This window comes from Verrucomicrobium sp., assembly GCA_028283855.1.
Lineage (GTDB): Bacteria > Verrucomicrobiota > Verrucomicrobiia > Methylacidiphilales > GAS474 > GAS474.
This window is the reverse complement of the sequence record JAPWJX010000001.1, coordinates 1-111,069: the sequence shown is the minus strand read 5'-3', so window position 1 is coordinate 111,069 and position 111,069 is coordinate 1. Positions and strand designations below refer to the sequence as shown.

Sequence of the window (111,069 nt, the reverse complement as noted above, 5' to 3'; positions counted from 1 at the left end):
CTCCGGATCGACGACGAAGAGGACGTCCCCTTTATGGACGAACTGGTTGTCCGCCACGCGCACCTCCGTCACCTTTCCCGGAATTTCGGCCGCCACGGCCACGATTTCCGCCCGCACGCGCCCGTCGCGCGTCCAGGGGCGGAGCATGTAGCTCCACCACAGAAGGCCAACGGCCAGCACGGCCAGGAGCACCGCGCCACCCGTGACTCCCACGCGGCGGAGCAGAGCCGGATCGTAGTCGGACCATCGTTTCATAACATTCCGATTACCAGCCCGACCAGGGAGAGCAGAAGGAGAAACGTCGCCAACTTGAAAAGAGCCGGGTGCCAGGCCCACGTCTCCAGGCGGCTTCCATCCAAAAAGACCGAGATCGGCAGGAAGGCCAGCAAAGCCAGGACCAGGAACCCAAAGAAGGGCGGCAGATAAACGCCGAAGAAGTCGATTTCCTTCATTTTAAGCAAGGCGGAAGAAGGAAGTTTCCCGCTCCAGCATAAGCGCCGACTCCTCCACCCGTTCGGCCGCCTCCTCCCATGCTTCTCCTTCGGAAGCCAGGACTCCCAGCCCGTCCCCCGCGGCGCGCAGGCGCTCCACCCTTCCCGCGGGCGCGCGGAAAGCTTCCAAGGCAGGCCGCAGGCGCGAGCCCTCCTTTCCCGCCGCTTCCTGCAGCGCGCGGAGCCGGAGGATGTGAATGCCCACGTGCAGAGCGGCCAGCGGCCCCTCCAACGGAGCCCCCGCCTTATGCAGGAGGTGCAGGCGGTCAAACATCGTGTGCCGCCACGCGTCGACGGTCATCGGCCGGGGGGCGGAAGCCAGTCTTTCCAGGTCCCGCCGCACCTCCCCTTCCAGATAACCGCGGACGGAAAGGGAATCCGGCGGCGGAATCAGATGGTAAATCAGCAGCCCCCAGACAATCCCCCCCACCACGGCCATGGTATTGTTCAAAAAGCCGATCAAATCGTAATGGCTCGGGTTATTGAGCGGCAGCAGCAGGAAAAAGAGGATGCTGAATCCCGCTCCCATGATGGAAGTGGCGGGAGAAAAGATCAGCAAGCCCGCGAACATAAGAAATGGCGCCAGGCACAGCACCAAGAGCGGGAAACCGTCGACCTGCTGCATGAAGAAAAAAGAGCACAGGAAAGCGGCCAAAACACCCCAAAGCCCCCCTTTAAGCACCTGCCCGACAACGGCCGTGGGCACTCCCGCGACGGCAAAAAGGCTGGAGACGATCGAGACAAGCACGACGAAATTTGCCGCTGCCGGCCAGGTCGACCAAATCCAGAAACAACCCGCTCCCAACGTGCCCAGGAAAGCCCGGATGCCATTGCGCAAAGCCAAGGGATAATTCGGATGGAACGCGGGCCGGGCCGGGCGGCGATGCGCCGGGAAAAATCGCGCGCCGACCCAATTTTCCGCCGCCGCGCCGAAACAGGCCAGAAGTTCCCGCAGCCGCCGCATGGTAAGCGCGGACACCCCCGAAGAGGCCGCGCCCTCCAGGCGCCCGCGCAGGGCGTTGATCCGGCTCCGCAAGGCCTCCAGCTCCTCCCCGCCCCCTTCAAAAGGAAAATCCCGGAAAAGCGCCTCCATATCCCGCAATAGCGGCTGCAAGGCCGAAGCCGGGCGGAGGCTCAGGTCGTGCCCCAGGGCCGCGGCCTCCGTAGCCAGGCCGATGAGCGCCGCCACCGTTTCACGGGCCTGCTGCTCATGAGGGCGGAAACCCGGCGATTCTACCGCGGCAAATTCAATGGCCGTTTCCAGCGCCATCACATCGGCAAAAAGGCGGGCTTCCAGGTTGGATCCCAGTCCGTCCAGATGGACGGCGCGGTCCGCGTGCCGCAGGACGGCCTGGGCCGCCTCCCGCATCCGCATCCAGGCCTCCTGATAGGCCCGCCGGGGAGCAAAGAGAAGAGGCACCAGCGTACCGCAGGCGATCCCCACGATCACCGCCGAAGCGCGCGTCAGCGCGAAGTGAAAAACCGAGAGGGGATGGTCCAACACCCCCATGCAGACCATCGCCGCCGTGTAGCCCGCCAGAATGGAGCCATAGCTTCGGAAATTCCTAAGGAGCGTCCCCACCCCCGCGCCCAGGCCGATCCAAAGCGCCAGGGCCGTAATGAAAAAGCCGGGCGCCTGCGCGAAAAGCGCCATGATCGTCACCGCCGCCGTCGCGCCGACCAGCGTGCCGATCATGCGGTGAAAACTCTTGGAAAGCGTCGGCCCCAAGGCCGGATTCCCCACGATCCACACCGTCAACGCGGCCGTTCCCGGAGATTCCAATTGCAGGACGTAGGCCAGGAATAGCGCCAGCGCCGTCGCCCCCACCATTTGCAAGGCGAAGAAAACCGCCTGCCGGGAGGGCAGGAGGCTCTTGACCTCTTCAAGAAAGACCAGGGGGAACGCGGCCTGCATGGAAAGGTTTTGGTTGCGGTCCACTATTAGACAGAGAAACTATTCCAAAACCGAGAATTAAAATGGAACGCATCCAAACGCGTGAGCTGGAATACTTCCTGGCCGTGGCCGAAGAACTGAGCTTCGTCAAGGCCGCCCGGCGCCTCCATCTTTCCCAGCCGCCCCTTTCCCGCCACATCCAGATCCTGGAAGGCAAGCTGGGAACATCCCTGCTGAAACGGGACACCCGCAACGTGAGCCTCACGCCGGAAGGAGCCCTTTTCGCCGAGCAGGCGCGGGAAATTCTCCAGCAAATGGACCGGGCGGTCGAATCGGTCTCCCGCGCGCGGAAAGGCCAGGTCGACCGCCTGCGCATCGGATTCGTCGGCGCGCTCCTGGAAGAGAAAATGCCCAACCTCCTCCGCCGTTTCCACCAGAGCCATCCGGAATGCCAGCTTCAGCTCTTTGAGATGGACGCCGCACAGCAGCTGGAAGCCCTGCAAGAAAAGAAGATCGACGGGGCCTTCATCGGCACCGCCCCCGCCCGGCTCCCCGCCAAGCTGGACATGATCCCCTGGAAGACCGCGCCGCTCTACATCGTCCTGGCCGGCGACCATCCCCTGGCCAAACGCCGGGAAATTACCCTGGAGAGCGTCGCCCATGAACCGTGGATCGTCCTGGCGGCCTCCTCCGCTCCGGCCTTTCACTCCTACTTCCTCGACCTCTGCTCGAAAAGCGGATTCCGCCCCCGCATCACCACCGAAGTGCGCCGCTACCCGGAAGCCATGGCCATGGTGGCCGTCGGCGAGGGAGTCTGCCTGGCCGCCGACACCGTCCTGCGCCTGGCCCCCCGAGACGTCGTCTTTCGCCCCCTGAAGCCCGCGCGCACGCTCAATCACGTCTTCGTATTTCACAAAAATGAAAGGCCGCCCATGCTCGACGGGTTAATCGCCGAGCTACGGGCGGCCAAGGCCGGGGACTACTCCGGCCGTACCAACCCAAAGCGCTCCACCCGGAGCGCGGCCTGATCTCAGGCCCTACCGGATCGGTTCTCCGGTAAGCATGTTCAACTCCGGCGCAGAGGAGGCGGCCTTTAGCACCACCTCCGTCGTGCGGCCACGGCTGACTTGCGCCTTAACGGAAGCCTGCTGCGTGGCCACGCGATAGCTGCCCGGAGCGAGAGTGACTTTCTGGTCCGCCTGCACGCGGGAGGCCGCCACCGTACCATCCGGGCGGTAGACGGAATATTGGAAGCCAGGGGCTTCATAGGCGTCATTGCGGACTTCCAACCAGCCCTTGCCGGCGCCGCCCGCGGCCTGCGCGGACAACGGAGAAACCAGGGCCCCGCCCAAGATCATCAAGGAAAGGAGGCGGGCTGCCTTGCGGTTCGTATTCTTGTTTTTCATATCTAGGGAGATCATAACGCCGGCCTGTCATTTCTTGAATTACTTTGAAAACAAGACTCTGATCGCAATTCGAAATAAGTCATTTTTTGGAAAATTGTCACTTTGGCGAAGCTGAAGTATCTTACCTCCATGATCTCCCCTGCCCTTTCCCGCCGGGCCTGGCTCACCGGCGCCGGCCTGGCCGCCTGCGGCTATCTGGCCGCCGGCCATGCCGAAGCCGCCCCGGCCGGCTACGTCACACCGGGAGGAACCGTCACCCCGGGCCTGGCCCCCGGCCTGCGCTCCCGCGTGCTGACCACCTATCCGGACGGAACCAAGGACTATCTCCTGGCCTTCGGCAAGGGAGACGAGGTCTTTTCCGGCCTCACCGAATTCGCCGAAAAAGAAGGCCTCCACGCCGCCCGCCTCCAGGCCATCGGCGCATTCCGCAGCGCCCGATTCGCCTGGTTCGACGCGGCGCGCAAAGCCTACCGGGAAGTCCCCGTGAACGAGCAAGTGGAGGTCTGCTCCCTCCTGGGAGACATTGGCCTGGCGGGGGAAAAGCCCCAAGTCCATGTCCATGGCGTCATCGGCCTGCCTGACGGCACGACCCGCGGCGGCCACCTCCTGGAAGCCCATGCCTGGCCCACCCTGGAGCTTTTCCTCACCGCGTGGCCCAAAGCCCTGGTAAAAAAGCGCGACGAGGAAACCGGCCTCTCCCTTTTCGACCCCACCTTATGATCACCGCCCTAGACCACATCCTCCTGGCCACGCCGGACCGGCCGGAAGCCGCCGCCGCAGCGCGCCGCTTCTTCGGCACGCTGCTGGGCTTAAAGGAAGTCCCCATGCCATCGACCCTGGAAGGCCGCGCCCACTGCTGGTTCCAATGCGGCGCATTGACCATCCACATCGGTCCGGAAAAGGATTTCCGCCCCGCCAAGAAAGCCCATCCGGCTTTCCTCGTCGCCGACCTTAACCAGGTCCGCGCAGCCTTGGAAAAAGAAGGCCATCCCATCCGCGCCGATGACGCGATCCAAGACGTCCGCCGTTTCTTTTCAGAAGACCCCTGGGGCAACCGCCTGGAGTTTCTCCAACGGGTGACGGAATAGGAAACTAACCTTTCCCGAAATGGCGGCCTCAAAGAAAGGGACGCCGCCGGCTTCCAGGCGGGCGATTAAAAAACAATGCCCCGCGCTTGGGCGCTCATCCCTCACCAGGGTCGTTGCCGGGAACTTCCAGACCGTAGAGGGCGATCTTTTCCCTTAACGTCTTGCGATTGATGCCAAGCAGGCGTGCCGCCTCCAAGCGGCGGCCCCCGGTACGGTGCAGCACGGCGGCGATGGCCTTCGCTTCCAACTGGCGGAGTAGCGCGGGCTCGGCGGAAGTTTTGCCCGCAACGCGCCGACCGATCCACTCCTCGATGAGAGTGTCGGAAGCCGTTCCCTCCCCCCCCTCGCCCAAGGCCCGGCAAACCGGATCAGGGCCGATCACCCGACCCGCCGTCAGCATGGAGGCGCGCCGGACCGCGTTTTCCAACTGCCGGACGTTTCCCGGCCACGGCGCTTCCTGGAACAGCCGGAGCGCTTCGGCAGCGATTTCCAGCGGCGGACCGTCCGCGGCTTGGCGGCGCAGGAAGCATGCGATGAGGGCCGGGATGTCCTCCCGCCGCTCCCGCAGCGACGGAAGCCGGAGGGGGGCCACGTGAAGCCGGAAATACAGATCCTCTCGAAACCGTCCCTGCCGCACTTCGGCTTCCAGGTCCCGGTGGGTGGCGGCGACGACGCGGACGTCCACGCGGACCGGGGTGCCTCCCAGCGGGCGGACTTCCCGTTCCTGAAGGACCCGGAGCAGCTTAACCTGGACTGAGAGGGGAAGATCTCCCACCTCGTCCAGAAACAAGGTCCCTCCGTCCGCCTCCTGGAATCGGCCGAAGCGGCGCGCCTGGGCGCCGCTAAATGCCCCCTTCTCATGACCGAAGAGCTCGCTTTCCACCAGCGTTTCCGGAATTGCCCCGCAGTTGACGGGGACGAAGGGGCCGTCCCGCCTGCCGCCGTAACGGTGCACCGCCCTTGCCACCAGCTCCTTGCCCGTACCCGTTTCCCCCAGGATGAGAATCGGCGCAGGCTGGCGCGCGGCCCGGCCGATTTCCTTGAACAGCTCCGTCATCGCCGGTCCCTGCCCCACCAGGCCCTCGCCGGCATCGGAATCGCAGGGAAGAGTGACGATGTCGCCCGCGAGGGCGCGGGCCGCGACGGCCTTTTCCACTACCTCCAGGAGCCGGGACCGCGTCACCGGCTTGCGCAGGTAATCGAACGCGCCGCGCAAGATAGCCTGGACCGCTCGGTCAAAGGTCCCCTCGCCGGTAAGGAGGATGAGAGGAGGAGGCCGCTCCCCCACGGATAGGGATTCGATGACATCCAAGTCCTCGCTGTCGGGAAGATTGATGTCGCTCAGGACAAGGTCGTAAGTCTGCCGCAACAGACGTTCCCGCGCGTCGGCAACGCGGCCCACGCTATCGACATGGTAACCTGCCCCCCGGAGGGAGGCCGTGACGCTTTCCGCAAAGTCGACGTCGTCTTCCACCAATAAAATCGATTTAGTCATCGATGGCCTTCCCTTAAGATACATTTGGAACCCCTCAGATTCAAAATGTATCTGAATTGCCTAGCCCCGCCTCTCCTTTCGGGAGGGGCATTTATCCGATTCCGTTGATGGGAAAGAAGAAGCGCCTACGGCTTCTTATTCTGGTATGAAAAATGTCTCCCTGAAGGCATGACGCAGACTTCGGAGATTTCCTCCTCCCTCGGCACACCCGGACAAGACCCGCAAGCCATGGACCTAACAAGGGCCGAACCGCCCCGTATTCTTGTGGTCGACGACAGCCAGAGTAACCTGGATATCTCGGCCTATTTCCTGGAGTGGGAGGGATACCGCGTCCTCCGGGCCATGGATGGCCGTACAGCCCTCCACCTGCTCGATACGGAGCGGCCCGATCTGGTCGTGACCGATATCGAGCTTCCCGACATGGACGGACTTTCCTTGCTACAGCATATCCGGGCCAACGCCCGCACCCGGGACATCCCCGTGGTGGCTCTGACGGGGCACGACGAAAGGACCTATCAGGAGCGGATGCTCGCCGCCGGATGCACCGCCTACCTCATCAAGCCGATCGACACCCGGACGTTCAGCCAATGCATTTCTCGACACCTTCCTCTCCGGTAAACCTGATCATCGCCGACGCCTTCCCCCACCCCTCCCGGAAGGCCGGGTCTTTCGCTCCGGTTTAGCCATCGCGCCCGTCCGGAGGACCCCGGCTGGGGACTGGAGGCTAAAAACGAAAGCGAAAGACGCTCCCGCCTTCCGTTCCCGCCTCCACGCCGATGCGGCCGCCGTGGGCCTCCACCGCCATGCGGCAAAAGGTCAGTCCCAGTCCGCTCTGGGGAACGTCCTTCCGCAGGGCGCCCACCTCAAACTTGTCAAAGATGCGCTCCCGCACCTCCTCGGGAATGCCGGGGCCACGGTCCTCGATCTCAACCTGGACGCCTCCTTCCAAGGCAACGGCGCGGACCACAACCACGCCGGAGGCAGGAGAGAATTTAAGGGCGTTGGACAGAAGATTGTCCATCACCCGGAGGAGAAGCGCGGCATCATACCGGGCCTCCAGGGAGGAAGAGGAGGCCTCCACGCGAATCTCCAGCCCGCGCCGTTCCGCAAAGGGGGCCAGGTTCCGGACCGCTTCCTTGACCGTCGCGAGCAAATCGCCCGGACGGGAGTCGATCCGCAGCTTTCCCTCCTCCATCTTCGCCAAGAGAAGCATGTCCTGGGTCATGGAGCTAAGTCGCAAGGCATTGTCGCGGATGCGGAGCAACGCGGGGCTCGGCACGCCGGAAGAGGCCGCGGCCAGGAGCTCGTCGGCGTCCAGCAGGATCGTGGCCAGGGGACTGCCAAGGTCATGGACCGCAAAATGGGAGAAATCCTCGCGCAGCCGCATCGCCTCGCGCAGGACCCGGGCGGCCTCGTCACGCCGGAGCCGGTCCTGATACGCCTGGGAGTGGAAGCGGATACGGGCGAGCAACTCGGCCTGGGCGGTGGGCTTGACCAGGTAGTCGCTGGCGCCGATTTCAAACGCCTGCGCTTTCACCAGCGGCTCCTCCTGCCCGGACAGAACCAGGACAGGCACGTCCCGTAGGCACGGGTGTTCCCGGTAGCGGGCCAGGAGGAGGAGGCCGTCCACTCCAGGCATGCTTAGGTCCTGCAGGATTACCGTGGGCCGGAGCCGGACGGCCTCATGGACCGCCCCCGTTCCGTCCGCGCAATGGTGGAATTCCAGGCCGGGCAAGCCCTGTAAATCAGCCCTCACCGCCTCAGCGACAACCGCCTCGTCGTCCACAAGAAGGACCACCGCGGGATCGGGGGAACCCGGCGGAGCAGAGGCCGGAGGCCGTGTCAATTCCCTCTCCAGGATAGCCGTCTTAAGCAAGGTGCGGATGCGCGCACGGACGAGCGCAGGGCGCACCGGCTTGACGATATAGTCCACAGCGCCGGCGGCCAGGCCCCGCTCTTCCTCCGCCTCATCCGTATTGCCGGTGATGAAAACCACCGGCACATGGGCCGTGCTCCCATCCGCCTTTAGGAGGCGCAGGACCTCGTAACCATCCATCCCCGGCATGCTCACGTCCAAAAGGACGAGCGAAATTTCCGAGTTCTCCCGGATCTGCCGGAGGGCAGATGGGCCGTCCTTCGCCAGGAGCACGTGACAATCAAGCTGGAGAGTGTCGGCCAACAGCATCCGGTTCACCCGGTCATCGTCAACCAGCAGGACGGTATCCAGCGGAGAGTCCGTCACGGGGCACCTTTCTTTCCCGCGATCTCCTTTTGAAGCCGCTCCAGAGTTTCGGCAGCCTTCTTTAACTCGACGTCCTCAAACTGGGCGCAGAGCTCCCCGGCCAGCGCTGCGTGCGGCGTGGCCGCAAGGATGGACCGGATTTCCTCCAACAAGGGCACCGCATCGAAGCTGCCCTTGCGCACCAGTGGCGCCGCCTTGTCCAGAAGCTCCGCAATCCGGGCTGGCCCCGCCGCGGCGCTCCCTTTCGCCTCCTTCCCCTCAAGGGGCAGATGCTCCGCCAGCCCTTCGATCACGATCCGCAGATGCCGCTGGAAGTCGGACGCCAGCCCGGGCATGGCCTCCCTCTGCCCCGCTTTCGCGGCGGCCTCGACGAGAGAGGCGGCGTCAGCCAGCGCGCGGGCGCCTAGATAGGCCGCCACCGATTTCACCGTGTGGCCCAGGAAGCCCAGCGCCGCATGATCGTCCGCGCGCAGCTTCTCGTCGATGCGCTCCGGGGCGGAGGCGAAGTCCCGCAGGAAGCCTCTTAAGAAATGTTCGCACCGGCCGCCAAAGCGGGCCTGGGCCACGGCCAAGTCAATTCCGGGAAGGGCGGAGGGAAACGTCGGCGGCGGCGCTTCAGAAACGGCCTGGGCGGTAGGAACAAGAAACCGCTGCAAGGTCTGGTACAAGAGCGCCTCGTCGATCGGCTTTGCCAAATGGGCGTTCATCCCCGCAGCAAGGCTCGCCTCCCGGTCCGACTCCTGGGCCTGCGCGGTGAGCGCAATCAAGGGCAGAGAGGCAAGCCGGGGCCGGGCCCGGATCGCCCGGGCTACTTCCAGGCCGTCCATCTCCGGCATCTGCACGTCCAAAAAGACCACGTCATACGCCGCCCCTTCAACCCGCTCCAGGGCCTCCCGGCCATTGACCGCAAACTCCACCTCAATTCCGATGGCGACCAGAAGATCGCCCACCACCTCCCGGTTAAAGGAGTTGTCGTCAACCACAAGCACCCGCTTTCCAGCCAGCGAGGCCAGGCCGGGAGCAAGGGGCAGAAGCCGGAGCAGCGTATCGTAGAGAAAATCCGCATCGATCGGCTTTTCGACATGCCCGTCCATACCCGCATTGCGGACGGCCTGCCGGGAAGCGGTATCGACGTTTCCCGTCATGGCAACGATCGGGAGTCTCTCAAAGCGCGCATTCAGCCGAAGACGCCGCGCCGTTTCCAGGCCGCCCATGCCCGCCATCTCCATGTCCAACAGGAGCAGGTCAAAATCTTTCGCCTCGATCCGGGAGAGGACGGCCTCGCCGCTCTCCACCGCCTCAACCTCAACGCCGACCTGCCGCAATAGTTCGACGCCCACCTCCCGGTTGAGAGCGTCGTCATCGGCCAGCAGCACGCGCACACCGCGCAGCCGGCCTAGGTCCCGGCCCACCAACCGCCGGATGGAATGGGCTTGGCCCAGCGCCTCCATCAGCGTGTTGAATAGGACCGACTCAGTCACAGGCTTGATGAGGACGCCTTCCAGCCGGAGCTGCTCGGCGTGGCGGAGGATCTCCTCCCGCGCATACGCCGTCACCATAAGGACCGCCGGCACGCGCTGGAGCAGGGCATCGGCTTTGATCTGCCGCGCGCTCTCCAGCCCATCCATTCCGGGCATCCGCCAGTCCATCAGCACCACCTCAAACGGGGAGCCCTTCCGGGATGCCTCCCGCAGCAGCGCGATCCCCACCTCTCCCGACGCTGCCGTCATAGTGTCCATGCCGAAACGCCGCACCATCCCGCACAGAATATCGCGGGCGGTGTCGTTATCGTCGATGACCAGGACCCGCCGGCGGGCCAGTCCGACCCACCTATCCGTGTCCGATGCGGGCACCTGGGCCGGGCGGGGCGTGCGGGCGGTGAAGGAGAAGGTGCTGCCAAGGCCCGGCTGGCTCCGCACCCCAATGACCCCTCCCATTAGCTCCACGAGGCGCTTGCAAATAGCGAGGCCAAGGCCGGTGCCGCCGTATTTTCTCGAGACCCCGGCCTCAGCCTGGACGAAGGGCTGAAAGAGGCGCCCGACCTGCTCCTCAGAAAGCCCGATGCCGGTGTCTTGAACGGAAAAACGCAGCAAGCCCGGCTCCGGCTCCAGCGCCACGGAAACGACCACCTCACCCCTATCCGTGAACTTAACCGCATTGTTGACGAGATTGATCAGCACCTGCCCCAGTCGAAGCGAGTCGCCAACGATCCGCTCCGGGACGCCGGGGGCCACAGAGAAGGCGATTTCGATCCCCTTTTCCTCCGCGCGCATGGCGGTGACGGCGGCAACCGACTCCAACAGTGACTCGACCGAGAATTCGACGAACTCCAGGGTCATGCCTCCCGCCTCGATCTTGGAGAAGTCCAGGATGTCGTTGATGATCGCGACGAGCGCCCTCGCGGAAAGCTCGACCTTGCCCAGATAATTGCGCTGCTTAGGCGTAAGGTCGGTTTTGAGAGCCAGCCCAACCATGCCCAGGATGCTGTTCATCGGGGTGCGGATCTCATGGCTCATCACCGCGAGGAATTCCCCCTTGGCCCGCTCCGACGCATGGGCCCGCTCCGCCTGATGCTCCGCCTCGGCGAGCGCCGCCTGAAGATTGGTGTTGGTTTCCGCGAGCTGGGCCGACTGCTCCTCCACCTTCCTGCGAATGGCCTGCTCCTCGGTGATGTCCTCAGACACGCAAACAAGGCCGATGATCCCGCCCTCCATATCGCGCCAAGGGACTTTCGTGGTGCGGAACCAGCGGGCGCCCCCATCGGCCATCTTCAGGCATTCAATATGCTGCAGCAGGGGCTGCCCCGTCTCCATGACCCGCACACAATCCTGCCAGGGCGTTTCTCTGACCTCCTTCGGAAAGTGTTCGTGCACCTTTCGCCCGGCGCCGTCGTCCCCGGGAAGCAGCCCCATAAAATGCTGAAGGGCGAGGTTTCCCACCTGAAGCCGGTCCTCCCGGTCGATGATAAAGATAGCTTGCGGCAGATGGTCGATCAGCGTCCGCAGCATATGCCGCTCCGCCCGCAGCTTCTCCCCCGTCTCCCGCTCCGCCGTGATGTCCCAATTCGTGCCGATTGCGCGCACCGGCACGCCGTCCGAGCCTCGGAAAATCCGGGCTTGGGCGCGCAGGTAGCGGACTCCCTCGATGGGATTGAGGATCCGGAATTCCCCGCTAAACGTCGAACCGCTCTCAAACGCCTGCCGCCAATCGGAGAGGATGCGGTCCGCATCATCCGGATGCATCCTGGTCCTCCACTCCTCCAAGCTTCCGCCAAACTTGCCGGGCGGCAGCCCGTAGAGGGCGTGCATCTGGTCGTCCCATACAAAGGTCTGGGCCCGGACATCCATCTCCCAAATGCCGACGCCGCCAGCCTCCACGGCAAGCTGGATCCGCTCGCTCAAAGCGCGCACGCGATTCTCCGCGTCCTTCCGCTCGGTAATGTCGACCAAGGTGCCGCGCGCGCCGACAATGCGTCCCGCGGCGTCCCGCACCGGCTCTCCCCGCGCATTCACGAAACAATAAGTTCCGTCCGCGCGGACCCCCTTCAGATCGATGCTATAGGGCGTGCCCATGATGGCGCACTGCTTGGCGACGGAGAGAAAGGCCTCGAAGCTTTCCGGCACAAAGACCCGGCTTAGCTCCTGAAGCTTGGGTGCGGGCTGAGTCGGGTCCAGGCCAAAGATCTCGTAGAGCGCCTCCGACCACACGGCGTAATCCGACTCGATATCCCACTTCCAGTTTCCAAGCCGCGCGAGCCTTTCCGCCTGGCGCAGCGCCTCGTGGCTTTCGCCCAGTTTTTCTTCCGCCAGCTTGGCGTCGGTGATATCAACCACGAAACCGACGGCCCGCACGGCCACTCCCGCAGCATCCTGAATCAGGCATGCCGCGGAACGCACCCAGCGGACATCCCCATTCGGGCGCACGATCCGGAACATAATGGCATAGTCCTGGTTCCTCGCGATGAGCTCGGCCGCCGTCTGCTGCACCTCCGTCGCCCGCCCCACGTCCTCCGGGTGAATACAAGGCCGGAACTCCGCGATCGAGCGGATAGGATTGCCGGGATCCCTTCCCATGATCCGATACCAAGAGTCGTCACACTGGAGTTCGTCGCGGCGAATGTCGTAATCCCAAATGCCCAGGCCGCCGACCCGCGCCGCAATGGCCAGGCGCTCCTCACTTTCCCGCAGCGACTCCATCACCTCATGTTCCGCGGTCACCTCCCGGGACACGCACAGGATGGCCTGCGGCTTACCGCCGCCGCCCAACACAGGCGTCAACGTATTATCCCAATGCTGCACCTTCCCGTCCGGCAACTCGCTGCGGCCCGGAAAGCGGGAAATCGTCCCCTCCCCGGCGCTGGCCAGAGCCTGTTTTCCCGTCTCCCATACATCCTTGGGCAAGAGAGGCAGCCACGGCATGCCGAAGGGCGAGTCTTCCGCCACGCCCAGCGCGCGGCAACCCGCCTTGTTCATGTGAATCAACGTGCCGTCCAAAGCGATCAGCTTGATGCAGTCGCCGCTGATATTCAGCATGTCAGTCTGCACGGCCGCACGCTTTTCAAGGTCGGCCACCCTTCGCTTCAACTCGTGAATATCCGTGCTGACGCAGAGCCACCGGCATTCGTCCTCGGAATCGCCATCCAACGGCTGCAGACTGATAAGGAACCAGCGCGCCGCCCCGCGCCCATTCTGCAACCGGCACTCCACATCGGCCCGCCGCCCCGTCATGGTGGCAGAGCGAAATCCCGCCAAGGCAGCCTCCCGGTCTTCCGGCCAGACCAACTCCGCCCACGGCACGCGCCCAGGGCCATGTCCCTCGGGAACGCCATATTCACGCCACGCCGCGTTCAGGTGTACGATGCTTCCCGCCTCGTTGAGAAGGCAGGCCGGAAACCGCAAAACCTCGATTAAGGCATGGGGAGCATGGCCATCCATCGTCAAATGAGGTAGGTCAAAATGGCATTCACGCGCGCGGGGAGCCGCGCCGTCTTCCTAATGGTAGAATTTTATGTAACCTATTTGCCAAGAGCAAGAGCCATCTCCGCAAGCGGTACCGCTTGCCCTTAATAAGGGGAGTAAAAGAAGTTGCCGCGCTAGGACTCGAACCTAGAACACCCAGATCCAGAATCTGGTGTGCTACCAATTGCACCACGCGGCAATGGAAGGAGTGTCTTTTCTACGCGAATCCAGGGCTTTGGCAAGCCCGCGTCGCGCTTTTACACCGCTTTGTCGCCCTTTTCTTCGGTGCGAATGCGGATGGCCTCGCCCACGTCGGCGACGAAGATCTTCCCGTCCCCGATTTTCCCTGTCTTGGCGCTGGTCAGGATGGCCTTGATGGCCGCTTCCAACTTGTCGTCTCCCAGGACGATCTCGAGCTTTACCTTAGGCAGGAAGTCGACGGTGTACTCGCTCCCCCGGTAAATCTCGGTGTGCCCCTTTTGCCGCCCGAAGCCTTTGACTTCGGTGACGGTCATTCCCTCGACGCCGATTTCGCTCAGCGCCGCTTTAACCTCTTCCAATTTGAAGGGCTTGATGATGGCCTCGATCTTCTTCATGGATTCCCTTTCCCTTTGTTCCCGTTGTGCGGTGTGTGTTGATTAAAGGATGTAGCCTTCTTCGCCGTGCTCGGTGATGTCGAGGCCCTGGCTTTCCTGCTCCGGCGTGGCGCGGAGGCCGATGAGGGCCTTCACGGCGAAGCCAAGGACGAGGCTGCCTGCGATGACGAGGGCCAGGGTGACGCCGATGGCTTTGAGCTGCTCCAGCCAGAGTCCGTGCCGGGCGATGAGGTCTTTCAAATTGGCGTTGAGATTGCCGTTTACGGCCGGATCGGCCAGGAATCCGGTGAGGAGGGCCCCCAGGGTGCCGCCGACGGCGTGGACGCCGAAGGTGTCGAGGGCGTCGTCATAGCCGAATAGGGGCTTCATGTAGGTGACGGTGAAGAAGGGAATGGCCCCGGCGGCCAGGCCCAGCCACATGGCGCCGGTGGGGTTGACGTAGCCGCAGGCGGGGGTGATGACGACGAGGCCGCCGACCGCGCCGGAGCAGAAGCCGACGATGGTGGCCTTTTTCTTGAGGAGGTATTCCAGGGTGGCCCAGACGAAGGAGCCGGTGGCGGTGGCCAGGGTGGTGGTGGTGAAGGCGTTGGCGGCGAGGCCGTCCGCGGCGGCGGCGCTGCCGGCGTTGAAGCCGTACCAGCCGACCCACAGGAGGCCGGTGCCGACCATGGTGAGGACGACGCTGTGCGGCGGCATGGGCTCTTTTCCGTAGCCCAGGCGCTTGCCCAGGATGAGGCAGAGGATGAGGCCGGACCAGCCGGAGGACATGTGGACGACGGTGCCGCCGGCGTAGTCGATGGCTTTGATGGCGGCGGCGGCGTTGAAGCAGCCGTTCATGAGGCCGTCCGCGCCCCAGACCATGTGGGCCAGGGGGAAGTAGACGACGAACATCCAGGCGGTGAGGAAGAGCATGACGGCGCCGAATTTGAGGCGTTCCGCCGTGGCGCCGATGATGAGGGCCGGGGTGATGATGGCGAACATCAGCTGGAACATGGCGAAGACGTTCTGGGAGACCCAGTAGGAGTAGTCGGTATTGGGGGCCGAATCGACGCCGTGGAAGAAGGCGAATTGGGTGCCGCCCAGCCAGGGCTTTCCATGAGAGAAGACGAGGCTGTAGCCGACGGCCCACCAGAGGATGGTGACCATGCCGGCGCAGAAGAAGCACTGGGCGAGGACGGAGAGGACGTTCTTTTTCCGCACCAGGCCTCCGTAGAAGAGGGCCAGGCCGGGCAGGGTCATGAGGAGGACGAAGGCGGCGGAGGTCATCAGCCAGGCGTTGTGGCCGGGGCCGGAGGAGAGGTTCGTCTTCCAGGAGGCTTTCCCGTCGGTGCCGGCCTGGGCGTTGTTGACGTAGGCCTCCAGGTCGGCGACGCGCTGTTCCAGGGAGGGCCCGGTGGCGGGCGCCGTCTCTTGGGCGCGGAGCGGCAGAGGGGAAAGGCTCCAGATGCAGGCGAGGAAGGCGATCAGGAAGACGGCTTTTTTCATGTTTATACCCTTAAAGGTCACCGTCTATGCCACAGGCCGACCAGGAATCCAGGCCTTTCTCCTTTTCCCGAAAAGAAAGTAAAAGTCCCCTACCCCAGCAGCCAGGCCCCGAAGCGCCGGATTTCGGCCAAGGGGGCGAGGATGAGGAGACGGTCTCCCGGCTGGAGCATTTCCGATCCGCCGGGATTGAGCAGCGTCGTCGCTCCGCGGCGGATGCCCAGGACCTGCACGCCGGTTTCCGTGAAGATGCGGAGCTGCGCCAGCGATTGGGTCAGACGGCGGCTTTCCTCCGGCACGACGATCGTCTCCAGCGTGTTTTCCGCGAAACTGCGCGTCGCGTCGGTCGGGGAGCTGCTCTGTTCCAGGAAAGAGCGCGTGCGGCCGATGGAGAGGTCGTTGCCCAGGAGGAGGAGCTTGTCCCCCGGGTAGAGCTGGACGTCGGGACCGGGGTTGGGAATCTCGAAGCCCTGGCGCTCCACTTCGACGACGATGCAGTTGAATTGGTTGCGCAGGTCCAGCTCCCGCAGGCTCTGGCCCGCGTAGGGAGCGCCTTCCGGCAGGGTGATTTCGACCAGTTCCACGCCCCAGTCGCTCTCGTCGACGGAGGCGGGCTGGATGACCTGGCGGCCCGATTTTTCGCTCAGCGCGTTGTTGAAGGAATAGAGGAAGTGGCTGTGCCAGCGGATGAGCCGCCGCCAGAAGAAGAGGAGGAAGAGCGCCACGGAGGCGACGAGGACGGCCACGCTCCACCAGCCGGAGAGCGGGAACGGCATGGCGACCCAGAAGAGGAAGATGAGGCCGATGGCCGCGCCGCACTGGATGGCGCCCTCCGCCACGCCGCGCAGGCGGGAACCCGGATCGGGGAAAGCCGTCTCGCTCAGGATCATGCTCATGGCGGCCAGGTTCCGCCAGATCGCCACGGCCAACCCCAGGGAGACGGAGAAGACTACTAGCCAGTAGGCGCCGTTGATGAGGTCGCCGTTGCCGTCGAGCCAGACGGCCTGCTGCTCCATTTCTCCCAGGGTCTGCCGGACCAGCGGGGAGAAGCCGAGGACGCCGACCAGCAGGAGGATTTCCACCGTCACCTGCGTGATGCGCGGGCGGGTCAGGATCCAGAAATTGTTCCGCTTCAGGCTGTGGGAGGCGGCCTCCAGCCAGCCGCGGTAGATGGTGAGGAAATGGCGGACCCAGCTGGGCTGGATCTGGTCAAAGCGTTCCGCCAGCGGTTCCGAGAAGCGCAGCAGGATCGGCGCGGTGAATGCAGTGACGGCGGAGATGCCGACGGCCAGGCTGTAGAAGTAGTCCGGCACTTTGTGGCTGGAGACGCCGACCTGCGCGATGATGTAGGAGAATTCACCGATCGGCGTGACGACCAGGGCGGTGCGGAAGGCCCCCGTCACCGTCCGTCCGGAGAGGATGTGGGCCCCCGTGGCGCAGCCGACGCGCACCAGGATGGAGAAGATGGAGACGCCCAGGATCAGCCACGCGTGGGCGATGAGCTGGTGCCAGTCGATCAGCATGCCGATGGAGACGAAGAAGATGACGGCGAACATCCCCTGCACGCCGACGAAGGCGCGCTCCACGCGGTCCCGGAAGGGGGTTTCCGCCACCACCACGCCCAAAAGGAACGCGCCGAGCGCGACGGAGTAGCCCGCCCAGGCGGCCAGGAAGGCCGCCCCCATGAGGACACCGGCGACGACGGAGACCTTCAGGTCGGCGTCGGAGGCCTTTGCCAGCCGCCGCAGGAAGCGCGGCACGACGAGGAGGCCGACGACGATGAGCAGGACGACGAAGCCGCCCAGAAGGCCCATGACCCGCCCCAGGTTGGCGGAGGCCCCCTCCGCAGAGACGCGGGCGGTGATGAGGGTGAGCATCACCACGGCCACGACGTCTTCCAGGATCATCATGCCCAGGGCGCGCTGGGCGAAGGTCTCGTGGGTGAGCCCCGCTTCCGAGAGGGTCTTGGTGATGATGGCGGAGCTGGAGACCATCAGCATGGAGGCCAGCACCAGGCCGGGCGTGGGTCCCCAGCCCAGGGAGGCGGCCAGGATCTTGGTCAGGTGGAAGACGAGGAAGGCGGTCAGCCCGGTGGCCAGGACCAGGGAGATGCCCAGGCGGCGGATACGGCGGAGGGAAAGCTCCAGGCCGACGAAGAACATGAGGAAGACGAGGCCCAATTGGGAAAGCGTCTCGATCCGGTGCACGTCGGAAACCAGGGAAAAGGGCGGCGTGTGGGGGCCGATGATGAGGCCCGCCACCAGGTAGCCGACGACCAGGGAAAGCCCGAGCTTGCGGAAGAGGGCGCCGATGGCCGCCGCGACGAGGAGGACCACCGCCAGGTCCCGGATGAAGAGAAGACTTTCCATGAAGTCCCGGACTCTATCGCCAACTCGTCGCCGGGTCCACGCTTTGATACGAGCCGCCGCTCTGCCGGCAGAGCTTCTGCAGGAGGCGCGCGTCGTCCGGGTCCATCGGGTTGGCCAGTCCGAAGGCGTAGAGCCGCGCGGGCGCCGGAGCGGCGTCCTCCATCTGGCGCACGGCGCGCAGCAGCTTCCAGTCGGGCTCGTTCGCGCCGCCGTCGGTCAAAAGGAAGATGACCTCCGGCCCCAGGCGGAGGGCGGCGGCCAGGCCCTCTTCCAAATTCGTTCCGCCGCCCAGGTCCGGCAGGTTTCCCAGGAAGGCGTAGGCCCGCTGCTTGGCCTCGGCGTCCGCCAGGATGAAGGAGGGGGAGAGAAGCAGGGGCCGGTCGGCGAAGAAGATGACGTCGAAGGCCGCTTCCGGCGGCAGCGCTTCCAGGGCGCGGCGGATTTCCTCCACCGCCCGGTCGAACCGGGAACGCCCGTTCGGCCCCTCCATCAGCATGCTGCCGGAAACGTCGATCAAATAGACGAAGCGGTGGGCGGCCGTGACCGCGCCGTAGACCTGCGCGGGACTGGCCGGGCCGGGCGAGGAGGAGGCGCCATCCGCCGTGGCCGCCGCGGAAACGGGGGCGGAGACAGTGGCGGAAGCGGAGAGGGACGCCGCGGGAGCCAGGCGGCTGGGGACAGTGACCCGCTTTTCCGCGGGCGGCGGGGGCGGCGCGGCCAGTTCCACGCCCAGGGGGGATCCGGACGCGCCTTGCGGCCCGCCCCGGAAGGAGAGCGGCACGTTGCGCGCCAGCCAAAGGAGGAGGAGATAGCCCAGGACGATGCCCAGGACCAGGAGGAGACGGCGAAAGGCGGGAGGCAGGGCGGAATTACTTCCGCTCATCCATCATCTTCCAGAAATCGGGATTGTCCTGGAGCGCCTCATCCTCACCCGCGCCGGGGAGGTTGGAGCGGAAGAGAAAGTCTTTGAGGGTGTTCTTGTGGAGCACCCGGCGGATGAGGAGGCTGCGCTCGCGCGGGGCCACCTCGTAATAGATACGGTAATCGCCCGCGCGGAAGCGGTTGAGGGAGCGCCCCTGCCCTTCGACGCGGCCGAATTTCTCCGCGTCGGCCGCCTCGGCCTCCTCCGGCAGGGCGCCCGCCTCGAACTGGCCGAGGATATCGAGCTGGAGCAGGGTGGGCAGCGTGGCCATTTCGGCCGCGCTCAAGTCGGTGAAGACGATCTGGAAGGTTTTTTTCACTGTCCGATGAAGTCAGGCGGCGGCGGGAGGGGCTCCATCGTCGGCGCGGGCGCGTTGGTGGAAGGGACCTGGCCGCCGGCGGCGGGCGCGGAGGCTCCGTCGGCGGGCGCGCCGCGCAGCGGGGCCTGCGGGCTCATCACCTGCGGCGGGAAGATGGTGACGGTGGGCTCCGCCGGGCGCGGCGCGGCGGCGGGCGGCGTCAGGCGGGGAGCCGGAGGCGGCGTGGCCGGGACGACGGGAGCCGGGGCCGGAACCACGGGTGCGGGAGCCGGAGCAGGCGCGGTGGCGGCGGGCATGGGCGCGCGCGGGGCGGGCTCGATGATGACCGGCGTGGGGGCCGGGGGCGGGACCGGCGGCGGCAGCGTCACGGCGGGCTGGGCCGGAGCCGGAGGCGGCGTGACGGGCTTGGCGGGGACGACGGGCTGCGGGGCCGGAGCGGGAGCGGGCATGGCGGGCGCGGCGATCGCCTTCTTGACCGGCTCCGGAGGGGGCGCAGGGGGCGGCACGGCGGTGGCGCGCTTGACCGTTTCCGGCTTCGGCTTGGGCACGGGCGGCGGGGTGGGCACGGCTTGGGCCTTGGCCACCGGCTCGGGGACGGCCTGGGCCTTCGCCACGGGTTCCGGGGCGGGCGCGGGCAGAGGAACCTCGGAGACGGGAACCGGGAGTGGGGCGGCGGCCTTGGCGGGCGGATTGGCCGGCGTCGGCAGCGGCACGGGCTCCGGCTTGGCCACCTGGTGCGGGGCGGCCTTTACGGGATGGGCCAGGGGCAGGTAGCTGCGGTAGAGGAGGTATTTGGCGCGGCGGGCGCGGAAGTCGAGGAGGTAGGGCTCCCAGCTGTCGACCAGCTCCTGCGCGGGCTTGCCCGCCAGGAAGTGGAGGCGGACGGTATCACCGCCGCAGAGCTTGTCGAAGAAGGCGGCCTTTTCCGGCGTGAGGGACTGGAAGAAGTTGCGCCCGGAGGCTTTCTGCATCTCTTCCATCAAGACCATGGCGCCCTGCATCAGGTTGGCCTTGGCCCGGTCTTTATAGAGGACGCGGACGCCGCCCAGGAGAAGGTCCTTCGACGGGCCGTAGTAAGGCCGGTAATAGGCGGCCTGGAAGGCGAAGCCCGGCAGGTCCCGCGCGGCGAGGGCCTTCTGCAGGGGAAAGGGATCGAGCTTGGCGGCGCCCAGGAGGTTGAAGGGGGTGGTGTAGCCGACGCCGTTGTTCAGGTCGGGGAATTCGCCCCAGAGGCCGGTGACGGCGTAGCCGAAGGCGCTTTCCACGGTGGGGATGTGCGGGGAAGGCGGCACCCAGTCCATGCCGGTGTCCTCCCATTGCATGAAGCGGCGCCAGGCGCGCATGGGGACGACGGTGAGCGGCGGGCGCTTCTTGATCCACTTCTCCCCGTGGATCATCCAGGCCAGCTCGGCGACGGTCATGCCGTGGACGTAGGGGATGTCCCACATGCCGACGAAGGAGCGGAAATTGGGGTTGAGCGGCATGCCCTCGATGCGGTCGCCGCCCAGGGGGTTGGGCCGGTCCAGGACGTAGAACTCGATGCCGGCCTCGCCGCAGGCCTCCATGGCCAGGCCCAGGGTGCTGATGAAGGTGTAGCTGCGGACGCCGATGTCCTGGATGTCGAAGACCATCACGTCGATGTTCTTCAGCATTTCCGGCGTGGGCTTGCGGGCGTCGTCGTAGAGGGAGTAAATGGGCAGGCCGGTGCCCACGTCGACGCTGGACTGGACGGGCGCGCCCGCCGTCGTCGCCCCGTAGAGGCCGTGCTCCGGGCAGAAGAGGGCGGTGAGCTTCACGTTCGGCGCGCGGCGGAAGACCTCGATGGTGGAGAGGCCGTGGCCGTCGACGGCGGACTGGTTCGTCAGGAGGCCGACGCGCTTGCCTTCCAGGCCCTGGAAATGGTTGGCCTCCAGCACGTCGATGCCGGCCAGGACGGCGGGGCCATCCGTCTTGCCCTTCGTCTCCGGCTGCTTGGCCAGCTCCTCACCCGCCCACGAAGAGGCCGGACCAAGGAGAAAAAGGCCGGCGAGCAGCAGGGCGTAAGAGAGGCGCATAGGCGCCCCGTTTGTAGTGGGAGTCAAAAGGAGAGTCAATCGAGTCTTCCCGCTTGCCAACCCGGCGGGATTTTTCCACCTTCCCCAACCCGGCCCAATGCTCGATCACTTTTACATTTTCCTGATGTTCATCCCGCTGGTCTCCTTCCACGAGGCCGCGCACGCCTGGGCCGCCTACCGGCTGGGGGACGACACGGCGGAGCAGGAGGGGCGGCTGACCCTCGACCCGCGCAGCCACATCGACCTGCTGGGCACCATCATCATCCCGGCGCTGAACATCCTGGTCCTCTCCGGCGGACTCTTTGGCTGGGGGCGGCCGGTGCCCGTCGATCCCCTCAACCTGCGCCGTCCGCGCCGGGACGAGATCCTCATCGCCCTGGCCGGCCCGCTGGCCAACCTGCTGGTGGCCCTCCTCACCTGCGCCGTGCTGACCTGGCTGATCCCGGCCCACTCCCCGTGGCAGAAGCTGGCCTACCTCTTCGCCTACGTCTCCGTCTTCCTTTCCCTCCTGAACTTGATCCCGATCCCCCCTTTCGACGGCTGGACGATCGTGCGCAACGTCTTCGGCTTCCGCAGCGAGACGCTGGAGCAGTCCGGCCTCTGGTGGACGCTGGGCATCATGGCGGTGCTCCTCTTCACCCCGGCCTTTTCCTACCTCAACCTGGCCTCAGACGGCATTCTGCTGGCCCTCCAGCATCTCTGCGGCGCCGGGCGCCTTGCCTCATGAGCCTGGACCGCGCCGAGCTGGTCCGCGCCGCGCTGGCGCGGGTGAAGTATCCGGGCTTCAGCCGGGACATCGTCTCCTTCGGCCTCGTCCAGGCGATCGACGCGGAAGGCCCGGTGGCCAAGGTCCGCCTGGCCGTCACCACGGCGGACGCCGCCGTCCCCCGCCAGATCAAGGAAGAGGCCACGCGCGCCGTGGAGGAAATCCCCGGCGTGGAACGCGCGGAGGTGGAGGTGGCCGTGAGCGCCCCCGTCACCCTGGCGGCGCAGACCCAGGCCCCGGGCGCCCCGGAACAGAACGCCATCCCGGGCGTGAAGAAGATCGTCGCCGTGGCCAGCGGCAAGGGAGGCGTGGGCAAATCGACCGTCGCCGCCGGGCTGGCCCTGGCCCTGCGGGAGCAGGGCTTCCGCGTCGGCCTGTGCGACTGCGACATCTACGGCCCCAGCATCGCCCTCATGTTCGGCGCGCACGAGGCGCCCCTGGGCACCGACGACAACCGCATCCTCCCCGTGGAGGCCCACGGCCTCCAGCTGATGAGCATGGGCTTCCTTTTGGAGGACGACGCCCCCGCCGTCCTGCGCGGGCCGATGGTGACGCGCTACACCCAGCAGTTCCTCCGCAACGTCTCCTGGACCGACCTGGACTACCTCATCCTGGACCTGCCCCCCGGCACCGGCGACATCCAGCTGACCATCGTGCAGACCGTCGCCCTGGCCGGGGCGCTCGTCGTCACCACGCCGCAGGAAGTCGCCCTCATCGACGCGCGCAAGGCCGCCGCCATGTTCCGCAAGGTCAACGTGCCGGTCCTGGGCATCGTGGAAAACATGAGTTACTTCCTCTGCCCGGGCGACGGGAAGCGGTATAACATCTTCGGCGAAGGCGGCGGAAAGCGCGAGGCCGCGCGCCTCGGCGTTCCCTACCTGGGAGAAATACCTATAGAAATCCCGCTGCGGGAATCGGCCGACCAAGGCGCGCCGCTTCTCCTCCGCGATCCGGCCGCTCCCTCCAGCCAGGCCTTCGCGGCCATCGCGCGGCAGCTGACGAAGCAGACGCAAGAAATTGCCGCCAAATGATTTAAGTCAAGCCCCCTTCCCCGGATTGACATCGTTTTTCAGTCCGTTAGGTTAGGGCGAAGCCTTCACGGTTTCCAGATTGATGGACCTTAAGAAAGATAACGAAAGCCTCTTCAAGAACTCGGCCCTGTACCAGGAGTTCCTCGCGGAGCGGGAGGAAATCCTCCGCCACAAGTGGATCGAAAGCGAAAAAGCCGGATACGACGTCGGCTTTGAGAAGGCGCTACTTGACTGGATAGTGAACCACCGGGCCAGCTGGCGCCGCCAGCGGCAGACTCTCCTGCATCAGCGCGGCGAAGGCAGCGCCAACGTTTCCGCCCTTTTGGCGGCGTCCTCCGCCATCACCCTGACGCACCACGTCCTCCAGGGCTTCCTTTGTTGAGCCGGCCCCCCGAGATACTCCTGGACGGCCCCGCTCTGGACCGTCTTTTGGCCGAGCTGGCCGCCCGCGTCGCCGCGGAAACTGATCCCCTTCCTTCCCTCGCCCTCGTCGGCCTGCCCACGCGCGGCGTGACGATCGCCACCCGCCTGGCCCACCGCATCGAGGCCGCCTCCGGCTTCCGCCCGCCGGTCGGACAGATCGACGTCACCTTCCACCGGGACGACCTGGACCGCCGCCTGCCCATCCCCCACCGCAGCGAGATCCCCTTCGACGCCGCCGGGCGGCACATCCTCCTGGTCGACGACGTTCTCTTCACCGGCCGCACCGTCCGCGCCGCCCTGAGCGCCCTGGGCGACTTTGGCCGCCCCGCCTCCATCCGCCTGCTGGCCTTGGTCGACCGCGGCCACCGGCAGCTCCCCATCCAGGGAGACTTCATCGGCAAGAAGATCGAAACCGCCCTGGAGGACGACGTGGTGGTGCGCCTCTCCGAGGTCGACGGCGCAGACGCCGTGGAAAGGCACCGCCCATGAGCCCCGCCTCCGCCCCGGCCTGGAAACGGAAGGACCTCCTGGCCCTGCGGGACATGGAGAAGTGGGAGCTGGACCTCATCCTGGACACCGCCGGGGCGTTCAAGGACATCCTCTCCCGCTCCATCAAGAAGGTCCCCGCCCTGCGCGGCCAGACCGTCGTGAACCTCTTCGTCGAGCCCAGCACCCGGACCCGCGCCTCCTTCGAGCTGGCGGCGGGCCGCCTCTCCGCCGACGTCCTCTCCATCGACAGCGAGCTAAGCTCCTTCAAGAAGGGGGAGACGCTGAAGGACACCGCGCTCAATCTCCAGGCCCTCGGCACCCGGCTCCTCATCCTCCGCCACCCCTCCGCCGGGGCGGCCCAGTTCCTGGCCGAGCGGCTGGAGGCGGGCGTGGTCAACGCGGGCGACGGCGCGCACGAGCACCCCACCCAGGGCCTGCTGGACCTCTTCACCATCCGGGAACGCTTCCCCGACATGCGGGGCCTCAAAGTCGCCATCATCGGCGACATCCTCAACAGCCGCGTGGCCCGCTCCAACCGTCTGGGCCCTGACGAAAAGCGGCGCGGAAGTCACCCTCGTCGGCCCCTCCACCCTCCTGCCGGAGCGTTTCCGGGAGCTGGGCGTCCGCGTCTCCCACTCCCTGGACGCCGTGCTGGAGGAAAGCCAGGTCCTCATGCTCCTGCGCATCCAGCACGAGCGGCAGCAGCAGGCCCTCTTCCCCTCCCTGGGGGAATACACCGCCTTCTTCGGCCTCACGGCGGAACGCTTCCGCCGCTGCCGAAAGGACGTCCTCATCATGCACCCCGGCCCCATTAACCGGGGCGTGGAGCTGGCCAGCGAACTGGCCGACTGCGCCCAGTCCCTCATCCTGGAACAGGTGACCAACGGCATGGCCGTCCGCATGGCCGTCCTCTACCTTTTGGGCGGCGGCGCGGGCCCGCAGGGAGTCTCCGTATGATCCTTTTCGACGCGCCCCCCTTCCGCACCGCCCCGTCCCGCGCCCTGCTTATCAAAGGCGGCCGCGTCATCGACCCGGCCTCCGGCCGCGACGCCGTGGGCGACGTCTATCTGCTGGACGGCAAAGTCGCCGACCCCGCCGCCCATCCCGGGGCGAAGTGGGAGACGATCGACGCCGCGGGCAAGATCGTCACCCCCGGCCTCATCGACCTCCACGTCCACCTGCGGGAGCCGGGCGGCTCCGCCAAGGAGACGATCCACGCGGGCACCCGCGCCGCGGCGGCCGGCGGCTTCACCACCGTGGTGGCGATGCCGAACACCAGCCCCGTGGCCGACGGCGCCAACACCATCGCCTGGATGCGGCAGAAGGCGGAGGCGGAAGCCTTCGTCCACGTCTACACCACCGGCTGCCTCTCCCAGAAAATGGAGGGGGAAGCCCTGGCCCCCATCGGCTCCCTCAAGCGCGCGGGCGTCGTGGCGGTGACCGACGACGGCCGCTGCATCCAGAACAACGAGCTGATGCGCCGCGCCTGCGAATACGCGAAGATGTTCGACCTCCCCGTCTTCGACCACTGCCAGGACTACGCCCTGACCGCCGGCGGCGTGGCCCATGAGGGCTACTGGAGCACCGTCCTGGGCCTGCGCGGCTGGCCCTCCGTGGGGGAGGAGATCATCGTGAGCCGCAACGCCGTCCTGGCGGAAATGACCGGCGCCGACATCCACTGCCAGCACCTCTCCAGCGCGGGCAGCGTCCGCCTGGTGCGGGAGGCGCGGAAGCGCGGCATCCCCCTCTCCGGCGAAGTGACGCCCCACCACCTCCTCCTGACCGACGCCAACCTCCAGGGCTACGACACCCGCTACAAGATGAACCCGCCGCTGCGGGCGGAGAGCGACCGCCAGGCCCTGCTGGAAGGCGTGGCCGACGGCACCATCACCGTCCTCTCCAGCGACCACGCCCCCCACTGCCTCTACGAAAAGGAGGTCGAGTTCGACCGCGCCCCCTTCGGCATCATCGGCCTGGAAACGGAGCTTTCCACCTTCATCAAGGCCCTCGTCGAGCCGAAGGTCGTCGACTGGCCCCGCTTCGTCGCCCTCCTCACCTGGGAGCCGGCCAAGCTCCTGCGCCTCCAGGCGCAAAAAGGCCACCTGGGCGCCGGCGCCGACGCCGACGTGACCATCATCGACCCCGGCCTGGAATGGACCGTCGAGGCCGAAAAATTCGAATCCCTCTCCCGCAATTGTCCCTTCGACAAAATGCCCTTGCGCGGGCGGGCCACCCATACCATTGTGGGCGGCCACATCGTATGGCAGCTCTAAAACCGGCCCTCCTCGCCCTGGAAGACGGCCTGGTTTTCAAGGGCGTCTCCTTCGGCGCGCCCGTCACCCAGGTCGGCGAGGTCTGCTTCAACACCTCGATGACCGGCTACCAGGAGATCCTCACCGATCCCTCCTACCGCGGCCAGATCGTGGTCATGACCTACCCGGAAATCGGCAACTACGGCGTCAACGCCCTGGACGTCGAATCGTCCGCGCCGCAGGTCTCCGGCTTCGCCGTCCGGCAGGTTTCCCCCGTGGCCAGCAGCTGGCGCTCCGCCGAGGCCCTGCCCGATTACCTGGCCCGCCACCACATCCCCGGCATCTCCGGCATCGACACCCGCGCCCTGACCAAGCACCTGCGCGTCCAGGGCGCCCTGCGCGGCGTCCTCACCACGGAGCTGTCCGCCGACGAGGCGATCGCCCGCGCCCGCTCCTGGCGCTACGAGGACCAGGACTTCGTCGACGAGACGACCTGCCGCGCCCCCTACGACTGGGACCCGGAGAGCACCCTGAGCCGGAAATGGACCCTGGTCTCCGGCACCCGCGCGGCCGACGCGCCGCCCCGCACGGGGGAGGACTACTTTGCCCCCCTTCCGCCCGTCCGTTACCGGGTGACGGCTTACGACTTCGGCCTCAAATACAACATCCTGCGCCGCCTCCGGCAGCACGGCTTCCAGGTGCGCGTCGTCCCCGCCCGCACCCCGGCGAAGGAGGCCCTGGCCGACAACCCGGACGGCATCTTCCTCTCCAACGGCCCGGGCGACCCCGCCCGCCTGACCTACGCCCACCAGACCGTCCGGGAACTGGCGGAGAAGAAGCCCGTCTTCGGCATCTGCCTGGGGCACCAGATCCTGGGCTACGCCCTGGGCGGCCAGACCTTCAAGCTGAAGTTCGGCCACCGCGGCGGCAACCAGCCCATCAAAGAGCTGGCCACCGGCCGCGTCAGCATCACCTCCCAGAACCACGGCTTCGCCGTCGACCCCGCCTCCCTCCCCGCCGGGGACGTGGCGGTCAGCCAGGTGAACCTGAACGACAACACCTGCGAGGGCCTCGTCCACCGCAGCCTGCCCCTCTTCTCCGTCCAATACCACCCGGAGGCCGCCCCCGGCCCCCACGACGCGACCTACTTCTTCGAGCAGTTCGGCAAAATGATCGAAACCGGCCGCCCGCCCGCGGCGCCAGCCCAGGAATAAGCCCATGCCCAAGATCTTCTGTGTCAGCCCGGAATTGCACGGCCAGATCTTTGAGTTGAGCGGCCCCCGCGTCACCGTCGGCCGCGCCGCGGACAACGCCATCCCCATTCCCGATCCCAGCGTCTCCAGCCGCCACGCGGAGCTGGTCCTGGGGGACGACGGCGACTACGCCATCCGCGACCTGGACTCGACCAACGGCACCCGGATCAACGGGGAGCGCGTCCAGCACGCCGCCCTGCGCCGGGGGGACATCCTCCGCCTGGGGAACATCGAGCTGCGCTACGAGTCGGAGCACGCCCCCGCCACCCTTCCCCTCCCCCCGCTTAATCCCTATCTCTCCCTGGAAGGATCGGCCTCCCGGGGCGTTCCCGCCCACTTCGCCCCGCCCCCGCAGGTAAAGCACCCCTGGCAGGACGCCACCCCCTGGCCGCTGCTCCTCGGCGGGGCGGGCGGGCTGGCGGCGCTCGGCGTCGGCTTTTTCCTCTGGATGGCGCTCAAAGGATAGGGTTTCTCCTTGATGGAGAAGGGGTTTTTCCGTTTGACCCCCCCTCCCCCCCCCTCCTAAGCTGGAAAGCAAGGTTCACCCCTTCCTCCCCATGCAAAGCATCGACCTCACCGACGTTATCGCGCGCCGGCCTTTCTACAAGGCCAAGCCGCGCAAGGTGGGCCTGTGGACCACCCTCCTGGTCTCGAACGCTTTTTGGTGCGCCTTTTCCGCCCTTCTCCTCGTCGCCATCTTTTCCCTGACCCGCGTCGGCCAGATCGCCCTGGAGAAATTCGTCGAGCAGCGTTCAAAGATGGCGGAGATGGAAACCGCTAAGGCCCAAGCCATTGCGGAGCGCGACGCGAAGATCGCCAACCTCCTCCGCTTCCAGTCCAGCTCCACCAGTGACATCCTCACGATGGCCCGGGCGCTCAACCTTGTCTTCACCAGCGCCTCCAACGCCAACCAGGAACACTTCTTTGAGGCAGCCCTGCCGGAAGCCCTCCGCCTTCAGATCACGGAAGGGATTCCCGCCTCCGCGATCATGGCCCAGGCAATCCTGGAAAGCAGCTACGGCCAGAGCAAACTGGCGAAGAATTATCACAACTACTTTGGCATCAAGGCTTTCAACAACTGGAAAGGCCCTCGCGCCCAGAACATGGCTACCCTGGACGACGGCGTCATCCCGACCATTGCCGACTTCCGCGCCTACCCGACCCTGAGCGAGGGTTTCAACGGCTACGTCGCCTTCCTCAAGGCGAGCGGCCGTTACGACGACGCCTTCCGCAAGAAGACCGGCATCGAGTTCATCCGCGCCGTGTTTAAGGACGGCTACACGGGCGATGTCCGCTACCTCGACATGGTCCACGACATCATCGTGCGCCACCACCTCGAGAAGCTGGACGAGATCTATGCCGCCCAGCTCGCCAAGGGGGACGCCTCCCTCCTTTCCCGGCTGAGCGACAACTCCTAAGCCGCTAGGCCTTTGCCCGCACCAGGGCGCGGAAGGCTTCCCCCCGTTCCTCGAAGTTCCGGTACCGGTGGTAGCTCGATGCCGCCGGGGAAAAGAGGCAGACCTCCCCCGGCCCCGCCCCGTCCCGCGCCAGCGCCACGGCCTCCTCCAGGTCCTTCGCCTCCCGCACGTCGAAACCGAGCGCCCCCTGCTTTTGCAGGAGGGCGGCGATCCGCTTTCCCGTGTCCGGCAGGAGGATGAGCCGCCGCAGGGAACCGGAGGCCAGCTCCCGGGCCAGCCCGTCGTAGGAGATCCCCCGGTCCATCCCGCCCACGATCAGGGTGCGGGTTTCCGGCAGGGCTTCCAGCGCGGCCAGGGTCGCCTCCGGCACGGTGGAGATGGAGTCGTTGTAATAGCGGACGCCTTCGGCTTCCCCCAGATACTCGAGGCGGTGGGGCAGGCTCTGGAAGCTGTCCAGGGAGTCCTGGACGGTCGCCTCGTCGATCCCGACCAGCCGCGCCGCCGTGAGGGCGGCCAGGGCGTTGAGCCGGTTGTGCCGTCCCGGCAGCCGGGCGGGCTGGCGGAACGGGAACGGGCTGTCCCCGTTGAAGGCGTGGCGCTGCGCCCGGCGGGGCAATCCGGCCATGGCTTCCGCCAGACGGGGATCGCCATCCCAATAAACCAGGTGCCCGTCGGCCGAGAGGAAGCGGGCCAGGTTCGCCTTCGCCGCGGCATAGGCGGCAAAGGTGCGGTGGTAGTTAAGGTGCTCCTCGTAGAGGTTGAGCCAGACGGCGATGGCCGGGCTGTGGCGGACCGTCTCCAGCTGGTAGGAGGAAAGCTCCGCCACGGTGCAGGAACCCGGCTCCAGCTCCTCGATGAAGTCCCAAAGCGGGATGCCGAAGTTGCCGCCGAGCCGCAGCGCCGCCCCCTGGGAAGGCCGCAGCAGGTGATGAAGAAGCGCGGAGGTGGTGCTCTTCCCCTTCGTCCCCGTGACGCCGACGACCCGTCCCGGCGCGAAGCGCAGGAAGAGGTCGGCCTGGCCGCTGATCCGCTCCGTGCGCCCGCTCAGGTCGAACTCGGCGATGGGGACGCCGGGAGCCTTCAGCACCAGATCGAACTCGGCCAGCCGCGCGGGAACCTCCCCCTGCGGCAGGAAGGAGACGTGGCGGTCGGCGGCTAGTTGCGGGTCTTCCCGGAGGATCTCCGGCCGCGCGTCGGCCACGGCCAGCGGCTTCTGCGGGAAATGGCGGCGCAGGAAGCGGTAGCTGGAGAGCCCTTCCTTGCCCAATCCCCAAAGGAGCAGCTTCTGCGGGGCGAGGAAGGCGGCCAGTTCCATGAAGTTCTCACTCTAGCCCAAAAGCGGCAAAAAGGAATCGGGCACTTGGTGCGGCCCGTGGAAGCCGGAAAGGAGGGCCTCCGCCAGGGCGTGGTCCGGCAGCCGGGCGGCGTGCGTTTCCAGGAACGCGGCGGCAAGGGGCGGCCGCTCCCCGGCCAGGGCCAGGGCGGCCAGGACCTCCTCCGTCGTGCCGACGCACTCGAAGGGCTTCACCGGCGCGACGCCCGCCAGTTCCTCCAGGATCGGCAGGAGGGCGGGCTTGTCCAGCGGCGTGGCGGGGCCGAAGACGGCGGCCCGGCGCTCATGGGAGAGGAAGGGCAAGAGCAGGACGTCGACGAAGAGGCATTTCGGGCACTCCCCGCACCACAGGTCCTTGGCGCTCCCCACGTTGCAGCTGCGGAAGACGGAAAGCGCCCGCTCCTCCCGCGCGAAGCGGCGGGCGATCTGCAGCTCGTTCCACGGGCGCAGCAGGCTGAAGTAGGAGACGGAAGGCGTCAGCCAGCGGGCCACGTAGGCGGAGAAGGCCCGCTCGTAATCCCAGCTCTTCGAATACTGGTGGTTGATCTCCGTGCCGGGGACGGTCGGCTCGCTCGCGCTGGCCTCGTTGGAGAGGACGACGCGGCGCTTCCCCCACAGCACGGCGGCGAGGACGGCGGAAAAGCCCAGGAGGGCGGAGAACGGGGTGTGGCCGTTCCAATACCCGGCGCGGTTCAGCTCCATGAGCGCCGGATCAAGCCGCCGCCGCGCGACGATCGTCTTCTCCGGCCCGTAGCCGAAGAGGGCCGCCCCCTCCTCCCGCGCGCGGGAGGGATTGAGGAAGAAGCAGTCGGTCTCCGCGTGGAACGGGGCCAGGAGGTCCAGGGTGACCAGGGAATCCTTTCCCCCGCCGACGGGCACCAGGTTCCCCTCCGCCGGGCAGGCAATCGGGCCCGGGCCTCCCTCCTTCACGGCAAAGGAAACGAACGAGGCTCGATCGACGACGGAGATCAGCCCGTTGAGGTAAAAGAACTCGCCCAGGCCGTGATAGAAAAGATCCCGCCACCACGCCGTCTGCTCCGGGGAGAGGTCTCCCGCCTCGATCCGCAACACCGGCGGGCAGGCCGCCTTCCAATAGCTGATCGACTCGGCCAGGCCGGCGTGGAAGGCGAGGTTTTCCAGGAGCGCGCGGTCCGGCGGCGGCGCGCCGGGCTTCTTCGGCACGAAGAGGAAGGGCTGGAAGCGCGGCCCGTTCGCCAGGGTGAAATGGAAGTCGAAGCGCCAGCCGTCGGCTTCTTCCACGATCTCGAAGCGCTCGTAGACCAGCTCCGGATGCCGGGCGCGCAGCGCGGCGAATCGCTCGGCGGGATCGGAAGGCGTGCTCAAGACGCCTAGGTTCGTTTCCTCCCTTCCGCCGCGCAAGCCCTATCCCATTGCCTTTCCGGCGGGCCTCCTATAACCCTTAACCATGACCCGCCTGCTTTGGGCCGCCCTGGCCCTTTCTCTCCTTTTCGTCCCCGCCTGCTCCCGGAAGAAGCCGGTCACCAAGCTCGACGACCTCCCCCGCCACACCTACGTCCTCCCCGGCAAGGCGAGCGACGCGGTGACCAACGCCGCCGCCTTCGCCCCCCTGGCCAAGCAGGTCCGCATGGACATCGAAAGCGACCTGAAGCACTACCAGATCGACGACAAGACGACGTTGAAACGCTACGACGGCACCCTCCTGCAACTGGCCCTCCTGCGCTGCGACGACCGCACGGCCAAACGCCTGATCAAAAAAATCCGCGCCCTGGAGGACAAGCCCTCCGCCCGCTACCTCACCGGCCTGGTGAGCGAGGCCCGCATGGTCGCCGCGAAGAAGGCCAATCCCCGCGTGGACGCGAAGGGCTACCGCCGCGCCTTTGCCGAGGAGTTGCGCCACCGGATCGCCGCCCTCCCCTGGGACGTGGTGGAGGCCGACGTGAAGGACCTCAAGGGCAGCTTCGAGACGCGCAGCCGCAACCTCCTCCTGGGCGTCGTGCAGAGCGAGATCGAGCCCGCCGTGGCCAAGACCGGCACCGTCAGCGCCGACATCGCCGCCCGGCTCGTCGGCATCCGCGCCTACCTGGAGCTTTCCCTCCCCGTGAAGGAAGAGGCCGTCGCCGTCCTGGGCGAGGCCATCGCCGCGCACAAGGTGAACAAGCCGGACATCTGGGCCTCCCGCGCCGTCAGCTTCGCCCCGGACGAGAAGCTCACCCCCGTCGGCGTCGGCATCTGGGACTCCGGCGTCGACGCGCCGCTCTACCCCGGCCAGGTTCTGGAAGAGAACGGAAAGCCCGCCTACATCGCCTTCGACCTCCATTCCAACCGCGTGGAAGGCCTCCTCCATCCCATCCCCGATCCCAGCCGCCTCTCCGCCATGGAAAAGCAGATCAAGGGTCTGCTGGATATCCGCGCCGCCGTCGACAGCCCGGAGGCCGCCGCCGTGAAGGCGCAGATGGCCGCCCTGGCCCCGGATCAGGTGAAGGCCTATCTGGAAGAGACGAGCCTCTACGGCAACTACGCCCACGGCACCCACGTGGCCGGGCTGGCGGTGGAGGGTAACCCTGCCGCGCGGATCGCCGTGGGCCGGATCAGCTTCGACTACCACATGATCCCGGAGAAGCCGACGATCGAGCAGACGAAGAAGGACGTCCTGGCCTACCAGGCCACGGTCAACTTCTTCAAGGCCCACCACGTCCGCGTGGTCAACATGAGCTGGGGCGGCTCCCTCAAGGGGGTGGAGGAAGCCCTGGAGGCCAACGGCGCCGGAAAGGACGCCGCCGAGCGGGCCAAGGTGGCGCGGGAAATCTTCAACCTGGACAAGGCGGGCCTGCGCGCCGCGCTGGAGAGCGCGCCGGAGATCCTCTTCGTCACCGCCGCGGGGAACAGCGACAACGACGTGGCCTTCGACGAGGTGACCCCCTCCTCCTTCAAGCTGCCGAACCTGCTGGTCGTCGGCGCCGTCGACCAGGCGGGGGAGCGGACTTCCTTCACCAGCTTCGGCGGGAACGTCTCCGTCTACGCCGACGGCTTCGAGGTGAAGAGCCGCATCCCCGGCGGCGACGTCCTTCCCTTCTCCGGCACCTCCATGGCCGCGCCGGAGGCGGCCAACCTGGCCGCCAAGCTCATCGCCCTCGACCCCGCGCTGACGCCGGAGGGGACGATCAAGCTGATCCGCCAGGGGGCCGACAAGGGCACCTTCGCCCTCATCAACCCGAAGCGCTCCGTGGAGCTGCTGCGGGAGGATCTCTCTAAGCGGTAGGCTTGGGAGAGTAGAGGCGGCGGCACCGCGCGTCGCGGAAGTCGTACGCCGCCTCGCAGGCGGTGCCGCAGAGGAGCGCCTTCCCCAGCGTGTCGGCGCGGAGCGCGGCGTAGAGCGCGCCGCGATTGTCGGCGGAGATCTTCCGGATCAGGAACTCGGGCGTCTCCGCCCGCAGCGCGGCCACCATCGGCACGGCCAGCTGGGCCGCACGCAAGTTCCCGGCGGCGACATGCCGGCGCCCGTCCTCCACAATGCGCTGGGCCTGGTCCAGCTCCGCCGCGAATTCCCGCGTCTGCTCCCGCTCTTCCTTGGAAAGGCCGCCTTGTATCTCCCGCCGCCGGATCGCGGCGCGCAGGGATTCTATCTGGGCGTGGATCTGCCCCTTGGCCCCGTAGGCCGGGCCGTCTCCCAGCATGGCGGCCGCCTCCCCCAGGTCCTGGGCGAAGAATCCCTTCTGCGGCCAGAGATAGCCGCCCACGTCGATGTTGGCCCGCATGGTGACCCGCTCCACGCCCCGATCGCGGAAGAAGGCCATGGTCCGCTCGAAAAGGGCCTCCCCCAGCCCGCGCCCGCGTCCGGCGGCGTCCAGGGAAAGCATGGCCAAGCGGCCCGTCTTTTCGCGCGGTTCAATGCGCCATTCCAGCTCGACGGGGACGAATTTCCCGTCCCGGTCTTTCACGGAGGCCTTCAATTCCAGGTCGAGGCGGGAAAGCTCCTTTCCCTGCATGAGATCGGGGGAGGAAATCCGCACCCGCCGTTCCCCGGCCAGATCCAGGCCGGGCAGGACTTTCTCCCAGAAATTGGCGGGGGTCACGCCGGGCCCCATGAATTGGCGCCACTGCTTCCGGTCGAGGCCCATCCGGTCGACCTGGATGCCGTGGTCTTCCAGCTCCAGGGCGAAGTCGAGGCTGCTTTCGCCGCGCCGCGTCAGGGCGCGGGCGGCGGCGGGGGAGAGCTCCCGCGCGGGGGCCTTGCGGACGGCGGCGGCCGAAGCGCGCTCCCGCTCCCGGCTAGGCACGGGGCTTCTCCTTGAGGAAGAGGGCGCGGGCCTCCGCCTCCGGCATTCCAGCCTCGGCGGCCAGGGCGCAGATCGTCTCCTGGAAATGGCGTGTGGCGGCCGCGTCGTCGACCATCTCCTGCAGGACCGGCGCGTCGGCCTTGGTCCCCGTGACGGGATCGGCGGTGAAGAAGACGGGGCCGTTCATGACGCCCTCTGGGTAGCAGGATTTAGTCCCGAACCGGCAATAATTGATACTGGGGCCGGTTCTTCACCAGGGTCTTTTCCGCCAGGACGCCGCTCCAGACCACGCCGGGATAGAGGACCGCCCCCCGGCCGATGACCGAGCCGGGGTTGAGGACCGCCTTGCAGCCGACCTCCACCCGGTCCCCGACGATGGCGCCGAATTTCCGCAGGCCGGTGCGGATGAGCGCGCCGTCGTGCCGCAGGACGACCTCGTCTCCCGCCAGCTTGAAGTTGGAAAGGATGACTCCCGCGCCCAGGTGGGCCTTGTGGCCCAGGATCGAATCGCCGACGTAAGTGTAGTGCGGTACCTGGCAGCCGTTGAAGAGGACGGCGTTCTTGAACTCGCAGGAATTGCCCAGGACGCAGCCGTCCCCGACGATGACGTTTTCCCGGATGTAGGCCCCGGCGCGCACCTCGCACTCGGCGCCGATCCAGGCGGGCCCCTTGATGACCGCGCCGGGCTCGATGATCGTCCCGGGGCCGACGTAGACCTGCGGGCCGACGTAGGCCTCCGCCAGCTTGGAGCCGTGGAAGGCGGGCTTCAGGTTCTCCTTGAGATAGGGGGCGATGCGGGGGAGCGCCTCCCAGACGTTGCCGACCCCCTCGAAGAGGGCGGCGTGGGCGGTCTGGGAGAGGTCGAGGTAGGCGGAGGGGGAGAAGCTCATGGTTTGACTTGGGCGCTGGAGACGTTGCCGGCCTGGTCCTCCGCGCGGATGAAGAGGACCTGCCCGGCCTCCAGCTTGTAGCTGAAGCGCTGGCGGCGCGGGTCGACGACGCCGTCCGCCGGCTGGAGGACCTTGAAGTCGCTCCCGTTGGTGGAGACGGAGACGTTGTCGATACCGCTCCCCTCCTTGCTCACCAGGAAGGAGACCTGGCGGCTGTCGCCGGAGGAGACGGTGATGGCGGGCGGCGTGTTGTCGACCAGGAAGAGGCGGCTGGGCAGCTCGTCGGTCAGGGCCTTGCCGGGGAGGTTGTCCTTCTCGTCGCTGGCGACGACCTTCAGGTAATACCGGCCGTCCGGCCAGCCGCTGGCGTCCCAGCTGAAGACGGTGCCGTCCAGGTCCTTGGCCAGTTCCCGCCACGCGCTATCGGCGGTGGAGCGGTAGTAGAGGGCGTAGCGGAGGGTGTCGCGGTTCGGATCGCTCGCCTTCCAAACGGCGGTGCGATAGCCGCGGGCGAAGGAGGGTTGGTAGCGTATGTTCCCGCCGCCGTTTCCGGCAAACCCGCCTTCCTCCGGCCCGCTGACGGCGGAGAGGAGGATCTGCTCCGCGCTGCGGGCCTGCGGCGGCGGCTGGGGCGGCTCCACGGCGGCGTAGCCGACCCCCGGCGGCAGGATTTCCACCTGCGCGATCTTCGGCGGAAGGTTCTTCGGCAGGTAGGAAAGGTCGACCCGGTCGACGGTGCCGGTGGCGATCTCGATCTTGAACTGGAAGTAGCGCGCGGGCGGGCTGGCGCTCAAGGCGTCGCGCAGGGGGACCCACGGGTACCACGACTTGTCCGGGCGGGGCGTGTTGCCGCTGCGGGTGAAGAGGAAGGCGTTGAGGCCGGTCCCTTCCGCGCGCAGCGCGCCCCACTGGGCGAAGCCGTGGGAATCGACGACGTCCGACTCGTAGACGCCCGGGTCGCGCATGGGGCGGGAATCCTCCAGCCGATAGACGCGGGCCGGGTTGCTGGAAGCCAGGGAGAAGCCCGCCTTGTCCGGGGCGGCGGCGGTCAGGCTGGGCCCGTTGAGCTTGAGGACCTGGGTGGCGCGGCCCCGCGCGTCGAGGCGGTAGAGCGCCCCGTTGGAGGCGGTGCCGACGCGGACGCCCTCCCCGTCCCGGTCGAGGGTCAGGATCGTCTCCGGCGTGGACCAGATGGCCTGCGGGTAGAGGGAGGCGTCGAGCCGCCAGACCTGGGAGGCGGTGTTCCCCTCGTCCAGCTGGCCTCCGGCGAAGGTCGGCTTCGGCAGGCGCGGGCCGGACGGGGCCGGGCGGTTTTCCGAACCGGCGACGAGGGAGGGCGGCAGGCCGTCCTTGTTGCCGCCGCCCTTGCTGCCGCCGTCACGGGGGGCGGAGGCGCGGGGCGAGCCCGCGGCGGAAAAGTAGACGACGCCGTCCGGCAGGACGACGATGCGGTCCACTTCCTGCCGCCCCGTGCTGACCAGGGCGACGGCGGAGCCATCCGGCGCGATGCGGTAGAGGGTACCGGTTTCCGCCGTGCCCGCCAGGAGCGCGCCGTCCGGGGCAAAGGCCAGGGAGCGGACGTGGACCTCGTCCGTCGCGCAGAAGACGCTCCCCTTCCCCGCGCCGGTGATCTTGAAAATTTTCCCCTCCGTGCCGGTGGCGGCGTAGAGGTTCCCCTGGGCGTCGAAGGCCAGGGCCCAGATATACTTGGCCTTCGGCTCGAAGTAGACTTCCGGCTTCCCGCCGGGGGAGAGGCGGTAGATCTTCCCGTCCGGGGAGGTGCCGACGAAGAGGTCCCCCTTCCCGTTCCGGGCCAGGGCGTAGAGGTTGTTCTCCGCGAACTTGGCGGCGACTTCCGCCTTCCCCGGCGTGACGCGGAAGAGGAGCCCCTTCGGCGAGGTGGCGGCGTAGTAGCCCGCGCCGTCCGGCAGGAGGGCCCAGATCTGTTCCGCGTCCAGCGGCGGCAGGGAGGCGATTTCCTTTAGCCCCGGGGCGGCGGCCAGGACGCCCAAGTCGCTCAGGGTGACGCTGCGGAGGTTTCCGGCGGCGAAGTCCGGGTAGCTGGAGTAGACGATCTCTTCCGGCTGGACGGCCCGGGCCACGGAGGAGGCGGCGAGGAAGAGGAAAAGGAGGCGCTGGATCATGAGTGGATGTCGAGGAAGACGCTCTGCTGCCCGCCGACGACGCCCGGCATCTCGGCGGAGGTTTCATACCAGACCTGCTCCCCCATGGAAACGGTCTTCGCGCCGGAGGCGGCGGCGTCCCGCCCGGTGACGGAGAGGACGGAAGGCGGCAGGGCGGGCAGCTGCCGGTCGCCCACGACGCGGCCCGGCGCGTCGCTCACGATCTGGAGGTAGAGCCGGTCGGCACGGTGGCGGCGATTGAAGAGGGCGACGTACTGGGCCGCGTCCTCGATGGCCGGGGCGGTGTCGGAAATGGCGGGCAGGTCCAGGCCCATCGCGCCGCTGGCGCGGATGCGGAAGGGGCCCTGCTTGAGCGCGGGCGGCAGGGCCACGTCGAAGTGGCGGACCTGCCGGTTCCCGTAGCGCTCCCGCAGGACGACGTCGACGCCGAGCGTCCCGCGCGGGTCGACGGAGCGCTTGTCCACGCGGGTTTCCTCCACGGTCCAGGCGCGGACTTCCTCCGCCGTCTCCACCCGCAGCGTGAGGGAGGCGGGCGGGACGACGGGCCAGGGCTGGCCGTAGAATATCTCCACCGGCTCGACCAGGGTCATGAGGGCCTTCCTCGCCTCGAAGTCCTCCCCGGAGGCGATCTCGTCCATCTTGAGGGGCGGCACGGCGGAGTCCCGGAAGCGCAGCTCCCCGGAGACGTGGAGGAAGAGAGTGCGGCCCACCCGGTTGGAATCCTGCATGGCGGCGGCCGCCGCGGTGGCGACGAGGAGCGGGACGGTGTTCTTGTCCGTCACGAAGCGGCCCTTGAGCGTGGGGGACGCCTTGCCGTTGTGGACGATTTCGATCCGGTAATCGGCCAGGGGCGGCAGCGGGCCGACCTTCCCCGCGATGGCGCAGAGGCGGTCCTGATCCACGGTGCCGACGAGCGGGCCCGCGTTGCTCATCTTAAACGCCTCCGCGTAGCTGGGGATGGTGGTGATGATTTCCGCCGGGGCCAGGCCCCAAGCGCTGGCGCCCGCTTCCTGCATGCCGTGGCCGAAGGCCAGGAGGCGGTTCCCCGTCCGGGTGGTGACGGTGCCGGTGCCCACGACGTTCAAGTCCCCGGACATGAGGACGGCGGAGACGGCCCCGCCGGGCTTGAGCTCCGCGCCGGAGAGCCGGGCCAGGCTCCCGGAGCCCCCGGCGGAGACGGGGATGAAGCCGGAGCCGGAAAAGCCGAGGGCCCGCCACAGCTCCCCGAGCGCCTGGCCGGAAAGGCCGGTGGCGGAAAAGGGCACGCCCAGCGTCTCAAAGCGGGGCGCGGGCGGCTCGACGAGGGTGTCTCCCTTGGCCAGATGGAAGGGGGAAAAGGGCGCGGCCATCGCGGAGGCGCTGGAAGCCATCTCGCCGACCTGGAGCATCGACTCGATGGGCGTGAAGCCGCACTGGGCGTCTTTCTCGAACGTGGTGAGCCGCCGGGAGAGGGCCCCGGCGAGCTTGCCGTCGATGTAGAGGGGGCTGCCGCTCATGCCGTGGACGGCGCCGCAGACCGCCGTCTTCGGATCGACGAGCTTGCCGATGATGAGGTCGAGGCCCGGTCCCATGGCGTTTTCCGCCACGCCCATGATCTCCACCTGGATGGGGACGACCTCCGTCCCCTGCAGGACGGTGTAGGCCACGCCCCGCATGCCGGGCCGGATCTCCTTTACCGGCAGGATGGAGGCGGCGGCGGGCGGCGATTCCTGGGCGCGCAGGCCGCCCGCCGTGAGGCAAAGCAGCGCGGCCAGGAGGAGGAGCCGCCTCCGCCTCATGCCAGGGGCAGCGCCTCCGCGAAGGCGCGCAGGGTTTGCTCGATCTCCGCCGGGCCGTGGGCGGTGCTGAGGAATCCGGCCTCGAACTGGGAGGGGGCCAGGTAGACGCCCCGGTCCAACAGGGCGTGGAAGAGGCGGGCGAAGCGTTCCCGGTCGCTGCGCAGCGCGTCGGCCAGGCTGCGGACGGGGCCGTCGGTGAAGAAAAGGGAAAACATGGAGCCGCGGCGGACCAGCTGCGTGGGGGTGGCCAGCTTGGCCAGGAGCGGGCGGAGGCCCGCCTCCAGCGCGGCGCCGGCTTCCTCCAGCTTGGCGAAGCCGCCGGTCTCCTCCAGCGCGCGGAGCTGGGCCAGGCCCGCCGCCATGGCCAGAGGATTACCGGAAAGGGTCCCGGCCTGGTAGACCTTCCCCAGCGGGGCCAGGTGGTCCATGACCTCCGCCCGGCCGCCGAAGGCGCCGACCGGCAGGCCGCCGCCGATCACCTTGCCGAAGGTCGAAAGGTCGGGCCGGATGCCGAGGAGCTCCTGCGCGCCGCCCTTGGCCAGGCGGAAGCCGGTCATCACCTCGTCGAAGATAAGGAGCGTGCCGTGCTCCGTGCAGAGGCGGCGGAGCGCCTCGTGGAAGCCGGGGTCGGGGAGGATCAGGCCGGTGTTGGCCGGGAAGGGCTCCACGATGACGGCGGCGATCTCCCCCTTGTTCTGCGCGAAGGCGGCCTCCAGCGCGGGCAGGTCGTTGAACGGCAGGGAAAGGGTCAGCGCGGCCAGGGCGGCGGGGACGCCCGCGCTGTCCGGCTCGCCCCCGGTGAGCGCGCCGGAGCCGGCCTTCACCAAAAGGGAATCGCCGTGGCCGTGGTAGCAGCCTTCAAATTTGACGATCTTTTCCCGCTTGGTAAAGCCGCGCGCCAGGCGGATGGCGCTCATGCAGGCCTCCGTGCCGCTGTTGGTCATGCGGACCTTTTCCACGGAAGGGACCCAGGAGAGGATCGTGCGGGCCATCTCCACCTCCAACGGATTGGGAATGCCGAAGCTGGTGCCGTGGACGGCGGCGTTCCGCACCGCTTCCACGACGACCTTCGGCGCGTGACCCAGGATGGCCGGGCCCCAGGTGCCGACGTAGTCGACGTAGGCGTTCCCGTCGGCGTCCCAAACGCGGGCTCCCTCCGCCCGGACGGCGAAGAACGGCTCTCCGCCCACCCCGCGGAAGGCGCGGACGGGGGAATTGACCCCGCCGGGCAGGTAGCGCAGGGCCTCCGCGAAGAGTTTCCGGGAGGCGGCGACGGGCCGCGCGGGAGTCGGGAGGGCGGTCATGGAGCGGGTTTTATTTAAGCAGGCGGCGGGCCGCATGCGATTGATTTTTGAGGGGTCCCCTCCATGGTGAGGGGGATGGACAAGGAACATGCCGCCGCCGTGCTGGAGGAGATCGCCGTCCTCCTGGACTTGAAGGGGGAAAACCCCTTCAAAAGCCGCGCCTACCGGACAGGGGCCCGCGCCCTGGAATCCCTTTCCGAGGACCTCGGCCGGATCGTGGCGGAGGCGCGCCTGGGCTCCATTCCCGGCCTAGGGGAGGCCCTCCAGGCCAAGATTGCCGAGCTGGTGACGACCGGCCGTCTGGAATACCACGAAAAACTCCGCGCCTCCTTCCCGCCCGGCATCTTCGACCTCCTCCAACTCCCCGGCCTGGGGCCGAAGAAGGTGAAGGCCCTTTACGAGGAGCTCCAAGTCTCCGACATCCCCGCGCTGGAAAAGGCCTGCCAGGATCACCGCGTCGCCGAGCTGAAGGGCTTCGGCGCGAAGACGGAGCTGAACATCCTGCAAAGCATCGACCAGCGGCGCCGCTACACCGGCCAGCACCGGCTGGGAGACGTCCTGGGCATCGCGGAAGGGCTCCTCGACGCGCTGCGGGAGCATCCCGCCGTGATCCGCGTCAGCGCGGCGGGCAGCCTGCGGCGGAACAAGGAGGTCCTGCACGACCTGGACCTCCTGGCCTCCACGACCGACCCGGTGGAAGTCAGCCGCTACTTCACCCACCTCCCCGGCGTCGAATCGATCATCGGCCAGGGAGAGACGAAGGCCTCCGTCCTCCTCGTCGGCGGCCTCCAGTGCGACCTGCGCGTGGTGAGCGACACCGTCTTCCCCTACGCCCTGCACCACTTCACCGGCAGCAAGGAGCACAACGTGGCCATGCGCCAGCGGGCCATCTCCCAGGGAAAGAAATTGAGCGAATGGGGCCTCTTCCGCGAGGCGGACGGCAAGGAGGAGCTGATCCCCTGCGTCACGGAGGAGGAGATCTTCCACGACCTGGGGCTCTCCTACATCCCGCCGGAGCTGCGGGAGAACCTGGGGGAAATCGAGGCGGCGGAGAAGAACGAGATCCCGCGCCTGGTCGAATGGACCGACCTGAAGGGCACCTTCCACTGCCACACCGACGCCAGCGACGGCCGCAACACCCTGCGGGAGATGGTGGCGGAAGCGGCGGAGCTGGGCCTGGGCTACCTGGGCATCGCCGACCATTCCAAGTCCTCCTTCCAGGCCAACGGCCTCTCCGTGGAGCGCGTCCTGGCGCAGCGGGAGGAAATCGCCGCCCTCAACCGGGACCAGGACGATGTGAAGGTCCTCTCCGGGATCGAGTGCGACATCTTGAAGGAAGGCCGCCTCGACTATGACGACGCGGTGCTCGCCGGCTTCGACTACGTGGTGGCCTCCCTCCACGTGCCCGGCGCGAAGGACGAGGACATGACCCCGCGCCTCATCAAGGCGATGGAGAACCCCCACGTCACCATGCTGGGGCACCCCACGGGGCGGCTCCTGCTCAAGCGGGAGGCCTACCCGGTGAACCTGGAAAAACTCATCGACGCGGCGGCGGAAACCGGCACCTGGATCGAGCTAAACGCCAACCCCTACCGCCTGGACCTGGACTGGCGCTGGTGGCGCCGGGCGCGGGACAAGGGGGTGCGTTGCGTCATCAACCCGGACGCCCACTCCATCGGCGACTTCCAATACCTGCGCGTCGGCACGGGCCTGGCGCGGAAGGGGTGGCTGCGCCGGGAGGATGTGGCCAACACCCTGCCCTGGGCGGAAATGGAAAAGCTCCTCGGCGCCAAGCGCCGGAAGCACGGAATCGGCTAGCTCGGCTTGCCCGACCGTTTGAAGGCCGACGAGGCCGCGCCCATGTCCCCGCCCCGCGCTCTCCGCTTGGAAGGCCGGCTCATGGCGGAGCTGCGCTGGGCGCCCTCATAGGCGTCCTCGCTCAGCTTTGGCGGATGGGGCAGGGCAAAAAATCCGCCCTGGTCTTCCGGCTTGTTCGTCGATTCCGTGTTCATCTTATGACTCGTTCCGTTCCCGCCGGCCTGAAAAGACCGGCCAAAATCGCCTTACCCAAGGCGCCCTTGCGTTACCCGAGAGAGAGGAAGGCTATAGGAAAGCCGTAAAAAAGGCAAGCCAACGGGGGAAAAGCCCCGTTTTTAAGAGAGGAACGGCTCTTCCGCGGCAGAGGTTTCCACCTCCGGCAAGGGAGGGCGGGCCTCCGTCCATCGCAGGGTGGCGGCGGCGCGGGAGGGCTCCAGCGGATGCAGCCGGACATGGTGGTGGCCGTGGGCACGGAGCCGGTCGCCGATGATCTGGGCGGCCAGCTCGGGCCGGTTGCAGTCGTCGCTCAAGTGACCCAGGAAGAGGTCTTCCAAGTGCGCCCCGGCGATCTGGACGGCCAGCTCGGCGGCGGCTTCGTTGGAAAGGTGGCCGTGCCGGGAAAGAATGCGCTGCTTCACCGGCCAGGGACGGCGGGTGTCCTGCTGAAGGAGCTGGAGATCGTGGTTGGCCTCCAGGACCAGGGCCCGGGAGCGGCGGACCCGCTCGATGACCAGCTTGGTGGCGTGCCCCAGGTCGGTCAAAAACCCGACCGACCCCAGGCCGTGGTGGAAGATGTAGCCCACGGGGTCGTAGGCGTCGTGGGAAACGGGGAAGGTCTCGATCGTCACGTCCCCCACCGTCAGGGTCTGGCCCGTCTCGAAAAGGCGCCAATTGTCATATCCCTCCAGCGCGGGCTGGAGACATTCCATGGTCAACCGGTTGCAGTAGACCGGCAGGTTCCTGCGGCGGGCCAGCGCCGTGAGGCCCAGGACGTGGTCGCTGTGCTCGTGGGTGATGAAAACGCCGTCGATCTCCGCCAGGCTGCCTCCCACGCCGGAGAGCCCCTGCTCGATCCGCTTTCCGGAAAGTCCCGCGTCGATCAGGAGGCGCGCCCCGGGGGTTTTAAGGAAAGCGCAGTTCCCGCTCGATCCGCTGGCCAATACGGTGAACTCGAGCATGGGTTCTTTATCTATCGAAAGGACTCGTACCCGGCAACTTTTCCTTTGCCCGGAAGCCCATTAAAATTTACTCTAGGGGACTATGGCCGGATTCGGTCTGCACCAAAACCTCGGCTTAAGCCAGACGCTCTCTCCCCAGATGCAGCAGTCGCTGGCCCTGCTCCAGGCGCCCGCGCTGGAGCTGCGCTCCCTCATCCAGCAGGAGCTGGAGGTCAATCCCGTCCTGGAAGAAGCCGAGGTCCAGGAAGAGGAACAAAAGCCGGAGGCCAAGGAAACCACCCCCGAAGAGGCCGAGAACGACCGCTGGGACAAGGAAGAGGCCACCAAGGAAGCCCAGGCCGAGCAGGACGAGGACTGGCGCGAATACTTCGCCCAATCCAAGGGCAGCTCCACCTACACCGCGGAAGACGCCGAGCGCCGCCGCTACTTCTTCGACTCCCAGGTCGATCCCGACCAGCTCTCCGACCACCTTTCCCGCCAGCTCTCCCTGGCCACCGACGACGAGCAGATCCGCGCCGCAGGCGAGGAAATCATCGGCAGCCTCGACGACGACGGCTTCCTCAAGTCGAACCTGGACGAGATTTCCTCCTCCTCCCAGACGCCGATCCCCACCGTCCAGCAGGCCCTGGCCCTCATCCAAACCTTCGACCCCGTGGGCGTCGCCGCGCGCGACCTGCGGGAGTGCCTCCTCATCCAGCTGGACCGCCTGGGCAAGGCGGAGGACGTGGAAGCGGCCATCGTCTCCCACCACATCCAGGAGCTGGGCCGGAAGAAATACCAGGAGATCGCCCGCGCCCTGCGCGTCTCCGCCGACCGCGTCATCCAGGCCGCCCACTTCATCGCCACCCTCCAGCCCCGGCCCGGCTCGGCCTTCGCCCCGGACGACAAGCGGAACATCGTCACCACGGAGCTGGCCGTCCAGAAGAACGGCGACCAGTGGATCGTCGTCCTAAACGACGACGCCGTTCCCCGCCTCCGCATCAGCAACGTCTACAAGGACCTGCTGGCCACCGACGGCAACGACGCCAAGGTCCGCGAATACCTGCGGGAAAAGATCCGGGCGGGCAAGTTCATCATCAAGTGCCTCCACCTGCGCCAGCAGACCCTCTTCAACATCGCCAGCGCCATCGTCCAGCGGCAGACGGAATTCTTCGAGCACGGCACGGCCATGCTCAAGCCCCTGACCATGAGCCAGGTGGCGGAAGCCGTCGGCGTCCACGAGACGACGGTCAGCCGCGCCATCGCCAACAAATACATCCAGACCCCCTTCGGCGTCTTCGACCTGAAGTATTTCTTCACCCCCGGCTACCAGACCACCACGGGCGAGTTCCTCTCCAACACCAGCGTGAAGGAGGCCATCCAGGAGCTCGTCGCCCGGGAAAACCCGCAGAAGCCCCTTTCCGACCAGGAGATTGTCTCCATCCTTTCCGAACGCGGCATCCCCCTGGCGCGCCGCACCGTCGCCAAATACCGCTCGGAACTGAACATTCTCCCCTCCAACCTGCGGCGGGGCGGGATTTAAGCGGGGCTCCCCTTCCCTTCCCCCATGCGCTCCCGCCTCTTGGCCGCCCTCCTCCTTCCCGTCCTGGCGGCCCTGCCGCTTTTCGCGCAGACCGCCGCCCCCACCGACACGCCTTCCCCCGAGTTCCAGAAGAAGATGCAGGCCGTCTTCGACGCCTTTTCCAACGGGCGCTACGCCGAATCCCTTCTCCGCCTCCAGGAGGCCGAAAAACTCCGCCCGAACGATCCCCAGGTCATCAACCTGCACGGCTCCATCCTGGTGAAGCAGGAACAGTGGGCCGCCGCCGACGAGCAGTTCGACAAGGCGCTAAAGATCGACCCAAAGTTCTTCCCCGCCCGCTTCAACAAGGCGGAAGTCCTCTACCTGCAAAAGAAGTATCCGGAGTCCCGCGCCGGCTTCCAGTCGATCCTGGCGGACGATCCCAAGAACGAGCTGATCCTCTACAAGGTTTACCTGACCTACCTCCTGGAAAAGAACCTGGACGAGGCCAAGGCCCGCCTGGACAAGTTCGACTTCGGCGGCAACACCCCGGCCTACTACTACGCCAACGCGGCGTGGCTCTTTAACCAGGGCAAGGGACCGCAGGCCGAGGATTACATCCGTTCCGCGCTGAGCATTTTCCCCACCCAGTCGAACAACCTGTTCGCCGAGCCGCTGATCGAGGCGGGCTGGCTGCAGAAGCGGGACCCCGCTTCCGGCCAGCGTTAAGCGCCTATTCTCCGCTGTAGAGCAGCCGCCCGCAATTCTCGCAGGCGACGACTTCCTGGGCCTTGGTGACGGCCACGACGGTCTGGGCCGTCAGCTTCATGTGGCAGCCCGCGCAGGATCCGTGGGTTACCGGGACGACGGCCTGGCGCTTTTTGCTCTGCAGGATGCGGCGGTAGCGCGACAGGATCCCCTCCTGGGCCGCCTCCACCTCCTGCTCCACGGCGGCCTGCTGGGCGGAAACCTTGGCGGCCTCCTCCTCCAACCGCGCCCGGCGCTCCCGGAAGACGGCCCGCTTCTCCGCGACCTTCCCTTCCTGCACTTTCAGCGCCGCCTCTTCCGCGGCGATCTGCTTCTCCAGCTCGGAGGCGCGCTCCATGCCGACCAGCTCCTTGTCCTCGATGGTGACGACCTCCTTCTCGGCGTGGGCAATCTGGTGGTTCAGGGCGGAAAACTCGTCGTTGTTGCGGGTCTGGAGCTGCTGCGTCTTGTAGCGGCCGATCTGCTCTTGCTTGGAGCCGATCTCCAGTTCCAGCTTCTTGCGGTCCACTTCCAGCTGGCGGTGGGTCTCCTTCAGGTGGTTGAGGCGGTGGGAGGCGGCCTGCCACTGGTCTTCCAAAGCCTTCTCCTCCACCGGCATCCGGTCCAGCTCCCCGCGCAGCGCGGAGAGCTTTTCGTCACGTTCCTGGAGGATGAGGAGCTTTTGGAGAACGGGGAGCATCGCTCACTGATAGGGAGCGGTCCGCCTCAAGGCAAGGGGCAAGGAGCTATCTTTGCCGCGCGCGCACCAGCAGCAGATGGGAGGTCAAATAGGCGCTGGTCTCCGTGTTGAAAGCGGGCTGCCACTCCCCCTCCTCCAACACCAGGGGGGAATCATTCCCCGCCACCACGTCGAACTGGGGGATGGGGATCGATTTCCTGGCGACGACCTGGACGGCCGGAGTCTTCGGCAAAAGGGAGTCGTAGGTGGCCAGGACGGAATAGGAGGGCCCGGGGGCGATGGAGCGGAGGTAGGCGGTCAGGTAGAGGTGGGGCCGCCGGTAAATGCGGCGAGTCACTTTCCCCTTTTCGGAAATCTCGGTGGGCACACGGACCCGTTTGCCTTCCCAGCGGCCTTTCCGCTCCTCGTTCAGGGAAAGCTCGATGCGGAGCGGCTTGGTGAGCCAATACTCCTTGCGGGAGGCCAAGGCCTCCATTTCCGCCTGGGTGCGGGGGACATGGTCGCAGCGGACCCAGACCATCTCCAGCACCGGCGCGGACGGCGCGTCTTCCGCCCGGACGGCGGCGGAAAGCAGCAGGAACAGGGAGAAAAGGAGGAACAGGCCGCGCGGCTTCATCTTATTTGCTCCCGGGTTTTATGGCGGGAACGCCGCGCAGGTCGTCCGGGACGGCGTCGGCGGGAAAGGTTTCCACATGCAGGCGCAGGAGGCTGAAGAACGGCACGCCGAAGTCGACCGGCGGCTCCCCGCTGCGGTCGACGATGGCGGCGACGCCCGCGACTTCCGCCCCGGCGGCGCGCAGAAGGGCCATCGTCTCCCGCACGGCACCGCCGGTGGTGACGACGTCCTCCGCGACGAGGAAGCGGGTGCCCGGCTCGATCGGAAAGCGGCGGATGACCAGCTTCCCCTCCTGCTTTTCGGCGAAGATGTGGCGGGTCTTCAGGTGGCGGGCCACTTCCTGGCCGACGAGGATGCCTCCCATGGCGGGCGAGGCGATGGCGTCGAAGGAGAGTCCCTTCACCTTGGCGGCCAGGTCGCCGCAGAGTTCCGCCGCCAGGGCGGCGTGCTGGAGGAGGAGGGCGCACTGGAAGAACTGGCGGCTGTGCCGCCCGGAACGGAGGATGAAATGCCCTTCCAGGAGGGCGCCGGTGTCACGAAAGGCCTGCAGGGGGTCTAAGGGCATGGGGGAGAGGAAATAGCCGAATTATATAGTAGGAGGACTTTATGGAAGAGCCGAAGCTTCATCAGGTCAAGTTCACCAACGACGCCTTCGAGGCGCGGGACGACCGGCAGCGGGCCGACATCGCCGAGCTGGGCATCGTGGCCGGCCGGAGTGAGGAAGGCCCCGTGGGCAAGTTCACCCAAGCTTTCGCCCGCCTGCGGCAAACGATTCTCGCCGCCGTCTTCCAGCGCCAGGCCACTCTGGATCAGACGGCCCACGACCACGTGGTCCGGGAAAAACTGGAGGAATGGATGGAGCGCCCGCTCCGCGAGCACCAGGCGAAGCACCCCTCCCCCGATCTTACCGCCATCCGGCAAAACGCCGCGGAAATGCGCCATGCCGCGCCCCAGGCGGGAAAAGCCGCGGACGGCCCGGACCACCGGCGGGAAGCGGCCTAGGCCGTCCCCTTCTTTCTTCTTAAGCCCCGGCGTGGGCGACTACTTCGATCTCGACGCGGGCGTCGCGCGGGAGCTTGGCCACCTGGAAGGTGGACCGGGCGGGCGGCGCGGAGGCGAAGTGGCGGGCGTAGACCTCGTTCATCGCGGCGAACTCGGCCAAGTCGGCCATGAAGACGGAGGCTTTCACGACGTGGGCCAGAGTCAGCCCCTCGACGGCCAAAAGGGCGGTGATGTTTTTGATCGCCTGTTCGGTCTGGGCGGCGATGCCCTCCGGGAAGGCGCCGGTGGCCGGATCGGTCGGGATCTGGCCGGAAAGGAAGACGAGGTCGCCGACGCGGACGCCCTGGGAATAGGGACCGATGGCCTGGGGGGCCTTGCCCTCAGGCGCTTGGATGATTTTCTTGCTCATAGGCTTGGGGAGGATGCTCGTCGATGTGGGGATGCTCGATCATGAGCGCGGCGGGCGTCTCCGTCGGCGCTTCCAGGTAGAAGTTGGAACGGTATTGGTAGGGCATGAGGAGGCCGATGAGGGCTTCCTTCCACGCGCCGTCGACCCAGTAGGGGTCGCGGGTGAAATGGCCGTCGGTGCCGAACTCGGCCCACAGCCAGGTGTAGCTGCCGATCTCTTCCGCGAAGCCGCCGGTCTGCGCGACGACGAGGGAGATTTTCTCCGGGCCGTGCTGCTCCACCTGGCAGACCAGTTCCCCCCCTTCCCGGATCTGCCAGCGCATGTCCCAGCATTGGGAGCCGTCGTCATGGGTCCAGCTGGCGCCGTGCTTTTGCAGGAGGACGGTGAGCGCCTGGGCGAATTGGCGCCACTCGTCCTCGCTCCACACGGGGGGCTGGAGGATGGCCTGGACCCGCTTCAGCCGCCAGCGCCACTCGTTGAAGAGGCGGCGCAGTTCGGTCGTCGAAAGCATCCGAAGGGCGGGGCGCTAAGGGCTTGGAGCCGCTTGCTACTGGTGGGAGACGGAGGAGGAGGAGGAGGACGAACGGCCGCGCAGGGACTGGAGGTCCTTGTGGTCGGAAGCCAGGTCGGCGGCGAGGCGGTCGGCGACGGCGCGCAGGCGCGTCAGCTCTTCCTGCTGGCGCTCGACATCGTCGCTCAGGCGCTGCACCTCGGCATGGGAGCGGGTGAGGTCTTCCTTGAGGCCGATCACTTCCGCGTCATACCGCTTGTTGATGGCGACGAGGGACTGGCTCTGCGCCTTCACGCGGCCGAAGAGGATGTACCCGCCGTAGGCGGCCAGGCCGGTGACCAGGATGAAGGCGATGAGGATGGAGTAGGTGACGGTGGCCAGCACGTTGCCGAAGCTTTGCTGCTCCCGGCTCTGGCGTTCGGCGTTGCGGCGGAAGTCTTCGATGTTCTGAGGAGTGGGCATAGTTTTAGATTGGGGTTTGTCGGCCGGCGCGGCGGATGCGGCGGGCTCCGCGGCGGCAGGGGCGCCGGCGGGACGGGTGAAGGAGCGTTTCTTGGCTTCCTCGGAAGGGGCCACGGTGCTCTTCAGCTTGGGAGCGCTGGGACCCTTGAGGAAATCGAAGTCGACCGGATGGGGCGTCTTGGAGGAGGAATCGGGCTCGGAAGGCATATAAGGACCGTCTTTAAGAATGGATCATCCGGGCGGGGAATCAAGTCCCTTCCTTTTTTTGCACTATTTGCGTTTTAAGTTCTCCTTCGCCTGGGCTTGGAGAAGGGCGATTTCCTCCGGCAGAACGCCGCGGGGGATGAGGAAGTCGCCGCTGGAAAGGGCGGCGTCGATGACGGGCGCGTAGACGATCCGCCCATCCAGGAAGACGACCAGGATTTTCCCCTCATGCTGCATGGTGGCGGAGGAAAGGGCGATCGCCGCGTGGCGGTTGAAGTGGAGAAGGGCTCCCTGCTCGCCGCCGGGGCCGGAGTAAGCCTCCGCGCCGACGAGGTCCCGTTCGGAGGCTTCCGGGGCGGGATTGACGTAGACGGTCTGGTCCGGGTTCTGCAATTGCACGGGCACCGACTGGTTGGAGGAGCCGGCGCCTTCCGTTTCCAGGCAGATGCGCAGGGAGACGGAGGGCGGCTTTGCCCCGGCCCAGGCGGGGGCAAAGGCGGCCAGCCACCACACGGCGCAGAAGAGGATCCGCATGGCCTGGGAACATGGGGCAGCCAGTTCAAGGTTGCAATCCGTAAAGGGGATCCCGAAAATGCGCGGCTCCCGGACCCTATGCGCCGCCTCCTTTCCCCCCTCCTCTTGCTGGCCTGCGCCGCCGCGCCGCTCCACGCCGTCGACATCAGCCCCAGCCGGGACCATGAGCCGAATCAGACGGACGCCTCCGGCCAGCGCTTCAGCATTTTTTCCAGCGATCCCACCCGCATCCAGAAGGCCAACTCGATCGACTTCCGGGACTTCCAGACCAAGCTGGAGCTGAACCCCGCCACCGTGAGCCTGAGCGGCACGGAGCGGGATCCCTCCCTGGCCAACAACGTCCGCGCCACGCTGAGCGTGAAGAACACGGGAAAGCAGACCTATACTCTCTCCTTCCCGAACACGCAGCGCTACGAGATCGCGATCAAGAATCCGGCGGGGCAGACGGTCTACCGCTGGTCGCTGGACAAGAAGTTCCTGGACCAGGTGGGGCTGGTGATGATCAATCCCACGGACAAGATCGCCTACGCGGAGACGATTTCCTTCAACGCCCTCTACGCGCCGCTGGAGACGGGCACCTATACCGTGGAGTTCGCCATGGCGAATTATCCCGAGGTGACGGCGAAGGCGACGTTCACCGTCACTCCCTAAGCGTTAGGCCGGGAGCGGCTCCAGCCCCTCCGCCGGGACGGTGGGCATGCCCAGCTTTTCCCACGCTTCCAGGCCGCCGTGCAGCAGGCGGACCGACTTGGCCCCCCGGCGGCGCAGCATCCGCACGACGTGGGCGGAGGCCTGGTCCCGCGGGCAGTCGCAGTAGACGATGAGGGAGCGCTCCATCGGCACCTTTTCCAGGTTGTTCGCCTCGATCTCCTGGTAGCCGACGTGGCGCGCGCCGGGCAGCATGACGGGGCGCAGCTTGAAGTTGATGGGGTGGCGGATGTCGAGGAGGACCAGGTCTTCCCCCCGGTCTAGCATTTCCTTGAGCGCCTCCACGGTCACGGCCTTCTTCAGCTCCTGGCCAAGCTGGTAGAGGTAGATGCGGCGGTGGGCGAAGGTCCAAAGCAGGAAGGCGCCGACCACGCACGCCAGCACCTCCGCCCAGTTTTCCTGCAGGAAGGCGCCGATGCGCGCCGGATCGGGCATGGCCGCGCCCAGCCCCAGGCCCGCCAGGAGCGGGAGCAGGCCCCAGAAGAGGGAGCCCGCCGCGTCGTAGGCAAAGAAGCGCCGCGCGGAAATGCCGACGGCGCCCGCCAGCGGAGGGGCCAGGGTGTTGAGGCCGGGGACGAACTTGGCGAAGAGGAGCGCGGAAGCCCCGTAGCGCATGAAGACGCCCTTGGTCTGGGAGATGCAGGTGTTCGGCTTCCAGGAGAGGCGGCAGACGAAGTGGAGGATATGGACGCCCTTGGAACGGCCCAGGTAATACCAGATGCCGTCGGCCAGCAGGCAGGCGACCAGGATCAGGCCCACGCAGGAAAGGAGGCCGAACTTGCCGGAGGCGACGAGGGTCCCCGCCGCCAGAATGACGGGCATGGCAGGGATGGGGACGCCGAGCTGCTCGGCCAAAATCCAGGCGAAAAGGCCGGCGTAGCCGATCTCGGAAACGGAAGGGAGGTGCACGGCGCGACGCTAGGCGATTCACCGCGCGGGCGCCACATCCTTGTTGATCAGTTCCTTGACCTGATCGACGGTCAGGGAGGGGCCGTTGCCGCCGCCGGGCTTGATCTGCTTGGCCAGGGCCGCGTCGCTCTGGGCGGAGAGGCGGTCGATCGCCTGCCGGATGAGGTCTTCTTCCCGGCCGCGGTAAAACTTGTCGTCAAAGAGGTGATCGAATTTGGACACGGGGGCCTGTCCCGGCAGCGGCGCCACGGTGGTGCTGGAGAAGGGCGCGGTCTTTTCCTGGAGGGAGGAGGAGGTCTGCGCCAGGGCCACGGCGGGGGTCCGGTATTCCTTGGAAAAATCGACGGCCGGAGCGTAGATCTGCCGCCCGCCCAGGCTGGCGGTGCGGAAGGTCCAATCGGACGAGGGGAGCGCGAAGGATTTTTCGAAGCCCGGGGCGATCCCGCCGAAACCGTCCGCCTCCTTCAGCTCGAAACGTTTGGCCGACAGGGGGCTGACCTTGTTCGGGTCGAAGGAAAAGTCGATGCCTTCCGCCCGGGCGAAGCCGGCCGGCAGGACGAGCCAAAGCAGCAGGAGCCCCTTCTTCACCCCGCCAGGATGGCGGAAAGAAGCCGGAAAACAAGCCTACCAGGCCCGGACGGGGACCTTGCCGTTGCTGGCGATGAGGGAGTAACCCTTGCCGTTGGGCAGCGGGCTCAGGTCGACGTGGCCGCCGGCCTCCTGGATGAAGAGGACGCCTCCGGCGACGTCCCAGAGGTTGATCGTCCGCTCCAGGTAGATGTCCAACCGCCCGGAGGCGACGTAGGCCAGGTCGAGCGCCGCGCTGCCGTTCATGCGCAGCTTGCGGGCGTTGAGGCCGTAGTATTTGGTCAGCTCAATGCTCTGCTCCAGGGTCTCGTTGCTCTTGGAGAAGCCGGTGGAGACCATCGCCTCCTTCAGCTGGGTGCGGCTGCTGACGGAGAGGCGGCGGCCGTTGCAGAAGGCCCCCTGCCCGCGCCAGGCGGTGAACAGCTCGTCCCGGTTCGGGTCCAGGGTGACGCCCAGGATCGTCTCCCCCTTGTGCTGGAGGGCGATGGCGACGCAGAAGTGGGGGAAACCGTAGAAGAAGTTCACCGTGCCGTCGATCGGGTCGACGATCCACTGGTATTCGGAGGCGCCCAGCGGGCTGCCGCCTTCCTCGCCAAAGACGGTGTGGTCCGGGAAGGCCTTTAGCAGGTGCTCCGTGATGAGGTCCTGGCAGTCGCGGTCCAGGCGCAGCTTGATGTCGTGGTCCAGCGCGGCGTCGACGTCCAGGGGGCCGCCCAGGGCGTCGCGCTGCACCTTGCCCGCCGCGCGCGCGGCGGCGACGGCCTCATTGAGAAAACGTTCGTCCATAGGATAAATCAGGGAAGGAATCCCTCGTTCTTCAGGTAGTTCATGATGCGGATGCGCTCCTCTTCGGAGGCCTCCTCGTCGAAATAGACGACCTCTTTGCCGTCGACCTCGACGATCTCGATCTCGTGCCCCTCCACGGACATCGCGGTGCGCCGGCCTTCCTGCACGGCCGATTCCTCCCCCGCGGCTTCCATCTCCGCGGCCCGCTGCTTCTGCGCTTTCTGCAGGAGGGCGGCGGCCTTGTAGAAGAGGATCTGCGCGTGGAGGAGCTTCCGCGCCAGGCGGCGCAGCCACAGGAAGTTGACGGCCAGCAGCACCGCCACGGTCACGGAGGAGCCGAGGACCAGCCAGGAAAAGAGGGAGTGCTTCACCTTCTCCGTCTTTTAATAGACGTCCTTCAGGTACCGCTTCTCGGTCTTGGCGAAGGTCGTCTCGATGTAGGCCTGGGCCTCCTCCTGGGGGAGCTTGCCGTGCTCCGCGGCGATGGAGATGAGGGCTTGGTGGACGTCCTTGGCCATCCGCTTGGCGTCGCCGCAGACGTAGAAGTAGGCGCCTTCCTGGAGCCATTTCCACATCTCGGCGCCGTTCTCGCGCATGCGGTCCTGGACGTAGACCTTCTGCTCCTGGTCGCGGGAGAAGGCGGTGTCCAGACGGGTAAGGAAGCCGTCCTTTTTGTAATCCTCGAACTCCTCCTCGTAGAGGAAGTCGCTGGCGCGCTGCTGGTCGCCGAAGAAGAGCCAGTTGCGGCCGGTGGCCCCGCGGTGGCGGCGTTCCTGGAGGAACGCGCGGAAGGGGGCGATGCCGGTGCCGGGACCGACCATGATGATCGGCGCGTCGTCGGCGGGCAGGTGGAAATGCTTCGTCGGCTGGACGTAGACGGGCACCTCCCGGGAGCCGACGGGGCAGTGGTCGCCCAGGTAGCCGGAGGCCAGGCCGGTCTTCCAGCGGTTATGCGTCTGGTAGCGGACGACGGCCACCGTCAGGTGGACGTGCTCCGGATGGACGGTGCCGGAGGAGGCGATGGAGTAGAGGCGGGGCAGGGACTTGTTGATCAGGCTGACTAGCTCCTCCGCCGTCAGGGTGACGCCGGGGTGCTCGACGAGGACGTCGACCAGGTCGCGGGTGAAGACGTAGTCGTCCAGCGCCTCCTCATTCGCGCAGACGGCGTCGAGGGCGGCTTTCTTCTCGCCCGCGGGCAGGCGCTCCGCCAGGCCTTTGACGAATTTCTTGCCCACGCGGTTGACGATGTAGTTCTTGATGAGGGCCTCGCGCACGGGAATGTTCCCGGCGGGACCAGCGACGGGGGCGGCGGGGTCGATCTTGAGCAGGCGCAGGATCTCGTCCACCAGGGCGGCGGGGTTCTTCGCCAGGACGCCCAGGGAATCGCCCACGCCGTATTTCAGGCCGCTGCCGGAAATGTCGACGACGATGTGGCGGGTGTCCTTGTTCGATCCGGCCTTGGAAAGGAGTTTGTTCTCCGAAACGAGGGCGAGGAAGGGGTTGTTGCGGGACCAGGGCTGGACGACGGGAGGGGTGGCGGTTTCGGTCATGGCGGGGAGGGTCTTGTTTAGCAGCAGGGAGGGGGTCGATTCCAATTTCTTTTTGTGTTTTCCGGCCCGGGCCGCTCTAAATAGCCGAATTAATCCGTAACTATGAACCTGGACCTCTCCACCTTCCCCGTGACTTGGGAGCCCGACGTGACCAAGCTGCCCACCCCCCTTCTGCCCCTCTACGGGAAGAACGGGGCGCAGGATCAGGAGATGCTGAAAGAGGTCGCCGCAGCCCAGACCGTCTCTTTCCAGGAGCCGAAGGAGCTGGCCGCCGCCATCGTCACCGCCGCCGTTTCCATCGCCAGCGGCAAGTCGCTCTTGGAGAAAAAATCCCCTTCCGAACAGGCCCGCACCGAGGTCATTCGCGACACCTTCGTGGCCGAGTATTCCCTGGCCAAGCTAACCCGCCTGGCCCGCGAATCGGGCCGCGACGCGGAGATCCGCCCCCTCGTCGAGCCGACGGTCCAGGCCTACCTCAATCCGCCGAACGATCCGCTGGCCCGCCGCTTTTCCGAGAAGGTCATCGCCGCCCTGGAAAGCTCCGGCTACATCCCGCCCCAGGGCAATCCGTGGGAAGCGGCCAAGCGCCCCGCCACTCAGCAGGAACAGGGCGGCCCCGAGCAGTCCCGCACGAAGTAAGCCCCATGGCTTCTTCCCTGGCCGCCGTCGAAGCGCAGGTGCGCCAGGCCTGGTGCCGGGAAACCACCTACTACAAGGAGACCTGGACCCCGGACAATCCGGCGGCGGGCCACTGCGCCGTCACCGCCGCCTGGGTCCAGGAAAAGCTGGGCGGGGAAATCGCCCACGTCCTGATCGACGACCGGGGCTTCCACGACTCCCATTTCTTCAACATCCTGCCGGACGGCCGCCGCGCCGACCTGACGCGCGGGCAGTTCTCCCCCGACGTCCGATTTGACCCGCCCCTCTCCGCCTCCAACGAGGAGCTCCTTGCCGCCACCGCCGCCATGCTGCGGCAGGAAAAGTTCGAGGGATCCGCCCGGGAATTCATCCTGAGCTATCCCGCGACGAAGGCCCGTTACGACCTCCTCAAAGCCCGCTGCGAAGCCGCCCCACCGGCCGATTTCCGCCGCGCGCGCGAAGTGGCCCCTCTCCCCGGCGATGCCGCCCCCGACCTTTCCCGCAAAACCAAGTAATTAACGGCGGGAATAGTTGCCATTTAAGGAGTATTTCCCTACCCTGGCGGGGAGATGTTCCGTCGCGCCTGGGTTTTGCTCATTTTGGCCATTTCGATGGCCTTGGGCGGCGTTTCCCTCCATGCGGAAAAGAAAGAAGAGACCGCGGCGGCCTCCGCATTGACCCTCCGCAATTACGGCCATGCCTTCATTTATCTGATTACCTCCACGGGGGTCCGCATCGCCATCGACCCCTACGCGGAAAGCTCCGCCCTCACCTACAAGTTCCCCGTCCAGCTGCCGGCCGACGTCGTCCTCATCAGCAACGAGACCCTGGACCACGACGGCAGCATCCGCCTCTCCGGCAGCCCGCAGATTTTCTCCAGCGTCACCGCCATCGGCCTGAACAACGCGCGCGGCCTCCTCTTCCGCGGCGTGCCCACCTTCCCCTCCCGCAACGACGAGGTCCACGGCATCACCAACGCTGCCTTCACCTTCACCCTGGACGGCATCCACTTCTGCCACCTGGGGGCGATCGGCCACCCGCTGACGCCCACGCAGCGGGCGCAGATCGGCTCCGTCGACGTCCTCTTCCTGCCCGTCGGCACGCCCAACCTGAACCCCGCGGAGCTGGCCAAGATCGTCGAGGACACCGGCGCCCGCATCATCATCCCCATCGCCTACCGCACGAAATACTCGGCCGACATGAAGCTTCGCTCCCTCCAGGAGTTCTTCGCCGGGCTCCCTTCCAAGCCTTTGGTGAAGGACCTGAAAGGCTCGGCGGAGCTTTCCCTCAAGCCCGCCGACCTGCCGGAAAAGCCGACCTATTACCTTCTCCCCGTCGTACAGATGGTGGACGAAGACGACGCCCAATAATGAAGGTCCTGGTCATCGGCTCCGGGGGGCGGGAGCACGCCATCGCCTGGCACGCGCGGAAAGACCCGCGCGTCACCGGGCTTTTCATCGCCCCGGGCAACGCGGGCACCGCCCAGCTGGGCACGAACCTCCCCATCGCCGCCAACGACCTGCCCGGCCTCCTGGCCTGGGCGGAAAAGGAGCGGCCGGACTGGACCATCGTCGGGCCGGAGGAGCCGCTCTGCCTCGGCGTCGTCGACCGCTTCGCGGAAAAGGGCCTGGCCGCCTTCGGCCCCAACCAAAGCGCCGCGCGGCTGGAGGGAAGCAAGGCCTTCGCCAAGCGCCTCTTCCTCAAGCACCGCCTGCCCACCGCCGCCGGCGCGATCTTTTCCGACCCCCTGGAAGCCTACGCGCACAGCCAAAAGGCCCCCTACCCGCAGGTCATCAAGGCCGACGGGCTGGCGGCGGGCAAGGGCGTCGTCATCGCCAAGAACCCGGACGAGGCGGCCAAGGCCATCTACCGGATCATGGAGCGCCGCGCCTTCGGCGACGCGGGCCGGGAAGTCGTCATCGAGGAATGCCTCACCGGGCCGGAGATCTCCGTCCTGGCCGTCACCGACGGGAAAACCTACCAGCTCCTCCCCCTGGCGCAGGACCACAAGCGCGTGGGCGACGGCGACACCGGCCCGAACACCGGCGGCATGGGCGCCTACGCGCCCGCCCGCTTCCTGGACGAGGCCACGCGCCGCCGCATCGAGGAAGAGGTCCTGGCCCCCCTCCTGGCCGCGCTGCCGAAGGAAGGGATCGACTACAAGGGGATCCTCTACGCCGGCCTCATGCTGACGCCGACCGGCCCGCAGCTCCTGGAGATCAACTGCCGCCTAGGCGATCCGGAGACGCAGGTCATCCTCCCCCTTTTGGAAACGCCGCTGGTCGACATCGCCGCCGCCGTCGCCCGCGGGGAGCTGGGCTCCCTGGAACTGCGCTTCAACGACCTGAGCGCCCTGGGCGTCGTCGCCGCCGCCCCCGGCTACCCGGAAGCGCCCCGCCTCGACGGGCCGATCGAAGGCATCGACCTTCCCGCCACCGGCAACCGCTACGTCTTCCACGCCGGCACCGGCACCAAGGGAGGCCGGACCGTCACCCGCGGCGGCCGCGTCGCCACCGCCGTGGCGTGGGACCGGGACCTTGAAACCGCCCGCCGCCACGCCTATGAGTTGGTGGAAGGCATCGGCTTCGCGGGGAAAGTCTTCCGCCGCGACATCGGCGCCCGCGCCCAGCAAAAAACGTGACCATGCGCCGCTCCGCCTCCCTTTTCCTCAGCGCCCTCTGGGCCGGCGCGGCCCTATCGGTGCCCGCGCGGGGACAGGAGCCCTTTCCCACGCCGTCGGCCGTCCTGGCCCAGGACGACGCCATCCTCCCCGCCCTCCCCGTCGAGCCGCCGGAGACCGCCCCCGCGAAAAAGAAGGCCCCCAAACCCGCCGACGCCGCCGACGCGGAAGAGATCCGTTCCGCCAAACCGCTGGAACCGGCCGCCGCCGATGACGACGCCACCGTGAAGCCCGCCGTGGCCGTCACGCCGCCCCCCGCCAAGAAGGAAAAAGCCAAGAAGGCCCCCGCCAAGAAAACCGCCAAGGCAAAGCCGGAACCCGTGGCGAAGGCCAAGCCGGTCCCCCCCTCCCCGCCGCCCGTCACCGTCCCGGCGGAGATGATCCCGGACGACGAGATCATCCTCTACGCCACCCCCGTCGAGCCTCCCGCCGCCCCCGCGCCGGAAATCGTCCTGCCCGCCCAGGAAGAAGTCCTGCCCGCCGCCGCCGTTCCGCCGCCCCCTCCGCTCACCCTCACGCCTAAAAAGCCCGCGCCCGCCCCGCTGCCGCCCCCGGCGGTGGTGGTCCAGCCGCCCGCGCCGAAGGCCAAGATCGAGATCACCCTTCCCGCCACCGCCGCGTCCCCCGCGCCGGACGCCTCCCACGGCGCGATCTACGCCCTGCTGGAAAAGAACTATTACGATCCCGCCCTCCTCCGCAGCTCCGGCCTGGAAAAGGTGCCGAATGAGAACATCGGCCGGGAACTCTTCCGCCTGCCCGGCGTCCGCATCGTCCCCGCGGCGGAAAAGGAAAGCGCCCCGACCACCCGCACCAACCTCCTGCCCGGCCGCATCGGCTACTGGCGCGCCCCCGGCCTGGCCGCGCCCAACGGGCGGCTGGCCGCGCCTCTCCCGCCAGCTGCGGGAATGGAACCAGGGCGGCCCGGAGCGGGCCATCAACGGCCTGATCCTCGACCTGCGGGGCACCACCGCCCCGTCCGACTTCGCCGGAGCCGCCCGCCTGGCCGCCCTCCTCATGCGCCCGGAAAAGGCCCTCTTCACCGTCGACGGCCCGCAGACCATTCTGAAGTCCTACAAGACCCAGGCCTCCGACGAGGCGGCCACCGTCTACGACGGCCCTCTCGTCGTCCTCGTCGACGCGGGCACGCGCGGCGCGGCGGAGGCGCTGGCCGACGTGCTGCGCCGGGAACGGAACGCCATCCTCGTCGGCCAGGCCACGCCGGGGGAGGCCGCCCTCTTCGGCGACTTCCGGCTGGACGAAAGCCGGGTCCTCCACATGCCGGTGGCCGCCGTCCGCCGCCCGGACGACCACCCCTTCCTGGGCGAGCCGATCACCCCGGACATCGCCGTCAGCGTGACGCCGGAAGAAGAGCGCCTGGCCCTGGCCCAACTCGACACCACCTCCCCCGCCGAGGTCATCGCCTCCACCTCCGCCCCGCCGGAGGTCAACGAGACCATCCTGGCCCGCGACCAGAGCCCGCAGGCGGAAGCCATCCGCCGGGCGGGCAGAAAATCCCCGGCCGCGGCCGAATCCAAACCCCTGGCGCCCAAGGACATCATCCTTCTCCAGGCCGTCGACGCCCTCAAGGCGATCACCGTCCTCCCCACCTTCTCCCGGCCCGCCGCGGAGTAGCTTTCCAGTTTCACTTGCGCGGGGGATAAGGGCTCCTAAACTGAGCTTCCCAACCCATGAAACGCATCCTCCTTTTCATCCTCACCAACATCGCCATCCTGGCGGCGATCACCATCGTGACCCGCCTCCTGGGGGTCGACCACTGGCTCTACGCCAACGGCATCAGCTACACGGAACTCCTCGGCTTCTCCCTGGTCTGCGGCTTCACCGGCAGCTTCATCTCCCTGGCCATGTCCAAGTGGATGGCCAAGATGGCCTACCAGATCCAGGTGATCGAAAAGCCCTCCAGCGAGGCCGAGCAGTGGCTCGTCGACACCGTCCGCAGCCAGGCCGCCAAGGCCCGCATCGCCATGCCGGAAGTGGGCATCTACGACAGCCCGGAGGCCAACGCCTTCGCCACCGGCCCCTCCCGCAGCAATTCCCTGGTGGCGGTCAGCACCGGCCTCCTCCACACCATGACCCGGGAGGAAGTGACCGGCGTCCTGGCCCATGAGATCACCCACGTCTCCAACGGCGACATGGTGACCATGACCCTTCTCCAGGGCATCCTGAACACCTTCGTCATCTTCCTCTCCCGCGTCTTCGCCTTCTTCCTGGACCGCGCCCTTTCCGGCGGCCGCGAGGAGCGGGGGGAAGGGATCGGCTTCTTCCTGGCCAGCCTGGCCTTCCAGATCCTCTTCGGCTTCCTGGCTAGCCTGGTCATCTACGCCTACTCCCGCGCCCGCGAATACCGGGCCGATGCCGGCTCCGCCGCGCTGGAAGGGAAAGGGCCGATGCTGGCCGCGCTGCGCCGCCTGAAGGAGATCACCGAGGTGCAGGTGGCGGCGGGCGCGCCCGTGGTCGACAACCGCGCCCCGGCCTTCAACGCCTTCAAGATCAACGGCGCCCCGCGCCACGCCTCCCTCTTCGCCGACCACCCGTCGCTCGACGACCGGATCGCGGCGCTGGAGAAGCTGCCTAGCTAAGCTAGGTCAGCTCGTTCTGGAAGAACTCGACCACCTCGCCGCCCGGGGCCTTCACGAAGGAGATGCGGACGGGGACGGGGTAGGCCTCGTTCGGGATCGTCACGTCGGCGGGCGCGCGCTGCTCCGTCGCCCCCGCCGCCAGGGCGGCCGCGTGGGCGGCGTCGACGTCCGGCGTGCGGAGGGCGAAGTGGAGGATTCCTCCTTCCGCCGGAATCTCGCCCAGCCGGGCCTCCCGCTCGAAGACTTCCAGGTAGTTGCCGTCGCCGCTGTCGAGCATCGCCGCCCGGCGGGCGTCGTGCTTCCAGGCGACCTTCTCGGTGAAGCCCAGCTTCTTGTAGAATGCGATCGTCTCGTCGTAATTCCGCACCTGGATGGCGGTGTGGTGGAAACCGCCGCCCAGCACGGGATTGCGGTGGCCCTGGGCGCAGACGCCCTGGTTGACCTTGCGGACGGCCTCCTCCCCCAGGAGGCGCCGGACGATCTCGTAGGAAAACTCCAATGCCGCGCCCGCCGCCAGGCCGGTGATGAGCTTGCCGGAGACGACGACGCGCTGTGTGCCCCGGAGCCGGGCGGGCGGCACCTTCGCCTGCTCGGAGGGATGGCAGGTGAGCGGCGCGTCGGGAAAAAAGCCGTGTTCCAAAAGGACCGTGGGCGCGGCGCAGAGGGCGGCCACCCAGCGATCCGCGGCGGCCTGCCGCTCCAGGACGGCCTTCACACGGTCGTCGACCTTCAGGTGGGCGGTGCCGGGTCCGCCGCCGGGGAGGACGACGACGTCGAAGTCGTTCCGCAGGACTTCGTTGAGGTCGACGTCCGCCAAGTGGCGCGTGCCGCGCGCGGCGGTGATGACGCCGGGGACCAGGCCCGCCGCCGTCACCGTAAATTCAGCGCGGCGCAGGATGTCGATGACAGTGATCCCCTCGATCTCCTCGAAACCGGGGGCCAGAATGACCAGGGCGGAAGGCATGGCCCCACTATAGCTTAAGAAACGGGCGTGGCGACCGCTCCGTTCACGCGCTGGCGCAGGGCGGCGAAGGCGGCCTCATCCATCGCGGGAACGGAAGGGCGCCCGGCCCAGTCGGCGGGCGCTTCCGTCCAGGAACGGCAGCCGCCGAAATTCTTCTGCCAAGGAACGGTGACCGGCTCGTCCAGGCGGTATACGCGCAGGACGAAGCAGTGGAGGCCGGGCTCTTTCCAATCGAACCGCTCGCGCATCGCCTCGGTGGTCCAGTGATGGAACGGGGCCAGGGCCTCGACCTCTTCCCAGCGGGTCAGGTAGCGGACCTCGGCCACCTCCGCCCAGGCGGAGAGGGTGACGGGGGCCTCGTCAGCGGCGTGCTCCGGAGGGAGGACGGCGCCGGGCTTCAGCTTGCCCTCTTCCTCATGGAAGCGGGTGGGCAGGAGCCAGAAGCGCTCGTGGACGGGCTGGAAGCCGCTTTTCCCCTCCGCGATGCCTCCCTTGCGCAGAATGACGGCCTGTTCCCCCTTGGCGAGGGCGGCGACGACGGAGCGCCATTCCTTGAAGGCGGGGCGGGAGGATTCCTCCGTCTCCGCCGCGTCGGCGAAGAGGCCGCGGTTCTTGTAGAAATAAATCGCCCCGGAGCCGACGGTGATGCCCAGGGTGATCCAGAGGAGGAGCGGCTGGACGAAGTCGAGGAGGGAGAGGAAGTGGCTCTCGCCGATGCCCAGCTCGTCCGCGCTTTCCAGGATGAGGGCGACGGTGACGAAGGCCATCTGGGAGACGGTCTTGTGCTTGCCCGCCCGCTCGGCGGCCATGATGAAGCCCTGGTTGGCGGCGACGATGCGCAGGCCGGTGATGAGGAATTCCCGCGCGATGATGGTGACGACGACCCACATGGGCGCGCCGACCTGGTCCCCCATGAGGCCGATGAAGGCGGCGCTGATGAGGATCTTGTCCGCCAGGGGATCGAGGAGCTTTCCCAGGTCGGTGATGAGGCCGTAGCGGCGAGCCAGCGCGCCGTCGAGCCAGTCTGTCAGGCTGGCGACGACGAAGATGGCCAGGGCCAGGGTGCGGCTGTAGGGAAAGTCGAACGACATCGCCGCGACGAAGAAGACGCAAAGGCCGAGCCGCCCCAGGGTGAGCTGGTTCGGCAGGTTCAGGGCGACGCGGAAACGGTGCATGCAGTCGTTCCTTAGATAACCTTGGCCAGGAGGTCGTAGCCGCGGCAGCCGGTGACTTCCACCTCCACGAACGTGGAGACGGGTGCCTCCCCGGAAAGGATGACCTGGCCGTCGACCTCCGGGGCGTCCCCCTGGGTGCGGCCGATGCCGGGCTTTTCCACCAGGACGCGCAGGCGGCGGCCGACGAAACGCTCGCCGACGCTCTCCGCCAGGTCGCGCTGGAGGGCCATGGCCTGGTTCCAGCGGGCTTTCTTAACCGGCTCCGGGAGCTGCTCTTCCATCTTGGCGGCGCGGGTCCCTTCCTCCTGGGAGTAGCGGAAGACGCCCAGGCGGTCGAATTCGGTCTCTTTGATGAAGCCGAGGAGGGTCTGGAAATCGTCCTCCGTCTCGCCGGGGAAGCCGACGATGAAGGTGGTGCGCAGGGTGACGCCCGGGATCCCCTTGCGGATGCGGGCGACGAGGTCGCGGACGTATTCTTCCGAAGTCTCCCGGCGCATCGCCTCCAGCATGTGCTGGGAGATGTGCTGGAGGGGCATGTCGACGTAGCGGGCCACCTTGTCGCACTGGGCGATGGTTTCGATCAGCTCGTCGCTCCAGTGGGCGGGGTGGGTGTAGAGGAGGCGGATCCAGAAGTCCCCCTCGACGGCCTGGAGGGCGCGCAGGAGGTCGCAGAGAGTTTCGCCGCGCGTGGAGTCGATCTTCTGGCGCGGGCCGGCCTTCTCCTCCCACCGGTCCATGCCGAAGTAGGTGGTGTCCTGGGAAATGAGGTTGAATTCCTTGACCCCGGCGGCGGCCAGGCGGCGCACTTCCTCAACGATGGAGGCGATGCTGCGGCTGCGGTGGCGGCCCCGGATCTGCGGGATGATGCAGAAGGCGCAGGGGTGGTTGCACCCCTCCGCGATCTTCACGTAGGCGCTGTGCTGCGGCGTGAGGCGGAAGCGCGGCGTGTCGTAGTCCGGGATGTAGCGGGAATTGGGGGTGACGAAGTTTTCCGGCGCGTCGGCGGCCTTCTCCTTGCCCAGGAGCCCCTCGATGATGGGGGCCACCTTGGTGATCTGGTCCAGGCCGATGAAGGCGTCGACCTCCGGCATGAGCTTGGGCAGCTGCTTGGAGAAGCGCTGGGCCATGCACCCGGCGACGATGAGCTTCTGCCCGCCCCGGCGGCGGTGCATGCCGCGGTCGCGGTTGGCCTCGAAGATGGCCTCGATGCTCTCCTCCTTTGACTCGTCGATGAAGGAGCAGGTGTTGACGATGAGGACGTCGGCCTCCGCCGCGTCCGGCGTCATGGCCATGCCCGCCTGGTGGAGGTGGCCGATCATGATTTCCGAGTCGACGAGGTTCTTGGCGCAGCCCAGGGAGATGAGGCCGACTTTGACCGTCGCCTCGGCGGCGGCGGCGGGGGGCTCAGGGAGTGGTGATTTCATGGCTGGCGGCGGGAGTCGGGGTGGGGTTGGGATGGGCGGGCGCGGAGACGGCGGCCGCCGAGGCGGGGACGGGCGAAGCGGGAGCGATGGGGACGGCCTTGGCCACGGGCTCGTCCGGGGCGGGCGCGGCCGCTGCCGGAGTCCCGGGGGTGACGATGGCCGTCGCCTTGGCCACGGGCTCGTCCGCCGGATCAGCGGGGACGGCGGGCGGAGTGGGCACCGGATCGATGGCAGCCGCCGCGGGCGCCGCGGCAGAAGGCGCCGGAGCGGAGGAGGGCAGTACCTGGCGGATGCGGATGGCCAGGATGAGGAGGACTGCCCCGGCCATGAGCAGGGCGGCCAGGAAGGTGAGGCGGCGGAGGAACCGGGGCTGGCTGAAGCGGCGCTCCTCGTTCCGGTCGATGTAGGGGAGCGGCGCGGGGTAGGCGGGGGAGTCTTCCTTCTTCAGCAGCACCTGGTCGAGGTCGCGCAGGACGGCTTCCTCGTCCAGGCCGAGGGTCCGCGCGTAGATGCGGACGAAGCCCCGGACGTAGGCGGGGGCGGGAAATTGGTCGTATGCCTCCGCTTCCAGCTGGAGGAGCTGCTGTTCCTTGATCTTGGTGAGCTTGGCGGCGGCCTTGGAGGTCAGGCCGCGGGCGGCGCGCGCTTCGCGCAATTGGGTACCGACGCTTTTCATCGTTATGAAAGGGGAATTCGTCACGGTATCAAGGGGAAGGGGTTTATCAACCCGCAAAGAGGCTTTCGGGATCGAACTGGTCGAGGTCGACCAGGATTTCGCGCGGCTTGGCGCCGTTTTCCGGCCCCAGGACGCCGTTGCGCTCCAGGAAGTCGACGACCCAGGCGGCCCGGTTGTAGCCCAGGCGCAGGCGGCGCTGGAGCATGGAGGTGCTGGCCCGCTTTTCCTGGCGCATGACTTCCATGCACTGAAGGACGAGCTCCCGGTCCTCGTCGGAAACGGCCTCGCCGCCCCCGCCGCCGCCGGGGTTGAGCTTGCGGTGGATTTCCGAGTCGAAGGTGTTGGGGGCCTGCTTGGCCGCGGCCTCGACGACGCGCAGGACTTCCTCGTCCGAGACGAAGGCCCCCTGCCCGCGAAGGGTCTTCCCGGAGCCGGGGGGGAGGTAGAGCATGTCGCCCTTGCCCAGGAGGTTTTCCGCGCCGTTCTCGTCCAGGATGACGCGGGAGTCGAGGGCGCTGGGCACCTGGAAGGCGACGCGGGAGGGGATGTTTGTCTTGATGAGGCTGGTGATGACCTCCCGGCGCGGGGTCTGCGTGGCGACGATGAGGTGGATGCCCGCCGCGCGCGCCTTTTGGCAGAGGCGGACGATGGCCGTCTCCACTTCGGCGGAGGTGGTCTGCATGAGGTCGGCCAGCTCGTCGATGATGACGACGATGTAGGGGAGGCGGTCGGGAATGTCGTCCGCGGGGGACTTCGGCGCGGGCGGCGCGCCCTCGTCGTCCGCCTCCCCTTCCCCGCCCTGCTGATCGAGCAGGTCCATCTGCTCCTCTTCCGACGCGGGCTTGGCCGGGGTGCGGACGCGGCCGTTGAAGGCGGAGATGTTCCGCACGCCGGTCTGGGCCAGGATGCGGTAGCGTTTCTCCATTTCCTTGATGACCCAGTTGAGGGCGACGAGGACTTTCTTCGGCTCGACGACGACGGGAACGACGAGGTGGGGCACCGCGTTGTAGACCTGCATTTCGACCTGCTTGGGGTCGACGAGAATCAGGCGCAGGTCGGCGGGGGTGAACTTGAAGAGGAGGGAGAGGAGGATCGAGTTGATGCAGACCGATTTGCCGGAGCCGGTCGTTCCCGCGATGAGGAGGTGGGGCATCTCCGCCAGGTCGGCGACGAGGGTCTGGCCGTAGACGTCCTTCCCCAGCGCCAAGGGGATCTTCCCCTTGGCCAGGGCGGCGGTCCACTCCGGCGTCTCGAAGAGGTCGCGCAGGACGACGGGGACCTTCGAGGTGTTCGGGATCTCGATGCCGACGGAGTCGCGCCCGGGGATGGGGGCCAGGATGTTGATCCGCTCCGCCTTGAGGGAGCGGGCGAGGTCCCGCTGGAGGCTGACGATGCGGTCGACCCGGACGCCGGGAGCGGGGTAGACCTCGTAACGGGTGATGGTGGTTCCCTTGGTGATGTCGCCCGGGGTCACCTCGATGCCGAAGGTGCGCAGGGTGGCGACGAGCAGTTCGGCGTTCTCCCGCAGCTCCGCCTCCGAGGTGGCCTGGGGACGGGCGACGGCGTTGTTCTTCTGCAGGAGGTCGAGGGGCGGCAGGGCGTAGCCGGTGAAGTCGGGCACGGGGCCCGCCGGGACGGCGGCGGGCGCGGGGGCCTTCTTCGGCGCGCGCTTGGGGGCGGGAGCTGCCTCCGCGGCGGGCTCTTCCACCTCTTCCTCCGCCGGCGGTGCGGCCTGGACGGCGGCGGGCTCTGGTTCCGGCACGGATGCGGGGGTGTAGGAGGTGTCGATGACGCGGGGTTCCGGGATGGCCGCGGCGGCCGGGGCGGCGGCGGGCTGAGGGGCCTTGGCCAGGCGGGTGATCTTCTTCTGCAGGATCTGCTCTTCCTGGCGGAGGCGGCGCTCCGCCACGGCGATGCGGCCGGCGGAGCCCTCTTTTTTCTCCAGGCGGCTTTCCAGGTATTCCTGCCAGCTCTCCACGCACCACTCCGCAAAGGCGATGGCCAGCCCGATGGGCCGCTGCCGGAAGAGGAAGATGAAGGAGGTGATCGTCATCGAGCTAAGGAGGATCGCCGCGCCGGTCCGGCCCAGGAAACGGACCAGGAGAAAGGCGTTCAGGTTTTCCCCGAAGAAGCCGCCCACGCTCCCCACGTCGATCTTCCGCCGCCACCCGTCCGCGAAGCTGGGGGGCAGGTCGAGCAGGCCGCAGAGCCCGGCCAAAAAGAGTACGGCCCAAAAGAAACACTCCTTCCAGGGGATCTCCCACTTTCGGACGAAGGCGATGCTGGCCGTCAGGAGCAGCAGCGGGACGACATAGGCGGCCATGCCGAAGGAGGCAAAAAGGAAGAAGGAGAGGTAGGCCCCCACCGGACCGATGGCGTTGTTGATCTGGAGGTTGGCCTGGGAGGTGTTGACGCCGATGTCGTAGGCGTCATAGGAGAAGAGACTGAGGACAGTCAACAGCACCCCGCCGAAGCAGAGGATGCCCCAAACCTCGGCGTATGCATGAGTCGGGGTCGGCTTGGTGGCGGCCATCGGTAGAAGAAAATGAGTATCTTCCCCTTTTCACGCCGATTCAACCCAGAAGTGTCTCCTCCCCGACATTGACTCCCGGGGAGGCTTTGGCGCAGAGTACCTCTGTGGAAAAATCGACCGTCCAGGTAGCCCGCCGCGACAAGCTCGTCTATGTCCAGGTGCGGGGCCGGGGCTCCTTTCAGAACGCCGCCCATCTGAAGGGGTTTTGCGACGAAATGCTCAAGACGGGCGCCGAGGACTTCCTGATCGACCTCAAGGAGTGCAGCTATCTGGACAGCACCTTCCTGGGCATCCTGGCCGGCATCGGCCTGAAGCTGCGGACTGCCGGACACGGCCTGGTGGAGGTCATCCACGCCAGCCACCGCAATGCGGAGCTGATTCAGAATCTGGGCCTCGACCGCCTTTTCCGTTTCCACCTGAAGCCGCCCGAGTTTGAGGGCGTCTCCCTGGAACAGCTCGACGGGCCCGCCACGGGCCGCCAACAGACCGGCGCGCTCATGCTCCAGGCCCACGAGACCCTCATCAAGTGGGACCAGCAGAACGCGACCAAGTTCAAGGACGTCGTCGCCTACCTGCGCGAAGACCTCGGCCAGTCCGTCGATTAGGCTCCCGCATCGGCCATGATTCCCTGGCTGATCGTCGCCGCCCTTTTCCTTTCCGTCCTCTTCCTGGCCCGCCGCCGGGCCGCCCGGGACGCCCTCCAGCGGGAGGAGCTGCGGGCGGAGCTCCTGGTCCTCCAGGAGGAAAAACGGGTCTACTTCAGTTTCCTCCATGAACTGGGGGAGGCGATCAGCGAGGACCTCGACCAAAAGCTCCTCCTCCAGGTCGTCCTCCACTGCGCCACCAACGTGACCGACGCGCAGAGCGGCGCCCTCTACATGCTCGACGAGGAAGGGAAGACCCTCCGCCTGGCCGCCTTGGACGGCCCCTTCCCCCCTCCCCTGGCCGTGCCGCCGGACGCCGCCGACGACCTGGCCCGCGACCGCCTGCGCCTGGGCTCCTTCCTGCGCCGGGAGCCGGTCCCCCTGGAAAGCCCCGCCCCGCTGGCCGCCGCCGCCCGCAGCGGCAAGGCGGAGCTGATCCGCAGCGCGGCGAAGGACCCGCGCTTTCCCTTCTTCGAGCAGGAGCCCCTGCAGGCCCACTCCTACCTGGCCGTGCCGCTCGAATACCGGGGGGAGATCCTGGGCGTCATCGCCGCCGCCAACCGCCGGGACGGCCACGCCTTCACGGAGGCCGACCTGAACATCCTGCGCACGGTGGCCCAGCAGGCGGCCTACTCCCTCCACGTCGCCCGGCTCTCCATGCAGCTGGCGGAGAAGCGCAAGCTCGACTCCGACCTGGAGACGGCCCGGGAGATCCAACGCATCCTCCTGCCGGAAGCCTCCCCGCAGCTCGACCCCTTCAGCGCCGCCGCGCTGAATCTCCCCGCCCAGCAGGTCAGCGGGGACTACTACGACTTCGTCCCCGTGGGCGGCGGCCGCTGGGGCCTGGTCATCGCCGACGTCTCCGGCAAGGGGATCCCCGCCTCCCTCATCATGGCCATGTGCCGCAGCATGCTGCGGAGCATCGCGCCGCAGTCGGCCTCCCCGGCCCAGATCCTGCGCGAGCTCAACCGCCAGATCTTCCCCGACATCCGCGAGGACATGTTCATCACCATGACCTACCTGGTCCTGGACCCCGCCGCCGGGACCGTCCGCCTGGCCCGCGCCGGGCACGAGCCGCCCCTCCTCCACCGCCACGCCACCGGGAAAATCGAGGCGGTCAGCGCCCCCGGCCTGGCCCTGGGGATCGACCCGGGAGAAGTCTTCGACCAGATGATCGACGACGTCGAAATCCGCCTCGATCCCCTCGACACCCTCGTCCTCTACACCGACGGCCTCACGGAAACCCCCAACGCCCAGGGCCGCCAATTCGGCCAGGAGAACCTGCGGGCCGCCCTGAAGGAGTCCGGCTCCCAGAGCGTCGACTTCCTGGTGAAGGACCTGGTGGATCGGGTCCGGCAGTTCGGCCAGGACGGCTCCCAGGCGGACGACATCACCCTTTTGGCCCTCCAACGGCTGGACCCCGGGCAAAAAAACGCATAAACTCCCCCCTTCCCTATGAAAGAAGAGATCACCGGAGAAAATCCCGCCTACATCGTCGTCTCCTCCGCCCTGGCCAAGTCCTGGCAGGAGAAGGCCACCGAGGCCCAGGACAAAGCCGTGCGCACCCTGGCCGAATGGGACAATTCCCGCAAACGGATGGCCCGGGAAAAGGAAGACGCCATCCGCTTCGCCAACGAGGGCCTCTTGGAAACCCTCCTGCCCGTGGTCGACAATTTCGAACTGGGCATGATGGCCGCCAGCCAAGCCCAGGACGCCAAGGCCATCGCCGTCGGCCTGCAGATGGTCCTCGGCCAGATCCAGAACTTCCTCAAGGACTCCGGCCTGGAGGCCATCGACGCCGTGGGCAAGCCCTTCGACCCCCACCAGCACGAGGCCATCGGCCACGAGCCCTCCGACCAGCCGGAAGGCACCGTCATTTCCCAGCGCCGCAAGGGCTACTCCCTGAAGGGCAAGCTCCTGCGCCCCGCCTTGGTCGTCGTCTCCCAAGGCGTTCCGGAAAAGAAGGGCAAGAAGGCCGAGGCTTCCGCGAAGTAAAATGGCCTCCACCAAGCGCGACTACTACGAGGTGCTGATGGTCGAACGGACCGTCACCACCGAGGAACTCAAAAAGGCCTACCGCAAGCTGGCCGTCAAATACCACCCGGACAAGAACAAGGGGGACAAGGAGGCCGAGGAAAAGTTCAAGGAACTGGGCGAGGCCTACGAGGCCCTCAACGATCCCCAGAAGCGCGCCGCCTACGACCGCTTCGGCCACGCCGCCTTTGACGCGCGCGGCGGCGGGGGCGGGGCGGGAGGTTTCCACGACCCCTTCGACATCTTCCGCGAGGTCTTCGGCGGCGGCGGGGGAGCCGGAGGCGGCATCTTCGGCAGCATGTTCGAGGAAGCCTTCGGGGGCGGCGGCGGGCGGGGCCAGCGCGGCCGCGGCGCCGACCTCCGCTACGACCTGGAGCTGACCTTCGAGGAAGCCGCGCGCGGCTGCGAGAAGGAGATCACCTTCCACAAGCTCGACACCTGCCCCCACTGCACCGGCAGCGGCGCGGAGCCGGGCACCAAGGTCGTCACCTGCCCCACCTGCGCGGGCCAGGGCCAGGTCGGCGTCAGCCGCGGTTTCTTCACCGTGGCCCAGACCTGTCCCCGCTGCCAGGGCAACGGCCGCGTCATCGAAAAACCCTGCCACCGCTGCCGCGGAGAGGGCCGCATCCGCCACAAGGCCAGCGTCCGGGTCAAGATTCCCGCGGGCGTCGACAACGGCGCGCGGCTCCGCTCCTCCGGCCACGGGGAAGGAGGCTTCCAGGGCGGCGAGGCCGGGGACCTCTACGTCGTCCTCCACGTCGCCGAGCATGAGATCTTCAAGCGGGAGGGGAGCGACCTCTTCTGCGACGTCCCCGTCAGCTTCGCCCGCGCGGCGCTGGGCGGGGAGGTCAGCGTCCCCACCCTGGACGGCACCCCTGCCAGCATCAAAGTCACCCCCGGCAGCCAGAACGGCCGCATGTTCCGCGTGAAGGGCAAGGGCCTGCCGGACGTCCGCGGCCGCGGCCACGGCGACATGCACGCCCGCATCCTCATCGAGGTGCCCACCCACCTCACCGCCGAACAGCGGGCCAAGCTCCAGGAATTCGCCGAGATCTGCGACGAGAAGACCCACCCTCAACAGGAAAGCTTCTTCAAGAAGGCGAAGGACTTCTTCACCGCGCCATGACCTCCATTCGGAAAACCTTCCTCCTCCTGGCCTTCCTCCTCGCCTCCCTGGCCGGCACGGCGCGGGCCGCCGACGAAACGGCCGCCGCCGAGGCCGCCATGCAGCCCTGGCTGCAAAAAATCGACAACCACCTCTACGACCGCAGCTGGCAGGACGCCGCGCCTTCCTTCCAAAAGGCGGTCACGGAAAAGGATTGGGCGAACGCCCTGCAGACCGCCCGCGCGCCCTACGGGAAATGCCTGGGCCGCCGGATCGCCTCCGCCTCCCGGCAAACCGTCGTGGCCAGCCCCACCGGGGCGCAGCAGGGGGACTTCGTCCTCGCGCAATTTCACACCTCCTTCGAGCGGCTCCCCCGCGCGATCGAGACCGTCACGTTCGAGAAAGTCGGCGACGCCTGGAAGGCCTCCGGCTACTACATCAAGCCCGGGCCCTAATCGTCCCCCCACTTCTCCCATTGGGAGGCGGGAAGCAGTTTGACTCGGGACGGGCCGCCGTGCCGCGCGGCGACGAAGGCGCTGGGATTGAGCCAGGGACTTAGATCGTCCGCGTAGGCGCCGCCCAAGCCCAGCCCGATCACCCGCCGCACTTCCCAGTGAAGGTGTGCGGCGTAAGCCCCGTCGGCGTTGCCCACCTTGCCCAGGACCTCGCCCCGCTTCACCAGCTGGCCCGGCTGCACGGCGGTCTCGCTCAATTGCGCGAACATCATTTCCACCGCCGCCGGATCGGACCCGTCCGGCAGCCGGTAATCGACCAACACGACCTTTCCCCATCCCCCCTGGAAGTCGAGGGCCAGGACGACGCGGCCGTCAGCGGGGGAGCGGACCGGCTCGCCCAGGTCGCCGTTGCCCGGCGCGGTGTTCCAGTCCTCCCCGGCGTGGCCGTGGAAGGCGAAGGGCTTGGCGACAAAGGCCCCCTCCCCGTCCGGCGGACGCAGGGGAAAATCGAACCGCTCCGCCACCGGCATCTCCGGCAGGAGGTAGCGGGTGAAGAAGACGTTCCAATCGAGCCGCCGCCCCCAATCGTCCACGGGAGCCTGGGAAGGCTGCGCGGCCCAGTCCAGGAAGAGCCAGACGGCGCCGCACCACGCCGCCAGGAAGAGGCAGGAGAAGAGCCGCGCCCTCATTACTTTACCGCGCGGGCAGCGCGTCCAACGCCTTCAGGACAAGGCCCGGCGTGAGGAGCTGGGGCAGCACCCGCGGCTCCTCTCCCGGAACGTAGAGAACGTAGAGCGGCACGCTCTGCCGCCCGAAACCCGCCAGCGCGGCGGTCACCCCCGGGTCGCGGGAGGTCCAGTCCGCCTCCAGGAGCGCGACGCCCTTTTCCTGGAATTTCCGGCGGACGGCGGCGTCTTCCAGCGCGATCCGGCGGTTCACCTGGCAGCTGAGGCACCAGGTGGCGGTGAAGTCGACGAAGACCGGCTTCCCCTCCGCACGCAGCGCGGCCAGGCGGTCCGGGGTGAAATGCTCCCACGCGCCCTGCCCCGATGCGGCGGCGGCCTGCGGCTCCTGCCGCGCCATGGCGACGGTGAGCGCCGCCCCGGCCAGGACGACAGCGGCGATGGAGAGGAAGGCCTTCGCGCCGGGACGTCCCGGCTGGAGGGAGAGCCCGTAGAGCCAGGCTGCCAGGGAAAGGACCAGGAGCGCGGCCAGGAGGAGAAACCCACCGGCCAGGCCGACCTGCGCCGCATCGACCCAGACGAGCCAGAGCGCGGCGGCCAGCATCGGGAAGCCGAGGAACTGCCGCAGCCGCTCCATCCAGGGGCCGGGCTTAGGCACGAAGCGGAGCCACGCCGGATTGGCCGCCAGGACGAGGTAGGGCGCCGCCAGTCCCAGGCCCAGGGAGGTGAAGAGCACCAGCGCCACCCAGGGAGAGGCGGTGAGCGCGACGCCGAGGGCCGAGCCCATGAAAGGCGCCGTGCACGGGCTGGCGACCAGGACGGCCAGCACGCCGCTCCAAAACGCCCCTCCCCGGCCCGACGCGCGCCCGGCCGCGCCGGAGGCCATCAGGCCGACCTCGAAGAGGCCGAAGAGGTTCAGCGCGATGAGGAGGAAAAGCGCCGCCATGAGGATGACGAAGGAAGGCGACTGAAGCTGGAAGCCCCAGCCGATCTTTTCCCCCGTGGCCCGCAGGGCCAGGAGAAGCCCCGCCAGGCCCCAGAAGGAGACGAGGACGCCCAGGGTGAAGAGAAGGCCCTCCCGCTTCCCCGCGCCGGAGCGCGTCAGGGAAAGGACCTTGAGCGCCAGGACCGGCAGCACGCAGGGCATGAGGTTGAGGAGCAGGCCGCCCGCGAACGCGCCGAAAACCAGGAGCCAGGAAAAGCCGGAGGCGGAGGACGGGGCGGGTACCTCCGCGACGCGGAGGGCGACCTGCCAGCCGACGGGCTTGCCCGCCGCCTCGTCGATCCCGGCCAGCAGGCCGTCGACCGTCGCGCCGGGCTTCAGCGCGGGGGCGTTGGCGTCCCGCTTCACCCGCCAGGTGCCGCCGCCGGAGGCGTGGACGGAGAGCTGCGGCGCGGCGTTGTCGATCAGGCCGGAGTCGAACGGCAGGAAGCGGGCGCGGAGCGTGCCGAGGCTCGGCCCGCCGGAAAGCTCGACCACATCGGCGTCGCCCTCCGCCTTCACCGCCGCCGTGCCGGGCCACGGCTGCGGCAGCGCCGCGCGGGCGGCGGCGATGCGGGGGTCCTTCCCCGGCGCGGCGGCCGCAGGGAGCGCGAGCGTGAAGTCGGCCGAGGCCGGGATGCAGGTGTCGGCGGAACATTCCAGCCAGCGGACCGTCGCGTGGAGCGCGCCGGGGCCGGACGCCTTCACCTCGGTGAGGAGCCAGGCCTCTCCCTCATAGCCGTAGCTCATGAGGGGAGGCAGGGAGATCAGCTGCGGCACCGGCCATTCGATCGGCCCGGCGCTCCAACCGGAGGGGAGCTTCCACTCGATCGAGGTGGCCAACCCCGCGTCCCCCGGATTGCGCCAGTAGGTATGCCAGCCGGGAGTCGTCGTAAGCCGCAGAGCGACGGTCCAGGCATCCTTTCCGGCGGGCTCGGCCAGGAGGACGGCCTCGGCATGGCGGGAGTGGCCGGGTTTGGAGGAAATGGCCTGGGCGGAGGCCAGGGTGGAGAGGGAAAGAAAAACCGCAAGGAGGAGGCGGAGCGTCACCCTTTCAGGTTAGAAGAGGCGGGCCCTTAGACAAGGCTACTTCCCGATTTCCCGATCCGTCGATGCCGCCTGGATGAGAGGAGCGCCGCGCCGAAAATCCAAGCCCCGCCAGGCCTCCAGCTCCTCCTCCGGCCTGCGCTTGCCGTCGGCGATCTCGACGCCCTGCGCGATGATCCGGCGGTGGTCGAAGGCGAGCGGCAGGGAAACCGCCCGGGCCAGCGGCACCCATTTGGCCTGCGCGGCGTCGTCGGCCCCTTCGGGCTCCGGCAACGGCGTGTCGCCGATGTCGAGGACGTAGGCGGTGCTTTTCGACCACGCCTCGGCATTGTCGCGCGGATCGCGACCTCCTCCCTCGAAGACGCCGATCCGCTTCAGGCCGCCTTCGATCCGGCTCACGTCGAGGCGGGTCTCCTCCTTGGTTTCCCGGACGGCGGCCTGGCGGGGCGTTTCCAGGCCGGGCTTCCAGGGCTCGCCCCGCGCGGCGTCGGTCTCGACGAAGCCGCCGGGCAAGGCCCATTTGCCGGGCTCGGCGGGAGAGTTTTCCGAGCGCTGGACCAGGAGGATTTCGCGGCCTTGCGCGCCGTTCCGCAGGAGGACCAGGTCGGCGGTCAGATTAGGTCCCGGATGCCGGTAGGGTTGGCCCATGAACGAAGCAAAGCAAAGGCCGTGCCTAGGTCGTGTTCACGACCTAGCGTTCCCGCACCGGCTGCCGCCCCTCGTCCCCCGGAAGAGGGCCGCTGCGGCGGAAGGCCAGCCCCTTGAACAGCTCGCCCCGGTCGTCGCAGGCGGGAAGGAAGCCGGAAGCGACGGCGACGCCCCGGGCGATGATCGCGGCGTGGTCGAAACCCAGCTCCCGCCCGGAAAGGAGAGCCAGGGGGACCCATTCCACCCCGTCCGTCTCCTCCTGGACGGCGGGTTCCGGCAAGGGATGGGAGCCGATGTCGAGGACGTAGGAAACGTTCTTCCCCCACGCCTCGGCGTTGTCGCGCGGGTCGCGGCCGTCCCCTTCGAAGATGCCGACGCAACGGAGGCGCTCGATCCAGGCGGAGACGTCGAGGCTGGTTTCCTCCCGCGTCTCGCGGACGGCCCCCTGGCGGGCGGTTTCGCGGCCCGGCTTCCAGGGATGGCCCCGGGCGGCGTCGCTTTCCATGAAGCCGCCGGGAAGCGCCCATTTCCCGGCCTCGGCGGGAGCGGTCGGGGCGCGGTGGACGAGGAGGACTTCCTTCCCCCGGGCGCCGTCCCGCAGGAGGACGAGGTCGGCGCTGGGGTTGACGCCCCGGAACCAGTAGGGCTGCGCGGGAGAGCCCCAGTAGGAGGAGCCCTTCTCAGGAGGCAGGTGGGACATGGGGGAACTTCGCCTTCAGTTTCTCGAACTCGGTCAAGGCCTGGGCGACGACCTGGTCCATGTTGTAGTAGCGGTAGCTGGCCAGCCGCCCGACGAAGCTGACGTCCTTCTCCTGCGCGGCCAGCTCGGCGTAGCGCCGGTAGATCGCCTGCGCGTCGGGCGCGGGGATGGGGTAGTAAGGCTCCTTGCCCGGGCCATAGTCGTCCGGGTATTCGCGGACGATGGTGGTCACCGGGCTCTTCTGCCCGGTGGCGTGCTTGATTTCGACGATGCGGGTGTAGTCGTGGTCGTTGGGGTAGTTGACCTGCATCGCGGGCTGGAACTGCTCCTGCGGCAGGGTCTCCGGCTCGAAGCGCAGGGAGCGGTACGGGAGCGGGCCGAAGCGGAAGCCGTAATACTCGTCGATGGCGCCGGTGTAGACCAGGTGGCGGTGGGTGGAGCCGGGCAGGAGATCCCGGTAGTCGGTGTGGAGGCGGACCTCGATGTTCGGATGGCTGAGCATCCGCTCGAAGAGCCTGGTGTAGCCCTCCTTCGGCAGGGCCTGGAATTTTTCCGAGAGGTAGCGGTCGTCCCGGTTGGTGCGGACGGGGATGCGGCCGCAGACGCTGGCGTCGAGGTCCTTCGGCTCCCGCCGCCACTGCTTGCGCGTGTAGTTGCGGAAGAATTTCTCGTACAGCTCCCAACCGACCTGGGAGACGATGACTTCCTCCGAATTGGCGGGCTTTTCGATGGGGACCCGCTTTTCCGCCAGCCAGGCCTCCATTTCCTCCGTGGTGGAGGGGCGGCCGATGAGCTGCTCGAAGGTGTTGAGGTTGATCGGGAATTGCCAGTAGCGCCCGTCGCTCCAGGAGAGGATCTTGTATTCGACGGGGTGCCACTCCGTGAACTGGGAGAGGTAGTCGACGAGGTGCGGCGCGTTGGTGCGGAAGTAGTGGGGGCCGTAGACGTGGAGGAGGATCCCCGCGGCGTCCGGGGCGTCGTGGGCGTTGCCGCCGATGTGGCCGCGCCGGTCGGCGACGACGACGCGCAGCCCGCACTGGCTGGCCAGGCGTTCCGCCAGCACCGCCCCCGCGAAGCCGCAGCCGGCGATGAGGACGTCGCACTTCATGGCGAAAACCGGCCTAGGGAAGCCCGGCGAGATAGCGCTCCGCGTCGATGGCGGCGGCGCACCCCATGCCCGCGGCGGTGATGGCCTGGCGGTAGACCGGATCGGCGCAGTCGCCCGCGGCGAAGACGCCGGGGACGTTGGTCCGGCTGCCCTGGCCCAGGCGGACGTAGCCGCCCTCGTCCAGGTCGATCTGGCCTTCGAAGACGGCGGTGTTCGGCCGGTGGCCGACGGCGACGAAGACGCCCGCGCAGGCCAGCTCGCGGGTCTGGCCGGAGAGGTCGCGCAGGACGACGCCGGAAACCTTGCCGCCCTCGCCCAGGACGCGCTCCACCTCGGTGTTCCAGACGGGCTTGATCTTGGGGTTGGAGAGGGCGCGCTCCGCCATGATGGGGGAGGCGCGCAGCTTGTCCCGGCGGTGGACGAGGTAAACCTCCGAGCCGAAGCGGGTCAGGTAGAGGGCTTCCTCGCAGGCGGAGTCGCCGCCGCCGACGACGACCAGGGGCTTGTCCCGGAAGATGGGGAGCGCGCCGTCGCAGGTGGCGCAGTAGGTGACGCCTTTGTTCTCCAGCTCGTGCTCGCCGGGGACACCCAGGTGCTTGTGCCCGGCGCCGACGGCGATGATGACGGCGCGGGCCAGGACTTCCTCCCCGTCCACGGTGAGGCGGAAGGGCTGGGCGGAGAAGTCGACCTTCTCCACCTTGGTGAGGTAGCGGACCTGGGTGCCGAAGCGCTTGGCCTGGGCCTGCATGGCCTCCATGAGGGCGCTGCCGTCGATCCCCTCGGCGAAGCCGGGGTAGTTCTCGACGATGGTCGTGGTGGTGAGGAGCCCGCCGGGCTGCTCGCCGGTGACCAGGAGCGGCTTCAGGTTGGCCCGCGCGGCGTAGACGGCGGCCGTCCACCCCGCGCAGCCGGAGCCGATGATGACCAGGTTTTCCACGGAGAGACTCCGGGAAGGGTTAGAGGGTCGCCACGAACTCGGCGATCCGCTTCAGGCCCTTCTCGATGTTCTCGCGGCTGGTGGCGTAGGAGAGGCGGACGGTCTCGTCATCGCCGAAGGCGATGCCCGGGACGACGGCGACCTTCTGCTTTTCCAGCAGGCGCTCGGCGAAGGCGGTGGAGCTCAGGCCGGTGCCGGAGATGTTGAAGAGGGCGTAGAAGGCGCCCTGCGGGGTGACGCAGCTGACCTTGCCCAGCTTGGAGGCGGCCTCGACGACCATCTTCCGGCGCACGTCGTACTCCGTGACCATCTGCGCGACGCAGTCCTGCGGCCCCTTGTAGGCGGCCAGGGCGCCCTTTTGGGCGAAGGAGGTGGTGTTCGAGGTGGTCTGGCTCTGGAGGGAGTCGATCGCCTTGGCGGCCCACTCGGGGGCGGCGACGTAGCCCAGGCGCCAGCCGGTCATCGCGTAGGGCTTGCTGAAGCCGTTGACGGTGAAGGTCAGGTCGTAGACTTCCTTGCTCAGGGAGGCGATGCTGAAGTGCTTGGCCCCGTCATAGACGAGTTTCTCGTAGATCTCGTCGGAAAGGATGAGGATGTCCTCCGCCAGGGCGATTTCCGCCAGGGCGGCCAGCTCGTCGCGGGTGTAGACGGCGCCGGTGGGGTTGCCGGGGCTGTTGAGGATGATGAGGCGGGTCTTGGGGGTCATGGCCGCCTCGAACTGCTCCGGGGTGATCTTGTAGCCGCTTTCGGCGGTGGTCTGGACGACGACGGGGCTGCCGCCGGCGATCTTCACCATTTCCGGGTAGCTCAGCCAGTAGGGGGCGGGGATGATGACCTCGTCCTCCGGCTCGATGGCGGCCAGGATGGCGTTGAAACAGGCGTGCTTGGCGCCGCAGGTGACGACGATCTGGGAGGGCTTGTAGTCCAGGTTGTTGTCGGCCTTGAGCTTCTCGCTGATGGCGGTGCGCAGCTCCGGGATGCCGGAGGAGGGAGTGTATTTGGTGAAGCCCGCGTCCAAGGAGCCCATGGCCGCCGCCTTGATGTGGTCGGGGGTGTCGAAATCGGGCTCACCGGCGCCGAAGTTGATGACGTCGATGCCCTCGGCCTTCATGGCCTTGGCCTTGCTGTCGATGGACAGGGTCAGGGAGGGGGTGATTTTGCGCAGACGGGAGGCGGCTTCCATAATCATTACGATGGGGTCTTTGGGTTTCTAAAATTGAGCCGTCCAGCTTACGAGCCGTACGCCTCGTCGATCAATGCTTTAAAATTATTTTCCTGGATGCGGACGATTTCCATCTCCCGCCGGGCGTTTTCCGCCGAGTCGGAGGCGTGGGCGGCGTTGACCATGATGGTCTGGCCGAACTCCCGCCGGATGGAGCCCGGAGGGGCCTTGGAGGGGTCGGTGGGCCCCAGGACCTCGCGGATCTTTTTCACGGCGTCGATCCCCTCGTAGATGAGGACGATGCACTTCTCGCTGCCGGGCTCCTTCTTTTCCGCCGCGGTGGCGCAGTCCCGCGGGGCGCGCCCGGCCATGAACTTGACGATGGTCTGGAAGCGGTCCTCCCCGGCCAGGGGGCCCAGGATCTCCCCGAGCTGCTTGAGCGTCTCCGGCCCGACGGAGAAGGAGAGGGCCGATTCCAACAATTCCTTGGCCCGCTGGGCGGTGGGCTCCCGCAGCTGGTTGAGCAGGGTCTGGCGGACGGGGCCGTAGAATTCCTCCGCCTGCTCCACGGACATGCGGTGGACTTTCACCCCGGCGATGTAGAGACCGGCGCGGGAGAAGAGGTCCATGACGTTGCCCGGGCGGCCGCTGGGGAAGCGGAAGTTGTCCGGCTTGATGATGACCAGGGTGCGCTGGTGGCCGGGCTGGCCGGCGGTGGGGGTGGCGTTTTCCAGCAGGGGGCCCTTGGCGGCGACGTGCTTGGCCATGAGGCGGAGCTGCTTTTGGGCGTCCTCCGCCGTGGGGGCGACGAGGACGGCGGGCTCGAAGTAGCGGAGGGTGCCGTCCGGGTTGGCGATGAGGTCGCCGTAGGTGTCGCGGATGGTTTCCCCGCCCTGGCCGCTCTTCCCCCGCAGGCTGCCGACGGCTTCCAGGGTCTTGCGGACGGCGTCCTCTCCCTCGAAGAGGAGGACCATGATCCGGTTCGGCCGGCCGGAGGCGTCCGGCGCGTAGTTGCGCTTCACGTAGTCCCGGATCTGCTCCTGGTAGGCCCGGCGGGCGGGGTCCTTGTCGGTGACGATCGTTTCGGCGTAGGCGTCGACGAAGGCCTGGTCCGGGGCGATCATGACGGCGCCCACCAGGTCGAGGGCGGTCCGGGTCAGCAGCCGGGAAAGGATGCCGCCCGTACGGGACTTATAGATCGTGTAGGGGTTGACCGCCACGTAGGTGAGTTCGCGTGCCATAAAAAGGCACGAGTCTAGGAATAGCTAAAAGGCCGTCAACCGCTATTCCCGGGAGGAACAGGCGACGCGGGCTTCCCCGCGTCCTTCTCCCTGGGGCAGGGCGATGTGAACGGGCCGCCGCAGGTCGCAGGCGGAGATATCCAGGCCCCTCTTGGCCGCCGCCTCCCCATCCCGGCTGAAAGCCAAGGGGCGGGGCGGATGGGGATCGTACGTGACGGGATACCAAAAGGGGCGGTTGAGGAAGTTGTCGGGAAAGGCAAGGGCGGGCGGCGGCTCTTCGACGGCCAGGGGCCCCTTCAGCGTGCAGCCGATGGTGAGATTACGGCCGTCCTGCGGCAGGGTGACGACGACAGGCCGCTCGGCGGAGCAATGGGCCGCGCCGTATTCGGGAAGGCCTTGCAGGTTGCCATCGGTGTCCAGGAAGCCGGCCCACTGGCCCCGGGGCTCCACGGGGGGGCGCCAGGAGGAAGGGATCGAAGCCTGGACGGGAAGGGAGAGCGCCGCGGCCACTCCCCATGCTCCCAAACCCTTGAGCGTCGTTCTCACTCTAGTTAATTCGGCTATTTAGAAGGCGAAGTGCGGGGTTTTTGCCTTCCCCGTCAAAGCGAAGGCGTAACGCCCCCCGCGCCGGCCGATCCGGCACGGCGCGCCGAAGGCGGCGGAGAGGACCCGGGAGGTCATGACGGAGCCGATCTTCCCGGAGGCCAGGGCCTTCCCCTGCCGCAGGACGAGGCCGTGTGTAAAGCCGGGGACGATTTCCTCCACATGGTGCGTGACCAGGACCAGGCCGGGGCCGCCGCGCGCCTTGGTGAAGCGGGCGAGGAAGCCGAGAAACTCCTCCCGCGCCACCGGGTCGAGGCCCGCGCAGGGCTCGTCCAGGATGAGGATCTTGAGGGAGGACATCATGGCCCGCGCGATGAGGACCCGCTGCCGTTCTCCCTGGGAAAGCTGCCACCACGGGCGGGCGGCCAGGTGCGCCCCGTCCACCTGCCGGAGCCGCCGCAGCGCCTGGCGGCGCAGCGCGGGGGTCAGCTTCCCCCAGAAATTGAGGACGGCGTCCCGCCCGCTGGCGACCATCTCCAGCGCGGTTTCCTCCGGCTCGATCCGCTTTTGGATGCCCGCGCTGACCAGGCCCACGGCCTGCCGCAAGACGCGCCAATCGGCCGCGCCGTAGCGCTTGCCCAGCAGCTCAATCTCCCCCGCGCTGGGCGTCAGGTAGCCGGTCAGGGCGCTAAGGAGGGAGGTCTTGCCGGAGCCGTTGGCGCCCAAAAGCACCCAGTGCTCGCCGGGCCGGATCGTCCAGTCGATATCTTTCAGAATGGCGCGGTCCCGCTCCACGGAGAGCCCTTGGACGGAGACGAGGGGGGGCTTCGCTTTCATAGGCGGCGATAGGCGCGCAGGGCGTAAATTTGCGAGCCGATCTGGCGCAGCGGGTAGAACCCTTTCGACGCGCCCGCGCCCGGATCGCAGATGAGGTAGTCCCAGCCTTCCTTCCCCATGATGACGACGAAGTGGGTGCGCCCGCTCCGCAGCTTGAGCCGGACGATGACCGGGACGCCCCGCATCAGGCTGGAGTCGATGAGGTAGTAGGAGGCATCGTCCTCATAGGACTTTTCCGCCACGCCGGGCTGGAAGGCGGCCGCCTTCTCCCAGATCAGCCACCCCTCCGGCGTGTAGCCGCCGTGGGTGTTCAGGAATTGGTTGAGGGTCTGCGGAGTCAGCGCGACGCCGTAGGAGGCCAGGATGGCGGCGGCGGAGGTGACGGCGCACCCCTGCGCGCCCAGGGTGTCCCCGCGCCGGCCGATGAGGTCCCGCCCCCAGCGGGGATCGTTCTGGCGGAAGGGGATGACGCCCAGGTGGACCGGCCGCCAGAAATAAAGGCCGCCGGACGGGGCCAGCGGACGCTTGCAAAACCAATAGGCCTCTCCCAGGCCGAGGAGGAGCAGGGCCAGGCAAAGGGCGACGATCGTGCGGATCACGCCGCCATAATGTAACAGGCGGGGTACTGGCGCATCCTCTTTTTTCGGTTAAGATACGGGCCATGCGCCTTTTCCTCCTGGCCCTGCTCACGGTTCTGACCCTCTCCTCCGTCCGGGCGGAAGCCCCCGTCCGCGCCGGATTCACCCGCGCCGAAAAACTGAGCGACGGCTACGCCCTTCTCCTAAACCTCTGCAACGAGGACAAGAACGCCGACGGCATCTTCCTCTTCAAGACCGCCCTGCCGGAGACAAAGGAAACCATCAAGCGCCTGGCCGCGCTCTACAAGCAAATCGCCAAAGAGCTGGAAGCCTGGGACAAGCAGGACGAGTCGCTCGACCTGAAAAACCGCCATCTGCCCGCCGTGGAGGCGGAGGCCCGCAAGGAAATCAGCGCCGCGCACGCCAAGGAAATCTTCGCCGCCAAGACGCCCGCCTTCGACAAGCTCTACCTGACCCTCCAGTGGCAGTCCCTCTACTACGGCATGAACCTGGCGAAGTCCCTGGAAAAGCTGGAGACCAACCCCGAACGCCGCCGCGCCCTGGCCGAGTGGCTAAAGGAATTCGACCGCCTGCGGTCGGAAGTCAGCCGGATGATCCCCCTCCCCACCGAATAAGGCGCGGATGGAAATCGGCTTGGACAGTTTCGTCGCCACGCTGGCCGATCCGGTCAGCGGCGCCCTGGTCGACCCCGTCGTGCGGCTGCAAAACCTTTTGGAAGAGGTCGCGCGGGCCGACCAGGCGGGCCTGGACGTCTTCGGCATCGGGGAGCATCACCGGCCCGAGTTCCTCGACTCCGCGCCCGCCGTCCTCCTGGCGGCGGCCGCCGCGCGGACGCGGCGCATCCGGCTCTGCAGCGCCGTCACCGTCCTCTCCGCGCACGATCCGGTGCGGGTCTTCCAGGACTTCGCCACCCTGGACCTGCTGTCCAACGGGCGGGCGGAGATCGTCGCCGGGCGCGGCTCCTTCGTGGAGGCCTACCCCCTTTTCGGCCTCGATCTGGACGATTACGACTCCCTCTTCGCCGAGAAGCTCGACCTCCTTTTAAAGCTCCGCGCGCAGCCGGAAATTACCTGGTCCGGGCGGCACCGCCCTCCCCTCACCGGCCAGAGCGTCCATCCCCGGCCAAAGCAGGACCTGCTGCCGGTCTGGGTCGGCGTCGGCGGCACGCCCGCCTCCTTCGTCCGCGCGGGGACGCTGGGGCTGCCGCTCATGGTGGCCATCATCGGCGGGGAGCCCCACCGGTTCCGCCCGCTCGTCGACCTCTACCGGCAGGCCGGCGCCAAGGCCGGGCACCCGCCGGAAAAGCTGAAGGTGGGCATCCACGTGCTCGGCTACTTTGCCGAGACGGCCAAGCAGGCCGCCGACGACTTCTTCCCCGGCTACGCGCGGATGTTCGGCCAGATCGGCAAGGAACGCGGCTGGGGGCCGATCACCCGCGCCCATTACGACGCGCTGCTGGGGCCCACCGGCGCCCTCTTCATCGGGGAGCCGGAAGCGATGGCGGAAAAGATCCTCTCCCGGAGCGAGGCGCTGGGCGGCGTGGACCGGATCACGATCCAGATGAGCCCCGGCACCCTGCCGCACGCCAAGGCGCTGCGCGCCATCGGGCTGTTGGGAGAGAAAGTCGCCCCGCTGGTCCGCAAAGGCTAACGAATAAAGCCCCACCGGGGGCCGAAGGGCCAGTAGACGAAGACTCCCGTGCCGACCAGGTTCGGCCGCGGCACGGCTCCCCAGTAGCGGCTGTCCAGGCTGTTGTAGCTGTTGTCCCCCATCGCCCAGAAGGAATCGGGCTCGATGCGGTAAGTTTCCTCCGGCGTGGCCAGGAAGTTCTGCCCGCGCAGCTGGCCGTAGCCCTGGTAGCCGTGTTCCGCCGCCTCCACGCGGCGCATGGCGGCGTTGACCCCCTCCGTGCGGGAACCGTTGATTTCCAGGTAGGGCGGGATCAGCCGCAGACTGTCGCCCGGAACGCCGACGCAGCGCTTGATGTAATACTCGGAAGTGAAGATGCCGCGCTGGCGCAGCCCCGCCTCGATCCCCTCGATGCCGTTGGTGCGGAAAACGAAGACCTCCCCGCGATGGGGCAGGCGGAAGTTGTAGGCCAGCTTGTTGACCAGGACCTGATCCCCCGCCTCGTTCACGTAATGGACGACTTCCTGGGGCGGCGCGAAGCGCTGGCCCAGGCGCAGGCCCAGGCGGGAATAGAGGGCCTCCCGGCTGACCCAGACGCGGGCGGTCTCCCCGGTGTCGAAAGAGAGGTCGGTGTATTCAAACCACGGCGGGATGCTGCCGCCCCGCATGCCGGTAAGGGTCACGGGGTGGTCGAAGCGGACGGCGCCGTAGCTGCGGCCGAAGACGACCTGCCGGAAGATCCGCACCGGCAGGGAGGGCGGCGGCTCCGTGGCGGCGGCCGTCTGGATGCCGTAGAGGGTCGGCTTCATCGAGTCGGTCGGGATCTTGAAGGGCTGCAGGAAGTAGGCGCGCAGGGCCAGGGCGGCCACGATGGCGACGAAGACGACTTCCAGGTTCTCCCGCCAAACGTCGCCGGGGCGGGCGGGGAAAAGGGCGGCGGCCAGGCGGTCCCCCTCCGGCAGGAGGGCTTCCAGGCGGGGGGCGTCCTTCGCGTTCACGGCGGCGGCCAGGCGTTTCTCCAAGGAGAGGGCCTCCTCCCGCTGGGCGGGGGCGAGCAGGTCGCTGCGGTAGAGCCGGTGCTTGCGGAAGGCGGCGAGGAATTCCTCCCCTTGGGCACGCAGGCGGCGGGCGTGCCGCGCCCGGCGGGAGAAGAAGCCCTTCATCACGACTCCACGTCGGTCTTGAGGACGGCGATGAAGGCCTCCTGCGGGATGTCGACCTTGCCGAAGGATTTCATCCGCTTCTTGCCTTCCTTCTGCTTTTCCAAAAGCTTGCGCTTGCGGGTGATGTCGCCGCCGTAGCACTTCGCCGTGACGTTCTTGCCCAGGGAGCCGACGTCCTCGCGCGCGACGATCTTTCCGCCGATGGCGGCCTGGATGGCGATGCGGAAGAGGTGCGGCGGGATGACCTCCTTCAGCCGCCCGGCGATCTGACGGCCGCGGCCGGGAGCCTTTTCCCGGTCCACGATGGAGGAGAAGGCGTCGACCGGCTCGCCGTTGACCAGCATGTCCAGCTTCACCAGGTCCCCCGCGCGGTAGGGGGAGGCCTCGTAGTCCATGGAGCCGTAGCCGCGGGTGATCGACTTGATGCGGTCGTTGAAGTCGACGAGGATTTCCGAGAGCGGCAGGTCGCAGCGGAGCATGACGCGCTTGCTGTCGACCGACTCGGTGTGCTCGCACTGCCCCCGTTTTTCCATGATCAGCTGAAGGATGTCCCCGATGTTCTCGTTGGGGATCATGATGAAGGCCTTCACCATGGGCTCCCGGATCTCGTCGATCACGGAGGGGTCGGGCATCTTGATGGGGTTGTCGACCTCGATCTCCTCCCCGTTGGTCAGGCGGATCTGGTAGATGACGCTGGGATAGGTGGCGATGATGTCCATCCCGTATTCCCGGCGCAGGCGCTCCTGGACGATCTCCATGTGCAGCAGGCCCAGGAAGCCGCAGCGGAAGCCGGAGCCCAGCGCCACGCTGCTCTCCGCCGTGTAGAGAAGGGCGGCGTCGTTGATCTGGAGCTTGGCCAGGGCGACTTTCAGCTGCTCGTAGTCGGCGGTGTTGATCGGGTAGATGCCGCTGAAGACCATCGGCGTGATCTGCTTGAAGCCGGGGAGCGGCTCCTTCGCCGGGGCGATGGCGGTGGTGATGGTGTCGCCGATCTTCACCTCCGTGGGGCTCTTGATGTTGGCGATCAGGTAGCCGGTGTAGCCGGGCAAAAGCTTCTCCACGCGGGTCATCTTGGGCGTGAAGATGCCGACCTCCTTGACCTCGTAGGTCTTGTTGGTGGCCATGAGGTAGATCTGCGTGCCCGCCTTCAGCTCCCCGGAGAAGACGCGGACGTAGGTGACGACGCCGCGGTAGGTGTCGAAGAGGGAGTCGAACACGAGGGCGCGCAGGGTCTCGTCCGGCTGGGGAGTCGGGGGCGGGATGCGGGCGACGACCGCCTCCAGGATGTCGGTGATGCCCAGGCCCGCCTTGGCGCTGCAGGGGATCGACTCTTCCGCCGGGATGGCCAGGAGGTCCTCCACCTGCCGCTGGACGGAGGGGACGTCGGCGCTGGGCAGGTCGATCTTGTTGATGACGGGGATGAGGGTCAGGTTCTGCTTGGTGGCCAGGTGGACGTTGGCCACCGTCTGCGCCTCGACGCCCTGGGCGGCGTCAATGACCAGGAGCGCGCCGTCGCACGCGGAGAGGCTGCGGGAAACCTCGTAGGAAAAATCGACGTGGCCGGGGGTGTCGATGAGGTTGAGGCGGTAGGTTTTCCCGTCCTTGGCCTTGTAGCTCATGGTGACGGGGTGGGCCTTGATGGTGATGCCCCGCTCCCGCTCCAGGTCCATGGAGTCCAGGAGCTGGTTCTGCATCTCCCGCTCGGAGATGGTGTCGGTGGCCTGCAGCAGCCGGTCGGAGAGGGTCGTCTTCCCGTGGTCGATGTGGGCGATGATGCAAAAATTGCGGATGAGTTCTCTGTCCATGGTCTAAGCTAACCTGCTGCGTTGGCCTCCGTGGCGCGGCGGCGGAGGTTTTCGACGGCCGCCTTCACGTCCTTTTGGCCGAAGATGGAGCTGCCCGCCACGATGACGTTGGCTCCGGCGACGACGGAGGGCCCGATGGTCTCGGAATTGAGGCCTCCGTCGACCTCGATGTCGAAGTTCAAATTGTGCTGCTGGCGGAAGGCGCGCGCCTGGCGGACCTTCTCCATCACCTCGACGATGAAGGCCTGGCCGCCGAAGCCGGGATTGACGGTCATGCAGAGGACCATGTCGACCCACTTGAAGTATTTCTCCGCCTTCTCGATCAGGGTCAGCGGGTTGACGGCCAGCCCGGCGCGGCAGCCCATGTTCCGGATGATCTCCAGGGTGCGGGAGACGTCGTGGTAGGCTTCCAGGTGGACGGTGAGGGTGTCGGCGCCCGCCTCGATGAAGGCGCGGGCGTAGCGGTCCGGCTGCTGGATCATGAGGTGGACGTCCAGCGGCAGGCGGGTGATCCGGCGCAGGGTGGCCACGAAGTCCGGGCCGAAGCTCATGTTCGGCACGAAGTGGCCGTCCATGATGTCGACGTGGATGGCGTCGGCCCCGGCCGCCTCGACGGCGCGGATGTCGCGCTCGATGTTGCCGTAGTCCGCCGCCAGGACGGAAGGTTCCAGGATCAGCGGCCTCACTTACTTTTTCTTGTACTCGATCAGCTCGATCTCGTACCCCTCCGGGGCGTCGATGAAGGCGAAGCGGGACTCGCCCGAGCCGCTTTCCGTGGGGCCGTCGCTCAGGGGGTAGCCCTTCTTGGCCGCCTCGGCGGCGAAGGCGTCGAGGTCGTCGACCTCGAAGGCCAGGTGGGTCAGGTCGGGGTCGACGCGGACGGGGCCGCTCTTCGGGAAATGGCTGATCTCGATCAGTTCCTCGCTGCCGGGAGTCTTCAGGAAGACCAGGGAGGAGCCGCGCGGGGAGGTGTGGGTCTTCACCACTTCGAGGCCCAGGACGTCCCGGTAGAAGGAGACGGTCTTTTCCAGGTCGTCGACCCGGTAGCGGGTGTGGAGGAGGCGCTTTATCATGGGCTAGATTTTGACTTTGAAGCGGTCCTTCGAGGATACATCGGCCACGAATTGGTGCAACAATTCGGCCAGGGTCTCCAGATCGCCCAGGTGGATCGCCTCGATGGGGCTGTGCATGTAGCGGTTGGGGATGCCCAGGGCGGCCACGGGGATGCCGCCGCGCTGCTTGAAGATGGCGTCGGCGTCGGTGCCGGACCAGCGGCTGTCGATGCCCCACTGGTGCTTGAGCTTCCGCTTCTTGGCCACCTGGGCCAGGCGGTCGACCAGCACGGGATGGTTGACGCTGCCGCGGTTGAGGGCCGGGCCCTTGCCCAGGCGGATGTCGCCGAAGCGTTTCTTGCTGGTGATGGGGATGTCGGTGGCCTGGCAGACGTCGACGACCAGGGCGGCGTCCGGGTTGATCGAGTAGCCGACCATGCTGGCGCCGTAGAGGCCGTTTTCCTCCTGCACGGTGGAGACGGCGATCAGGCAGGCGTCCAGCTTCCCCTTCCGCTCCGCGCAGAGGCGCAGCGTCTCCGCCGCGACGAAGGTGCCCACGCGGTTGTCGCAGCCGCGGGCGACGTAGACCTCCCCGTTGAGCTGCTCGAAGCCGACGGTGTAGGTGATCAGGTCGCCCACGGAGACGCGCTTTTCGGCGTCTTTCTTGTCGGCGGCGCCGATGTCGATGAAAAGGTCGTGCCATTCCGGCGCCTCGGCCTTCTTGCTCCGGTCCTGCATGTGGATGGCCAGGGAGCCGATGACGCCCAGGACGCGCTTGCCCTCGTGATGGATCTCGACGCGCTGGCCCCGGGCCAGGGCCGGGTCCGGCCCGCCGACGGGGGCGAAGTAGAGGAAGCCCTCCTCAGAGATATATTGGATCTGGAAGGCGATCTCGTCCGCGTGGCCGCCGACCATGATGCGGGGCGTCCCCTTCGGGTTGAGGATGGCCCAGGCGTTGCCGTAGGCGTCGGTTCCCACCTCGTCGGCGTAGGGGGTAACGTAGTCGAGCCAGACGCGCTGCCCGGCGGCCTCGCCGCTGGAGGGGCTGGGGGTGTTCAGGAGGCGGCCGAGGAACTCAAGAGACTTGGGCTTCACCCCGCAACGCTACCGGCTTTGAAAAACTTGGGAAGTTCTATTCGGCGTGGACGGCCCGTTCCAGGAGCCCTTCCACGACCTGCCGCGGGGAGGCCCCGTCAAAGAGGAGCGCGGCGACGCCGGAGGCGATCGGCCGGGCCTCGGCCGGGATGGCGGGATTCCCCGCGACGGACCGGGTGGTGGAGACTCCCTCCGCCAGGCCGGTTTCCGCCACGATGGCCTCCAGGGAGCGCCCCTGGGCGATCCCCTGCCCTACCCGGAAATTGCGGCTTTGCGCGCTGCCGCAGGTCAACAGGAGATCCCCCGCTCCGCTCAGGCCCGCGAAGGTTTCCGCCCGGCCGCCCAGGCGCAGGCCCAACCGGGTCATCTCCGCCAGGGCGCGGGTGACCAAAGCGGCGAAGGCGTTTTCCCCCAGGTCGAGCCCCCGGCAGACGCCGGCGGCGATGGCGTAGACGTTTTTGAGGGAGCCCCCCAGCTCGACGCCCGCCAGGTCCCCGGAGCGGTAGAGGCGGAAGCTCTTTTGGTGGAGAAGGCTCTGGAAGTGGCCTGCCAGGGCCTCGTCCTCCGCGGCCACGACGGCGGCGGCGGGCAGCCCCCGGACGATCTCCCCGGCAAAGTTGGGCCCGGACAGGGCGGCGACGCGCTCCTCTTTCCACGCCTCCGCGACGATCCGGCTGACGCGCAGGCCGGACCCCGTCTCCATCCCCTTGCTCAAGGAAAGGACGGGGACGCCGGGGGCGGGGAAGCGGGAGAGGGTTTCCCGCAAGTGGGAGACGGGGAGAGCCAGGGCGAGGGACTCGATCCCCTCCGGCCAGTCGCGGTCGAAGTGGTGGCGGTAGGAGACGGCGTGGCCATTGCGCTCCAGGAGGGAGCCGATCGCCCGCCCCCAGGCTCCCGCGCCAAGGATGCCGACCTTCACGGCTTCTTTTTCTTGGGGACGATCGGCTTTTCCTCCCCGCGGAGGAGGCGCCGGATATTGGCGCTATGGCGCACGACGGTGAGCAGGGCCGCCGCCAGGGAGAAGATAAGGAAGAGCTTCTGTCCGGGATAGAGGAAGTGGGTGGCCACCGGCAGGATGACTGCCGCCATGATGGAGGAGAGGGAGACGATCCGCGTGGCGGCGAAGAAAAGGACCCAGGTGCCGAGGACGACGTTGAAGGCCGCCGGCAGCATGGCGGCCAGGACGCCCGCGGAGGTGGCCACGCCCTTTCCGCCCCGGAAGTTGAGCCAGGGGGTGAAGACGTGCCCCAGCACGGCGGCCAGGGCGGCCAGGACGAGGATCCACTGCCCCCCGGGAGCGGAGGCCATCGTGCCGAGGGAGTGGCGCAGGAGGGCGACGGGGACGAATCCCTTCAGGAAATCGAGGGTGAAGGCGAGCAGCCCCCACTTCCACCCCAGGACGCGCCAGACGTTGGTGGCGCCGATGTTCTTGCTGCCGTGCTGGCGGAGGTCGACGCGCTTGAGCTTCCCGATCAGGTAGCCGTACGGGACGGAACCGGAGAGGAAGGAGATGGCGATCGCGCCATTGAGGGAGGACGTGGCCGAATCCGGGGTCATGCAGGCCCCCTTTGTAGCGGGGGCCCGCATGGGTGCAAACCCGAATCTAGGCCTGAGCAACGGTCTTTAGACCGTCTTCATGTCGATCACGAAGCGGCGGGACAGACGCAAGGGGCAAGCCCCTTGGACCCCCGCTTCTTTAGACGGTCTTCATGTCGATCACGAAGCGGTACTTCACGTCGCTCTTCAGCAGGCGCTCGTAAGCTTCGTTGATCTTGTCGATGGGGATCAGCTCGATGTCGGAGAAGATTCCCTTCTCCGCGCAGAAATCGAGCATCTCCTGGGTCTCCGGGATGCCCCCGATGACGGAGCCCGCCAGCTGGCGGCGCGGGAAGGCCAGGGTCACCGTGTGGATGGGCAGCGGCTTGTCCGGGATGCCGACCATGGTCATCGTCCCGTCCCGCTTGAGGAGGGAGAGATAGGCGCTCAGATCGTGCTCCGCGGCGACGGTGTCCAGGAGGAAGTCGAAGGTGCCCGCGTGCTTCTTCATCTGCTCCGGATCCTTGGAGACCAGGACCTCCTTGGCGCCCAGGCGCTCGGCGTCGGCGCCCTTGCCGGGGGAGGTGGTGATCATGACCACATGCGCGCCGAAGGCGGCGGCGAATTTCACCCCCATGTGGCCCAGGCCGCCCAGGCCGATGATGCCGACTTTCTGGCCCGGACCCACCTTCCAGTGGCGCAGGGGGGAGTAGGTGGTGATGCCCGCGCAAAGCAGAGGAGCGACGGCGGCCAGGTTCTTCTCCGCCAGGCTGGGCGCGACGCGCAAAGCGAAGGACTCGGTGACCGTCAGGCCGTTGGAATAGCCGCCGTAGGTATGGCCGCCGGAGACCTTGTCCGGGCTGTTGTAGGTGAAGGTGGCGCCTTCCGCGCAATACTGCTCGAAGCCGTCCTTGCAGTTCACGCAGCTTTTACAGGAGTCGACCATGCAGCCGACGGCGGCGTAGTCGCCCACCTTGAACTTGCTCACCTTGTCGCCGACCTTCGTCACCTTGCCGACGATCTCGTGGCCGGGAACGCAGTCATACTCCGTCGGGTTCCAGTCGGCCCACTCGTTGCGGACCTGGTGCAGGTCGGAGTGGCAGACGCCGCAGTAGAGAACCTCCATCTGGATGTCGTGCGGCAGCGGATCGCGGCGCTGCAGCGTGTAGGGAGCCAGGGGAGATGCAGGACTTTTCGCGGAATAAGCCTTAACGGTATACATAAGTTTGGGACAATAGAACTTCAGCCGTCGCGTCGCAAGGTGTCTTTCAGGGCGGCAAACTCGTTGGAAAAATCGTTCCACAGGCGGCGCACGGCGGGCCCGGCGCCGCGCTTGCCGCCTTCCGCGTCCTTCACATGGGCGGAACAGGCCCGGCAGAAGGCGGCCAGCCGGGGGGAGCCGATCACCTCAAAATTGCCGATGAGCTTGTGCAGGCCCTCCCGCGCCGCCTTCCAGCTGCGGGCGCGCAGGAGGACGCCGATCTGCCGGGCGGTCTTCGGCGTGTCCTTCTCCAGCGCGGCGATCATCTCCGGCAGGAGACTGCCGCCGTTCTCCCCCGGCAAACGCTTGAGCGCCTCCACCGTACCGGCGCGCAGGAAAGGCTCATGCGTCCAGCCGCCCTCCGCCGGGCGGAGGCCGGGGCGGAAGGCGGAGACGTCCTCATGTTTCTGGCACGCCTCGATCACGCGGGACATCTCGTCCCGGCGGCAGGGCTTGGTGAGGAAGCCCGCCATTCCGGCGGCCAGGCAGGCCTGGCGCTGCGCCTCGGAATTCTCCGCCGTGAGCGCCACCACGGCGGGCGGCGGGCGGTTCTTGCGGACCTTCTTGAGGATGGCGGCCATCGCCTCCAGGCCGCCCATGCCAGGCATGTGCAGGTCCAGAAAAATAATGTCGTACCCTTTCTTGGCGACGAGGGAAATGGCCTCCTCCGCGCTCTCCGCCGCGTCGGAGCGGTGGCCCAGGCTCCGCAGGAGCTGGCTAGTCAGGCGGCGGGCGATGTTGCTGTCGTCGACGACGAGGATTTCCATACCGCGGGGGGGACGTCCATTGTGATCCCCTCCCCCATCCCCTGACAAACCGAAATCACGGCATTGCTTTTTGACGTCAATCAGGTTTCATACTTAAGTACCCTTTATATGGGCACCAAAAACGCGGAATCATCCAAAGCAGCGCAGCCCAAAAAGACGCGCGTACTGGTCGTCGACGACCAGACCATGCTCCGGCAGCTCATCGTCGCCGTCCTCAAGCCCCTGGAAAACTTCACCGTCGTCGGCGAGGCCAGCGACGGCGAGGAAGCCCTCAAGCTCTGCCAGGAACTCCAGCCGGACATGCTGGTCCTGGACGTCATCCTGCCGAAGATCCCCGGCGCGGAAGTCCTCCGCCGCGTCATGCCGCAGCGCCCCACCCTGCGCGTGCTGGCCATCTCCGCCCACGACGACCCGGCCATGCTCAAGGAAATGCTGGCCTGCGGCGCCCACGGCTTCGTCGAAAAAAGCGCCCCCCTGGAAACCTTCAGCGAGGCCCTGCGCGAGGTTTCCAGCGGCAAGACCTTCTTCGGTCCCCGCATCACGGAAGTCCTCCGCGAGCACCTGGTCAACCCCCAGCACGACCGCCCGCACCTCACCGCGCGGGAACGGGAGATCATTCAGCTGGTCGCCCAGGGACTTTCGTCGAAGGAAATCGCCGCGCAACTCCATGTCAGCTCCCGGACGGTGGAAAACCACCGCGCCAACATCATGAACAAGCTGAACATCCGGGACGCCGTCGGCCTGACCCGCTACGCGATCAAGGCGGGCTTCGTCTCCCCGGCCTGATCGCGCGCGGCGCCCCTCAAGCCTACGAGGAGTAGGCCTTGGACAGGAAAGCCTTCATATAGGCCACCCCGCCCCCCTGCTGCAGCACGGAGGCAAAGTCATTTCCCGCCGCCTGAGTCTGGGCCAGAAAATCCGCCCGGGAAACGCCGCTTCCGGAACCGGAGGCACTATCCGTTCCGTCCCCGCTCCCCTGAGTCTGGCTATAGTAATCGTTCGCCCCCTTCTGCAACTCCTCCAGGAAACGGCTCCGCAGGGTTTCCGAGCTGTCCTGGGAGGCGCCGTCATTGCCGGCATCCCCCCCGCTGGCCGAGTAAGAGTACAACGCCTGCGCGCTGGAAGAGAGGGAGGAGGAAAGCCCCTGGGCCGCCGTGCTCGAATCGCTTCCGCTTACCGAGGAGGTGCTGGAATCGGAGCTGGAACCGGAAGAGGACCCGCCGGCCGAAGAGTCCGAAGCCGTGTTGGAACTCAAAAGCTGGAAGAGCTGAGTCAGCGCCTCCGTGAATTCCTTAAGCAGGTCCTCAAACTGGCTGGAGGAATCGTCCGAGGAGGAGGAAACATCCCCCGCCGAGGAACTGCTGGAAATGCTGATGGTATCGATCGCCGCGCTGGATGTGCTGGACAGGCCGCTATCCAGAGCCGTGCCCACGGAAATGGTGGATGAGATGGTGGTCTGCTGAAGGGCTTGGATAAGAGCCTGGTAAAGGCTGGTGCCGCCGACGCCGCTGGTGGATGACATGGGAAAACTCCTTGGTTAGGTTATTAAAAAACCTTCCCTGGTTGCAGCCAGCGATTCCCTTCGTACGGAGCCAGACCCGCCCGGCCCGAAAAAGTTGCGCGCCCGCGCCGATTTTTTCCTTTCCGGGTGCAACTTTTCCCCGTCCCGGGCGTCTAGCTTCATGCACCCCTTCCGCCCCATGAATCCCAACCCATGCAAAAAGAGGAGCTGCTGCCCCGTCTTGCCGCGGCCCGCAACGGCGACCTGACTGCCCAGGAAGCCATCATCCTATGCTACCAGCAACGGATTGCTGGATTCATTTTCTCCCTCACCGGGGAAACGGCGGTCATCGAGGACCTCGCCCAGCAGGTCTTTCTCAAGATGCTGCGGGGACTGCATCAGTTGAAGGACTCCGAGCGGTTCGAGGCCTGGCTCTTCCGCCTGGCCCGCAACGTCTGCCTGACCCACCTGCGCAGGGAAAGGTGGCGGCGCCGCTTCGTGCCCTTCCTCTCCCACCACGACACGCCCGCGGAGGAGCCTCCCCCCGCGGAAGAAAGCTCCCGCGCGGACTGGCTGCGCTCCGCCATCCTCTCCCTCCCGCCGGAACAGCGGGAGCTGCTGGCCCTCAGCCAGGCAGGGGATCTCAGCTACGAAGACCTGGCGCGCCTGACCGGCAGCTCCGTCAGCTCCGTGAAATCGCGCCTATTCCGCGCGCGCAAAAGCCTCAAAGCCCAAAAACCCCATGAAACATGACCCTCACTGGCGCCGCCTGACCACCCAGGCGGGACGCTTTCTTTCCCCCGACTTTGCCCGCCGCACGGTCCTACTGGCCGCGCGGCGCGCCCTCCACGCGCGGCGGATGCGCGGGGCGCTCTGCACCGCGCTCCTCCTCTTCCTGGTGGTGAACGCAGGCTGGCGCTGGCACGCCCGGGAGGAAGAAAAACGCGCGCTCGACGCCTGGCACGCCTACGCCTGGACCCGGATCCAGGTGGGCCCCTCCCTCTAAGAATCAGAATCATGAAGGAATCCATTCAAATCATGCTGGTCACCACGGCCGTCTTCCTGGGCGGCCTCCTAACGGGCGTCTGGACGCAGCGCCTCCATCCCCCACCGCCCCCCTTTTTCGAGCAAGGCGACCTTTCCAAGGAATTCGGCCAGGCCGAGCCGGCCATACGGGCCTATCGGGAAAAACTCGACTCCATCCGCCGGGAGTCCCGGACCAAAATCGCCGCGCTTCTGGACCCCTCCGTCCGCGCCCGATACGAGCGGATGGAGGAGGCTGCCGACGCTCTCAAGGAGGATGGCCCGCCGCACGCCCCGCATGCCCTGCGCAAAGTCCTGGCCATCGCGGGCCCCCTGGCAGGGCCTCTGGAAAATGACGACTCCTACCTGAGCTTCTTTATCTACCGCCCCTACCTGGAGAGGCTGGCGGAGGAACTGCCGCTGACGCCCGCGCAAAAGGAAAAGTCCCGGGAAATCCTGGAAACGCGGCGCCGGGAGGCGCTGGCCCTGGCCGATCGGGAAACGCCCCCCGCCCTGGTGCTCTTCCCCAAGCTCCGCCCGCCGCCCAGGGAGTAACCGCGGCAAGGGGGCGGGCAGGCTCCGGCTTCTAATTCTCCCGCTGGAGCATGAAGTCGGCGATGGCGTGGAGCGTCTCCCCGCGCTTGCCGAACTTGTCGGCGGCCTTGTGGGCTTCGGCGGTGACGCGCGCGGCCTCTTTCTGGGCCTTCTCCATGCCCAAGAGGGCCGGATAGGTCGACTTCTGCGCCTTCAGATCCTTTCCGGCGCTCTTGCCGAGCTTCTCGGAAGTCTGGGTCACGTCGAGAATGTCGTCGATGATCTGGAAGGCGAGGCCGAGGGCCTGGCCGAACTTCGTGATGTCGGCCAGCTGCTTCGGCGTGGCGTTGGCCGCCATGGCGCCGAGACGGAGCGAGCCCGCGATGAGCGCGCCGGTCTTGTTGGCGTGGACATATTTCAAATCGGGCAGGGAGAGCTTCTTTCCCTCCCCCTCGATGTCCGCCACCTGGCCGGCGACCAGGGCCTGGCTGCCGGAGACGTAGGCCAGCTCCCGGACATAGTCGCCCTGGGTATAGCGGCGCGCGGCGGGAGCCTCCGTGACCATCCAGAAGGCGTGGGTCAGCAGGGCGTCGCCCGCCAGGATCGCCATCCCCTCCCCGAAGACCTTGTGGGAGGTCGGCTTGCCGCGGCGCAGGTCGTCGTTGTCCATCGACGGGAGGTCGTCATGGATCAGGGAATAGGTGTGGATGCACTCCACGGCGCAGGCCAGGGGCAGAGAGGCGCGGTATTTCTTGGGGTCGACGGCCTCGGCCGCCGCCAGGGTCAGGATGGGGCGCAGCCGCTTGCCGCCCGCGAAGATGCTGTAGCGCATCGCCCGGTGGATGGTGGCGGGGCGGACCTTCTCCGCGGGGAGGAGCTTGTTGAGGGCGCTCTCGACTTCCTTCTGACGCGCCTTCCAATACTGAGACAGATTCATCGCCCGGGAGGTTGCCAAAATACCCCCTCCCAAGGCAATGAGCGAATGTCGACGCGGCCTAGCGGACCGGCTGTTCGACGAGGTCGCAGCCGTCCTCGGCCAGCTGGATCCGGCCGGGACGGCGGGCCAGAGCCAGGGCGGCGAAATTCTCCCGCTTCTCCGCCGTGGCGGCGGGATGGCGGGGATCCTCGACGAGGTCGGAGGCGTCGTCGGCAATCTGGAGACGGGGCTGGGAAAAGGAGGCCATGATTAGTAGCGGTAGTGGTCGGGCTTGTAGGGGCCTTCCTGCGGCACGCCCAGATATTCGGCCTGCGCGGGGGTGAGCTGGGTCAGCTTGGCGCCCAAGTGGTCCAGGTGAAGGCGGGCGACCTTCTCGTCGAGGGTCTTCGGCAGGACGTAGAGCTCGTTCTTATACTTGCCGGTGCCGCGCGCGGTCCACAGCTCCAGCTGGGCGACGGTCTGATTCGTGAACGAGGCCGACATGACGAAGCTGGGGTGGCCGGTGGCGCAGCCCAGGTTGACCAGGCGGCCTTCGGCCAGGACGGTGACGACCTTGCCGTTGGGCCAGGTGAACTGGTCGACGAGGGGCTTCACGTTGACGTGCGTGAGGGCCTTGTCCCCGAAGAGGGAGCCGACCTGCACCTCGCTGTCGAAGTGGCCGATGTTGCAGACGATGGCCTGGTGCTTCATCACGTCCAGGTGGGCGCGGGTGATGACGTCGACGTTGCCCGTGCAGGTGACGAAGATGTCTCCCGCCTTGGCCGCTTCCTCCATGGTGACGACGGAGTAGCCCTCCATCGCGGCCTGGAGGGCGTTGATGGGGTCGATCTCCGTCACCAGGATGCGCGCGCCGAGGCCGCGGGCGGCCTGCACGCAGCCCTTGCCCACGTCGCCGTAGCCGCAGACGACCACGGTTTTTCCCGCGATCATCACGTCGGTGGCGCGCTTTACCGCGTCGATGAAGGACTCGCGGCAACCGTAGAGGTTGTCGAACTTGCTCTTCGTACAGGAGTCGTTGACGTTGATGGCCGGGAGCTTGAGCGTGCCGTTCTTGGCGCGCTGGGCCAGGCGGTGAACGCCGGTGGTGGTTTCCTCAGACAGGCCGTGGATCCCGGCGAGCAGCTCGGGATACTTGTCGTGGACCATGTTGGTCAGGTCGCCGCCGTCGTCGAGGATCAGATTCAGGCCGGAGCCGTCCGGCCAGCGCAGGGTCTGCTCGATGCACCAGTCGAACTCTTCCGCGTTCATCCCCTTCCAGGCGAAGACCGGGATGCCCGCCGCCGCGATGGCCGCGGCGGCGTGGTCCTGGGTGGAGAAGATGTTGCAGGAGCTCCAGCGCACCTCCGCGCCCAGGTCGACGAGGGTCTCAATGAGGACCGCCGTCTGGATGGTCATGTGGAGGCACCCGGCGATGCGCGCGCCCTTGAGCGGCTGCTTCCCCTTGTGCTCGCGGCGCAGGGCCATGAGGCCGGGCATCTCATGCTCGGCGATGGTGATCTCCTTCCGGCCGAAGTCGGCCAGGGAGAGGTCCTTCACCTTGAAGTCCTGCGCGGGGGCGGACGTTTTGGCGGCGGGCTTGGAAGGGGCGGAGACGCTCATCTTCTTACTTGCGGGTGGGAGACTTCTTCTTCTTCGCGGCCTTGGCCAGGGGAAGGCCCGCCGTCCAGCCGGCGGCCTGCTGCAGGGCGCGGACCGCATCGGTCTTTTCCCAGGTCAGGCTCTCCAGGTCTGTCGTGCGGCCGAAGTGGCCGTAGTTCGTGCTCTTGCTGTAGATGGGGCGCAGGAGCTTGAGGTGCTTGATGATGTTGGCCGGCTTGAAGCTGAAGGTCTTGCGGATGGCGCGCTCGATCTTCTCGTTGGAGATCCTGCCGGTCCCGAAGGTCTCGACGTGGATGGAGACGGGCTCCGGGTAGCCGATGGCGTAGGCCACCTGCACCTCGACGCGCTCCGCCAGCCCGGCGGCCACGACGTTCTTCGCCACGTAGCGGCAGAAGTAGGCCGCGCTGCGGTCGACCTTGGACGGGTCCTTCCCGCTGAAGGCGCCGCCGCCGTGGCGGCCCATGCCGCCGTAGGTGTCGACGATGATCTTGCGGCCGGTCAGGCCGGAGTCGCCCTCCGGGCCGCCGATGACGAAGCGGCCCGTGGGATTGACGAAGTAGCGGGTCTTTTTGTCCAAGAACTTGGCCGGGATGACCTTCTTGATGACCTCGTCGATGACGAATTTCTCGATCTCCTTGTGCTTCACGCCCTCGGCGTGCTGGGTGGAGACGACGATGGCGTCGATGCGGACGGGCTTGCCGTCCTTGTATTCCAGGGAGACCTGGGTCTTGGCGTCGGGGCGCAGCCAGGTGACCTTGCCGCTCTTGCGCAGCTGGGCCAGGCGGCGGCCCAGACGGTGGGCGAAGACGATCGGCGCGGGCATCAGCTCCGGCGTCTCCGTGCAGGCGTAGCCGAACATGAGGCCCTGGTCGCCGGCGCCCTGTTCGGCGGTCTTCTTCCCCACGGCCTTCTGGGCGTTGACGCCCTGGGCGATGTCCGGGCTCTGGCGGGTCAGCGCGTTGAGGACGTGGACCTTGTCCGCGTGGAAGGACTCGCCCTCATGGGTGTAGCCGATCTCGCGGATCGCCTCGCGGACGATGCTCACGTAGTCGAGCTCGGCCTTGGTCGTGATTTCCCCGGCGACGACGACGAGGTTGCTCTTCACCAGAGTCTCGCAGGCGACGCGGCTGGACGGGTCCTGCTTGAGGCAGGCGTCGAGGATGGCATCGGAAATGGTGTCGCAGACTTTGTCGGGGTGCCCTTCGGTCACCGACTCGGAGGAAAAGATATACGATTTGCTCATGATGATCCCTTCTTTTTTATCCATCCCGCCACGCGTGGCAACACAAATCCATTGACGCATGCAAATATATCAATAAGTATCTTCCGTGCCCACGAAACGCCCCCCCGCCGCCTCCTCCACCGGCCTGCGCCAGCTCTGGGCCGCCCTGGGCGATTCCAGCCGCCTGCGCCTCCTCTCCTTACTGAAGGAGGAGGAGCTTTCCGTCGCGGAGCTGCAGCAGATCCTCCGCCTGAGCCAGCCCACCATTTCCAACCACCTGGCCACCCTGCGCAAGACCGGCCTGGTGAAGCCCCGCCGGGAAGGGCAGCGCATTTATTACACTCTGGCCCCGGAGCCCGCCCCCGCCGCCGCGCGGGTGCTGGAGACGGCCCTCCTCCTCCTGGAGGAAAACGGGGACGCCGCCGGGGACGCCGCCGCCCTGCGGGAAATCCTGCAAAAGCGCCGCCGGGCCGCGCAGGACTATTTCAACCGCGTGGCGGGCCGCCTGGAGCGCGCCGCCTGTCCGGGCCGGACGTGGAGCGCCGTGGGCCCCCTGCTGGCCCAGCTGGTGCCGGACAAGGTCATCGCCGACCTGGGCGCGGGCGAGGGCTGGCTCTCCCAGCTCCTGGCGCGGCGCGCGGAGCGGGTCATCGCCATCGACAACTCGCCGAAGATGATCGAGTTCGCCACCAACGAGATCAAAAACAAGAACATCGCCAACCTGGAATACCGCCTGGGCGACCTGACCGACCCGCCGATCGCCGCGCGCAGCGTCGACATCGCCATCATGAGCCAGGCCCTCCACCACGCCGCCAATCCGGCGGAGGCGATCCAGGCCACCGCCCGCCTGCTCAAAAAAGGCGGCCTCTTCCTCATCCTGGACCTGAACCAGCACCACTTCGACAAGGCGCGGGAGCTTTACGGCGACCTCTGGCTCGGCTTCAGCGAGACCGACCTCCGCATCTGGCTCAAGAAAGCGGGCTTCACCCAGATCGACGTCCAGCTCCTGGATCCCGACGCGGAGCCGCCCCACCTCCAGCCCCTGCTGGCCAGCGCGCAGATCGGGCGCTGACCCCCTCCGCTCACACCGCCAAGAGGCGGTCGCCGGAAAAGTAATACATATCCTCGTGCTTCAGCCCCTTTGCGCCGCCTTCGCGGCAAAGATGGGGCTCGAAGGTGAACAGCCCCAATTCGCCCAGCGGCAGCGCATTGCCCCGCTCCAGGAACCGGCGGCCCTTTAGATCCCGCTCGATCGAGTGGCCCAGGTTTCCCTTGAAATCGAGGTTGCGGAAGCCGCGCGCGGCGATCACCCCGTTCATGTCCGCGCAAAGCGCGTCGACCGTCATCCCGGGCCGCGCCGTCTCCCGCAGGCGTTGGTGCAAAAAGACCTCCAGCGCGGCCCCCGCGTGCGCCTCTTCCTGGGCGGGATCGGCCGTCAGGGAGGCCCGGCCCTCCCGGACGAAGATGGAGCGCGCGTAATCCCCCCAGACGCCCTCCTTTTCCGGCGTCAGGTCGACGGTGAGGAAATCCTCCTCCCCGATCGGGATTTCCGCGGGCTGGTAATCGCGGCCCGAGCCGGAAAGCAGGCTCCGGGGCCCGGCCAAGACGCGGGCGGCGATTCCGTGATACCAAAAAGAGGCCACGCCCCGTTCCAGAAACAAGGCGCGGGCTTTTTCAGCCACGTCCTTTTCCCTCATCCCGGGCCGGATAAAAGACACCACCTCCTCCATGACCTTCTTTGCCTCCCCTTGAATCCACCGGTAGGGGCCTAACTCTTCCGGACGCATCCCGCCATTCTTGATCGATCCGCCCCAAAAGCAACCTTGCCCTAGACCCCCTCTAAGTAATCCCCCTGCTTGCGCATGAAAGCCGGCCTTCCCTAACGTTCCCATTCATGAACCCGCCCGCCAAACGAGTCGGCCTCCTGGGCGCCCTCGCCTTTTCCGCCTCCGCCCTGGCGCAGCAGCCCGCGCTTCCCGACGCGCCCTCCGCCGCCCCGGCGGCGCCGGTGTTCCGCCTTTCCCCGCCGCCTTTCCGCCCCGCGCCCACGGCGGCGCCGACCGGCTTTTCCTTCGCCGCGCCGCAGGAAAAGCCCCGCACGCCGATGCTTCAGGACTTGCAGAACGCCACGCGCGCCCGCATCGCCGGGCTCCTGCCCGACAGCTTGGAGCCCCTGAGCAGCCGCGCCACGATCCGGCTCAAGGGCCGCTCGGCGGGCGTCCGCGTCCGCTGGTAACTCAGCGCAGGGACGCGGGGAGCAGGAGCAGGTAGCTCTGCGCCACCAGGAGCGAGGTGAGGTAGAAGAACGCGATCTCCTCCACCGGCAGCCCCCGCACCTTCCAGCCGGAGATCTGCGCCGCGTCGAAATGCCAGACGCCCGCGCGGACGGCAACCCAATCGGCCAGGGAGAGATAGGTCCCCCAGAAAAGCCCCGCCGCCGCCAGCACCGGCCCCAGCGCGGCCAAAAGCGCGGGGGCAACGATCCATTGCGCGGCCAGAACCGGCAGGAACCAATAGAGAAGATGCCGCGCGTAATTCCAGCGCGGCACGCAGCGGAGCCGTCCCGCCGCGAGCCACAGGACGATGAGGACCGCCAGGCCGATCCCGGTCCCCTTCCCCACCGGCGTGGGGAGGCCGCAGCGCAAGCCGGGAAAGGCCTTGAACAGCCACGCGACGGTGCCGATCACGTTGACGCTCTGCCACAGGAAGAAGAGGTATTCCTCCCACGGCAGCCAGCCGATCTTCCGTCCGCTCTTCGCCGGGTCGAAGCCCCAGATGCCGCGCCGCGCCGCCGCGTTGTCCCACGGGGAGGTGAAGAGGAGGACGACGGCGAGGACCGCCGCCAGAGAGGAGAGATGCCACGCGCCGCCCGCCAGCCCCAGGAGGAGCAGGGTGGGCGGCAGGTTGAAGAGAAGATGGAACCGGAAATAGGTCACGAGGACCTATCCACCTTAGCGGCTAATGTCCCGCTGGGTGAGGATCTTGAAGTGGTTCTGGGCCAGGACGCTCTTGGCCACGTCGTCGTCGTCGACGTGGAAGGCCAGGGCCGCCTTGCCGCGCGGGCGGGTCAGGAAGGAGTAGCTGAAGTAGATGTTGCACTCCGCCTGGAGGAGGGCGGAGAGGACGCTGCCCAGGTCCTCGGCGCTGCTGGGCAGCTCGACGACGACGAGGGACGATTCCGTGAAGGCGATGGCGTGTTCCAGCAGCACGCCGCGGGCGCGGGCCGGATCGTCGACGACGAGGCGGACGATGGAGGCGTCGATGCTGTCCAAGATCGTCAGCGCGACGATATGGACCTGGCTTTCGCCCAGGAGTTTGACGAGGTCGAGGAGCCGCCCCGCCTTGTTCTCCATGAAAACGGAGAATTGGCGGATCGCGCTGTCGTGCAGATCTTGTTCAGTCTCAATGGCCACGGCGGATAAGATGGCGAAGGAAGCGGGCTTGTCACGCCTTTTTGAGCCGCCGCCAGTCCTTGAGGAGGACCCGCGCCGTGTTGTGCCCGCTGGCGCCGAAAACGCCTCCCCCCGGATGGGTGCTGGCCCCGGTCAAATAGAGGCCGGGCAGCGGCGTCTTGTAGGCGGAAAGCTCCGGCAGCGGGCGGAAGAAGAACATCTGGTCCAGGCTCATCTCCGTGTGCATGACGTTCCCCCGCAGGAGGCCGAGCGTCCGTTCCAATTCCAACGGCGTCTGGATGTGCCGCGCCAACATCTTCCCCCGCATGTTCGGCGCGTGGCGGCAGACGACCTCGTAGAGCTTGTCCGCCTCCCGCTCCGCGATGGCGTCCCAATCCTCCCCGTTACGGAGCTGGTAGGGATGGTATTGGCCCCAGGTGTAGAGGAGGTGCTTCCCCGGCGGGGCCAGGGTGGGATCGATGGCGGTGAAGGTCATCGCCACCACGGAGGGGTTCTCCGGCGGGCGCCCGGCGGCGAAGTCCCGGTAACCCGCGTCCAGGTAGTCCAGGGAGGGGCAGAGGAGCTGCATCGCCGCGTGGTGGGGCTGGGGACCGGGCGCCTCATCGTATTGCGGCAGTTCCTCCACCGCGTGCCGGACGATCATGCCGAAACCGTTCCCCACGCGGATGCGGCCCACGCGGCGGCGCAGCTCCTCCGGCGTCTCCGCGACCAGGGAGAACAGGGTCTGCACGTGGCAGGCGCCGACGACGGCCTTGGCCCGCAGGGCCCCGCCCGCGTGCTCCACCCGCCAGCCGCCCGCCTCCCGCGCCAGGGCGGAGACGGGGGCGGAGGTCAGGATCTCCCCGCCGTCCTCCCGCAGCCGCGCGGCCAGGGCCTGGGTCAGCATGCCGCTGCCGCCCTTGGCCCGCTTCGCCCCGCTTTTGTGGATCATCGCGTTCCAGCCCAGCATGTCGCCGCTGGCCACCTCCCCCGGCGGCGGGCCGGACTGGGCGGAAAGCCAGCCCAGCGCGGCGCGGACGTGCGGGTCCTCGAACCACTCCTCCAAAACCTGCCCGTAGGGGGCCATGAGCTGGCGGGAAAGGTCCAGGGAGGACCAGAGCTTGCGCGAGCGGGGGCGCAGGAGGTTGCGCTTGAAAATCGTGCCGAAGATCCGGCCCGGCGTCGGCGGCTGGAGGAAGGTCTCGAAGATCCCCTCATTCAGCTCCCCCCAGACCTCGCAAAAGCGGCGGTAGCTCTCCGCGTCCTTTTGGGAAAAGGCGGCGATGCTCGCGCAGGTCTTTTCGACGTCCCGGTAAAAGGAGATGCCGCCCCGGCCCGGCACCGGGTGGTAGGCCCAGGGGTCCATCTCGATGTATTCGAGGCCGAAGCGGTGCAGTTCCAGGTCCCGCGCGATGGGCGTCAGGTGAATCATGATGTGGACGGAGGAGCCCACATCGATCCGGTAGCCCGGGATCAGGTCGTCCTGGGTGCAGACCGCCCCGCCGACGACGGGCCGCCGCTCCAGGACGGCCACCTTCAGGCCCGCCTTGGCCAGGTAGCAGGCGGCGACGAGGCCGTTGTGCCCCGCGCCGATGACGGCAACGTCGAACATGGCCCCATATTGCACAAGGCGGCCGTCTCGGCTATGAGAAGAAGGTGTCCTCCACCCGTTACCAGGCCCTGCTCGAGGCCCAGCCCGACAACGAGCTGCTCCACTTCAGCCTGGGCAAGGCCCTCTTCGACGAGAACCGCTTTGAGGAGGCGGAGATCCACCTCCGCATCGCCCTGGAGCGGAAGAACGACTGGATGGTCGCCGCCATGCTGCTGGCCCAGTGCGCCCTGCGCCGGAACAACACCAACCTGGCCAAGCAGTATTACCAATACGCGCTCCCCCTGGCCGTCCTGCAAAAGCACGAAGGCCCGGAGGCGGAGATCCGCCAGGCCCTCTCCGTCCTCGAGACGGAGGACGCGAGCCTTTAGCGCCGCACCATGAACTCGCTCTATTTCTGGCTGCCTTATTTCGCCGCCATTTTAGGCCTGGCTTATTGGCGGCAGCGGGCATTGGCCACTCTGCCTGATGCGGAACGGCTGAAGGTCTTGGACTACCAGTCGCGCCTGCGCTGGATGCAGATCATTCCCTTTGGGATTTGCATCGTCCTGATCGTGTGGGCTCCGCTGCGCGTGATGCACCGCCATCAACACGCTCTATTTATCGTCCCCTCCCTGTGCTTCCTGCTCGCGTGTATCGTAAGCATCTACTTCCATTTTCGCGGGCTAAGCCGATTGGAAATCCCCAAGAACTACCTGCGGCATCAAGGCTGGATCAGCCTGATTTCCGTCCTGCTCATTGCCGTGACCTTCGGCTTCGTGGGCTGGAAAACTCTGCACCCCTTCTAAACCGCCACCGGCGCCTTGATCGCCGGGTGGGGATCGTAGCCTTCCAGGGTAAAGTCCTCGTACTTGAAGCCGTCGATCGTCTTTACCTCGGGATTGATCCTCATGCGCGGGAGCGGGCGCGGCTCGCGGGAGAGGAGCAGCTTGGCCTGCTCGACGTGGTTGGCGTAGAGGTGGAAGTCGCCGAAGGTGTGGATGAATTCCCCCGCTTTCAGCCCGCAGACCTGCGCCATCATCATGGTCAGCAGCGCGTAGGAGGCGATGTTGAAGGGCACCCCCAGGAAGAAGTCGGCGCTGCGCTGGTAGAGCTGGCAGCTCAGGCGGCCGTCCAAAACATAGAACTGGAAGAAAGCGTGGCAGGGAGGCAGCGCCATCTGCTGGATCTCCCCCGGGTTCCACGCGCTGACGATCAGGCGGCGGCTGGTGGGATTGCGCCGGATCTCGTCGACGACCCACTGGATCTGGTTGATGGAGCCGCCGTCCGGCGTCCGCCAATCGCACCACTGCGCGCCGTAGATACGGCCCAGGTTGCCCGCCTCGTCGGCCCACTCGTCCCAGATGGTGACGCCCGCCTCGTGCAGGGAGGCCACGTTCGTCTCCCCGCGCAGGAACCAGAGCAGCTCGTGGATGATGGAGCGGAGGTGGACCTTCTTCGTCGTCAGGAGCGGAAACCCCTCCTCCAGGTCGAAACGCATCTGCGCGCCGAAGAGGGAGTAGGTGCCGGTGCCGGTCCGGTCGGGCTTGAACTTGCCCTTTTCCAGGAGGAGGCGGAGGAGGTCGTGGTAATTTTGCATGGATGTCAGCCGAGGAAGAGCTGCCGCACCTCCAGCCAGTCGTTCGCGCGGCGGTAGCCGGTGATCCCCTCGTTGTGGGGCGCGGTGAAGAGGATCCCCTCCCCGCGGAAGCCGGTGAAATTCTTCACCCGGTCGTCGATCAGGTAGTCGGCGTTGATGATGCTCTTGTCCCCGCAGAAGACGTGGTGGGTCCAGGGGACGAAGGGGAAGTGCTCGTGGAGCCACTGGTGCTTCGGCACCAGGGAGTGGCGGAACTCCATCGCCGCGCTGGCGAAGAAGATCTCATACTTCTCCTGCAGCTCCCGGATCACCTCCTGGCAGTGGGGGAAAACCGTAAGATCGTCGAAAAATCCTTCTTCATGAGGGAATTGGCTCGTCCGCTTGGCGTGGGCCTGCGGAACGGCCTCATGGAGATCCCGGCCCTTGAGATCGGCGGGATTGAAGGCGGTTTTGAACTCGGCGTTATAGAGGGAGATGTGGCGGGAAAGGGCGTCTGCCACCACTTCGTCCATGTCGATCGCAATACGTTGGCGCATGTCTTTAAAGGCCTGATTTTTCCCGTCCTCCAGCCGGTAAGCAAGCCCTGTACCATTGTCTTTTGCCGTTTCCTTCCTAAGCTGATGGCCAGATGAGCGAAGCGGCCTCCCCCATGATGCAGCAATACCGGCAGCTGAAGAGCCAGGCGCCGAAGGACGCCCTCATCCTCTTCCGCCTGGGGGACTTCTACGAGATGTTCTTTGAGGACGCCAAGGCCGGATCCGAACTGCTCGACCTGACGCTGACCCAGCGCCAGGGCATCCCCATGTGCGGCATGCCCCACGCGGCGGCGGAGGGCTACATCGCCCGGCTCATCAAGGCGGGCAAGCGCGTCGCCCTCTGCGACCAGACGGAAACGGCCCGCCCCGGCCAGCTCGTCCGGCGGGAGATCGTCCAGGTCATCAGCCCCGGCAGCGTGCTGGACGGCACCGTCCTCTCCGCCAAGCGGAACAACTTCTGCGCCTCCCTGGTCCAGATCGGCAAGAGCCGCTACGGCCTGGCCTGCCTGGACCTGAGCACGGGCGAGTTCCAGGCGGGCGAGGCCGCCGACGCCGACGAGGCGCGGGAATGGTTCCAGCGCCTCGACCCGTCCGAGGTGGTCATGCCCGCCGACGTCCCCTGGCCCTCGGAAGAAGGGCGTCTCCTGGTCCGGCACGAGGGCTGGCCCTTCGAGGAGGCGACCGCCGCCGCCGCCCTGCGCGACCACTTCCACATTCACTCCCTGGACGGCTTCGGCCTCACCGCCCTGCCCGGCGCGGTCAGCGCGGCGGGCGGCCTCCTCCACTACCTCTCCCAGGAGCTGCGGCGCGACCTCTCCCACGTCCGCCGCCTGGCCACCTTCCAGCGGCAGGAGTGCGTCACCGTCGACCCCATCACCCAGCGGAACCTCGACCTCCTGGAACCCGCGCGCGGCGGGGCCGAGTCGAAGGCCTGCCTCCTTTCCGCCATCGACCGTACCGCCACCTCCGCCGGGGGCCGCCTCTTGCGCCGCTGGGTCCTGCACCCCCTGCGGGACCGCGCCGCCCTCACCCAGCGCCTGGCCGCCGTCGGCTACTGGAAGGAGGAGGAGCGCCCCCGCGAGGCCCTGCGCGCCCAGCTGCGCGAGGTGCGCGACCTGGAGCGCCTCATCGGCCGCCTCTGCCAGGGCTCCGGCAACGCGCGCGACCTGGCCGGGCTGAAGGTCTCCCTCTCCCGCCTCCCCGCCATCCTGGAAACCCTCACGGAAGTCCCCGCCCCGCGCGTCGAGCAGCTCTCCGCGGAGATCGTCCCGCAGCCGGAACTCGTCGCCCTCTTCGAAAAAGCCCTCGTCGACGAGCCGCCCCTGGCCCTCAAGGAAGGCGGCCTGGTCCGCAACGGGTATCACGCGGAACTCGACACCCTGCGCGCCGCCGGCACGGAGGGGAAGGCCTGGCTGGCACAGCTCCAGCAGCGGGAGCAGGAGCGGACCGGCATCAAGTCCCTCAAAATCCGCTTCAACCAGGTCTTTGGCTACTACCTGGAGGTTCCCCAGTCCCAGGCCGCCAACGTCCCCGCCGACTACACGCGCAAGCAGACCCTGGCCAACGCCGAGCGCTTCATCACCCCGGAGCTGAAGGAAATGGAAGGGAAGATCCTGGGCGCGGAGGAACGCTCCCGGCAGCTGGAATACGAGATCTTCCAGTCCCTGCGCGCCGCCGCCGTCGAGCGGCTGGAGGCCATCCAGGCCGCCGCGCGCGCCCTGGCGGAGATCGACGTCCTGGCCGGCTGGGGCGCCCTGGCCCAGGAGCAGGACTACGTCCGCCCGGAACTGACCGACGGCGTCGAGGTGGAGATCAAGGAAGGCCGCCACCCCGTTTTGGAGCAGCTCCTTTTGGGCGAGCGCTTCATCCCCAACGACACCCACCTGGAACCCCACGGCAACCGCCTGCTCATCCTCACCGGCCCCAACATGGCGGGCAAGAGCACCTACCTGCGGCAGACCGCCCTCATCGCCCTCATGGCGCACCTGGGCTGCTTCGTCCCGGCCAAGAGCGCCCGCATCGGCGTCCTGGACCGCATCTTCACCCGCATCGGCGCCAGCGACGACCTCTCCCGCGGCCAGAGCACCTTCATGGTGGAGATGAGCGAGACGGCCAACATCCTCCACCACGCCACCGCGCACAGCCTGGTCATCCTTGACGAGATCGGGCGCGGCACCAGCACCTTCGACGGCCTCTCCATCGCCTGGGCGGTGGCCGAATACCTGCACGACAAGGCGCGCGCCCTCACCCTCTTCGCCACCCACTACCACGAGCTGACGGAGCTGGCCGGCGGCCGCGCCGCCGTGAAGAACGCCAGCGTGGCCGTCCGCGAGTGGAACGACCAGGTCATCTTCCTGCGGAAGATCGTCCCCGGCGGCGCCGACAAGAGCTACGGCATCCAGGTGGCCCGCCTGGCCGGCCTGCCCCAGGAAGTCGTGGAACGGGCCAAGGAAGTCCTGCGCGTCCTGGAGGAGGAACAGCTCGACTCCAGCGGCCGCCCCCGCCTGAGCCAGCCGGTTCCCACCTCCATCTCCCCTTCCCGCCGCGGCCCCTCCTCCAAAAAGGCCATGAAGGCCTGGGCCCAGGCCGACCTTTTCAAGCAGGAAGAAGTTTCCTGAGCGCGCCCATGACCCTTTCCGAGCGGCTGAACAAATACCTGACCCGCATTCCCCGCGTCGACCTCTCCGCCTACGTCGCCCCCGGGGCCACGCTCATCGGCGACGTGACGATCGGCCCCCGTGCCAGCGTCTGGCCCTCCGCCGTCCTGCGCGGCGACATCAACTCCATCGAGATCGGCGAGGGTTCCAACATCCAGGACGGCGCCATCGTCCACCTGGCCGACGACTACGGGGTGAAAATCGGCAATTACGTGACCGTGGGCCACGCCGCCGTGGTCCACGCCTGCACGGTGGAGGACGAGTGCCTCATCGGCATGCACGCCACCGTCCTGGACGGGGCGGTGATCGGCCGCCAGTCGATCGTCGGCGCCCACGCCCTGGTCACCCAGGGCACCGTCATCCCGGAAGGGTCGATGGTCCTGGGTGCGCCCGCCAAGGTCGTCCGCCCGCTGACGGCGGAAGAACGCGCCGGGCTCCGCCAGTGGGCGGAGAAGTATGTCGAGGTTTCCCGCGCCCACATCGAGCGCCACCTCGTCAAACCCTAGGCCCTAAACCTTGTCCAGCTTCCGCTGCGGCGTCTCGATCGGCGCGGCGACGGCGCTGCGCTGGAAGTCGAGGCCGCCCAGCTCCTTGCGCGGCGCGGCCTGGGGCAGCATCGCGACACGCGCCTCCCGCAGGCTGCCCATGATCGATTCCAGCATCTCCCCGCGCTTGTCGAAGCGGATGCCCGTCGCCTCGAAAAGCTCCGGCAGCGGCTTGGAGCTGCCCAGGGCGATCCCCGCGCGGTAATCGCGCACCGCCTTCTCCGGGTCCTTCAGGGAGTTCTGCAAAATCTGGAGCGCGCCGTCCTGCGCGTAGGCGTATTCGACGTAGTAGAGGGGGTGGACGAAGACGTGCGGCTGGTCGAGCCACAGGCCGGTGCGCCGGTCCTCGTAGCCGCTCCAGTCCTCGCCGCCGCCGAAGCGTTCCGTCAGCTCGCCCCACTTTTCCCGCCGCTTCTTATGGTCGAGGGCCTCGTCGACGTTCGTGTAGGCCCACTGCTGGAAGGAGTCGATCGCCGCGATCCAGGGCAGGACCTCCACGGGACGCTCCACCATGCTCAGCTTGGCCCGGCGGGCGTCCTCCGGCCCGTAGAAACGGTCCAAGTGCGGGACGGCCAGCTGCTCCATCCCCATGGAGGCGACCTCCGCGAATTCGATGAACATGCCCGCCTCGAGCATGTAGTAGAAAAGCCGCTGGTCGCGCGTGGCGATGGCCTGCTGGTCGTGGCCGCCCTCATGGATCAGCGTCGTCACGTCAGACTGGGTGCCGACGGCGCTCATGAACGTGAAGGGCCAGCCCGTCTCCGCCAGCACCTGGGAGTAAGCGCCGGGGGCCTTGCCCGGGCGGTTCTCCAGGTCCAGGAGGCCGGTCTTCTTCATCTCGGCAAAGCGTTCCCCCAGCTCCGGGTCGAGCTTGGAGAAGATGTCCCGCACCCCCTCGAAGAGCTCCTCGGAAGTCTGGAAGGGGCGCAGGGGCTGGTCGCCCTGGACGTCGATCTTCGTGTCCCACGGGCGGAGCGTCTCGACGCCCAGCTTTTCCTTCCGCTCCCGCTGCAGCTCCCGCAGGAAGGGGACCACGTGCCGCTCCACCTGCTCGTGGAAGGCCAGGGTATCCTCCGGCTTGTAGTCGAAGCGGCCCTTTTCGACGAAGATGTAATCCCGGTAATTGGCGAAGCCCGCCTCCTTGGCGATCGCGTCGCGCACCTTCAGCTGCTGGTCGAAGAGGTCTTCCAGCTTTTCCGCGATCCCCGCGCGCGCGGCGCGGACCGCCTCCCAGGCGGCCTGGCGGCGTGCCCGGTCCGGGTCCTCCTGGACCTGGGCCAGGGCCTTGAAGGTCCACTGCTTCCCCTCAAACGGGACCTGGACGTTGACGATCTT

115 protein-coding genes, 1 tRNA gene and 1 pseudogene (1 of these 117 only partly in view) are annotated in these 111,069 nt (G+C 67.3%); 43 read left to right on the top strand and 74 right to left on the bottom strand.

The features are described from left to right. The 3 genes in view from PW734_00585 to PW734_00575 are tightly spaced (at most 1 nt apart) and all read right to left on the bottom strand, a layout consistent with a single transcriptional unit that may run on beyond the window. Positions 1–255 carry the 5' end (the start) of an HlyD family secretion protein gene (locus PW734_00585; protein MDE1169699.1) on the bottom strand. 633 nt of this gene lie to the left of the window's left edge, so the window shows 255 of its 888 coding nt (coding positions 1–255); the start codon lies at positions 253–255; its stop codon lies off the left edge, out of view. Continuing rightward, entirely contained in the window at positions 252–452 is a 201-nt protein-coding gene (locus PW734_00580) for a DUF1656 domain-containing protein (protein ID MDE1169698.1), read from the bottom strand. The genes PW734_00585 and PW734_00580 overlap by 4 nt, the downstream gene beginning before the upstream one ends. A 1-nt stretch (position 453) precedes the next feature. Beyond that, a complete protein-coding gene (locus PW734_00575) occupies positions 454–2,430 on the bottom strand; it encodes an FUSC family protein (GenBank protein ID MDE1169697.1) in 1,977 nt (658 codons plus the stop codon). Positions 2,431–2,468: 38 nt separating this feature from the next. On the opposite strand from PW734_00575, the gene PW734_00570 reads away from it, so the two are divergent. Beyond that, entirely contained in the window at positions 2,469–3,413 is a 945-nt protein-coding gene (locus PW734_00570; GenBank protein MDE1169696.1) for a LysR substrate-binding domain-containing protein, read from the top strand. Between the two features lie 9 nt (positions 3,414–3,422). Here the strand turns inward: PW734_00570 and PW734_00565 are convergent, their stop codons facing one another. Beyond that, entirely contained in the window at positions 3,423–3,791 is a 369-nt protein-coding gene (locus PW734_00565) for a hypothetical protein (protein MDE1169695.1), read from the bottom strand. Positions 3,792–3,920: 129 nt separating this feature from the next. Here PW734_00565 and PW734_00560 point away from each other — a divergent pair, with 129 nt between their 5' ends. Further along, on the top strand, positions 3,921–4,511 hold the full coding sequence (locus PW734_00560) for a DNA-binding protein (protein ID MDE1169694.1): 591 nt from the start codon (positions 3,921–3,923) through the stop codon (positions 4,509–4,511). Next, entirely contained in the window at positions 4,508–4,879 is a 372-nt protein-coding gene (locus PW734_00555; protein MDE1169693.1) for a hypothetical protein, read from the top strand. Before PW734_00560 ends, PW734_00555 begins: the two co-directional genes overlap by 4 nt. Before the next feature lie 94 nt (positions 4,880–4,973). Here PW734_00555 and PW734_00550 read toward each other — a convergent pair whose 3' ends face one another. Beyond that, positions 4,974–6,374 (bottom strand): sigma-54 dependent transcriptional regulator, encoded by a 1,401-nt coding sequence (locus tag PW734_00550; GenBank protein ID MDE1169692.1) that lies wholly within the window; start codon positions 6,372–6,374, stop codon positions 4,974–4,976. 228 nt (positions 6,375–6,602) lie between these two features. Here PW734_00550 and PW734_00545 point away from each other — a divergent pair, with 228 nt between their 5' ends. After that, positions 6,603–6,992 carry a response regulator gene (locus PW734_00545; protein ID MDE1169691.1) on the top strand — a complete coding sequence of 130 codons (390 nt, stop codon included), beginning with the start codon at positions 6,603–6,605 and terminating at the stop codon, positions 6,990–6,992. A 106-nt stretch (positions 6,993–7,098) separates the two neighbouring features. Here PW734_00545 and PW734_00540 read toward each other — a convergent pair whose 3' ends face one another. The 9 genes from PW734_00540 to PW734_00500 form a co-directional block, all read right to left on the bottom strand. Then, the gene (locus tag PW734_00540; GenBank protein MDE1169690.1) at positions 7,099–8,616 is read right to left on the bottom strand and encodes a response regulator; all 1,518 of its coding nucleotides are present in this window, start codon (positions 8,614–8,616) and stop codon (positions 7,099–7,101) included. Next, a complete protein-coding gene (locus tag PW734_00535; protein MDE1169689.1) occupies positions 8,613–13,550 on the bottom strand; it encodes a response regulator in 4,938 nt (1,645 codons plus the stop codon). Before PW734_00535 ends, PW734_00540 begins: the two co-directional genes overlap by 4 nt. Positions 13,551–13,700: 150 nt before the next feature. Then, a tRNA-Gln gene (locus tag PW734_00530) sits at positions 13,701–13,773 on the bottom strand. 58 nt (positions 13,774–13,831) lie between these two features. Then, positions 13,832–14,170 carry a P-II family nitrogen regulator gene (locus PW734_00525; protein MDE1169688.1) on the bottom strand — a complete coding sequence of 113 codons (339 nt, stop codon included), beginning with the start codon at positions 14,168–14,170 and terminating at the stop codon, positions 13,832–13,834. 42 nt (positions 14,171–14,212) lie between these two features. After that, complete coding sequence (locus PW734_00520) at positions 14,213–15,655, bottom strand: ammonium transporter (protein MDE1169687.1); 1,443 nt, start codon at positions 15,653–15,655, stop codon at positions 14,213–14,215. Positions 15,656–15,744: 89 nt separating this feature from the next. Beyond that, complete coding sequence (locus PW734_00515) at positions 15,745–18,021, bottom strand: cation:proton antiporter (GenBank protein MDE1169686.1); 2,277 nt, start codon at positions 18,019–18,021, stop codon at positions 15,745–15,747. Between the two features lie 13 nt (positions 18,022–18,034). Further along, entirely contained in the window at positions 18,035–18,904 is an 870-nt protein-coding gene (locus PW734_00510) for a VWA domain-containing protein (GenBank protein ID MDE1169685.1), read from the bottom strand. Further along, complete coding sequence (locus PW734_00505; protein MDE1169684.1) at positions 18,891–19,262, bottom strand: type II toxin-antitoxin system RelE/ParE family toxin; 372 nt, start codon at positions 19,260–19,262, stop codon at positions 18,891–18,893. Before PW734_00505 ends, PW734_00510 begins: the two co-directional genes overlap by 14 nt. Next, positions 19,259–21,316, bottom strand: a complete 2,058-nt coding sequence (locus PW734_00500) for a DUF1343 domain-containing protein (GenBank protein ID MDE1169683.1) — start codon at positions 21,314–21,316, stop codon at positions 19,259–19,261. Before PW734_00500 ends, PW734_00505 begins: the two co-directional genes overlap by 4 nt. A 97-nt stretch (positions 21,317–21,413) precedes the next feature. Between PW734_00500 and PW734_00495 the strand changes: the two genes are divergently transcribed. The 10 genes and pseudogenes from PW734_00495 (at position 21,414) to PW734_00450 (ending at position 28,948) form a co-directional block, all read left to right on the top strand. Beyond that, complete coding sequence (locus PW734_00495; protein ID MDE1169682.1) at positions 21,414–22,043, top strand: site-2 protease family protein; 630 nt, start codon at positions 21,414–21,416, stop codon at positions 22,041–22,043. Then, complete coding sequence (locus tag PW734_00490; protein ID MDE1169681.1) at positions 22,040–23,113, top strand: Mrp/NBP35 family ATP-binding protein; 1,074 nt, start codon at positions 22,040–22,042, stop codon at positions 23,111–23,113. Before PW734_00495 ends, PW734_00490 begins: the two co-directional genes overlap by 4 nt. An 82-nt stretch (positions 23,114–23,195) precedes the next feature. Then, on the top strand, positions 23,196–23,495 hold the full coding sequence (locus PW734_00485; protein MDE1169680.1) for a hypothetical protein: 300 nt from the start codon (positions 23,196–23,198) through the stop codon (positions 23,493–23,495). Further along, entirely contained in the window at positions 23,492–24,025 is a 534-nt protein-coding gene (gene pyrR / locus PW734_00480; protein MDE1169679.1) for a bifunctional pyr operon transcriptional regulator/uracil phosphoribosyltransferase PyrR, read from the top strand. The genes PW734_00485 and pyrR overlap by 4 nt, the downstream gene beginning before the upstream one ends. A 53-nt stretch (positions 24,026–24,078) precedes the next feature. Then, positions 24,079–24,426: pseudogene (locus PW734_00475) on the top strand (aspartate carbamoyltransferase). A 193-nt stretch (positions 24,427–24,619) separates the two neighbouring features. Next, entirely contained in the window at positions 24,620–24,982 is a 363-nt protein-coding gene (locus PW734_00470) for a hypothetical protein (GenBank protein MDE1169678.1), read from the top strand. Next, positions 24,979–26,298, top strand: a complete 1,320-nt coding sequence (locus PW734_00465; GenBank protein ID MDE1169677.1) for a dihydroorotase — start codon at positions 24,979–24,981, stop codon at positions 26,296–26,298. Before PW734_00470 ends, PW734_00465 begins: the two co-directional genes overlap by 4 nt. Further along, positions 26,286–27,491, top strand: a complete 1,206-nt coding sequence (gene carA / locus PW734_00460) for a glutamine-hydrolyzing carbamoyl-phosphate synthase small subunit (GenBank protein MDE1169676.1) — start codon at positions 26,286–26,288, stop codon at positions 27,489–27,491. The genes PW734_00465 and carA overlap by 13 nt, the downstream gene beginning before the upstream one ends. Before the next feature lie 4 nt (positions 27,492–27,495). After that, positions 27,496–27,996 (top strand): FHA domain-containing protein, encoded by a 501-nt coding sequence (locus tag PW734_00455; protein MDE1169675.1) that lies wholly within the window; start codon positions 27,496–27,498, stop codon positions 27,994–27,996. Positions 27,997–28,087: 91 nt separating this feature from the next. Beyond that, positions 28,088–28,948 carry a glucosaminidase domain-containing protein gene (locus tag PW734_00450; protein MDE1169674.1) on the top strand — a complete coding sequence of 287 codons (861 nt, stop codon included), beginning with the start codon at positions 28,088–28,090 and terminating at the stop codon, positions 28,946–28,948. 4 nt (positions 28,949–28,952) lie between these two features. On the opposite strand, the gene murD is transcribed toward PW734_00450, so the two are convergent. Both murD and PW734_00440 read right to left on the bottom strand, forming a co-directional pair. Continuing rightward, entirely contained in the window at positions 28,953–30,263 is a 1,311-nt protein-coding gene (murD, locus tag PW734_00445) for a UDP-N-acetylmuramoyl-L-alanine--D-glutamate ligase (protein ID MDE1169673.1), read from the bottom strand. A 12-nt stretch (positions 30,264–30,275) separates the two neighbouring features. Next, complete coding sequence (locus tag PW734_00440) at positions 30,276–31,625, bottom strand: hypothetical protein (protein MDE1169672.1); 1,350 nt, start codon at positions 31,623–31,625, stop codon at positions 30,276–30,278. Between the two features lie 82 nt (positions 31,626–31,707). On the opposite strand from PW734_00440, the gene PW734_00435 reads away from it, so the two are divergent. Next, positions 31,708–33,522, top strand: a complete 1,815-nt coding sequence (locus PW734_00435; protein ID MDE1169671.1) for a S8 family serine peptidase — start codon at positions 31,708–31,710, stop codon at positions 33,520–33,522. Here the strand turns inward: PW734_00435 and PW734_00430 are convergent. From PW734_00430 to hemL, 6 genes are read right to left on the bottom strand one after another with little or no spacing between them, the layout of a single operon-like run. Continuing rightward, positions 33,512–34,540: a GNAT family N-acetyltransferase gene (locus PW734_00430; GenBank protein ID MDE1169670.1), complete on the bottom strand. Its 1,029-nt coding sequence runs from the start codon at positions 34,538–34,540 to the stop codon at positions 33,512–33,514. The genes PW734_00435 and PW734_00430 overlap by 11 nt on opposite strands. Next, the gene (locus PW734_00425; GenBank protein MDE1169669.1) at positions 34,533–34,727 is read right to left on the bottom strand and encodes a hypothetical protein; all 195 of its coding nucleotides are present in this window, start codon (positions 34,725–34,727) and stop codon (positions 34,533–34,535) included. Before PW734_00425 ends, PW734_00430 begins: the two co-directional genes overlap by 8 nt. 22 nt (positions 34,728–34,749) lie before the next feature. Next, complete coding sequence (locus PW734_00420) at positions 34,750–35,430, bottom strand: UDP-N-acetylglucosamine diphosphorylase (GenBank protein ID MDE1169668.1); 681 nt, start codon at positions 35,428–35,430, stop codon at positions 34,750–34,752. After that, on the bottom strand, positions 35,427–37,574 hold the full coding sequence (locus tag PW734_00415; GenBank protein MDE1169667.1) for a hypothetical protein: 2,148 nt from the start codon (positions 37,572–37,574) through the stop codon (positions 35,427–35,429). The genes PW734_00420 and PW734_00415 overlap by 4 nt, the downstream gene beginning before the upstream one ends. Next, the gene (locus PW734_00410; GenBank protein ID MDE1169666.1) at positions 37,571–39,352 is read right to left on the bottom strand and encodes a SpoIVB peptidase S55 domain-containing protein; all 1,782 of its coding nucleotides are present in this window, start codon (positions 39,350–39,352) and stop codon (positions 37,571–37,573) included. Before PW734_00410 ends, PW734_00415 begins: the two co-directional genes overlap by 4 nt. After that, complete coding sequence (gene hemL / locus PW734_00405) at positions 39,349–40,656, bottom strand: glutamate-1-semialdehyde 2,1-aminomutase (protein MDE1169665.1); 1,308 nt, start codon at positions 40,654–40,656, stop codon at positions 39,349–39,351. The genes PW734_00410 and hemL overlap by 4 nt, the downstream gene beginning before the upstream one ends. Positions 40,657–40,731: 75 nt before the next feature. Between hemL and polX the strand changes: the two genes are divergently transcribed. Next, complete coding sequence (gene polX, locus PW734_00400) at positions 40,732–42,474, top strand: DNA polymerase/3'-5' exonuclease PolX (protein ID MDE1169664.1); 1,743 nt, start codon at positions 40,732–40,734, stop codon at positions 42,472–42,474. Here the strand turns inward: polX and PW734_00395 are convergent. Together PW734_00395 and PW734_00390 are read right to left on the bottom strand one after the other, a co-directional pair. Then, positions 42,471–42,668, bottom strand: coding sequence for a hypothetical protein (locus tag PW734_00395; protein MDE1169663.1), 198 nt, complete (start codon positions 42,666–42,668; stop codon positions 42,471–42,473). The two genes, polX and PW734_00395, sit on opposite strands and share 4 nt — an antisense overlap. A gap of 141 nt (positions 42,669–42,809) precedes the next feature. Continuing rightward, entirely contained in the window at positions 42,810–43,652 is an 843-nt protein-coding gene (locus PW734_00390; GenBank protein ID MDE1169662.1) for an MBL fold metallo-hydrolase, read from the bottom strand. 82 nt (positions 43,653–43,734) lie between these two features. Here PW734_00390 and rpoN point away from each other — a divergent pair, with 82 nt between their 5' ends. Then, positions 43,735–45,174, top strand: coding sequence for an RNA polymerase factor sigma-54 (rpoN, locus tag PW734_00385; GenBank protein ID MDE1169661.1), 1,440 nt, complete (start codon positions 43,735–43,737; stop codon positions 45,172–45,174). Positions 45,175–45,198: 24 nt separating this feature from the next. After that, the gene (locus PW734_00380; protein MDE1169660.1) at positions 45,199–45,882 is read left to right on the top strand and encodes a tetratricopeptide repeat protein; all 684 of its coding nucleotides are present in this window, start codon (positions 45,199–45,201) and stop codon (positions 45,880–45,882) included. A 4-nt stretch (positions 45,883–45,886) separates the two neighbouring features. On the opposite strand, the gene PW734_00375 is transcribed toward PW734_00380, so the two are convergent. From PW734_00375 to pyrE, 3 genes are read right to left on the bottom strand one after another with little or no spacing between them, the layout of a single operon-like run. Then, on the bottom strand, positions 45,887–46,600 hold the full coding sequence (locus PW734_00375) for a C4-type zinc ribbon domain-containing protein (GenBank protein ID MDE1169659.1): 714 nt from the start codon (positions 46,598–46,600) through the stop codon (positions 45,887–45,889). A 46-nt stretch (positions 46,601–46,646) separates the two neighbouring features. Then, on the bottom strand, positions 46,647–47,216 hold the full coding sequence (locus PW734_00370) for a hypothetical protein (GenBank protein MDE1169658.1): 570 nt from the start codon (positions 47,214–47,216) through the stop codon (positions 46,647–46,649). A 1-nt stretch (position 47,217) separates the two neighbouring features. After that, a complete protein-coding gene (gene pyrE, locus PW734_00365; protein MDE1169657.1) occupies positions 47,218–47,781 on the bottom strand; it encodes an orotate phosphoribosyltransferase in 564 nt (187 codons plus the stop codon). A gap of 41 nt (positions 47,782–47,822) precedes the next feature. Between pyrE and PW734_00360 the strand changes: the two genes are divergently transcribed. Next, positions 47,823–48,218, top strand: a complete 396-nt coding sequence (locus PW734_00360; GenBank protein MDE1169656.1) for a hypothetical protein — start codon at positions 47,823–47,825, stop codon at positions 48,216–48,218. Positions 48,219–48,237: 19 nt separating this feature from the next. Here the strand turns inward: PW734_00360 and PW734_00355 are convergent, their stop codons facing one another. The 4 genes from PW734_00355 to PW734_00340 form a co-directional block, all read right to left on the bottom strand. After that, on the bottom strand, positions 48,238–48,627 hold the full coding sequence (locus tag PW734_00355; GenBank protein ID MDE1169655.1) for a Rid family detoxifying hydrolase: 390 nt from the start codon (positions 48,625–48,627) through the stop codon (positions 48,238–48,240). After that, a complete protein-coding gene (locus PW734_00350) occupies positions 48,599–49,138 on the bottom strand; it encodes a hypothetical protein (GenBank protein ID MDE1169654.1) in 540 nt (179 codons plus the stop codon). The genes PW734_00355 and PW734_00350 overlap by 29 nt, the downstream gene beginning before the upstream one ends. Positions 49,139–49,174: 36 nt before the next feature. Further along, positions 49,175–49,807 (bottom strand): hypothetical protein, encoded by a 633-nt coding sequence (locus PW734_00345; protein ID MDE1169653.1) that lies wholly within the window; start codon positions 49,805–49,807, stop codon positions 49,175–49,177. A 63-nt stretch (positions 49,808–49,870) separates the two neighbouring features. After that, on the bottom strand, positions 49,871–50,338 hold the full coding sequence (locus PW734_00340) for a hypothetical protein (GenBank protein MDE1169652.1): 468 nt from the start codon (positions 50,336–50,338) through the stop codon (positions 49,871–49,873). 78 nt (positions 50,339–50,416) lie between these two features. On the opposite strand from PW734_00340, the gene PW734_00335 reads away from it, so the two are divergent. Next, entirely contained in the window at positions 50,417–50,989 is a 573-nt protein-coding gene (locus PW734_00335; GenBank protein MDE1169651.1) for a BsuPI-related putative proteinase inhibitor, read from the top strand. A 3-nt stretch (positions 50,990–50,992) separates the two neighbouring features. Here the strand turns inward: PW734_00335 and PW734_00330 are convergent, their stop codons facing one another. From PW734_00330 to PW734_00310, 5 genes are read right to left on the bottom strand one after another with little or no spacing between them, the layout of a single operon-like run. Beyond that, positions 50,993–51,955: a VTT domain-containing protein gene (locus PW734_00330; GenBank protein ID MDE1169650.1), complete on the bottom strand. Its 963-nt coding sequence runs from the start codon at positions 51,953–51,955 to the stop codon at positions 50,993–50,995. Positions 51,956–51,973: 18 nt separating this feature from the next. Continuing rightward, positions 51,974–52,543: a hypothetical protein gene (locus PW734_00325; GenBank protein MDE1169649.1), complete on the bottom strand. Its 570-nt coding sequence runs from the start codon at positions 52,541–52,543 to the stop codon at positions 51,974–51,976. A gap of 36 nt (positions 52,544–52,579) precedes the next feature. Continuing rightward, positions 52,580–53,329: an inositol monophosphatase family protein gene (locus PW734_00320; protein ID MDE1169648.1), complete on the bottom strand. Its 750-nt coding sequence runs from the start codon at positions 53,327–53,329 to the stop codon at positions 52,580–52,582. 8 nt (positions 53,330–53,337) lie between these two features. Further along, a complete protein-coding gene (locus PW734_00315; protein MDE1169647.1) occupies positions 53,338–53,700 on the bottom strand; it encodes a hypothetical protein in 363 nt (120 codons plus the stop codon). Positions 53,701–53,712: 12 nt separating this feature from the next. Continuing rightward, positions 53,713–54,924 carry a sulfite reductase subunit alpha gene (locus tag PW734_00310; GenBank protein MDE1169646.1) on the bottom strand — a complete coding sequence of 404 codons (1,212 nt, stop codon included), beginning with the start codon at positions 54,922–54,924 and terminating at the stop codon, positions 53,713–53,715. Positions 54,925–54,981: 57 nt separating this feature from the next. Between PW734_00310 and PW734_00305 the strand changes: the two genes are divergently transcribed. From PW734_00305 to purD, 4 genes are read left to right on the top strand one after another with little or no spacing between them, the layout of a single operon-like run. Further along, a complete protein-coding gene (locus tag PW734_00305; protein ID MDE1169645.1) occupies positions 54,982–55,518 on the top strand; it encodes a hypothetical protein in 537 nt (178 codons plus the stop codon). Positions 55,519–55,523: 5 nt separating this feature from the next. Next, positions 55,524–56,033: a hypothetical protein gene (locus tag PW734_00300; protein MDE1169644.1), complete on the top strand. Its 510-nt coding sequence runs from the start codon at positions 55,524–55,526 to the stop codon at positions 56,031–56,033. Between the two features lie 54 nt (positions 56,034–56,087). Continuing rightward, positions 56,088–56,888 (top strand): MBL fold metallo-hydrolase, encoded by an 801-nt coding sequence (locus PW734_00295; GenBank protein ID MDE1169643.1) that lies wholly within the window; start codon positions 56,088–56,090, stop codon positions 56,886–56,888. Further along, positions 56,888–58,159, top strand: coding sequence for a phosphoribosylamine--glycine ligase (purD, locus tag PW734_00290; protein ID MDE1169642.1), 1,272 nt, complete (start codon positions 56,888–56,890; stop codon positions 58,157–58,159). Before PW734_00295 ends, purD begins: the two co-directional genes overlap by 1 nt. Before the next feature lie 442 nt (positions 58,160–58,601). On the opposite strand, the gene PW734_00285 is transcribed toward purD, so the two are convergent. Then, positions 58,602–58,799: a hypothetical protein gene (locus tag PW734_00285; GenBank protein MDE1169641.1), complete on the bottom strand. Its 198-nt coding sequence runs from the start codon at positions 58,797–58,799 to the stop codon at positions 58,602–58,604. A gap of 122 nt (positions 58,800–58,921) precedes the next feature. Here PW734_00285 and PW734_00280 point away from each other — a divergent pair, with 122 nt between their 5' ends. Together PW734_00280 and htpX are read left to right on the top strand one after the other, a co-directional pair. Then, entirely contained in the window at positions 58,922–59,830 is a 909-nt protein-coding gene (locus tag PW734_00280; GenBank protein MDE1169640.1) for a S41 family peptidase, read from the top strand. A 56-nt stretch (positions 59,831–59,886) separates the two neighbouring features. Beyond that, entirely contained in the window at positions 59,887–60,795 is a 909-nt protein-coding gene (gene htpX, locus PW734_00275) for a protease HtpX (GenBank protein ID MDE1169639.1), read from the top strand. A 1-nt stretch (position 60,796) separates the two neighbouring features. On the opposite strand, the gene PW734_00270 is transcribed toward htpX, so the two are convergent. Genes PW734_00270 through PW734_00250 form a run of 5 tightly spaced genes read right to left on the bottom strand, consistent with a single transcriptional unit; the run spans position 60,797 to position 67,567 of the window. Then, complete coding sequence (locus tag PW734_00270) at positions 60,797–61,759, bottom strand: DJ-1/PfpI family protein (protein MDE1169638.1); 963 nt, start codon at positions 61,757–61,759, stop codon at positions 60,797–60,799. Between the two features lie 14 nt (positions 61,760–61,773). Then, positions 61,774–62,934: a CDP-diacylglycerol--glycerol-3-phosphate 3-phosphatidyltransferase gene (gene pgsA / locus PW734_00265; GenBank protein ID MDE1169637.1), complete on the bottom strand. Its 1,161-nt coding sequence runs from the start codon at positions 62,932–62,934 to the stop codon at positions 61,774–61,776. Between the two features lie 11 nt (positions 62,935–62,945). After that, entirely contained in the window at positions 62,946–64,358 is a 1,413-nt protein-coding gene (gene rimO, locus PW734_00260; protein ID MDE1169636.1) for a 30S ribosomal protein S12 methylthiotransferase RimO, read from the bottom strand. Continuing rightward, the gene (locus tag PW734_00255; protein ID MDE1169635.1) at positions 64,339–65,034 is read right to left on the bottom strand and encodes a helix-turn-helix domain-containing protein; all 696 of its coding nucleotides are present in this window, start codon (positions 65,032–65,034) and stop codon (positions 64,339–64,341) included. Before PW734_00255 ends, rimO begins: the two co-directional genes overlap by 20 nt. Positions 65,035–65,080: 46 nt before the next feature. Beyond that, positions 65,081–67,567: a DNA translocase FtsK gene (locus PW734_00250; protein MDE1169634.1), complete on the bottom strand. Its 2,487-nt coding sequence runs from the start codon at positions 67,565–67,567 to the stop codon at positions 65,081–65,083. Positions 67,568–67,671: 104 nt separating this feature from the next. Here PW734_00250 and PW734_00245 point away from each other — a divergent pair, with 104 nt between their 5' ends. Genes PW734_00245 through PW734_00225 form a run of 5 tightly spaced genes read left to right on the top strand, consistent with a single transcriptional unit; the run spans position 67,672 to position 71,805 of the window. Further along, entirely contained in the window at positions 67,672–68,172 is a 501-nt protein-coding gene (locus PW734_00245) for an STAS domain-containing protein (GenBank protein ID MDE1169633.1), read from the top strand. A gap of 15 nt (positions 68,173–68,187) precedes the next feature. Beyond that, entirely contained in the window at positions 68,188–69,651 is a 1,464-nt protein-coding gene (locus tag PW734_00240; protein MDE1169632.1) for a SpoIIE family protein phosphatase, read from the top strand. 15 nt (positions 69,652–69,666) lie between these two features. Continuing rightward, the gene (locus PW734_00235) at positions 69,667–70,206 is read left to right on the top strand and encodes a nucleotide exchange factor GrpE (GenBank protein ID MDE1169631.1); all 540 of its coding nucleotides are present in this window, start codon (positions 69,667–69,669) and stop codon (positions 70,204–70,206) included. A 1-nt stretch (position 70,207) separates the two neighbouring features. Beyond that, positions 70,208–71,371 carry a molecular chaperone DnaJ gene (dnaJ, locus tag PW734_00230; protein ID MDE1169630.1) on the top strand — a complete coding sequence of 388 codons (1,164 nt, stop codon included), beginning with the start codon at positions 70,208–70,210 and terminating at the stop codon, positions 71,369–71,371. After that, positions 71,368–71,805, top strand: coding sequence for a DUF4019 domain-containing protein (locus tag PW734_00225; protein ID MDE1169629.1), 438 nt, complete (start codon positions 71,368–71,370; stop codon positions 71,803–71,805). The genes dnaJ and PW734_00225 overlap by 4 nt, the downstream gene beginning before the upstream one ends. On the opposite strand, the gene PW734_00220 is transcribed toward PW734_00225, so the two are convergent. The 11 genes from PW734_00220 to PW734_00170 are packed head-to-tail and all read right to left on the bottom strand — an operon-like array spanning position 71,802 to position 82,292. Next, the gene (locus PW734_00220; protein MDE1169628.1) at positions 71,802–72,494 is read right to left on the bottom strand and encodes a M23 family metallopeptidase; all 693 of its coding nucleotides are present in this window, start codon (positions 72,492–72,494) and stop codon (positions 71,802–71,804) included. The genes PW734_00225 and PW734_00220 overlap by 4 nt on opposite strands. A gap of 4 nt (positions 72,495–72,498) precedes the next feature. Continuing rightward, positions 72,499–74,520 carry a protein-disulfide reductase DsbD family protein gene (locus tag PW734_00215; GenBank protein MDE1169627.1) on the bottom strand — a complete coding sequence of 674 codons (2,022 nt, stop codon included), beginning with the start codon at positions 74,518–74,520 and terminating at the stop codon, positions 72,499–72,501. Positions 74,521–74,556: 36 nt separating this feature from the next. Continuing rightward, on the bottom strand, positions 74,557–75,165 hold the full coding sequence (locus PW734_00210; protein ID MDE1169626.1) for an NUDIX hydrolase: 609 nt from the start codon (positions 75,163–75,165) through the stop codon (positions 74,557–74,559). A 43-nt stretch (positions 75,166–75,208) separates the two neighbouring features. Next, positions 75,209–75,865 (bottom strand): NUDIX domain-containing protein, encoded by a 657-nt coding sequence (locus tag PW734_00205; GenBank protein ID MDE1169625.1) that lies wholly within the window; start codon positions 75,863–75,865, stop codon positions 75,209–75,211. Then, positions 75,846–76,973 carry a UDP-galactopyranose mutase gene (gene glf / locus PW734_00200; protein ID MDE1169624.1) on the bottom strand — a complete coding sequence of 376 codons (1,128 nt, stop codon included), beginning with the start codon at positions 76,971–76,973 and terminating at the stop codon, positions 75,846–75,848. The genes PW734_00205 and glf overlap by 20 nt, the downstream gene beginning before the upstream one ends. 13 nt (positions 76,974–76,986) lie before the next feature. After that, entirely contained in the window at positions 76,987–77,910 is a 924-nt protein-coding gene (trxB, locus tag PW734_00195) for a thioredoxin-disulfide reductase (protein ID MDE1169623.1), read from the bottom strand. Between the two features lie 19 nt (positions 77,911–77,929). Next, positions 77,930–79,093 (bottom strand): pyridoxal phosphate-dependent aminotransferase, encoded by a 1,164-nt coding sequence (locus PW734_00190; protein ID MDE1169622.1) that lies wholly within the window; start codon positions 79,091–79,093, stop codon positions 77,930–77,932. 47 nt (positions 79,094–79,140) lie between these two features. Continuing rightward, positions 79,141–80,313, bottom strand: coding sequence for a nucleoside-diphosphate kinase (locus tag PW734_00185; GenBank protein ID MDE1169621.1), 1,173 nt, complete (start codon positions 80,311–80,313; stop codon positions 79,141–79,143). Between the two features lie 42 nt (positions 80,314–80,355). Beyond that, positions 80,356–80,859, bottom strand: coding sequence for a hypothetical protein (locus PW734_00180; protein ID MDE1169620.1), 504 nt, complete (start codon positions 80,857–80,859; stop codon positions 80,356–80,358). Between the two features lie 18 nt (positions 80,860–80,877). Continuing rightward, positions 80,878–81,693, bottom strand: a complete 816-nt coding sequence (locus tag PW734_00175; protein ID MDE1169619.1) for an ATP-binding cassette domain-containing protein — start codon at positions 81,691–81,693, stop codon at positions 80,878–80,880. Next, positions 81,690–82,292: a C39 family peptidase gene (locus tag PW734_00170; GenBank protein MDE1169618.1), complete on the bottom strand. Its 603-nt coding sequence runs from the start codon at positions 82,290–82,292 to the stop codon at positions 81,690–81,692. The genes PW734_00175 and PW734_00170 overlap by 4 nt, the downstream gene beginning before the upstream one ends. A gap of 62 nt (positions 82,293–82,354) precedes the next feature. Between PW734_00170 and PW734_00165 the strand changes: the two genes are divergently transcribed. Both PW734_00165 and PW734_00160 read left to right on the top strand, forming a co-directional pair. Next, complete coding sequence (locus PW734_00165) at positions 82,355–82,906, top strand: hypothetical protein (GenBank protein MDE1169617.1); 552 nt, start codon at positions 82,355–82,357, stop codon at positions 82,904–82,906. A gap of 7 nt (positions 82,907–82,913) precedes the next feature. After that, the gene (locus PW734_00160) at positions 82,914–83,942 is read left to right on the top strand and encodes an LLM class flavin-dependent oxidoreductase (protein ID MDE1169616.1); all 1,029 of its coding nucleotides are present in this window, start codon (positions 82,914–82,916) and stop codon (positions 83,940–83,942) included. Here the strand turns inward: PW734_00160 and lepB are convergent. The 9 genes from lepB to PW734_00115 form a co-directional block, all read right to left on the bottom strand. Then, a complete protein-coding gene (gene lepB, locus PW734_00155; GenBank protein ID MDE1169615.1) occupies positions 83,939–85,084 on the bottom strand; it encodes a signal peptidase I in 1,146 nt (381 codons plus the stop codon). The two genes, PW734_00160 and lepB, sit on opposite strands and share 4 nt — an antisense overlap. Then, positions 85,084–86,889, bottom strand: a complete 1,806-nt coding sequence (lepA, locus tag PW734_00150) for a translation elongation factor 4 (GenBank protein MDE1169614.1) — start codon at positions 86,887–86,889, stop codon at positions 85,084–85,086. The genes lepB and lepA overlap by 1 nt, the downstream gene beginning before the upstream one ends. Positions 86,890–86,897: 8 nt before the next feature. Beyond that, positions 86,898–87,575 carry a ribulose-phosphate 3-epimerase gene (gene rpe, locus PW734_00145; protein ID MDE1169613.1) on the bottom strand — a complete coding sequence of 226 codons (678 nt, stop codon included), beginning with the start codon at positions 87,573–87,575 and terminating at the stop codon, positions 86,898–86,900. Then, the gene (locus PW734_00140; protein MDE1169612.1) at positions 87,576–87,962 is read right to left on the bottom strand and encodes a VOC family protein; all 387 of its coding nucleotides are present in this window, start codon (positions 87,960–87,962) and stop codon (positions 87,576–87,578) included. It lies immediately after the preceding gene. Positions 87,963–87,965: 3 nt separating this feature from the next. Continuing rightward, on the bottom strand, positions 87,966–89,036 hold the full coding sequence (locus PW734_00135; GenBank protein MDE1169611.1) for a M20/M25/M40 family metallo-hydrolase: 1,071 nt from the start codon (positions 89,034–89,036) through the stop codon (positions 87,966–87,968). 37 nt (positions 89,037–89,073) lie between these two features. Then, entirely contained in the window at positions 89,074–89,955 is an 882-nt protein-coding gene (locus tag PW734_00130) for an NAD(P)H-dependent glycerol-3-phosphate dehydrogenase (GenBank protein ID MDE1169610.1), read from the bottom strand. Beyond that, positions 89,952–90,593, bottom strand: a complete 642-nt coding sequence (plsY, locus tag PW734_00125) for a glycerol-3-phosphate 1-O-acyltransferase PlsY (GenBank protein MDE1169609.1) — start codon at positions 90,591–90,593, stop codon at positions 89,952–89,954. The genes PW734_00130 and plsY overlap by 4 nt, the downstream gene beginning before the upstream one ends. Before the next feature lie 139 nt (positions 90,594–90,732). After that, entirely contained in the window at positions 90,733–91,794 is a 1,062-nt protein-coding gene (locus tag PW734_00120) for an NAD(P)-dependent alcohol dehydrogenase (GenBank protein MDE1169608.1), read from the bottom strand. A 20-nt stretch (positions 91,795–91,814) separates the two neighbouring features. After that, entirely contained in the window at positions 91,815–92,600 is a 786-nt protein-coding gene (locus PW734_00115) for a response regulator (GenBank protein MDE1169607.1), read from the bottom strand. Positions 92,601–92,708: 108 nt separating this feature from the next. Here PW734_00115 and PW734_00110 point away from each other — a divergent pair, with 108 nt between their 5' ends. Continuing rightward, complete coding sequence (locus tag PW734_00110; protein ID MDE1169606.1) at positions 92,709–93,386, top strand: response regulator transcription factor; 678 nt, start codon at positions 92,709–92,711, stop codon at positions 93,384–93,386. Between the two features lie 22 nt (positions 93,387–93,408). Here the strand turns inward: PW734_00110 and PW734_00105 are convergent, their stop codons facing one another. After that, positions 93,409–94,122: a hypothetical protein gene (locus tag PW734_00105; GenBank protein MDE1169605.1), complete on the bottom strand. Its 714-nt coding sequence runs from the start codon at positions 94,120–94,122 to the stop codon at positions 93,409–93,411. A gap of 192 nt (positions 94,123–94,314) precedes the next feature. Here PW734_00105 and PW734_00100 point away from each other — a divergent pair, with 192 nt between their 5' ends. Genes PW734_00100 through PW734_00090 form a run of 3 tightly spaced genes read left to right on the top strand, consistent with a single transcriptional unit; the run spans position 94,315 to position 95,679 of the window. Then, positions 94,315–94,854, top strand: coding sequence for an RNA polymerase sigma factor (locus PW734_00100; GenBank protein MDE1169604.1), 540 nt, complete (start codon positions 94,315–94,317; stop codon positions 94,852–94,854). Continuing rightward, the gene (locus PW734_00095; GenBank protein ID MDE1169603.1) at positions 94,844–95,107 is read left to right on the top strand and encodes a hypothetical protein; all 264 of its coding nucleotides are present in this window, start codon (positions 94,844–94,846) and stop codon (positions 95,105–95,107) included. The genes PW734_00100 and PW734_00095 overlap by 11 nt, the downstream gene beginning before the upstream one ends. An 11-nt stretch (positions 95,108–95,118) precedes the next feature. After that, the gene (locus PW734_00090; GenBank protein MDE1169602.1) at positions 95,119–95,679 is read left to right on the top strand and encodes a hypothetical protein; all 561 of its coding nucleotides are present in this window, start codon (positions 95,119–95,121) and stop codon (positions 95,677–95,679) included. Between the two features lie 31 nt (positions 95,680–95,710). Here PW734_00090 and PW734_00085 read toward each other — a convergent pair whose 3' ends face one another. The 4 genes from PW734_00085 to metK are packed head-to-tail and all read right to left on the bottom strand — an operon-like array spanning position 95,711 to position 99,437. Further along, a complete protein-coding gene (locus tag PW734_00085) occupies positions 95,711–96,595 on the bottom strand; it encodes a polyprenyl synthetase family protein (GenBank protein ID MDE1169601.1) in 885 nt (294 codons plus the stop codon). A 58-nt stretch (positions 96,596–96,653) separates the two neighbouring features. Then, on the bottom strand, positions 96,654–96,842 hold the full coding sequence (locus tag PW734_00080) for a hypothetical protein (GenBank protein MDE1169600.1): 189 nt from the start codon (positions 96,840–96,842) through the stop codon (positions 96,654–96,656). 2 nt (positions 96,843–96,844) lie between these two features. After that, positions 96,845–98,194 carry an adenosylhomocysteinase gene (gene ahcY, locus PW734_00075; GenBank protein MDE1169599.1) on the bottom strand — a complete coding sequence of 450 codons (1,350 nt, stop codon included), beginning with the start codon at positions 98,192–98,194 and terminating at the stop codon, positions 96,845–96,847. Positions 98,195–98,198: 4 nt separating this feature from the next. Beyond that, positions 98,199–99,437: a methionine adenosyltransferase gene (gene metK, locus PW734_00070; GenBank protein MDE1169598.1), complete on the bottom strand. Its 1,239-nt coding sequence runs from the start codon at positions 99,435–99,437 to the stop codon at positions 98,199–98,201. A gap of 85 nt (positions 99,438–99,522) precedes the next feature. On the opposite strand from metK, the gene PW734_00065 reads away from it, so the two are divergent. Next, complete coding sequence (locus PW734_00065) at positions 99,523–100,488, top strand: metalloregulator ArsR/SmtB family transcription factor (GenBank protein ID MDE1169597.1); 966 nt, start codon at positions 99,523–99,525, stop codon at positions 100,486–100,488. A gap of 10 nt (positions 100,489–100,498) precedes the next feature. Here PW734_00065 and PW734_00060 read toward each other — a convergent pair whose 3' ends face one another. Continuing rightward, entirely contained in the window at positions 100,499–101,146 is a 648-nt protein-coding gene (locus PW734_00060; protein ID MDE1169596.1) for a M24 family metallopeptidase, read from the bottom strand. Between the two features lie 164 nt (positions 101,147–101,310). On the opposite strand from PW734_00060, the gene PW734_00055 reads away from it, so the two are divergent. Beyond that, on the top strand, positions 101,311–101,652 hold the full coding sequence (locus PW734_00055; protein MDE1169595.1) for a hypothetical protein: 342 nt from the start codon (positions 101,311–101,313) through the stop codon (positions 101,650–101,652). A gap of 1 nt (position 101,653) precedes the next feature. Here the strand turns inward: PW734_00055 and PW734_00050 are convergent, their stop codons facing one another. Genes PW734_00050 through PW734_00040 form a run of 3 tightly spaced genes read right to left on the bottom strand, consistent with a single transcriptional unit; the run spans position 101,654 to position 104,435 of the window. Continuing rightward, complete coding sequence (locus PW734_00050; protein MDE1169594.1) at positions 101,654–102,352, bottom strand: lycopene cyclase domain-containing protein; 699 nt, start codon at positions 102,350–102,352, stop codon at positions 101,654–101,656. Positions 102,353–102,367: 15 nt separating this feature from the next. Then, on the bottom strand, positions 102,368–102,829 hold the full coding sequence (locus tag PW734_00045) for an acetolactate synthase (GenBank protein ID MDE1169593.1): 462 nt from the start codon (positions 102,827–102,829) through the stop codon (positions 102,368–102,370). Between the two features lie 31 nt (positions 102,830–102,860). Continuing rightward, on the bottom strand, positions 102,861–104,435 hold the full coding sequence (locus tag PW734_00040; GenBank protein ID MDE1169592.1) for an NAD(P)/FAD-dependent oxidoreductase: 1,575 nt from the start codon (positions 104,433–104,435) through the stop codon (positions 102,861–102,863). Between the two features lie 29 nt (positions 104,436–104,464). On the opposite strand from PW734_00040, the gene PW734_00035 reads away from it, so the two are divergent. After that, positions 104,465–104,788, top strand: a complete 324-nt coding sequence (locus tag PW734_00035) for a hypothetical protein (protein ID MDE1169591.1) — start codon at positions 104,465–104,467, stop codon at positions 104,786–104,788. Positions 104,789–104,797: 9 nt separating this feature from the next. Beyond that, positions 104,798–105,205, top strand: a complete 408-nt coding sequence (locus PW734_00030; protein MDE1169590.1) for a hypothetical protein — start codon at positions 104,798–104,800, stop codon at positions 105,203–105,205. Here PW734_00030 and PW734_00025 read toward each other — a convergent pair. Then, entirely contained in the window at positions 105,202–105,996 is a 795-nt protein-coding gene (locus PW734_00025; protein ID MDE1169589.1) for a thymidylate synthase, read from the bottom strand. The two genes, PW734_00030 and PW734_00025, sit on opposite strands and share 4 nt — an antisense overlap. Before the next feature lie 5 nt (positions 105,997–106,001). Further along, complete coding sequence (locus PW734_00020; GenBank protein ID MDE1169588.1) at positions 106,002–106,532, bottom strand: hypothetical protein; 531 nt, start codon at positions 106,530–106,532, stop codon at positions 106,002–106,004. A gap of 92 nt (positions 106,533–106,624) precedes the next feature. Here PW734_00020 and mutS point away from each other — a divergent pair, with 92 nt between their 5' ends. Both mutS and PW734_00010 read left to right on the top strand, forming a co-directional pair. Beyond that, positions 106,625–109,150 (top strand): DNA mismatch repair protein MutS, encoded by a 2,526-nt coding sequence (mutS, locus tag PW734_00015; GenBank protein MDE1169587.1) that lies wholly within the window; start codon positions 106,625–106,627, stop codon positions 109,148–109,150. An 8-nt stretch (positions 109,151–109,158) separates the two neighbouring features. Next, positions 109,159–109,695 (top strand): gamma carbonic anhydrase family protein, encoded by a 537-nt coding sequence (locus tag PW734_00010; GenBank protein ID MDE1169586.1) that lies wholly within the window; start codon positions 109,159–109,161, stop codon positions 109,693–109,695. A gap of 3 nt (positions 109,696–109,698) precedes the next feature. On the opposite strand, the gene PW734_00005 is transcribed toward PW734_00010, so the two are convergent. After that, positions 109,699–111,069, bottom strand: a 1,371-nt coding sequence (locus PW734_00005; GenBank protein ID MDE1169585.1) for a M3 family oligoendopeptidase, incomplete at its 5' end; no start/stop codon positions are given.

Bases quoted from the DNA above. Each gene is read 5' to 3' on its own strand.
- PW734_00455 (MDE1169675.1), top strand. From the start codon at position 27,496: ATGCCCAAGATCTTCTGTGTCAGCCCGGAATTGCACGGCCAGATCTTT.
- purD (MDE1169642.1), top strand. From the start codon at position 56,888: ATGAAGGTCCTGGTCATCGGCTCCGGGGGGCGGGAGCACGCCATCGCC.
- PW734_00520 (MDE1169687.1), bottom strand. From the start codon at position 15,655: ATGAAAAAAGCCGTCTTCCTGATCGCCTTCCTCGCCTGCATCTGGAGC.
- PW734_00140 (MDE1169612.1), bottom strand. From the start codon at position 87,962: ATGATAAAGCGCCTCCTCCACACCCGCTACCGGGTCGACGACCTGGAA.
- PW734_00095 (MDE1169603.1), top strand. From the start codon at position 94,844: ATGAAACATGACCCTCACTGGCGCCGCCTGACCACCCAGGCGGGACGC.
- PW734_00295 (MDE1169643.1), top strand. From the start codon at position 56,088: ATGTTCCGTCGCGCCTGGGTTTTGCTCATTTTGGCCATTTCGATGGCC.
- lepB (MDE1169615.1), bottom strand. From the start codon at position 85,084: ATGAAGGGCTTCTTCTCCCGCCGGGCGCGGCACGCCCGCCGCCTGCGT.
- PW734_00335 (MDE1169651.1), top strand. From the start codon at position 50,417: ATGCGCCGCCTCCTTTCCCCCCTCCTCTTGCTGGCCTGCGCCGCCGCG.
- PW734_00495 (MDE1169682.1), top strand. From the start codon at position 21,414: ATGCTCGATCACTTTTACATTTTCCTGATGTTCATCCCGCTGGTCTCC.
- PW734_00320 (MDE1169648.1), bottom strand. From the start codon at position 53,329: ATGGACGAACGTTTTCTCAATGAGGCCGTCGCCGCCGCGCGCGCGGCG.
- PW734_00340 (MDE1169652.1), bottom strand. From the start codon at position 50,338: ATGCGGATCCTCTTCTGCGCCGTGTGGTGGCTGGCCGCCTTTGCCCCC.
- polX (MDE1169664.1), top strand. From the start codon at position 40,732: ATGGACAAGGAACATGCCGCCGCCGTGCTGGAGGAGATCGCCGTCCTC.
- murD (MDE1169673.1), bottom strand. From the start codon at position 30,263: ATGGAACTGGCCGCCTTCCTCGCCCCGCAGAAGCTGCTCCTTTGGGGA.
- PW734_00425 (MDE1169669.1), bottom strand. From the start codon at position 34,727: ATGAACGGCCCCGTCTTCTTCACCGCCGATCCCGTCACGGGGACCAAG.
- PW734_00485 (MDE1169680.1), top strand. From the start codon at position 23,196: ATGGACCTTAAGAAAGATAACGAAAGCCTCTTCAAGAACTCGGCCCTG.
- PW734_00160 (MDE1169616.1), top strand. From the start codon at position 82,914: ATGGAAATCGGCTTGGACAGTTTCGTCGCCACGCTGGCCGATCCGGTC.
- mutS (MDE1169587.1), top strand. From the start codon at position 106,625: ATGAGCGAAGCGGCCTCCCCCATGATGCAGCAATACCGGCAGCTGAAG.
- PW734_00370 (MDE1169658.1), bottom strand. From the start codon at position 47,216: ATGAAGCCGCGCGGCCTGTTCCTCCTTTTCTCCCTGTTCCTGCTGCTT.
- PW734_00235 (MDE1169631.1), top strand. From the start codon at position 69,667: ATGAAAGAAGAGATCACCGGAGAAAATCCCGCCTACATCGTCGTCTCC.
- PW734_00185 (MDE1169621.1), bottom strand. From the start codon at position 80,313: ATGGCACGCGAACTCACCTACGTGGCGGTCAACCCCTACACGATCTAT.
- PW734_00020 (MDE1169588.1), bottom strand. From the start codon at position 106,532: ATGCGCCAACGTATTGCGATCGACATGGACGAAGTGGTGGCAGACGCC.
- PW734_00555 (MDE1169693.1), top strand. From the start codon at position 4,508: ATGATCACCGCCCTAGACCACATCCTCCTGGCCACGCCGGACCGGCCG.
- PW734_00190 (MDE1169622.1), bottom strand. From the start codon at position 79,093: ATGGAAGCCGCCTCCCGTCTGCGCAAAATCACCCCCTCCCTGACCCTG.
- glf (MDE1169624.1), bottom strand. From the start codon at position 76,973: ATGAAGTGCGACGTCCTCATCGCCGGCTGCGGCTTCGCGGGGGCGGTG.
- rpoN (MDE1169661.1), top strand. From the start codon at position 43,735: ATGGCCGGATTCGGTCTGCACCAAAACCTCGGCTTAAGCCAGACGCTC.
- plsY (MDE1169609.1), bottom strand. From the start codon at position 90,593: ATGACCCCGGATTCGGCCACGTCCTCCCTCAATGGCGCGATCGCCATC.
- dnaJ (MDE1169630.1), top strand. From the start codon at position 70,208: ATGGCCTCCACCAAGCGCGACTACTACGAGGTGCTGATGGTCGAACGG.
- ahcY (MDE1169599.1), bottom strand. From the start codon at position 98,194: ATGAGCGTCTCCGCCCCTTCCAAGCCCGCCGCCAAAACGTCCGCCCCC.
- PW734_00515 (MDE1169686.1), bottom strand. From the start codon at position 18,021: ATGGAAAGTCTTCTCTTCATCCGGGACCTGGCGGTGGTCCTCCTCGTC.
- PW734_00525 (MDE1169688.1), bottom strand. From the start codon at position 14,170: ATGAAGAAGATCGAGGCCATCATCAAGCCCTTCAAATTGGAAGAGGTT.
- PW734_00060 (MDE1169596.1), bottom strand. From the start codon at position 101,146: ATGGAGGAGGTGGTGTCTTTTATCCGGCCCGGGATGAGGGAAAAGGAC.
- PW734_00210 (MDE1169626.1), bottom strand. From the start codon at position 75,165: ATGGGCCAACCCTACCGGCATCCGGGACCTAATCTGACCGCCGACCTG.
- PW734_00080 (MDE1169600.1), bottom strand. From the start codon at position 96,842: ATGGCCTCCTTTTCCCAGCCCCGTCTCCAGATTGCCGACGACGCCTCC.
- carA (MDE1169676.1), top strand. From the start codon at position 26,286: ATGGCAGCTCTAAAACCGGCCCTCCTCGCCCTGGAAGACGGCCTGGTT.
- PW734_00250 (MDE1169634.1), bottom strand. From the start codon at position 67,567: ATGGCCGCCACCAAGCCGACCCCGACTCATGCATACGCCGAGGTTTGG.
- PW734_00510 (MDE1169685.1), bottom strand. From the start codon at position 18,904: ATGAGCGGAAGTAATTCCGCCCTGCCTCCCGCCTTTCGCCGTCTCCTC.
- PW734_00580 (MDE1169698.1), bottom strand. From the start codon at position 452: ATGAAGGAAATCGACTTCTTCGGCGTTTATCTGCCGCCCTTCTTTGGG.
- PW734_00355 (MDE1169655.1), bottom strand. From the start codon at position 48,627: ATGAGCAAGAAAATCATCCAAGCGCCTGAGGGCAAGGCCCCCCAGGCC.
- PW734_00110 (MDE1169606.1), top strand. From the start codon at position 92,709: ATGGGCACCAAAAACGCGGAATCATCCAAAGCAGCGCAGCCCAAAAAG.
- PW734_00360 (MDE1169656.1), top strand. From the start codon at position 47,823: ATGGAAGAGCCGAAGCTTCATCAGGTCAAGTTCACCAACGACGCCTTC.
- PW734_00220 (MDE1169628.1), bottom strand. From the start codon at position 72,494: ATGAGGGCGCGGCTCTTCTCCTGCCTCTTCCTGGCGGCGTGGTGCGGC.
- PW734_00350 (MDE1169654.1), bottom strand. From the start codon at position 49,138: ATGCTTTCGACGACCGAACTGCGCCGCCTCTTCAACGAGTGGCGCTGG.
- PW734_00165 (MDE1169617.1), top strand. From the start codon at position 82,355: ATGCGCCTTTTCCTCCTGGCCCTGCTCACGGTTCTGACCCTCTCCTCC.
- PW734_00550 (MDE1169692.1), bottom strand. From the start codon at position 6,374: ATGACTAAATCGATTTTATTGGTGGAAGACGACGTCGACTTTGCGGAA.
- PW734_00410 (MDE1169666.1), bottom strand. From the start codon at position 39,352: ATGAGGCGGAGGCGGCTCCTCCTCCTGGCCGCGCTGCTTTGCCTCACG.
- PW734_00560 (MDE1169694.1), top strand. From the start codon at position 3,921: ATGATCTCCCCTGCCCTTTCCCGCCGGGCCTGGCTCACCGGCGCCGGC.
- PW734_00280 (MDE1169640.1), top strand. From the start codon at position 58,922: ATGAGAACATCGGCCGGGAACTCTTCCGCCTGCCCGGCGTCCGCATCG.
- PW734_00375 (MDE1169659.1), bottom strand. From the start codon at position 46,600: ATGCTCCCCGTTCTCCAAAAGCTCCTCATCCTCCAGGAACGTGACGAA.
- metK (MDE1169598.1), bottom strand. From the start codon at position 99,437: ATGAGCAAATCGTATATCTTTTCCTCCGAGTCGGTGACCGAAGGGCAC.
- PW734_00010 (MDE1169586.1), top strand. From the start codon at position 109,159: ATGACCCTTTCCGAGCGGCTGAACAAATACCTGACCCGCATTCCCCGC.
- PW734_00240 (MDE1169632.1), top strand. From the start codon at position 68,188: ATGATTCCCTGGCTGATCGTCGCCGCCCTTTTCCTTTCCGTCCTCTTC.
- PW734_00100 (MDE1169604.1), top strand. From the start codon at position 94,315: ATGCAAAAAGAGGAGCTGCTGCCCCGTCTTGCCGCGGCCCGCAACGGC.
- PW734_00450 (MDE1169674.1), top strand. From the start codon at position 28,088: ATGCAAAGCATCGACCTCACCGACGTTATCGCGCGCCGGCCTTTCTAC.
- PW734_00545 (MDE1169691.1), top strand. From the start codon at position 6,603: ATGGACCTAACAAGGGCCGAACCGCCCCGTATTCTTGTGGTCGACGAC.
- PW734_00570 (MDE1169696.1), top strand. From the start codon at position 2,469: ATGGAACGCATCCAAACGCGTGAGCTGGAATACTTCCTGGCCGTGGCC.
- PW734_00490 (MDE1169681.1), top strand. From the start codon at position 22,040: ATGAGCCTGGACCGCGCCGAGCTGGTCCGCGCCGCGCTGGCGCGGGTG.
- PW734_00030 (MDE1169590.1), top strand. From the start codon at position 104,798: ATGAACTCGCTCTATTTCTGGCTGCCTTATTTCGCCGCCATTTTAGGC.
- PW734_00270 (MDE1169638.1), bottom strand. From the start codon at position 61,759: ATGCCTTCCGCCCTGGTCATTCTGGCCCCCGGTTTCGAGGAGATCGAG.
- pyrE (MDE1169657.1), bottom strand. From the start codon at position 47,781: ATGCCCTTAGACCCCCTGCAGGCCTTTCGTGACACCGGCGCCCTCCTG.
- PW734_00345 (MDE1169653.1), bottom strand. From the start codon at position 49,807: ATGCCTTCCGAGCCCGATTCCTCCTCCAAGACGCCCCATCCGGTCGAC.
- PW734_00225 (MDE1169629.1), top strand. From the start codon at position 71,368: ATGACCTCCATTCGGAAAACCTTCCTCCTCCTGGCCTTCCTCCTCGCC.
- PW734_00390 (MDE1169662.1), bottom strand. From the start codon at position 43,652: ATGCTCGAGTTCACCGTATTGGCCAGCGGATCGAGCGGGAACTGCGCT.
- PW734_00255 (MDE1169635.1), bottom strand. From the start codon at position 65,034: ATGAAAAGCGTCGGTACCCAATTGCGCGAAGCGCGCGCCGCCCGCGGC.
- PW734_00500 (MDE1169683.1), bottom strand. From the start codon at position 21,316: ATGCGCCTCTCTTACGCCCTGCTGCTCGCCGGCCTTTTTCTCCTTGGT.
- PW734_00435 (MDE1169671.1), top strand. From the start codon at position 31,708: ATGACCCGCCTGCTTTGGGCCGCCCTGGCCCTTTCTCTCCTTTTCGTC.
- PW734_00105 (MDE1169605.1), bottom strand. From the start codon at position 94,122: ATGTCATCCACCAGCGGCGTCGGCGGCACCAGCCTTTACCAGGCTCTT.
- PW734_00465 (MDE1169677.1), top strand. From the start codon at position 24,979: ATGATCCTTTTCGACGCGCCCCCCTTCCGCACCGCCCCGTCCCGCGCC.
- hemL (MDE1169665.1), bottom strand. From the start codon at position 40,656: ATGACCGCCCTCCCGACTCCCGCGCGGCCCGTCGCCGCCTCCCGGAAA.
- PW734_00565 (MDE1169695.1), bottom strand. From the start codon at position 3,791: ATGAAAAACAAGAATACGAACCGCAAGGCAGCCCGCCTCCTTTCCTTG.
- lepA (MDE1169614.1), bottom strand. From the start codon at position 86,889: ATGGACAGAGAACTCATCCGCAATTTTTGCATCATCGCCCACATCGAC.
- PW734_00395 (MDE1169663.1), bottom strand. From the start codon at position 42,668: ATGAACACGGAATCGACGAACAAGCCGGAAGACCAGGGCGGATTTTTT.
- PW734_00415 (MDE1169667.1), bottom strand. From the start codon at position 37,574: ATGATCCAGCGCCTCCTTTTCCTCTTCCTCGCCGCCTCCTCCGTGGCC.
- pgsA (MDE1169637.1), bottom strand. From the start codon at position 62,934: ATGCACCGTTTCCGCGTCGCCCTGAACCTGCCGAACCAGCTCACCCTG.
- PW734_00115 (MDE1169607.1), bottom strand. From the start codon at position 92,600: ATGGAAATCCTCGTCGTCGACGACAGCAACATCGCCCGCCGCCTGACT.
- PW734_00535 (MDE1169689.1), bottom strand. From the start codon at position 13,550: ATGGATGGCCATGCTCCCCATGCCTTAATCGAGGTTTTGCGGTTTCCG.
- rimO (MDE1169636.1), bottom strand. From the start codon at position 64,358: ATGAAATCACCACTCCCTGAGCCCCCCGCCGCCGCCGCCGAGGCGACG.
- PW734_00175 (MDE1169619.1), bottom strand. From the start codon at position 81,693: ATGAAAGCGAAGCCCCCCCTCGTCTCCGTCCAAGGGCTCTCCGTGGAG.
- PW734_00380 (MDE1169660.1), top strand. From the start codon at position 45,199: ATGCGCTCCCGCCTCTTGGCCGCCCTCCTCCTTCCCGTCCTGGCGGCC.
- PW734_00085 (MDE1169601.1), bottom strand. From the start codon at position 96,595: ATGAATCTGTCTCAGTATTGGAAGGCGCGTCAGAAGGAAGTCGAGAGC.
- PW734_00305 (MDE1169645.1), top strand. From the start codon at position 54,982: ATGAACCTGGACCTCTCCACCTTCCCCGTGACTTGGGAGCCCGACGTG.
- PW734_00205 (MDE1169625.1), bottom strand. From the start codon at position 75,865: ATGTCCCACCTGCCTCCTGAGAAGGGCTCCTCCTACTGGGGCTCTCCC.
- PW734_00300 (MDE1169644.1), top strand. From the start codon at position 55,524: ATGGCTTCTTCCCTGGCCGCCGTCGAAGCGCAGGTGCGCCAGGCCTGG.
- PW734_00090 (MDE1169602.1), top strand. From the start codon at position 95,119: ATGAAGGAATCCATTCAAATCATGCTGGTCACCACGGCCGTCTTCCTG.
- htpX (MDE1169639.1), top strand. From the start codon at position 59,887: ATGAAACGCATCCTCCTTTTCATCCTCACCAACATCGCCATCCTGGCG.
- PW734_00025 (MDE1169589.1), bottom strand. From the start codon at position 105,996: ATGCAAAATTACCACGACCTCCTCCGCCTCCTCCTGGAAAAGGGCAAG.
- PW734_00055 (MDE1169595.1), top strand. From the start codon at position 101,311: ATGAACCCGCCCGCCAAACGAGTCGGCCTCCTGGGCGCCCTCGCCTTT.
- PW734_00120 (MDE1169608.1), bottom strand. From the start codon at position 91,794: ATGTATACCGTTAAGGCTTATTCCGCGAAAAGTCCTGCATCTCCCCTG.
- PW734_00420 (MDE1169668.1), bottom strand. From the start codon at position 35,430: ATGAGCTTCTCCCCCTCCGCCTACCTCGACCTCTCCCAGACCGCCCAC.